Source organism: Flagellimonas okinawensis, from assembly GCF_029194005.1.
Taxonomy (GTDB): domain Bacteria; phylum Bacteroidota; class Bacteroidia; order Flavobacteriales; family Flavobacteriaceae; genus Flagellimonas; species Flagellimonas okinawensis.
Map to the genome: position 1 here is coordinate 57,026 of NZ_JARFVA010000006.1, position 115,343 is coordinate 172,368.

At 42.8% G+C, this 115,343-nt stretch carries 101 protein-coding genes, 2 tRNA genes, 1 other RNA gene and 1 pseudogene (2 of these 105 running past the window's edge); 35 read left to right on the plus strand and 70 right to left on the minus strand.

Annotated features, from left to right (window positions below; all coding sequences use genetic code 11):
- From PY091_RS15150 to PY091_RS15195, 10 genes are all read right to left on the minus strand, one after another.
- A protein-coding gene (locus PY091_RS15150) for a cytosine permease (protein ID WP_207036851.1) crosses the window boundary here: on the minus strand, positions 1-1,025 show its 5' portion. 202 nt of this gene lie to the left of the window's left edge; the window shows 1,025 of its 1,227 coding nt (coding positions 1-1,025); it begins with the start codon at positions 1,023-1,025; the stop codon falls past the left edge of the window.
- A gap of 12 nt (positions 1,026-1,037) precedes the next feature.
- Positions 1,038-2,000, minus strand: coding sequence for an ornithine cyclodeaminase family protein (locus tag PY091_RS15155; RefSeq protein WP_207036849.1), 963 nt, complete (start codon positions 1,998-2,000; stop codon positions 1,038-1,040).
- A gap of 11 nt (positions 2,001-2,011) precedes the next feature.
- On the minus strand, positions 2,012-3,637 hold the full coding sequence (gene pruA / locus PY091_RS15160) for an L-glutamate gamma-semialdehyde dehydrogenase (protein ID WP_207036847.1): 1,626 nt from the start codon (positions 3,635-3,637) through the stop codon (positions 2,012-2,014).
- Positions 3,638-3,666: 29 nt separating this feature from the next.
- The gene (locus PY091_RS15165) at positions 3,667-4,653 is read right to left on the minus strand and encodes a zinc-dependent alcohol dehydrogenase family protein (protein WP_207036846.1); all 987 of its coding nucleotides are present in this window, start codon (positions 4,651-4,653) and stop codon (positions 3,667-3,669) included.
- Positions 4,650-4,976 (minus strand): hypothetical protein, encoded by a 327-nt coding sequence (locus PY091_RS15170; RefSeq protein ID WP_207036844.1) that lies wholly within the window; start codon positions 4,974-4,976, stop codon positions 4,650-4,652. The genes PY091_RS15165 and PY091_RS15170 overlap by 4 nt, the downstream gene beginning before the upstream one ends.
- Before the next feature lie 373 nt (positions 4,977-5,349).
- The gene (locus tag PY091_RS15175; protein WP_207036842.1) at positions 5,350-6,147 is read right to left on the minus strand and encodes an aspartate/glutamate racemase family protein; all 798 of its coding nucleotides are present in this window, start codon (positions 6,145-6,147) and stop codon (positions 5,350-5,352) included.
- Positions 6,148-6,185: 38 nt separating this feature from the next.
- On the minus strand, positions 6,186-7,574 hold the full coding sequence (locus tag PY091_RS15180; RefSeq protein WP_207036840.1) for an aminopeptidase P family protein: 1,389 nt from the start codon (positions 7,572-7,574) through the stop codon (positions 6,186-6,188).
- Positions 7,575-7,576: 2 nt separating this feature from the next.
- Positions 7,577-9,241 carry a hydantoinase B/oxoprolinase family protein gene (locus PY091_RS15185; protein WP_207036838.1) on the minus strand — a complete coding sequence of 555 codons (1,665 nt, stop codon included), beginning with the start codon at positions 9,239-9,241 and terminating at the stop codon, positions 7,577-7,579.
- A gap of 2 nt (positions 9,242-9,243) precedes the next feature.
- Positions 9,244-11,307, minus strand: a complete 2,064-nt coding sequence (locus PY091_RS15190; RefSeq protein ID WP_207036835.1) for a hydantoinase/oxoprolinase family protein — start codon at positions 11,305-11,307, stop codon at positions 9,244-9,246.
- A gap of 117 nt (positions 11,308-11,424) precedes the next feature.
- The gene (locus PY091_RS15195) at positions 11,425-13,806 is read right to left on the minus strand and encodes a TonB-dependent receptor (RefSeq protein ID WP_207036833.1); all 2,382 of its coding nucleotides are present in this window, start codon (positions 13,804-13,806) and stop codon (positions 11,425-11,427) included.
- 115 nt (positions 13,807-13,921) lie between these two features.
- Here PY091_RS15195 and PY091_RS15200 point away from each other — a divergent pair, with 115 nt between their 5' ends.
- A complete protein-coding gene (locus PY091_RS15200) occupies positions 13,922-15,166 on the plus strand; it encodes a hypothetical protein (protein ID WP_207036831.1) in 1,245 nt (414 codons plus the stop codon).
- On the opposite strand, the gene PY091_RS15205 is transcribed toward PY091_RS15200, so the two are convergent.
- The 6 genes from PY091_RS15205 to PY091_RS15230 all read right to left on the minus strand — a co-directional run bounded on the left by PY091_RS15205 (position 15,155) and on the right by PY091_RS15230 (position 19,606).
- The gene (locus PY091_RS15205) at positions 15,155-16,546 is read right to left on the minus strand and encodes a type IV secretory system conjugative DNA transfer family protein (RefSeq protein WP_417947771.1); all 1,392 of its coding nucleotides are present in this window, start codon (positions 16,544-16,546) and stop codon (positions 15,155-15,157) included. The genes PY091_RS15200 and PY091_RS15205 overlap by 12 nt on opposite strands.
- Positions 16,547-16,587: 41 nt before the next feature.
- Positions 16,588-17,616 (minus strand): MobB family relaxase, encoded by a 1,029-nt coding sequence (gene mobB, locus PY091_RS15210; RefSeq protein ID WP_207036827.1) that lies wholly within the window; start codon positions 17,614-17,616, stop codon positions 16,588-16,590.
- Positions 17,585-18,148, minus strand: coding sequence for a BfmA/BtgA family mobilization protein (locus PY091_RS15215; RefSeq protein ID WP_207036825.1), 564 nt, complete (start codon positions 18,146-18,148; stop codon positions 17,585-17,587). The genes mobB (PY091_RS15210) and PY091_RS15215 overlap by 32 nt, the downstream gene beginning before the upstream one ends.
- A 388-nt stretch (positions 18,149-18,536) precedes the next feature.
- Positions 18,537-18,734 (minus strand): hypothetical protein, encoded by a 198-nt coding sequence (locus PY091_RS15220; RefSeq protein ID WP_207036822.1) that lies wholly within the window; start codon positions 18,732-18,734, stop codon positions 18,537-18,539.
- A 16-nt stretch (positions 18,735-18,750) separates the two neighbouring features.
- Positions 18,751-19,200, minus strand: a complete 450-nt coding sequence (locus PY091_RS15225) for a JAB domain-containing protein (RefSeq protein ID WP_207036821.1) — start codon at positions 19,198-19,200, stop codon at positions 18,751-18,753.
- A 70-nt stretch (positions 19,201-19,270) separates the two neighbouring features.
- Complete coding sequence (locus PY091_RS15230; protein WP_207036819.1) at positions 19,271-19,606, minus strand: single-stranded DNA-binding protein; 336 nt, start codon at positions 19,604-19,606, stop codon at positions 19,271-19,273.
- 813 nt (positions 19,607-20,419) lie between these two features.
- On the opposite strand from PY091_RS15230, the gene PY091_RS15235 reads away from it, so the two are divergent.
- Entirely contained in the window at positions 20,420-21,430 is a 1,011-nt protein-coding gene (locus PY091_RS15235) for a hypothetical protein (RefSeq protein WP_207036817.1), read from the plus strand.
- Positions 21,431-21,749: 319 nt separating this feature from the next.
- Here the strand turns inward: PY091_RS15235 and PY091_RS15240 are convergent, their stop codons facing one another.
- Together PY091_RS15240 and PY091_RS15245 are read right to left on the minus strand one after the other, a co-directional pair.
- Positions 21,750-22,157 carry a hypothetical protein gene (locus tag PY091_RS15240; protein ID WP_207036815.1) on the minus strand — a complete coding sequence of 136 codons (408 nt, stop codon included), beginning with the start codon at positions 22,155-22,157 and terminating at the stop codon, positions 21,750-21,752.
- Positions 22,158-22,369: 212 nt separating this feature from the next.
- The gene (locus tag PY091_RS15245) at positions 22,370-23,650 is read right to left on the minus strand and encodes a site-specific integrase (RefSeq protein WP_207036804.1); all 1,281 of its coding nucleotides are present in this window, start codon (positions 23,648-23,650) and stop codon (positions 22,370-22,372) included.
- A gap of 633 nt (positions 23,651-24,283) precedes the next feature.
- Here PY091_RS15245 and PY091_RS18720 point away from each other — a divergent pair.
- On the plus strand, positions 24,284-24,505 hold the full coding sequence (locus tag PY091_RS18720) for a recombinase family protein (RefSeq protein WP_207037025.1): 222 nt from the start codon (positions 24,284-24,286) through the stop codon (positions 24,503-24,505).
- Here PY091_RS18720 and PY091_RS15250 read toward each other — a convergent pair.
- From PY091_RS15250 to PY091_RS15300, 11 genes are all read right to left on the minus strand, one after another.
- Positions 24,398-25,072: a bifunctional 4-hydroxy-2-oxoglutarate aldolase/2-dehydro-3-deoxy-phosphogluconate aldolase gene (locus PY091_RS15250; RefSeq protein WP_275650471.1), complete on the minus strand. Its 675-nt coding sequence runs from the start codon at positions 25,070-25,072 to the stop codon at positions 24,398-24,400. The genes PY091_RS18720 and PY091_RS15250 overlap by 108 nt on opposite strands.
- Positions 25,073-25,146: 74 nt before the next feature.
- Entirely contained in the window at positions 25,147-26,193 is a 1,047-nt protein-coding gene (locus PY091_RS15255; protein ID WP_275650472.1) for a sugar kinase, read from the minus strand.
- Positions 26,194-26,326: 133 nt separating this feature from the next.
- Positions 26,327-27,217, minus strand: coding sequence for an alpha/beta hydrolase (locus tag PY091_RS15260; RefSeq protein ID WP_275650473.1), 891 nt, complete (start codon positions 27,215-27,217; stop codon positions 26,327-26,329).
- 39 nt (positions 27,218-27,256) lie between these two features.
- On the minus strand, positions 27,257-28,012 hold the full coding sequence (locus tag PY091_RS15265; protein ID WP_207037002.1) for an SDR family NAD(P)-dependent oxidoreductase: 756 nt from the start codon (positions 28,010-28,012) through the stop codon (positions 27,257-27,259).
- 16 nt (positions 28,013-28,028) lie between these two features.
- On the minus strand, positions 28,029-29,303 hold the full coding sequence (locus PY091_RS15270; protein ID WP_275650474.1) for an MFS transporter: 1,275 nt from the start codon (positions 29,301-29,303) through the stop codon (positions 28,029-28,031).
- Positions 29,304-29,470: 167 nt separating this feature from the next.
- The gene (locus PY091_RS15275; RefSeq protein WP_207037005.1) at positions 29,471-30,178 is read right to left on the minus strand and encodes a FadR/GntR family transcriptional regulator; all 708 of its coding nucleotides are present in this window, start codon (positions 30,176-30,178) and stop codon (positions 29,471-29,473) included.
- 251 nt (positions 30,179-30,429) lie between these two features.
- On the minus strand, positions 30,430-31,287 hold the full coding sequence (locus PY091_RS15280) for a PKD domain-containing protein (RefSeq protein ID WP_275650475.1): 858 nt from the start codon (positions 31,285-31,287) through the stop codon (positions 30,430-30,432).
- A 23-nt stretch (positions 31,288-31,310) separates the two neighbouring features.
- Positions 31,311-32,717 carry a RagB/SusD family nutrient uptake outer membrane protein gene (locus PY091_RS15285; protein ID WP_313790392.1) on the minus strand — a complete coding sequence of 469 codons (1,407 nt, stop codon included), beginning with the start codon at positions 32,715-32,717 and terminating at the stop codon, positions 31,311-31,313.
- A gap of 42 nt (positions 32,718-32,759) precedes the next feature.
- Positions 32,760-35,813: a SusC/RagA family TonB-linked outer membrane protein gene (locus PY091_RS15290; RefSeq protein WP_275650477.1), complete on the minus strand. Its 3,054-nt coding sequence runs from the start codon at positions 35,811-35,813 to the stop codon at positions 32,760-32,762.
- A 472-nt stretch (positions 35,814-36,285) separates the two neighbouring features.
- The gene (locus PY091_RS15295) at positions 36,286-36,633 is read right to left on the minus strand and encodes a cupin domain-containing protein (RefSeq protein ID WP_207037019.1); all 348 of its coding nucleotides are present in this window, start codon (positions 36,631-36,633) and stop codon (positions 36,286-36,288) included.
- 4 nt (positions 36,634-36,637) lie between these two features.
- Entirely contained in the window at positions 36,638-38,887 is a 2,250-nt protein-coding gene (locus PY091_RS15300) for a heparinase II/III domain-containing protein (protein ID WP_275650478.1), read from the minus strand.
- A 301-nt stretch (positions 38,888-39,188) separates the two neighbouring features.
- Here PY091_RS15300 and PY091_RS15305 point away from each other — a divergent pair, with 301 nt between their 5' ends.
- From PY091_RS15305 to PY091_RS15320, 4 genes are all read left to right on the plus strand, one after another.
- Positions 39,189-39,335, plus strand: a complete 147-nt coding sequence (locus PY091_RS15305; protein WP_275650479.1) for a hypothetical protein — start codon at positions 39,189-39,191, stop codon at positions 39,333-39,335.
- Positions 39,336-39,380: 45 nt separating this feature from the next.
- Positions 39,381-40,925 carry an IS21 family transposase gene (gene istA / locus PY091_RS15310; RefSeq protein WP_138258247.1) on the plus strand — a complete coding sequence of 515 codons (1,545 nt, stop codon included), beginning with the start codon at positions 39,381-39,383 and terminating at the stop codon, positions 40,923-40,925.
- A gap of 24 nt (positions 40,926-40,949) precedes the next feature.
- The gene (gene istB / locus PY091_RS15315; RefSeq protein WP_138258248.1) at positions 40,950-41,687 is read left to right on the plus strand and encodes an IS21-like element helper ATPase IstB; all 738 of its coding nucleotides are present in this window, start codon (positions 40,950-40,952) and stop codon (positions 41,685-41,687) included.
- A gap of 65 nt (positions 41,688-41,752) precedes the next feature.
- Complete coding sequence (locus tag PY091_RS15320; RefSeq protein WP_275650480.1) at positions 41,753-44,182, plus strand: type I restriction endonuclease subunit R; 2,430 nt, start codon at positions 41,753-41,755, stop codon at positions 44,180-44,182.
- Positions 44,183-44,486: 304 nt separating this feature from the next.
- Here PY091_RS15320 and PY091_RS15325 read toward each other — a convergent pair whose 3' ends face one another.
- Positions 44,487-45,323 carry a DUF932 domain-containing protein gene (locus tag PY091_RS15325; protein WP_275650481.1) on the minus strand — a complete coding sequence of 279 codons (837 nt, stop codon included), beginning with the start codon at positions 45,321-45,323 and terminating at the stop codon, positions 44,487-44,489.
- Between the two features lie 5 nt (positions 45,324-45,328).
- On the opposite strand from PY091_RS15325, the gene PY091_RS15330 reads away from it, so the two are divergent.
- Both PY091_RS15330 and PY091_RS15335 read left to right on the plus strand, forming a co-directional pair.
- Positions 45,329-45,484 (plus strand): hypothetical protein, encoded by a 156-nt coding sequence (locus tag PY091_RS15330; RefSeq protein ID WP_275650482.1) that lies wholly within the window; start codon positions 45,329-45,331, stop codon positions 45,482-45,484.
- Positions 45,485-45,592: 108 nt separating this feature from the next.
- On the plus strand, positions 45,593-46,159 hold the full coding sequence (locus PY091_RS15335) for an AAA family ATPase (RefSeq protein WP_275650483.1): 567 nt from the start codon (positions 45,593-45,595) through the stop codon (positions 46,157-46,159).
- A gap of 32 nt (positions 46,160-46,191) precedes the next feature.
- Here the strand turns inward: PY091_RS15335 and PY091_RS15340 are convergent, their stop codons facing one another.
- The 8 genes from PY091_RS15340 to PY091_RS15375 all read right to left on the minus strand — a co-directional run bounded on the left by PY091_RS15340 (position 46,192) and on the right by PY091_RS15375 (position 53,206).
- Positions 46,192-47,211, minus strand: coding sequence for an acyl-CoA dehydrogenase family protein (locus tag PY091_RS15340; RefSeq protein WP_275650484.1), 1,020 nt, complete (start codon positions 47,209-47,211; stop codon positions 46,192-46,194).
- Positions 47,204-47,797, minus strand: coding sequence for a nicotinamide riboside transporter PnuC (gene pnuC, locus PY091_RS15345; protein WP_275650485.1), 594 nt, complete (start codon positions 47,795-47,797; stop codon positions 47,204-47,206). Before pnuC ends, PY091_RS15340 begins: the two co-directional genes overlap by 8 nt.
- 229 nt (positions 47,798-48,026) lie before the next feature.
- Complete coding sequence (locus PY091_RS15350) at positions 48,027-49,613, minus strand: type IV secretory system conjugative DNA transfer family protein (protein ID WP_275650486.1); 1,587 nt, start codon at positions 49,611-49,613, stop codon at positions 48,027-48,029.
- 11 nt (positions 49,614-49,624) lie between these two features.
- Complete coding sequence (gene mobB / locus PY091_RS15355) at positions 49,625-50,644, minus strand: MobB family relaxase (protein WP_275650487.1); 1,020 nt, start codon at positions 50,642-50,644, stop codon at positions 49,625-49,627.
- Between the two features lies 1 nt (position 50,645).
- Complete coding sequence (locus tag PY091_RS15360) at positions 50,646-51,233, minus strand: PP2C family serine/threonine-protein phosphatase (RefSeq protein WP_275650488.1); 588 nt, start codon at positions 51,231-51,233, stop codon at positions 50,646-50,648.
- A gap of 470 nt (positions 51,234-51,703) precedes the next feature.
- Complete coding sequence (locus PY091_RS15365; RefSeq protein WP_275650489.1) at positions 51,704-51,883, minus strand: hypothetical protein; 180 nt, start codon at positions 51,881-51,883, stop codon at positions 51,704-51,706.
- A 458-nt stretch (positions 51,884-52,341) separates the two neighbouring features.
- A complete protein-coding gene (locus PY091_RS15370; protein WP_275650490.1) occupies positions 52,342-52,791 on the minus strand; it encodes a JAB domain-containing protein in 450 nt (149 codons plus the stop codon).
- Between the two features lie 67 nt (positions 52,792-52,858).
- Complete coding sequence (locus tag PY091_RS15375; protein ID WP_275650491.1) at positions 52,859-53,206, minus strand: single-stranded DNA-binding protein; 348 nt, start codon at positions 53,204-53,206, stop codon at positions 52,859-52,861.
- A 664-nt stretch (positions 53,207-53,870) separates the two neighbouring features.
- Between PY091_RS15375 and PY091_RS15380 the strand changes: the two genes are divergently transcribed.
- Positions 53,871-54,134 (plus strand): hypothetical protein, encoded by a 264-nt coding sequence (locus PY091_RS15380; protein WP_275650492.1) that lies wholly within the window; start codon positions 53,871-53,873, stop codon positions 54,132-54,134.
- A gap of 79 nt (positions 54,135-54,213) precedes the next feature.
- Here PY091_RS15380 and PY091_RS15385 read toward each other — a convergent pair whose 3' ends face one another.
- Both PY091_RS15385 and dinB read right to left on the minus strand, forming a co-directional pair.
- Positions 54,214-57,192 (minus strand): DNA polymerase III subunit alpha, encoded by a 2,979-nt coding sequence (locus PY091_RS15385; protein WP_275650493.1) that lies wholly within the window; start codon positions 57,190-57,192, stop codon positions 54,214-54,216.
- Positions 57,192-58,406, minus strand: coding sequence for a DNA polymerase IV (dinB, locus tag PY091_RS15390; protein ID WP_275650494.1), 1,215 nt, complete (start codon positions 58,404-58,406; stop codon positions 57,192-57,194). Before dinB ends, PY091_RS15385 begins: the two co-directional genes overlap by 1 nt.
- 119 nt (positions 58,407-58,525) lie before the next feature.
- Between dinB and PY091_RS15395 the strand changes: the two genes are divergently transcribed.
- Positions 58,526-59,284 (plus strand): SOS response-associated peptidase, encoded by a 759-nt coding sequence (locus tag PY091_RS15395; protein ID WP_275650495.1) that lies wholly within the window; start codon positions 58,526-58,528, stop codon positions 59,282-59,284.
- Positions 59,285-59,338: 54 nt separating this feature from the next.
- On the opposite strand, the gene PY091_RS15400 is transcribed toward PY091_RS15395, so the two are convergent.
- Entirely contained in the window at positions 59,339-59,563 is a 225-nt protein-coding gene (locus PY091_RS15400; RefSeq protein WP_275650496.1) for a hypothetical protein, read from the minus strand.
- Between the two features lie 107 nt (positions 59,564-59,670).
- Here PY091_RS15400 and PY091_RS15405 point away from each other — a divergent pair.
- Positions 59,671-60,851 (plus strand): IS3 family transposase gene (locus PY091_RS15405; protein WP_275650497.1). Its coding sequence is split into 2 segments (ribosomal slippage): positions 59,671-59,929 and positions 59,929-60,851, totalling 1,182 coding nucleotides; the frame shifts between segments, so codons are not numbered across the junction.
- Between the two features lie 118 nt (positions 60,852-60,969).
- Here the strand turns inward: PY091_RS15405 and PY091_RS15410 are convergent.
- Both PY091_RS15410 and PY091_RS15415 read right to left on the minus strand, forming a co-directional pair.
- Entirely contained in the window at positions 60,970-61,863 is an 894-nt protein-coding gene (locus PY091_RS15410; RefSeq protein WP_275650498.1) for a nucleotidyl transferase AbiEii/AbiGii toxin family protein, read from the minus strand.
- Positions 61,856-62,641, minus strand: a complete 786-nt coding sequence (locus tag PY091_RS15415) for a type IV toxin-antitoxin system AbiEi family antitoxin (RefSeq protein WP_275650499.1) — start codon at positions 62,639-62,641, stop codon at positions 61,856-61,858. The genes PY091_RS15410 and PY091_RS15415 overlap by 8 nt, the downstream gene beginning before the upstream one ends.
- 310 nt (positions 62,642-62,951) lie before the next feature.
- On the opposite strand from PY091_RS15415, the gene PY091_RS15420 reads away from it, so the two are divergent.
- On the plus strand, positions 62,952-63,137 hold the full coding sequence (locus tag PY091_RS15420; protein ID WP_275650500.1) for a hypothetical protein: 186 nt from the start codon (positions 62,952-62,954) through the stop codon (positions 63,135-63,137).
- A gap of 221 nt (positions 63,138-63,358) precedes the next feature.
- Here PY091_RS15420 and PY091_RS15425 read toward each other — a convergent pair whose 3' ends face one another.
- From PY091_RS15425 to PY091_RS15440, 4 genes are all read right to left on the minus strand, one after another.
- A complete protein-coding gene (locus PY091_RS15425; RefSeq protein WP_275650501.1) occupies positions 63,359-64,639 on the minus strand; it encodes a site-specific integrase in 1,281 nt (426 codons plus the stop codon).
- A 222-nt stretch (positions 64,640-64,861) separates the two neighbouring features.
- A tRNA-Pro gene (locus PY091_RS15430) sits at positions 64,862-64,936 on the minus strand.
- 17 nt (positions 64,937-64,953) lie between these two features.
- Positions 64,954-65,037: transfer RNA gene (locus tag PY091_RS15435), tRNA-Ser, on the minus strand.
- A gap of 113 nt (positions 65,038-65,150) precedes the next feature.
- The gene (locus PY091_RS15440; RefSeq protein ID WP_275650502.1) at positions 65,151-67,187 is read right to left on the minus strand and encodes an HD family phosphohydrolase; all 2,037 of its coding nucleotides are present in this window, start codon (positions 67,185-67,187) and stop codon (positions 65,151-65,153) included.
- Positions 67,188-67,300: 113 nt separating this feature from the next.
- Between PY091_RS15440 and PY091_RS15445 the strand changes: the two genes are divergently transcribed.
- Both PY091_RS15445 and PY091_RS15450 read left to right on the plus strand, forming a co-directional pair.
- Positions 67,301-68,476 (plus strand): acetyl-CoA C-acyltransferase, encoded by a 1,176-nt coding sequence (locus PY091_RS15445; protein ID WP_275650503.1) that lies wholly within the window; start codon positions 67,301-67,303, stop codon positions 68,474-68,476.
- Positions 68,477-68,496: 20 nt separating this feature from the next.
- Positions 68,497-69,249: a C40 family peptidase gene (locus tag PY091_RS15450; protein WP_275650504.1), complete on the plus strand. Its 753-nt coding sequence runs from the start codon at positions 68,497-68,499 to the stop codon at positions 69,247-69,249.
- A gap of 47 nt (positions 69,250-69,296) precedes the next feature.
- Here the strand turns inward: PY091_RS15450 and PY091_RS15455 are convergent, their stop codons facing one another.
- Positions 69,297-70,559, minus strand: a complete 1,263-nt coding sequence (locus tag PY091_RS15455; protein ID WP_275650505.1) for a tetratricopeptide repeat protein — start codon at positions 70,557-70,559, stop codon at positions 69,297-69,299.
- A gap of 48 nt (positions 70,560-70,607) precedes the next feature.
- Positions 70,608-73,136 carry a DNA gyrase subunit A gene (gene gyrA, locus PY091_RS15460; RefSeq protein ID WP_275650506.1) on the minus strand — a complete coding sequence of 843 codons (2,529 nt, stop codon included), beginning with the start codon at positions 73,134-73,136 and terminating at the stop codon, positions 70,608-70,610.
- 261 nt (positions 73,137-73,397) lie between these two features.
- Here gyrA and PY091_RS15465 point away from each other — a divergent pair, with 261 nt between their 5' ends.
- Entirely contained in the window at positions 73,398-75,956 is a 2,559-nt protein-coding gene (locus PY091_RS15465; RefSeq protein ID WP_275650507.1) for an ATP-dependent Clp protease ATP-binding subunit, read from the plus strand.
- A gap of 154 nt (positions 75,957-76,110) precedes the next feature.
- On the plus strand, positions 76,111-76,530 hold the full coding sequence (locus PY091_RS15470) for an STAS/SEC14 domain-containing protein (RefSeq protein ID WP_275650508.1): 420 nt from the start codon (positions 76,111-76,113) through the stop codon (positions 76,528-76,530).
- Here PY091_RS15470 and PY091_RS15475 read toward each other — a convergent pair.
- Complete coding sequence (locus tag PY091_RS15475; protein WP_275650509.1) at positions 76,527-78,062, minus strand: NAD(P)H-hydrate dehydratase; 1,536 nt, start codon at positions 78,060-78,062, stop codon at positions 76,527-76,529. The genes PY091_RS15470 and PY091_RS15475 overlap by 4 nt on opposite strands.
- 259 nt (positions 78,063-78,321) lie before the next feature.
- On the opposite strand from PY091_RS15475, the gene thrA reads away from it, so the two are divergent.
- The 3 genes from thrA to thrC are packed head-to-tail and all read left to right on the plus strand — an operon-like array spanning position 78,322 to position 82,993.
- Positions 78,322-80,766 (plus strand): bifunctional aspartate kinase/homoserine dehydrogenase I, encoded by a 2,445-nt coding sequence (gene thrA / locus PY091_RS15480; protein WP_275650510.1) that lies wholly within the window; start codon positions 78,322-78,324, stop codon positions 80,764-80,766.
- 3 nt (positions 80,767-80,769) lie between these two features.
- The gene (locus PY091_RS15485) at positions 80,770-81,693 is read left to right on the plus strand and encodes a homoserine kinase (protein WP_275650511.1); all 924 of its coding nucleotides are present in this window, start codon (positions 80,770-80,772) and stop codon (positions 81,691-81,693) included.
- Between the two features lie 4 nt (positions 81,694-81,697).
- On the plus strand, positions 81,698-82,993 hold the full coding sequence (gene thrC, locus PY091_RS15490) for a threonine synthase (protein WP_275650512.1): 1,296 nt from the start codon (positions 81,698-81,700) through the stop codon (positions 82,991-82,993).
- On the opposite strand, the gene PY091_RS15495 is transcribed toward thrC, so the two are convergent.
- Positions 82,990-84,606, minus strand: a complete 1,617-nt coding sequence (locus PY091_RS15495) for an aminopeptidase P family protein (protein ID WP_275650513.1) — start codon at positions 84,604-84,606, stop codon at positions 82,990-82,992. The genes thrC and PY091_RS15495 overlap by 4 nt on opposite strands.
- Positions 84,607-84,745: 139 nt before the next feature.
- Here PY091_RS15495 and gcvT point away from each other — a divergent pair, with 139 nt between their 5' ends.
- From gcvT to PY091_RS15515, 4 genes are all read left to right on the plus strand, one after another.
- On the plus strand, positions 84,746-85,834 hold the full coding sequence (gene gcvT, locus PY091_RS15500) for a glycine cleavage system aminomethyltransferase GcvT (RefSeq protein WP_275650514.1): 1,089 nt from the start codon (positions 84,746-84,748) through the stop codon (positions 85,832-85,834).
- A 7-nt stretch (positions 85,835-85,841) separates the two neighbouring features.
- A complete protein-coding gene (locus tag PY091_RS15505; protein WP_275650515.1) occupies positions 85,842-86,660 on the plus strand; it encodes a sugar nucleotide-binding protein in 819 nt (272 codons plus the stop codon).
- Positions 86,661-86,707: 47 nt separating this feature from the next.
- The gene (locus PY091_RS15510) at positions 86,708-86,995 is read left to right on the plus strand and encodes a 4a-hydroxytetrahydrobiopterin dehydratase (protein WP_275650516.1); all 288 of its coding nucleotides are present in this window, start codon (positions 86,708-86,710) and stop codon (positions 86,993-86,995) included.
- Positions 86,996-87,060: 65 nt separating this feature from the next.
- Complete coding sequence (locus PY091_RS15515; protein WP_275650517.1) at positions 87,061-87,771, plus strand: YebC/PmpR family DNA-binding transcriptional regulator; 711 nt, start codon at positions 87,061-87,063, stop codon at positions 87,769-87,771.
- 4 nt (positions 87,772-87,775) lie between these two features.
- On the opposite strand, the gene PY091_RS15520 is transcribed toward PY091_RS15515, so the two are convergent.
- From PY091_RS15520 to PY091_RS15545, 6 genes are read right to left on the minus strand one after another with little or no spacing between them, the layout of a single operon-like run.
- Complete coding sequence (locus PY091_RS15520; protein WP_275650518.1) at positions 87,776-88,315, minus strand: 1-acyl-sn-glycerol-3-phosphate acyltransferase; 540 nt, start codon at positions 88,313-88,315, stop codon at positions 87,776-87,778.
- Positions 88,316-88,345: 30 nt separating this feature from the next.
- Complete coding sequence (locus PY091_RS15525; RefSeq protein ID WP_275650519.1) at positions 88,346-89,473, minus strand: iron-containing alcohol dehydrogenase family protein; 1,128 nt, start codon at positions 89,471-89,473, stop codon at positions 88,346-88,348.
- Positions 89,473-90,177: an HAD family hydrolase gene (locus PY091_RS15530; protein WP_275650520.1), complete on the minus strand. Its 705-nt coding sequence runs from the start codon at positions 90,175-90,177 to the stop codon at positions 89,473-89,475. The genes PY091_RS15525 and PY091_RS15530 overlap by 1 nt, the downstream gene beginning before the upstream one ends.
- Complete coding sequence (gene kdsB, locus PY091_RS15535; protein ID WP_275650597.1) at positions 90,168-90,881, minus strand: 3-deoxy-manno-octulosonate cytidylyltransferase; 714 nt, start codon at positions 90,879-90,881, stop codon at positions 90,168-90,170. The genes PY091_RS15530 and kdsB overlap by 10 nt, the downstream gene beginning before the upstream one ends.
- Positions 90,882-90,922: 41 nt before the next feature.
- Complete coding sequence (locus tag PY091_RS15540) at positions 90,923-91,492, minus strand: DUF4126 domain-containing protein (protein ID WP_289623532.1); 570 nt, start codon at positions 91,490-91,492, stop codon at positions 90,923-90,925.
- A gap of 24 nt (positions 91,493-91,516) precedes the next feature.
- A complete protein-coding gene (locus PY091_RS15545; RefSeq protein ID WP_275650521.1) occupies positions 91,517-92,950 on the minus strand; it encodes an ATP-dependent DNA helicase in 1,434 nt (477 codons plus the stop codon).
- Positions 92,951-93,058: 108 nt separating this feature from the next.
- Between PY091_RS15545 and PY091_RS15550 the strand changes: the two genes are divergently transcribed.
- Genes PY091_RS15550 through PY091_RS15560 form a run of 3 tightly spaced genes read left to right on the plus strand, consistent with a single transcriptional unit; the run spans position 93,059 to position 95,152 of the window.
- Positions 93,059-93,796, plus strand: coding sequence for a hypothetical protein (locus PY091_RS15550; protein WP_275650522.1), 738 nt, complete (start codon positions 93,059-93,061; stop codon positions 93,794-93,796).
- A 2-nt stretch (positions 93,797-93,798) separates the two neighbouring features.
- Entirely contained in the window at positions 93,799-94,611 is an 813-nt protein-coding gene (locus PY091_RS15555) for a DUF3822 family protein (RefSeq protein WP_275650599.1), read from the plus strand.
- Between the two features lies 1 nt (position 94,612).
- Positions 94,613-95,152 carry an RsmD family RNA methyltransferase gene (locus tag PY091_RS15560; RefSeq protein ID WP_275650523.1) on the plus strand — a complete coding sequence of 180 codons (540 nt, stop codon included), beginning with the start codon at positions 94,613-94,615 and terminating at the stop codon, positions 95,150-95,152.
- Here PY091_RS15560 and rnpB read toward each other — a convergent pair.
- Positions 95,149-95,450: RNase P RNA component class A (rnpB, locus tag PY091_RS15565), an RNA gene on the minus strand. The genes PY091_RS15560 and rnpB overlap by 4 nt on opposite strands.
- A gap of 106 nt (positions 95,451-95,556) precedes the next feature.
- Here rnpB and PY091_RS15570 point away from each other — a divergent pair.
- Together PY091_RS15570 and PY091_RS15575 are read left to right on the plus strand one after the other, a co-directional pair.
- Positions 95,557-97,340: pseudogene (locus PY091_RS15570) on the plus strand (DNA polymerase III subunit gamma/tau).
- A gap of 53 nt (positions 97,341-97,393) precedes the next feature.
- The gene (locus tag PY091_RS15575) at positions 97,394-97,975 is read left to right on the plus strand and encodes a MiaE family protein (RefSeq protein WP_275650600.1); all 582 of its coding nucleotides are present in this window, start codon (positions 97,394-97,396) and stop codon (positions 97,973-97,975) included.
- A 10-nt stretch (positions 97,976-97,985) separates the two neighbouring features.
- On the opposite strand, the gene ppk1 is transcribed toward PY091_RS15575, so the two are convergent.
- The 9 genes from ppk1 to rpsA all read right to left on the minus strand — a co-directional run bounded on the left by ppk1 (position 97,986) and on the right by rpsA (position 106,410).
- Positions 97,986-100,061 (minus strand): polyphosphate kinase 1, encoded by a 2,076-nt coding sequence (ppk1, locus tag PY091_RS15580; protein ID WP_275650524.1) that lies wholly within the window; start codon positions 100,059-100,061, stop codon positions 97,986-97,988.
- Positions 100,062-100,550 (minus strand): SixA phosphatase family protein, encoded by a 489-nt coding sequence (locus PY091_RS15585; RefSeq protein WP_275650525.1) that lies wholly within the window; start codon positions 100,548-100,550, stop codon positions 100,062-100,064. It abuts the gene before it with no gap.
- A 10-nt stretch (positions 100,551-100,560) separates the two neighbouring features.
- A complete protein-coding gene (gene pdxH, locus PY091_RS15590) occupies positions 100,561-101,208 on the minus strand; it encodes a pyridoxamine 5'-phosphate oxidase (protein WP_275650526.1) in 648 nt (215 codons plus the stop codon).
- 64 nt (positions 101,209-101,272) lie between these two features.
- On the minus strand, positions 101,273-101,689 hold the full coding sequence (locus tag PY091_RS15595) for a hypothetical protein (RefSeq protein ID WP_275650527.1): 417 nt from the start codon (positions 101,687-101,689) through the stop codon (positions 101,273-101,275).
- A gap of 61 nt (positions 101,690-101,750) precedes the next feature.
- Positions 101,751-102,656, minus strand: a complete 906-nt coding sequence (locus PY091_RS15600; RefSeq protein WP_275650528.1) for a ribonuclease Z — start codon at positions 102,654-102,656, stop codon at positions 101,751-101,753.
- On the minus strand, positions 102,653-102,985 hold the full coding sequence (locus PY091_RS15605; protein WP_275650529.1) for a ribonuclease Z: 333 nt from the start codon (positions 102,983-102,985) through the stop codon (positions 102,653-102,655). The genes PY091_RS15600 and PY091_RS15605 overlap by 4 nt, the downstream gene beginning before the upstream one ends.
- Before the next feature lies 1 nt (position 102,986).
- A complete protein-coding gene (locus PY091_RS15610; RefSeq protein ID WP_275650530.1) occupies positions 102,987-103,913 on the minus strand; it encodes an aspartate carbamoyltransferase catalytic subunit in 927 nt (308 codons plus the stop codon).
- Positions 103,914-103,919: 6 nt separating this feature from the next.
- On the minus strand, positions 103,920-104,456 hold the full coding sequence (pyrR, locus tag PY091_RS15615; RefSeq protein ID WP_275650531.1) for a bifunctional pyr operon transcriptional regulator/uracil phosphoribosyltransferase PyrR: 537 nt from the start codon (positions 104,454-104,456) through the stop codon (positions 103,920-103,922).
- A 115-nt stretch (positions 104,457-104,571) separates the two neighbouring features.
- Positions 104,572-106,410 carry a 30S ribosomal protein S1 gene (gene rpsA / locus PY091_RS15620; RefSeq protein ID WP_275650532.1) on the minus strand — a complete coding sequence of 613 codons (1,839 nt, stop codon included), beginning with the start codon at positions 106,408-106,410 and terminating at the stop codon, positions 104,572-104,574.
- A gap of 260 nt (positions 106,411-106,670) precedes the next feature.
- Here rpsA and PY091_RS15625 point away from each other — a divergent pair, with 260 nt between their 5' ends.
- Together PY091_RS15625 and PY091_RS15630 are read left to right on the plus strand one after the other, a co-directional pair.
- Positions 106,671-107,051 (plus strand): LysM peptidoglycan-binding domain-containing protein, encoded by a 381-nt coding sequence (locus PY091_RS15625; RefSeq protein WP_275650533.1) that lies wholly within the window; start codon positions 106,671-106,673, stop codon positions 107,049-107,051.
- A 189-nt stretch (positions 107,052-107,240) separates the two neighbouring features.
- Complete coding sequence (locus PY091_RS15630; protein ID WP_275650534.1) at positions 107,241-108,344, plus strand: serine hydrolase domain-containing protein; 1,104 nt, start codon at positions 107,241-107,243, stop codon at positions 108,342-108,344.
- A 25-nt stretch (positions 108,345-108,369) separates the two neighbouring features.
- Here the strand turns inward: PY091_RS15630 and cmk are convergent, their stop codons facing one another.
- Both cmk and lon read right to left on the minus strand, forming a co-directional pair.
- Positions 108,370-109,071, minus strand: coding sequence for a (d)CMP kinase (cmk, locus tag PY091_RS15635; RefSeq protein WP_275650535.1), 702 nt, complete (start codon positions 109,069-109,071; stop codon positions 108,370-108,372).
- A 49-nt stretch (positions 109,072-109,120) separates the two neighbouring features.
- Positions 109,121-111,571, minus strand: a complete 2,451-nt coding sequence (lon, locus tag PY091_RS15640) for an endopeptidase La (protein ID WP_275650536.1) — start codon at positions 111,569-111,571, stop codon at positions 109,121-109,123.
- A 217-nt stretch (positions 111,572-111,788) separates the two neighbouring features.
- Here lon and PY091_RS15645 point away from each other — a divergent pair, with 217 nt between their 5' ends.
- Genes PY091_RS15645 through PY091_RS15660 form a run of 4 tightly spaced genes read left to right on the plus strand, consistent with a single transcriptional unit; the run spans position 111,789 to position 114,747 of the window.
- Complete coding sequence (locus tag PY091_RS15645; RefSeq protein WP_275650537.1) at positions 111,789-112,346, plus strand: RNA polymerase sigma factor; 558 nt, start codon at positions 111,789-111,791, stop codon at positions 112,344-112,346.
- 2 nt (positions 112,347-112,348) lie between these two features.
- The gene (locus PY091_RS15650; protein ID WP_275650538.1) at positions 112,349-112,909 is read left to right on the plus strand and encodes a hypothetical protein; all 561 of its coding nucleotides are present in this window, start codon (positions 112,349-112,351) and stop codon (positions 112,907-112,909) included.
- Positions 112,890-113,987 carry a DUF4097 family beta strand repeat-containing protein gene (locus tag PY091_RS15655; RefSeq protein WP_275650601.1) on the plus strand — a complete coding sequence of 366 codons (1,098 nt, stop codon included), beginning with the start codon at positions 112,890-112,892 and terminating at the stop codon, positions 113,985-113,987. The genes PY091_RS15650 and PY091_RS15655 overlap by 20 nt, the downstream gene beginning before the upstream one ends.
- A 34-nt stretch (positions 113,988-114,021) precedes the next feature.
- A complete protein-coding gene (locus PY091_RS15660; protein ID WP_275650539.1) occupies positions 114,022-114,747 on the plus strand; it encodes a head GIN domain-containing protein in 726 nt (241 codons plus the stop codon).
- Positions 114,748-114,810: 63 nt separating this feature from the next.
- Here the strand turns inward: PY091_RS15660 and PY091_RS15665 are convergent, their stop codons facing one another.
- On the minus strand, positions 114,811-115,343 hold the final stretch of the coding sequence (locus PY091_RS15665) for an MFS transporter (RefSeq protein ID WP_275650540.1). Its footprint extends 799 nt past the window's final position; only the last 533 of its 1,332 coding nucleotides appear in the window; the start codon falls outside the window, past its right edge; it ends in the stop codon at positions 114,811-114,813.

Here is a 115,343-nt window from a genome sequence, read left to right on the forward strand (position 1 = left end):
TCAGCAATAATAACTCCTGCTATTGGAGGTATCATAGCGGAAAGAACTACAGCAACCTGAACAAACTTGTCCAGAATGCCTATAACGCCCAACAAAGTTCCAATTAACCCAACTGCTAAAGTTGTGTGCGGCCTATACTTTTCGGATAAATGAAAAGTACTATTTAAGCCTAATCCTCCTGAGTAGGCACTCATAACATTTGAAGTCCATGTAACTAAAATAAGAATAGACATGGCCATTATAGGGTATCCTATCTGGGCAAAAATATCTACAATGTCATGAGTTCCCTTTATAATGGCCAATATAGCTCCAATGGTTAAAAAGGCCACTGCTGCCGGAAGCATGCCTACCACGGATCCTACAACAGCAGTTTTTGGGGTTTTTGCAAAACGATTGTAATCAGGGGAAATTACACCCCCTACAGCGATTAAGCCAACGACAATGCCCATGCCCTTTATCAAGGACATTTTTTGTTGTGGAACATATTGTAAAATCTGATCAAAGGAAACTCCTTCTAAGGTCACAATAAGACTGTAGATGATTAGTATTAAAATACATGGCACCGCTATATAGTTTAACCACTTAACGTATTTAAAACCGAAAACGGCAGTCAATACCATTATGATGCCCCATAATAAAGAGGATGCTTCCACAGAGAAATGAACATTGAATGCCTCTTCCATTACTTTTGAAAAAGAAACTCCAGCTATGTTGGTTTGTACCCCAAACCAGACCATTGAGGCAACACCAATAATAAGCCCAACTATAACTTTTGCCCCTGTTTCCCCGAAAGAACGTTGAGCCAATTCTACTGCGTTAAATCGAAATTGAACAGCTTTTATACTTAATAGCGATAAAAAAACGAGTACAAATGAATAGCCTAAAACGGCAACTATAATTGCCTCAAAAAGAGACATAGAACTAATTAAAGTACTGCCTATTAAAAGAGCTGGCAAACTTGCTATGCATCCGAACCAAATGCCCGCTATGCTATACCATGATTCGTTATTTTGTGTATTTTCCATAATTTGAATTCTCTATTTTTTATTTGTGTATTTATCATAAACTAATTTTGCTATCACCAAATCCTCAATTGCCATCCCTGTACACTTAAATAGTGTGTTTTCCTCATCTGAATTCCTTTTCGATAAATTGTCTATACATAGGAATCTTAAATCACCTTTGATATCAGATTTATTGATTTTGTTCTCTTTTAGAGCTTTCACCAGTTCTCCTGCATGTTTTAAGGTAACATCAAAATTATCTGTATAAATAGAACAGGCGGCAACAACATCTTCGCTCACTTCGTGCATGTCTTCAGCGTATGACCCTGCCAAATCAAAATGTTGACCGCTTGAGACATGCTCTTTAGTTAAAATTGGATCATGCGAGGATGTAATACAACTTATGATGTCCATTTCTCTTACAATCGGAACAAAATCTTCAACAGCCTCAACCTTTACCGAACAATCATCCAATGCCTCAACTACTTGCTTGGATTTTTTATAATTCCGACCCCATAGATAAATAGTGGTGATGTTTTGTTTCGAAGCATAGGCCTGGATATAAAAAGGCGAAAGCGTGCCATTTCCAATTATTAATATTTTTGAGGCCTGTTTTTTCGCCAAAAAACTTGATGCCAATACAGAAGTGGCAGCGGTCCGAATATTTGTAATCAATTTGGCATCCATGACTACCAATGGCAAGCCATTTTCCGCATTAAAAAGCATATACAGTCCATTGAGATAAGGTATTTTAGGGTTGTTCAATTTACTATTGTTGGGTGTAGCAGTAATGAGTTTTACCCCAAAATAGCTTTCGTTGTCCCATGAAGGCATGAACAATAAAGTATTATCTTCACTGCTGTTAGTGCTTTTGTAATTGTATGACTGTTTTGGAGGACATTGAATTGTATTTAATCCAAAAGCCATTTCCAAAGCTTCAACAAGCTCTGGATAATTAATATTCTCCTTAATAAATTCATTTGAAATCCAATTCATGTTCTTTATGACTATCCTAAAAAGGGATATCTGTAATTTTTAGGTGGAAAGAATGTTTCTTTTATTGTTCTATTGCTTACCCATCTTAATAAATTCCATATTGAACCAGCTTTGTCATTTGTTCCTGATGCACGGGCACCGCCAAAGGGTTGTTGACCTACAACCGCTCCAGTAGGTTTGTCATTTATATAGAAATTTCCAGCTGCATTCTCTAATTTCTTAGTAGCTGCATCGATGACATAGCGATCGCCACTGAAAATGGCACCAGTTAGGGCATATTCACCAGTTTGATCTACCAAATCTAAAACCGATTCCCAATCTTCGTCTTCAAACACATAAATGGTTATAATTGGACCAAATAATTCAGTACACATGGTTTCGTATAAAGGATTGGTGGTTACAATTACAGTTGGCTCAATAAAATAGCCCTTGGAATCGTCATATCCGCCGCCTATAATTATTTCAGCATCGACATCTTTCCTAGCTTGTTCTATATAACCAGAAAGCTTTGTGAATGCTCTTTTATCAATAACCGCATTAATGAAATTGGAAGGGTCCTCTGGACTCCCCATTTTGAAAGAATTGATATCTTCCAGTATATGCGTTCTAACATCGTTCCATAGACTTTTAGGGATATAGGCTCTTGAAGCCGCACTACATTTTTGACCTTGGTATTCAAAAGCACCTCTTGAAATTGCGGTGGCAACTTCTTGCGCATTTGCTGTTGGGTGTGCCCATATAAAGTCTTTTCCCCCAGTTTCTCCCACAATTCTGGGATACGTTTTATAGTTGTTTATATTATCACCAATAGTTTTCCAAAAACTATTAAATACGGGGGTGGAACCTGTAAAGTGAATTCCAGCAAGATTAGGGCTATTAAGCAAAACATCGGAAATCATACTGGAACTACCAGTTACCATATTTATGACTCCATCGGGCAATCCAGCCTCTTTAAATAGTTCCATAATTACATTGGCCGAGTATATTTGGCTAGATGCAGGTTTCCAGATAACAACGTTGCCCATTAATGCTGCTGAAGCTGGTAAGTTTCCCGCTATTGCGGTAAAATTGAAAGGTGTTATAGCGTACACAAAGCCTTCTAAAGGTCGATACTCCATTCTGTTCCAAACACCAGCAGATGACAATGGCTGATTACTGTATATATCGGACATAAATTGAACGTTGAAACGCAGAAAATCGATAAGTTCACAAGCTGAATCAATTTCGGCTTGGTATACATTTTTAGACTGGGCTATCATTGTCGCTGCATTTAGCCTATATCTATACGGACCAGCCAATAATTCGGCAGCTTTCAAAAAAATTGAAGCTCTTTGTTCCCATGAAATTTTGGCCCATTTCACACGTGCCTCTGCTGCTTTTTGTATAGCTAGTTCTATATGTTGCTTTTCGGCTTGATGATATTGGCCGATGCGATGTTTATTATCATGGGGAGGGTATATCCCTATTGTATTACCAGTTCTTATTTCCCCACCGCCTATATAAAAAGGAATGTCAACTTCTTGGTTGTACATTTCCTTGTAAGCTTCTAATACCAACTGTCTCTCTTCTGAATTGGGAGCATAGCTTTTAACTTTTTCGTTAATCGCTTGAGGAACATTAAAAGATCCTTTAGTCATGATTTTATTATTCTATCTAGATTATTCGTTTAAACTTTTATTACTATTTTACCTTTTTGTTTATTGGAGAGCATGTATTGATAGGCTTCAACCGTATCTTGAAAATCAAAAACTTTATCTACCAATGGTTTAAGCCGTCCTTCCTTAATTCTTTTAAGTACATAATCCGTCCCTTCTTTTAGTTCTTTTCTATCTATAACATGGTTGAACAAGGAATAAGCGTAGAGCGTAGCATTATTTCTTACCAAATCAAGCAATGGAAATGTTGGGAATTCACCGCTTAACAATCCATAAATAGCCGCAGAGCCTCCAAAGGAAAGTAGTGGCATATACTGTTTAATAAATTCGGTATTACCAATGGGATCAAAAGAAAATTTGATTCCTTGGTCCCTCACAATTTCTTTTAGTTTTTCATTTGTGTTTTCCTCATTGGTTACAATTACATGATCTGTTCCAAGTTCGTAAAGAAACTTTTTCTTTGCTTGCGTTCGCGTTGAGCCAATTACAATAGCTCCTGCATCTTTGGCCAATTTTAGTGCGCCTTGTCCGGCAGTACCAGAAGTTGCCGGAATAAAAACGCAATCTCCTTTTTTAACATTTCCCAATTTAAACAGGGCATAATAGGCCGTGAGATATTGCATCCAAAACGAAGTGGCTTCTTCTACTTCATAATTATCGGGAACTTTGGTTAAATACATTTCCGGAACTGTAGCATACTCACCTTGAACGCCATACTTTTGAGTATAAAAAGGAATAGAGGTTACTTTATCGCCTTTTTTGAATTTGGTGACATTGGGACCTACTTCAACAACCTCTCCCGTAGCTTCTGAACCAATGCGAGAAGGAAAAATAGGTTGAGTATAATGCATCCCATTAATAAATAAAATATCTGCTTGGTTTAATGAGAAGGCTTCTACCTTGAACAGAACTTCATCATTTTTTGGTTGTTGTATATCTACATTATCAAACTGTAAGACTTCAGGTCCTCCAATTTTATGGAATCTAATTGCTTTCATACTTTTTGGTTCAAAACATATATAAGCCTTGTATCTTCTAGGACATTACCAGCCTGCAGTTCAAGCGCATTAATGTATACTACAGTTCCTTTTTTGAGATATCCTGCCACTGAGCCATCTTCGTTTAGCATTTCTATACAACCTTCTGTTACAATAGAGACTTCGTTAAATGGATGACGTGAAAATCCTTTCTCAGGGATACGAGAACCCTTTTTTAAGTAGACAGTCCCAAAGGTGGTTAATACTCCAGCATTTTCATGAGTTAATAATTCATTGTTATAATAATCTTTTGGGTCTGGGTATATAATTTCTTTTAATATCATTTTATTAATATTGATGAGTTAATATAGATTTTACCTTTCGGGAAAAACTTCTTTTTTAAACATTATATAAATTAGCTTTGTATCTACTAAAATATACCCTGCATGCCCCTCTCTTTTATTTATCTTAAAAACATCACCAAACTTTAAAACAATCTTCTCTTTTAGTTTGTCTTCAAGAATGCATACTATTTTTACTTCTTAATACCTGGTATAGTCACTATCAAAAGGTATTCGAGCATTTTTTTTTAAAGGTGGCACCAAATTGGAGTTTCCAATCACCTTCATAATGTTTTAGTAATTCCATTAGATAATCTTCTTAGGAACCAGATGGGCAACTAAGTCTCGATAATACCAAAGGAATTATATTCTTCCTTTATTTGACAATTATTCTATTCCCAAAAACAAATTCTTCCTTAAAAAGTCCGAATTGCTCAATATCGGCACATGGAGGTGCTTCACAGCTCCATTTTCTAGAAGGTTTCCATCCAAAATTTCTTTTCAAATACGCGGCTTGTTCGGCTTGTTTTAATGACGCAAGAGAGGGGTCAATAACAGGAACTTGTAATTTTTCTTGAATTTTTTCGTAAAAGCCAAATTCTAATGTGCAACCAAGAATTATTGACTCGGCATGGTCTTCTTTTACCGCCATTTCAGCAGCCTTAAATAATTTACTAGCTGTTATATCATGATCTTTTTGAAATTCGCAAACATTCATTTCTACACTTCTAAAAGAAGCCAAGTGCTCTCCATAACCATATTCTTTAATTGTAGAGTGCATTTCATGCTCCCACTTCGTTTGACCTATGATTACGGAAAACTTATTTGATAATTTTAATGCAATCTCTATCGATGAATGAGAGGGGCCAACAACAACCATGTCCCCGGAAATTTCTCTTGCATCCAATAGAAAAGGGTCATAAAAGCAACCAATAATCAGGGCGTCAAAACCTTCTTTAGAAGCCTGACGGGTTGCCTTAATCAATTCAGTTGCTATCAGAGCATTATATGTTCTGTATTCTAAATTGTCCATTAACCCAACACGTGAGGACATTGAGGTAACATGCACTTCAGTATTGGAAAACTTATTTTCCTTAATCATTTCCGCAAAAATTGTGTCATATGCACTAAATCCGATTGGAGATAGGTACATGATCTTTAATGTGTCTTTCATAATTAATTCTATTTTGGCAATTGTTTTATTTAATCTGTTTAATTCATAATCTGTTCAATTTCACTTATCTCTTTAGGAATGTATTCGCCAATAAGATTGCTTCCGGAACGAGTTATAACATACTCATCTTCAATTCTTACTCCTCCAAAATCTAAGTACGATTCGATAGTGGGGAAATTCAAAAAGGGAGCACATTCCACATTATTCGATTTCCATTCATGGAATAATTCTGGAATAAAATAAATCCCGGGTTCTACAGTAATGGTGAACCCTTCTTTTAGTCTTTTTCCTAGTCTTAATGACTTTAAACCAAATTGTTCAGATTTTAAAACCTCAGTATCATAGCCCACATTATTTTCTCCTAAGCTTTCCATATCGTGGACATCCAAGCCTATCATATGTCCCAATCCGTGAGGAAAAAACAATGCATGAGCCCCAGTAGCTACTGCATCCTTAACATCCCCTTTCATTAAACCCAAATCTTTTAATCCCTCAGCTAATTTGTAACATGCAGCTAAATGAACATCCCTATAAAGCACATTGGGTTCCAGCATTTCTATTGCCCTTTTTTGGGCATCTAGTACAATTTGATAGATTTCTTTTTGTTTTGCACTAAACTTTCCTGAAACAGGAATAGTTCTTGTGATGTCACCTGCATATCCTGAACTTGATAATCCGCCGAAATCACCCAATAGCAGTTGACCTCTTCGAAGCTCATTTGTATAATTAATATTGTGTAAAATTTGACCTTGAATCGAAACTATAGGAGGGTAAGCTGTTCTGCCTCCAGCACTAATTGCCGAACTTTCCAAAGCTCCAACTAAGTCTGACTCCTTTAGACCCGGTTTGGCTTTTGAAATGACTTTTACATGCATTTCTTTTGTGATACCAATAGCTTGTTCTAACTCATCAATTTCTTCAGATGATTTAATTTCTCTCTGAGATACAACAGCATCAATTAGCTCTTTAGAACTGTTCACACTGACTTCCCGGATAGAAAGACCTACAAGGTTTGATAATAATAATGTTGTGGATATGCGATACGGCGGTAAAAAATGGATTTTAGTTATGTTCAAATAATCTTTGATATAATCAGATAGCTTATCAAAGCTTAACACTTTGTAAACACCTACATTATAGGCTTTGCTCCTCAAAGGTTCTTGAGGTCCTATCCAAATAGTATGTTCCAAAGAAACTTCATTTCCAAAAAGTATGGATTCCCCCGTTTCACAATTGAGAACCAAGACCAAATCCGGTAGGTTTATCCCCATATAATAAAGGAACGAGCTGTCCTGAACAAAAAAATAGGTATTAGCCTTAAAATTTCTAGCAGATTCACTATTTCCAGGTAAAACAATAATGCCGCTACCTATTTTTTTGATTAATTCGGATCTTCTATTTACATATGTTTCTTTATCAAAGAACATGGTTACGATACCTTATAAAATTCTTGAGCTTCTTTCTGTGTTATGTACCCATTCTTTATGTCCAATAAAACTTGTTCTCTTGGTCTGTCTTTTGGATTTCCATACCCGCCTCCGGTAGCCGTTACACATCGAACTATATCTCCTTTTTCCAGATAAATGTTGGTTCCTAGGCTATATCTTTCTTTTGTACCATCTTTTCTTATTATCATGAAATAGTTATAGGATCCATCATGTCCGCCTTTCATACCCCACGTTTTTGTTTTTTCCCCTAGAAATGCCGCGGTTACGTGTGCACCATCTGATACAATCTTATAATCTACATACTGGCCATTACCTCCTTGGTATTCTCCATAACCTCCCCCTTCATTATGAAATGCGTATTGATCTACTTGTATACCGTATCTCATTTCTCTAATCTCGATAGGAATGTTGTACGATTCACCGCTACCACAGGACAATTGTCCTCTGTTACCATCATGGTCACAGGAAGCCCCCCATCCTCCAGCAAGAGGCTCTGCCTGAATGTAAAATTGCTTGGTGTCGGGGTGTACACCTGAAATAAATGTGGCACACACAGAACGTAAATGGCCAGCAGGCAGTTTATTGGGAATCAAAGGAGCTAAAATTTTCCATACCAAATCTATGGAGGCAACCATTACTTCATAGTATACCGAAACGGCAGAGGGCGTCTGTGCACTAACGATTGTTCCAGGTTCACAGACTACCTTCATTGGTCTGAATGCTCCTCCATTAGCGTCCATGCGTGGTGTTGTAATAGCCTTAAACAAACTTCTACAGCCTGTGACCAAACCACTAAATGCTAAATTGGTTGCACCTTTTACTTGTGGATGCGACCCGTTGAAATCCGCAATAAATTCTGTGTCTGTTACTGTAATTTTTGCTTTAATTGGAAAAGGTCCCTCCCCAAAACCATTGTCTTCAATTATGCTTTCTCCTTCATAAACCCCGTTCGGAATATCCTTTAAAGCTTCAATACACATACGTTCCCCGTAATCTAAGAAATCGTTTTTGGCTTTTTTGTAGGTATCCAGACCGTATTTTTCAATGATTGATATTACCCTTTTGGCACCGACTTCGGCAGCAGCGATACCGGCAAACAAATCACCCAATGTACTATCAGGCAATCGCACATTAACTTTTATCATATCGATAACAGCAGCATTTAAAACCCCCTCAGATTTTATTTTTATGAATGGGAAGTGCAATCCTTCTTGATAGATTTCAGTAGCCACCGTTGAAACGGAACCTGGGAATGTGCCTCCCAATTCTGTCCAGTGAGCTTTATTAACCGTAAAGGCAACCAATTCACCCTTGTAAAATACAGGATAAACCACGGATACATCTGACAGGTGTGTTCCTCCTCCTGCGTAAGGTGTATTTGCTATAATTACATCACCTTCTTTTAAAGGATTTTTCTCATTATACTTTTCCAATGAAGCCCTAACTACAGAATCTAAAGCTGCCAAAAATGCAGTTACGCCGTTTCCTTGAGCCAATAATTCACCTTTGGAATCAGTAATACCCACGGCGTAGTCAAGTGATTCATATATAATTGGACTCATACTGGTACGTTCCAGTGTTTTGAACATTTCATCTCCAGCAGCTACCAAAGCATCCTGGATTATTTCTAATGTGAACTTTTCCATAATTAGACTTTTTGTAATGTTAAAATTAAATTTCCGTATGCATCAATATTAACCGTATGCATGGGGGTAACCACCGTTGTTGTTGCCTTTTCAGCTATTATTGCTGGCCCTTTTATTGTCATATTGGGCTCTAACAAGTCTCTGTGGTAAAATGGTGTGGTATGTATTCCCAAATCATCAAAGTCTACTTCTTTATTATCGAATATTGCATCTTCAACCTTTTTACCTGTAATATCCATTTGTGGAAAATCTGGCTTTTCAACTTCAACTTCCGCTACTAAATGAAAGTTTACTAATTCAACCATTGCATCTAGTTCAAAGGAATATTGTTTTTTGTGTTCTTTATGGAAAAAATCGATAATGGTTTCTAGCGGTGTATCATAATTAAAATCTGAAAGCAACACTTTTACATAATGCTCTTGACCTACGTAGCGTAAGTCGGTATAATAAGTGAATTTTATATCATCAAGATTATACCCATCCAACTTAAAATTATCAATCGCTTCTTTTTCCATTTCGTTAAATGTGGACTGGATAATATGCCTTTGTTCTTGAACAAGTGTTAATACATTGGTCCTGATATAATCCCTCCTTATATCGGACATCAACATTCCAAAGGCAGAAAAAACACCAGCATGTGGTGGAATTATGAGTTCAGATATTTGTAGTTCCCTAGCTAAATCCGCACCATGCATTGCGCCTCCACCACCAATTACCACCATGGTAAAATCTCTCGGGTCATGCCCCTTATTTATAGATATGAGCTTCAAAGCATTTACCATATTAGCATTAGCTACGCGAATTATTCCTTTTGCTATATCAGTTTTAGAACCTTTTAATGTTTCACATAATGTTTTAGAAGCTTCATTGATGCTATCATAATCTGGCTGCAATTCCCCTCCTAAAAAGTAATCAGGGTGAATTCTACCTGTAATAATATTGGCATCAGTTGTAGTTAAGTTTTTACCACCACGACCATATGCAGCAGGTCCAGGCATTGCTCCAGCACTTTTTGGCCCAACATGCATTTTGCCTCCTTCATCAATCCAAGCAATACTTCCACCTCCATTTCCAATTTCTACAATATCAATTACAGGGGTTTGAATAGGATAGCCAGCTTCAATTCTTGAATGCTCAATTTTATAATTGGTTGTAATTTTTACTTGACCGTTTTCTACCAGGGCACATTTTGCTGTTGTACCACCTATATCCAATACAATTAAATCCTTTTTATTAATTACCTTACCCAAAGCTATAGCACCAAAAACTCCACTGGCAGGACCGGACTCTACCATGGTTATAGGGTTGGCTTTTACATCGTTAATTGATGTAATCCCTCCGTTGGATTGCATGATGTAAGGAGAGTTCTTTAGTCCTTTGTTTTTTAGCTTATTTTCGAGGTTGTTAAGGTATTTTTTTGCTATCGGCAATACATACGCAGATAAAGCAGTTGAACTACTACGCTCATATTCCCTCCATTCACGAGTTACCTGGTAGGAAGCAATAATTTCAACTTCAGGAAACAGTTTCGATAATTCTTCCACCAACTTTATTTCGTGGTCAGGGTTTTTATAAGCATGCAATAAGCATACTGCTATTGCTTCAACATTTTCCTCCTTACAAGATTTAATGATTGAATTCAAATTACTGATATTCAAATTTGTTAAAACCTGACCTTTATAATCCATTCTTTCTTCTACTTCAAATCGCAGATATCTGGGTACAAACGGAGGTTGTTTAATAAAGTTAAAGTTGAATAAATCTGGCCGGTTGCATCTTGCAATTTCCAAAACATCCCTAAATCCTTTTGTTGTAATTAAAGCTGTTTTTGCTCCTTTTCTTTCTGTTAAGGCATTTATTACAACTGTAGTACCATGAGCAAAAAAATCGATTTTGTTTAAATCTATTTTACCCTTAGATATTGTATCTAATATCCCTTCTTCAAAGTTTGAAGGTGTAGTATCCGATTTGGCCACTTTGACTCCAATTGGCTTACCTGATTTTTCGTCAAATTCAAGACACACAAGGTCTGTAAAAGTTCCGCCTATATCTGTTGCGACTCTCATTATTATATTTTTTATTATTAAAAAAGGCCAACTAATGATTAGTGGCCTTACCATGTTAATTTACCTAGAAGGCTAACTAATTCAAAACACTTAATTATTGAAAACTAACAGTTTACATTAAAACCTATATGATATTTCCACACCATATGTTGCTGGTTGGCTAGGTGTTCTAACGTCTCCAATTGGTCCTCCCGTAGGATCACCGTCAAGGACGCTAAACGGCCACCATTCTTGATTATATTGAGTATCAAAAATATTTTTACCCCAAACTGCAAACGAAATATTATTGACACTATAAATCAATTTTGTATTCACTAAAGTGTATGGGTCTTGGAATACATTTTCTTGATCTACACCATATAAATCATCAGCAAACCAGTATTTTTTCCCCTTGTTTTCTACATTCACATTGGCAGATATATTTGAGTTTTCACCGGTATTAAAGTTCCCAAATAGACCAACATAAAAACTACTTTGCGGTGCGAAAGGAATTTTGTTTCCAATTGCTGATTCTTCGAAAGCTTTTGTAATTTCTGTATCTATAAACGAAGCGCCTCCTAGTATGTCAAAGTTTTTAGATAATCTTAGTTTGGTGTCAATTTCAAATCCTGACGCCTTGGATTCCTCAAAATTAATTGTTCCTAGAAATGTTCGAACTCCATCCGATCCAAATCGGTAGACTTGTTGATCTTCAAATACCGTATTGAAGTATGCCAGATTAATTATAAATCTATTGTTCCAAAAACTGTTTTTAAGCCCAACTTCAAAGCTATTTGTAAATTCCGGTCTAATTTCTTTTTCAATACCACTAGCCACAAGCTCTATGGGATTATAACCTCCACTTCTAAACCCCCTACTATAACTAGCATAAAGCATGTTCTCTTTGGCTATTTTGTATGAAGCGGATAACTTTGGTTGAAACGCATTATAGGTTCTTTTGCTTTCTTCTCCGGATACCCCTTCGATATTCTCTAAAGTTTCCCACTCGTTACGAATACCTACTGAAATATTAAACTTGTTACTTATGTCATATTCGAAGAATCCAAATAAACCAATTGAGTTCAACTTGTTGTCGTCGTTGGTGATAACAATTTGGGTGGTATTGGTATAATTTAAATCATTCGGGTCATTATTTTGATATGCATTGGTATCCCAATCAGAATTAATATTTTGATAAAATAGACCTAAATTCCATTTGAATTTTGAAATTGGATTGGATGAGACTAATCTAAGCTCTTCGTTTAGAGTTCTAGAAGCTCTGGTCATATCCTGCGTTGCAGCAGGAATTGGCCCATAATTATCAATAGGAGCAAAGGAGAGATAATCCCCATCATAGAATAAATCAACATCGGAATAAGAAGTATGTGATAACAATTTAAAACCCTTGAATGCTGTTTCGAAAGAAGCTGCTAAAATTGTTGACTTTAGTGTTCCTTCACCCAAAAAATCAGCGTCAGGGTTTCCCCCAAAACTATTAGGGTTAGAGTCTTCAAAATCAGGGTTATTGTTACTTCCAATAAAAGTAATAGCCCCGCTTTTACTATCATTATGCTGGCCAGTAAATGACAGTAAACTACTATTTCCTAGTCTAAATTTTAGTTGACCTCGTATTCCTAAATCCCTACGGAAATCTACTTTTTCGTCCAAGGTTGTGTTATTAATTAACCCATCAAAATTTGAATAATTTACACCTAAACGATAGTAAGACTTGTTATCCTTAATCGACCCAGATATGCTAGACCCTAATTTATAGGCGTTTCCATTTCCATATCCAGCATTTATTTTGCCTTGAAACCCATTTTTTGGTTGCTTTGTAGTTATGATTACAGCCCCACCTATTGCATTTTTACCATAAAACAAACCTTGAGCACCTTTGATTACCTCTATCTGGTCAATATCAAACAGAGTTTGGGTGTTTAAGTCTGCAGAGGCCATATATACTCCATCTATAACTGTTGCAATTGGAGAAGGACCATATCGAATTTGCGGAATTCCTCTAACACTTACCATAACTGTCCCTGGATCCTGTGACTCGCCATATGAAATACCAGGTATTTGAGTCAAAAAGCTTCCAACATCTTCAATACCCGTTACATTAATTTGTTGTGATGTCACTGCAGTTACACTTTCGGGCATAGTTTGTATGGATTCCAGTCTTTTACGAGCCCTACCTTTCACATCTGTAAAACCCTGTACAACCACTTCATCTAGCTGAGCTGCATCTTCCACCAAAACAACATCAATTTTACTTCTTCCATCTATGGGAATTTCTTGAGTTTTAAATCCAAGTGAGGAAAAAATGAGGATTGCTCCTTTGTTGACCGACAACGAGTAATTGCCATCAATGTCAGTGGTGGTTCCATTAGACGTGCCTTTTTCAATAACATTTACAAAAGGCTGAGGGCCATCAGCAGAACTGACAAAACCACTTACAACGATATCCTGTGAAAATGTCATTAGCGGCATAATCAGGACTAAAAGTATTAGTTTGCATTTCATATTTAATTGAGTTATTAGTTCGATTGAGTAAATCTAAATTATTTTAAATTCCATGATTGTATTTCCTAATCTTTTGATTTATTTTTGTAATTCCTAATTAGAAAACAGGAATTATATGGAAAAGTCTGAAAATATAACAAATAAAGGAACTCTAGTGCTTACCAAAGCTGTTTTCAATATACTTTTAGAGAAGATTATTGACCACTTTAGCAGCAAACATAACATCAATTTTCCTAGCTATAAGGAAAATCAATTATATGGTTTTGGAAATTACAATATAGAACTGCCCAATCTAAAAAAAGATCTTGAATCAGTACTTAAAGGATATATCAATGGTAAGTACCTATACAATAAAAACAGGGAAGCTTCAACTGGAAAACCGTTTATTAAAATTAGTAGAGAATACAAATACGTATTCTTTAATTATCTGGGATTCAAAGATATTCATGAATTTATAAACCAAGATTTTTTTACTCCCAGGCAAAAAAGCAAACAGTTAGAACTTTTACATCAAGAAAATAAGGTAGAAGACTATTATTATGTTTGCTATTACTACGGAGAGGATAAAAAGATGAGCAAAGGACAAGTAATTGTCTATAGGCAATGGAAAAACGTTGAAATGAAATACATTTATGAAGATGACTATGGGCAAACAGGGATTTATTCCTTCTTTGGTTCTATAACACATAGTGAAAATTTTGTCTTTTTCGATACGAAATTTTATGTAGGTAGCAAGAAAAACGAAGGCGCCAAGTTCATTTTTTTTATTGGCAAATCTGCTCCTCATGAACGAAATTTTTTAATCGGCACTTATTCAGGGTTCGATAAATATGACAATACTATTGCGGGTAAAATGATATTAAAAAAATCAGATTCCCGAGTAGATATGGAAAAAGAAATATCGAATAAAGAATTTGACCCGATTATTTCCCAAGAATTGAATAAAAAAAGAATTATAGTAGAAAGTGTTATTAGAAAAAGCCCTCTCTTATTTTCGTTAAAAAGCCCGTATGCCCAAGTACTATTTAATGTTTCTGGAAAGTACATATTAGAATTTCACCAAGATAAGAATGCCTATGCAATAAAAATCAACATTGAGAAGCACCATTTGAACATAAAAAGTTTAAACGATTCTTTTATAATAGAGGATGATCAGATTAACTTGATAAATAATGGCCAAATTATAAACATGGATTTTTCCATTAAAGGATTGTTCTATATTCAAAAAGCCTCTATATACATCAATACTTATGACTTATTAGAAGGAAATAATGATACAACTTCTGGAAAGTTCACTGCCGTTGACGTTAATAATGATATAATTTCTGGGATAGTGAGGTTTGAAAAATTAAAAAGCTGATAGGATTTCGCTATATATCTTTTCAAAATTTAATGGCACCTTACAACTATTGGATGTAATTTTTGGTTGAGGACGTCCTTTAAGCATTAATTGAAGTTTAAAGTAGACTTTTCTATCGATACCATCCCCAAAGGCAATGAATTCACCCTGTCTTAGCCGGAAGAATATATCTGCTCTACGCTTGGAAACCTCCTTTTCCCCTTTGGTAATTCTACTCTCTAGAGTGAGCCCTGAACTTTTACTGACGCTCATGGTCGGTTTCTTGACAATCTCAAAAAACCGTTCATAGTATTTGGCCGTGTCCGGGTCATTCACCTTGCCAAAAAATTGATAGGAAAGATTACTTAGTATGGCTTTGCTTGCCTTGTCCCCATACAATAAATCATTTTGAATCTTGTCCTGCATCACGTAAACGGTAGAGATGTCATAACTTCTAAGCGTTGCAGGAATGCGGTGCATATTGGGCAGTTTGATGGTCGGTGCTTCCTCCATCAATAGAAACGAGTGGTTACGGTTGCGGATGCTCGTCTGTTTGATAATGGTATGCAATATTAGCGCAATGACGGGCGAATAGACCGTATCGTATTTCGGATGGTTGACCAAGGAAATGACCACAGGATTTTTGGGATTGTTGATGTCCAAAGGCACTTCATCCTTGGACAACACATAGAACATTTTTTGTGAGCTTATCTTTTTAAAGGCATTGGACAATGAACTTTTTACCCCGGCGGTCTGCTTTTCGGATTCGATACCGTTTATAAAGGCACTGGCCATGTTCCAGGAGGTAAAATCAGATTTAAGAAAAGCCACCAGTTTTTTGGTGCTCATGGTCTGGTAGAGGGCAATGATATGGGGTAGCGTACATAGATCGGGATAGGCAGTCTTCATCTTCCATATTAGTCCCGCCAATAGGCCTTCCACGGCATCGGAAAAGAATTTGTTGCTCCCAGTGTTTTCCGAAAGGTTCTGTTCCAAGAGGTTTTCCATGAGCACTCTGGAAACCTCGTTGACGCTTTCCTCATTGGGCAGGTACTTTGGGGCAATGGGATTCACTCGGTAATGGATCTGGTCAAAGGCTATCGTATAAAATTTGGTTTCACTGTCCTTAAAAAGAGGATAGGCAATTTCGGTAAGTTCAAAATCCTTGTAGTCATGGATGACACCACTAAAATGGTATTTGGCAAAATGCTGCAAAAAATTATAGACTACACTTTCGGTCTTGCCGCTTCCCGCTGAACCGATTATGGATGCGCCACGTCGTATGTTATCGATTTTAAATCTGCCATTCCTTATTTTGAAACGTACCCGGTATTTTTTATCATTTTTGTTCGCGCTCTCGCCGAATACAAAAACATAAATTACTGTACTCAAAAACAGCACTGGAACGATAACAAACAAAACGATATGTGGATAATCCCAACTCATATTCCTATAGAACCTGATTCAATGGCCTTTCCAATTCCCTTCTTAATTCTATTGATAGCCTTATAGGTAAGCTGCACGGTATTCACAGGAATTTTAGGGATGGGAACACCAGTTTTGGACAGCAGTTTATAGGCAAATGCCCTTTCATTGGTGGGTAGCCCTGAAATCATAGAAAAATACTTTTTCGGGTCTTTCAAAAAAGTTTTTCTGGCGGCATAAGTCTCCACATAGTTGCGCTTGTATTTGAACAAGTCATCAAAGGTCTTTTCAGAATTTTTAAAAAAAGTGTCCCTATCGAACCCCCGTTTAACGGTCTTACCATGAAGCTCCACTTCGGAAGCTTTGTGCTTGCTCCCTGGGGATAGGCTGAATCGGTTACTGGCATCCTTGCGGCTGACGATGATATGGACATGGCTCTGGTGTCCCGGTTTGACCATTCCCCGAATGATTCGTTTGCCACCCAATTGGTGAGGGGCTTCTTTTTCCAGCCTCTGTATTTCTTTGTGCAATAGTTTGATGTTACCAGATTTTTCACCTGATGCAATTCCACGTATCTGTTGTTTAAGTTCCAATATCCTTGTGGCATAGGGTTGGTTCTCTCGGATTTCCTTATCGGTGCCCTTAAAGGTACGCTGCCGTTCAACCTTGGCATAATATTTAATATCGTTAACACTAACGGACCTGCCATCAATGTCACGGTGAAACGCTTTGGCATATTGCTTCATGGCTTCCCTTGTGTAGCGTTTGAGGGCTTCGGGGGAATCCTGTATAGCTCTCAGTTCCCTGGCACTTGGGTTGAGCGTAATGGAATAGAACTTGGGTTCGCTCTTTTTGAGCTTGGCCGTGTTCCCATCAATTTCGTTGATAACCTGTTCCGCGGATATTTCATCCCCGTACTGGTTAAAGAAATGTTCCTGTTCTTCCATAATTTTGCCCTCGTTCTCCTTTTCTAGATAGGAAACAAAGTCCGCAGAGCTTTGGGCGTAGTTACCGTCAATCTTCTGTGCTGTAATCGTGATGTACATGTTGCAGTTCGTTTTTAAGTTTATCAAATGATTCCCTGTCCATATCCAGTTTTAAATACCCGGGACCAAAAGCTGATTTTATATAAATGACCTTTTCCATTAGGGAATCCATCTTTTCCTGAACATTGGTCAATTGTTCCTGTAGATTTCCATAGCCGGTTTTATAGAACTCAAGCTCTTCGTTGGCATCCCATAATTTTGGGGTTCCAAAATCAAAGGTTTCTTCCTCTTTTTCCATTTCCGTCATCTCATGGAAAAGGGAGTCCATCATGGTCTTGGTAGGCAGGGTCTGATATTTCTCGATGTTCTTCAGGATGGCTATGACCGCATTGATACGTTTGTTGGTGCGGTTGTTATTGATGCCCAGGTCATCATTGGGCGAAAGGTCGTTCCGTTCAAAAAAATCCATCACGGCCACCAAGGTCAAGGTATGTGAATCCGACACCAAACGGGAAAATTCCCGAAAGCGCAAAGCCACGTCCTTTTTGATACTGATGGCCGAAAAACGGTATTTTTGATAGGTATCTCCCATTTTTACTGTAAAAAATCGCCTGTTTATGGGCGGTCTGGCCGTATTTACTGTAAAAGCCCTTGTTAATCAATTCCTTAAATATTTTCAAATTATTGATTTACAATATTTTACATCTAAATAAATAACCGTAACACCGCAGCGCGTGTTACCCTCTTGCTCTTCGATTTTCGTCCCGCAGGGACAAAAATTTTCAGACGCCCAACCCAAGTTGAGCACCTTATTTTTTATTGGTGAATGGTCATTTAAGGAAAGTCAAATCACCCGATAAACGGATTATTTAATGACCAAAAAATGTTAAAATATAACTTTGTAAATATACTATTTTCAGGTGATTGGACATAAAAAAAGCCCATCATAATAAATGGGCTTGTTTGGTTCAATTTGGTATTCATATTTTGAAAATATACTTATAATTGTATAGATTTAGTATCGCTTCTTCTTCCAATAGGGTCTGGTAGTTTACAATGTGCTTCTTGGCATAGTTCCTTAGTTGTTCCCCAAACCGCTTTTCAATGTCCTTTTTGGACATGGATAACAAACGTTCCTGGGTCTCGTCATCGAGGTTGTTATAATTGAGATGTATCATGGCTCTACAATTTTAGTTATACCAATCCATTGTCCGCAAAGCTGTAGTAACTTCCATTTGGTGTAATAATCAAATGGTCAAGTACCCGAATGTCGAAAAGCTGTGCTGCCCGTTTAATTTTATCGGTCAGCTGTTTGTCCGCTTCACTGGGTTCGGTCTTATAGCTCGGATGGTTGTGGGCAAGCAAAATCCCCACGGAAAGGGTCTTCAGCACAATGGCAAACAGGATGCGCATATCTACCAATGTACCCGTAATGCCCCCGGTAGATAAAGGATAAATCCCTTTGACCTTATTGGAGTTGTTCAACAATAGGATTTTAAAGGTTTCGTGCAGCCCTATGGTATTTTTGTCCCAAGTGTCAAAAAGCAATTTGGCAGCATGCTCTGAACTTTTGATAGGTTCGGATTTCAATGTCCCGATTTTCTCTCGGTAACTTATCTGTATTTCGTTAACTTTGTTCTTCATTGTTTTAACTTTTATAGTGAATGATGAAAAAGAGGGTGCTACTTTCCACGGGAACACCCTCTTTACTTTTTTACTTGTTGCCCATCAATAGGATTTCATCGGCTACCACTTCGGTAACATAGCGTTGGTTGCCATCGTCCATGGTATAGATTCGGGTCTTTAATTTGCCCACGATACCGATTTCCTTGCCTTTGTCCACAAACTTTTCGACAATGTCGGCTACCTTGCCCCAAGCGACAACGGTATGCCAATTGGTATCGTTCTGTTTCTCGCCCTTGCCGTCTTTGTAGTTCTCATTGGTCGCCAATGAGAAACGGGCAACTTTCTTTCCGCTTTCAAGGTTCGTAATGGTTGGTTCCTGCCCAACGTTCCCGATTAACTGTACATGATTTTTGATAGTACTCATAATAAATTGTTTTAAAAGCCTGCCTTGTTTCGGCAGACGGGGTTAATAAATCCCCTTTGGATTTCATTTCAATTGAATTTTAAGGGGTGTTTGTTTGATTTCTTGCGTGCATGGCACCAATGGATAAAGTGGGTTTTGTCAAGACTTTCGGGGAACAAATCAGGAGGGTCTGCAACGTAGTTTTTACCGAAGGGCTAAAAACAAGGCAGTGGAAACCTTATTTTTCAATGAAACCTGCTATGGTCTTGACAAGTTCCATAAGAGTATTAGCAATTCTTTTAAAGCCGTTCGTGATTTGAGCGTACCGGTAGTTAAGCGAAATGAGCGATCGGGTTTAATCTAGAATTGGTTATACTGTGCCCGTTTTTCGATGCCCCGAAAAACGATAAAGGCTTTATCCGTTATAAACCCCTTAAAATGTACAGGGCAGAGCTAGGTTTTAGGGATTATCGAGCAAAGGCCCAAGTAGGCTTTGCCGAAAATCCTGTGAAGAAAACCGAAGCTGTGACCTTCCGATTATAAAAGCGCACTTGCCCCAATCCGCGTAGTGGCAAGTAGAACGATTCGTTCCAGTGTACGGAACGGGAGAAGCATAACGGGAGCAACGGGGGATTGGGGCGTGTCCAAGACCTTGTTTTAGTGCAGCTCTTTTTCCGGAATGCAGTGCAACGAAATAAAGGGAAATGTACCAAACGGAATAAGGGACTTGAGGTCTTATAATGCCTACCCATTTAAGGCCAGAAATGATTATGAGGCTAAAATCGATAGTATAAATGAGAGATAATTTTATCTTTGAGAATTATCAATCTTTAGATGAAAAAAGTTGATTTTCAAGAATATAAAGCAAACTTAATATCGCTCGGGATACCGGAAGAAGAAATTTACGATTTCACCGGCGACGTAATTGAATCATTTTATCAGCGTTACTTTGACTGGTGTGTTGATAATATTATTGAGTACAGTCCAATATTTGGTGTCGAGCCTGCCTATTTTTATTTTTGGGATACTTATAGAATAAATGCAGTAGCTGGGAAAGGTAAGAGTGCATATAGGATTAGGTTTTCAAAACCTTATATGGAGGCCTTATATGGAAAGTTGGGTAGAAAGGGACAGTTTTTTGATAAAACCGATTGGGTCGCTTTTAAAAACCTTCAAAATATTACGCCAAATAGTCTTGAATTTTTGATGTTCCAAGCATCTACGATTTTTACATTCTATCATGAATTTGCACATTTGGTTCAGTACAAGGATAAAGTGTTTTCAATGAATGAACATTCGACTGACGATACATATTCCTATGAAAAGCATGTATTTGAGTATGATGCTGATTTGAATGGGTGTCAATTTGTTAGTGTTTATTTTCAGCAGTTTTTTCAGGAACAAATACCTGAGCCTTATCAGACCGATAATAATTATAAACGCCTAATGTATCTTGGTATTTCAAGCATCCTTATTACTCAGTTACTTTTTTTATACGGTAAAATATATCCGTTTCAGCCAGAAAATTTAGATACAGATTTCTATACAAGAGAAAAGTCTCATCCTCATACTTTGGTAAGGGCAAAATATATAATTGAGCATTATGTAAATGTTGCAAAAGCAAATGGTGTAAAAATTGACTTTGGAGATACAACGAGGAACGTTACGATTATTTGCAATGAATTTTTCAAAGACTCTGGGTTATTTAAAAACTTCATTGAAGGATTTCAAAACCATTTCGATGAAATAAATGCCTATGCCCTAGACCTCTATATAGGACAAAGAAATAATAGCAATTGCATTAAACATAAAATAAAGCTTTTCGGTTTTAACTCAGAGGGCTAAAGGTTTTAGCTAAAACAGGGTGATTGTAATTGGGCATTGTATGAAATTAGCTTAAAAGAAGATAATTCATTCGAATCAAGGGTTGAATTTCCATAAATATTGAAAATCAATTCTATGCATTTTTTATAATTGAAAAATGATAAAATATGCCTTTACAACCTATTGAAAATCAATACTGGTTTTCAACCCTTGATTCGCATAATTCAATAATTGCAAAGTTTTTAGAGGTATAACCGAGATTTCACACTAAAATTTATGAATAAAAAGAAAAGCCTGCTCTTTTTGGAGCAGGCTTTCACATTTGAAGGAATTTCAAGCATTAAAGTTCAAATTGTACAATCTGCTGTTCGATTTCCGATTTACGTTGTTCCAAGGTGGACTGTAAGTGGGTCGTGACCAACTTTATCAGATTGGAGTTGGTGGTCTTGAATTCCAGGTTACGTGAGTCCCTGATATAAAAGGAACTTGAACCGTCCTGGTTATAATTGAACTTGGTCAGTTCGTTGAGGGTTTCCGTTAACCGTTCACGTTGTGTGGCCAATCCCCTGAGCTTCTCGAACTTCTGGATGCGGTCGTCTAAGTTGATAACGGGCTTTTTAGCCGTTACTTTCTTTTCAGGTACTACTGTTTTTCCAATGGCCTCACTGGTCAACTTGTCCTGTACTTCCTTTTTAACGGTTGCATTTTGTCTTTTTGCGATTCCGTTCGACTTTGCTTTTGTTTCCATGATAATGAAATTTTTAGTTAAACAATATTTGAGGGCAACACAAACGGAAGACAAAATTTTGGAGCGGAAAGGAAACGGAATAAACGGCAGAGGGAAAAGAAGTGGCTTTATGCCGTCCCTTTTCCGAGAAATATTTTGCGACGTTTAGCTTTCGGGAATATTGTATGAATATATACCATTCTCTTTTTCATAGTAGTACAGAATATTCACACTTAAACTATTTTCAAATGGTCGAATTCTGTTGCCTTGTATTCCAATTTCTTTCTTGAACGCTTAAGTTTTTCCTTCAATTGGGCCATGTCCTTGCTGATTTTCTTTTCAATGACCCTGGCATATTTTTGGGTCGTTGATAATTTTGTGTGGCCTAACATTTTTGAGACCGTTTCTATGGGAACATCGTTCAAAAGGGCTATCGTAGTGGCAAAGGTATGTCGCGCTACATGGAAAGTTAGGTTTTTCTCTATCTTACAGAGCTTGGCTATTTTCTTTAGGTATTGATTGATTTTTTGGTCACTGAATACCCGTAAAAGCGAATGGCCGTTTTCTTCACATGGATAATCGGCATATTTCTCCAGAATTTCCTTGGCTTCATCCAATAAAGGCAACTTTACGGGGGTATTGGACTTTTGCCTTCTGACCATTATCCATTGTTCCCCATCTACACCTGTAACAATATCATTTTTACTTAGGTTCTTTACTTCTATATAGCATAGCCCTGTATAGCATGAAAAAATGAATATATCCCTTACCAAGCGCATACTTTCAAGTGATATCGATAGATTGGTCATTGTGTCGAGTTCGTCCCGCTCTAAAAAGGGGCAATCAAATTCCTCGTACTTCAATTGGTACAGGGCGAATGGGTCGGCTTTAAGCCAGCCGTGTTTCAACGCCAATGTTGTAAACTTCTGTAAACGCTCCAAATGCTTCATGATACCGTTGTTGTTCAATGGCTGGGATTTTCTCAAAGGTGGGCAACAGCGGAGGTAGTCCTCGAAATTGACTATAAAGGAATAATCCATTTGCGCTAAGTAAACATCGTCAACCTTGAATTCCTTTTTAATAAAGCGGTCAACATATTTCTCCGTAGCACGATAGTTTTTGGCGGTTCCAGGAGCCAATTTTTTAAGTTCGTTTTCCCTATGGTAGCGCATAAGGTCCTTACAGGTCAAAATTGCCCTGTCTTTTCCCAAATATCTCAATTTGACCGTCTGGGCCGTAATGGGCCTACCTTCGTCCTTAAGCTGTTTATAAGCTTTCTTGATGCTGGAGTTTATTTCGTCCAGGGCATCGTTGATGCTCTTCGCATTTGTTGCCCTTGTCCTTACGCGGTTTGCCTTATCGCACCAATTGTTTTCCAAAACGGATTCTTTGGCACTAATATCAACGGGCATACTATCTATCCAGATACGTGCATAGATGGGAGTAGTTCCGTCCCTTTTGATTGATGCTTTTTTCAACCAAAAATGGACATTGAATGTGTGTGTTGTTGTCATCACTTTCGTTTAGGTTAAACATTTCCTTGAACGAAAGCCAAATCGCCTCGAAAGTCAAATACGGGCTGTGAACTGTAAATTTAGGAATTTCTTTCCTAAAAAATAGGACACGAAATAGGACACTAACGGATATGCCTTCAAATGGCAATAAAAAAAACCAGTAAAAATGTATTTTACTGGTTTTCATTAATTTACGTATTAAATGATTTTATTTAATACCCTATTTGTCGGGGTGGCAGTTTTAACCAATCCTTTGAAACCCCTTATGTTTCCAGAGTTTTTTCTTGACCATCCAAAAAAGGACACCTCATAGGACACCCTCGTGTGATTTTTGGACTTTCAATAATAAATATAGTGATCTACGGGTTAATCGACTCAAATCTCATTTTAATTGAAAACAAAAGATAAAAAATCAACCATATACTTGGTTCAATATTAGAAGAAAAACATCGCTTTATTGAACTTTTAAAATTATGTTATGGTTTTTTGATAAGCACGAGTGTAAACCATTGAACAAAGTTTGAACCTTAAATTGAATGACCTCTGAAAGGGAAGAATTTCACATAAGAATATCTATCTGGATAAAGTTTCGAATACCAAAGAAGTACGGAAGAGCTAAGGCCTGCTTTTAAAATATGTGAGGAAGGAGATACTATTGTTGTCTATAAGCTAGACCGAATAGACAGAAGTCTTTCGCATTTGACCAAACTTATTGAGTATTTTGAAATGAAGGAAAACCCATTCAATTCACAAACCCCTTCTGATAGTTCCTATAGTCTCCAAAGTGGTTTTTACCTTGTTTTCCAATGCAGCATAATCCCCGTTGACCAAGATATCTTTGGAAATCAATTTTGAACCCATGCCCACACAGCTTACCCCTGCCTCGAACCAAGCCCGTAGGTTTGTCTCTTCCGTACTGACCCCTCCTGTGGGCATAACACTTGTCCATGGCTGGGGTCCTTTGATTGCTTTCACAAAACCTGGACCGTAGGTGGACCCGGGAAAAAGCTTGATGAGTTCACAGCCCAATTCTTCCGCCTTGTTGATTTCGGTCAACGTACCGCAGCCCGGAGACCAAAGTACTTTCCTTCGATTACAGACTATGGCGATGTCTTCCCTTAAAGAGGGCGTTACCACAAAGTTCGCCCCCATTTGCAGATACATCGATGCTGCAGCTGCATCCGTAATGGACCCAACGCCCATAATCATACCTGGAAGTTGTTCCAATGCATATTTGTTGAGCTCCGAGAAAACTTCAAAGGCAAAATCGCCACGCGCGGTAAATTCCATCAACCGGGCCCCACCATCATAGCATGCCATGAGCACCTTCTTACCCACTGCTATATCGGAATGATAAAACAAAGGAACCATTCCCGTTTCTTGCATCATCAGTACTACTTCCAATCTTGTATACCTTGCCATAACCTTTTGTTTTTAACCATGGGGCCGAATCATCCGGCCCCATGTGATTAAAAAAACTAAACCAACCCGACCATCTATCGGGACACTCTTCCAGAAGCATCACCCCCCATTAACTTTTCAACTTCCGCAACGGTGGCCAAGTTGGCATCCCCTTTTATGGTATGCTTCAAACAGGAGGCCGCCACGGCAAAGTCCAAGCCTTTTTGGTCCTCCCCTGACCAGTTCATTAAGCCATAGATAAGCCCTCCCATAAAGGAGTCTCCCCCACCGACACGGTCTACGATGTGCGTGATCTGGTATTCTCGGGAGGTGTACATGGTACTTCCATCGTACAGTACACCCGCCCATGTGTTGTGCGAGGCTGACAAGGAGCCACGTAGGGTCGTGATGACCTTTTTGGCATTTGGAAATCTTTTCATCATCTGTTGGCACACTGATAGAAAAGCATCGGCCTTTACATGTTCTCCCTGCGTGGTAATATCCAGTCCCTCTGGTTTGATACCGAAGTGTTTTTCCGCGTCCTCTTCGTTGCCCAAAACAATATCACAATAGGAAGTAAGTTCTGACATAATCTCCTCTCGTTTGGCATCATCGCAGTATTTCCAAAGCTTGGCACGGTAGTTCAGGTCCGTGGATACAGTAACACCGTGTTCTTTTGCGCTTTTTACCGCTTCGATACAGGCATCTGCCGCTCCTTGGGAGATGGCCGGCGTGATCCCCGTCCAGTGGAACCATTCCACATCCTTGAAGACACTGTCCCAATCCACCATTCCGGGACCTATTTCTGCCATGGCGGAGTGTGCCCGATCGTAGACCACCTTGCTACCCCTACTAACCGCACCGGTCTCCAAAAAATAGATACCCAAGCGATCCCCACCATAAATGATATTGTCGGTACCGACACCACGTTTTCGCATCTCCATCAGGGCACATTCCCCAATATCGTTCTTCGGCAAGCGTGTCACAAAGTCGACGGGCATCCCGTAATTGGCAAGAGATAACGCCACATTCGACTCCCCTCCCCCATAGACCACATCAAAACTGTTGGCCTGTGAGAACCTCAGAAAGCCCGGAGGCGCCAACCTCAACATGATTTCACCAAAGGTCACTACTTTTTTCATTTCTGATTTTTATTTTTAAAGTTTCGTAATAATTATTTTTCAAAAACATTCCTTGTACCTACTACAGCGTAGTGGGACTCATAAAGCCATTAAAACTTGTCATGAAATTAAATCACGAAGGTTTAGTTTAATGTTACAATCCCTGCTCATCTAAAAACTTATGGATTTCCACCATTATCCTTTCTTTATCCTTTTCTTTGAATTTTCCATGTCCTCCTTCAGGTATTGTTATAAACTTTGAATTTACCCCATGAGCTTGTAACTTTTCAAATAGTTTTTGGGACTGGATGTATGGAACAATTGGATCTGCATCCCCATGAACGATAAAAATCGGAGGGCTTTTTGCGTCCACCAAAGTAATGGGAGACAACGATTCTGCAAAAGCAACATTTTCCGATTCAGAACCAAGCCATTTTTTTACGGAAGAGGCAAACATAACCGGCCTTAAATCCGATACACCATACTTGTCTATAATAGCCCTGATTTTGACTGCCTCCCTTTCTCCACAATGGTCATCAAACAAAGAATTATTTTCAGATAAGCCTCCCATTAAGGCCAAATGTCCTCCTGCTGATGCTCCCATAAGAACAATTTTATCAGTATCGATATTCAGTTCTTCCGCATTGCTTATCAAATAGGACATTGCACAGCGAATATCCTCCACAGCTGCTGGTGCCTTGGCTTCGGACTCCAAACGATATTCCACATTTGCCACAGCCATTCCCTTTTTAAAGAAAGAACCAAACCCACGTTGGGATTCCTTTTTGCCATGGTTCCATCCTCCACCGTGTATATTGATGATCACAGGAGTTGGTTCGTCGTTGTTCGTTGGATAGTAAAAATCCAGTTTTCCATTCCACGAAGCAGTTTCGGCATATATGATATCTAATTTTGCTTGATAATTCCGGGGCAGTTCCACTTTCTTAAACTCTTGCCCCTTGCAAGCAAAGGTTACCGTCAGTACTCCCATTAAAATAAGTCGGATACAGTTACAATTTTTAACACTAATGTTTAAAGTCATCATAGAATTGAATATTTACCAGATAGTAGTAGGTTTTTAAAATTAGCTAAAAGCCAACCCTCCATTGATGTCCACATTGTTTCCAGTTATGAATGATGCTTCGGAGGAAGCCAAATAAGCTACCAAATCCGCTACCTCAGACGCATTCCCTTCTCTTTTCAGAGGTGTAGATCCTGCAACTTTTGCACGAACTTCATCCTTAGTAAAATCATCATGAAACTTCGTGGCAATCATTCCGGGGCACAGTGCATTTACCCGTATGCCCTGGGGACCAAATTCTTTGGCCATGGCCCTGGTAAATGTCATAACAGCACCTTTGGATGCGGCATATAAGGATGCTCCAGGACCTCCCCCATCCCGTCCAGCTTGAGAAGCAAAATTGACTATACTACCTCCTTCTACCATCATGGTTTTAAAGGTTTGTGTTACGAAAACGCAAGATTTAAAATTGACATCCATCAAAAGATCATAGAATTTCTCATCGATTTGATCAATGGTTTTCCGTGCAAACAATCCACCTGCTACATTTACCAAAATGTCCACTTTGTCCCCAAAGGCTTCTTTTGTTTTTGATGCCAGATTTTCCAAATCCGACAAACTTGTTGCATCGGCATATACGGCAATGGCATCCCCACCGTTGTTTTTTATCATTTTTACAGTGTCGTTGGCATCGCCCCTGTTTTCAAAATAGTTTACCACCACTTTGGCTCCATTCTTTGCCAGCTTCAACGATACTGCACGGCCGATATCTCTGGCACCTCCAGTAACAACAGCTACTTTTCCTTTTAAATCACTCATTATTGAAATTTTATTTTTATTGATTCTTTATTTCTACAGGTCCTATTTCTTTACATAGCTTAAAGACAGCAAACACTCCTAATGGAACAAATGCAGCTATGATTACAAAAGCTGGTGTATACGATGTTTTTGTTATGATAGGTATCAAAAAATTCATGATGATAACCGATAAAATCCCAACTGTACCACCAAGCCCAGCCAGTGTTCCAACAGATTTTCCACTAAATAGATCACTGGGCATGGTTTGGATATTGGATATGGCAAATTGAAACCCAAACAATACCACCGCAACAATAATCACAAATTTGGTAGGGCCATCTGCGAAGAGAATGGTAGAGACCAATCCCAAGAACATCAAAAGGCCTCCCATCCAAATGGTTCTTTTTCTAGCTTTGTCAACCGATTGTCCCATGGCCACCCACCTTTCGGTAAGGACACCACCAGAAATACTGCCCACAGCAGCACCAACAAAGGGAACCCATGCAAACATTCCTATTTCCTTTACATTAAAACCATAAGTGTTCTGTAAGTAAATGGGCATCCAGCCCACAAAAAGCCACCAAATGGGCTCAAGAAAAAAGCGCGATGCCAGTATTGCCCAAGATTCCTTGTATGAAAGGATTTGCAATATTCCCAAACCTTTTCCCTCTTGGTCCTTATGTCTGCCCAAATGTCGTCCAGAGATAATGTATTTCTTTTCCTTTTGAGTAATCCATGGATGGTCCTTGGGTCTCTTTTTATTGAAAACAATCCATGGAATAATCCATAAAATACCTGCCGAACCTATGATTATAAATGTAGTACGCCATCCAAACCCCAAATACAAAAACGCTATTAATGGAGGCGCCACTACGGAACCCAATGAGGCTCCTGCATTGAAGATACCTTGACCTATGGCCCTGTCCTTTACAGGAAACCACTCAGCATTGCTTTTTACGGCTCCCGGCCAATTACCTGCCTCTGAAACACCCAATAGTATCCTAAAAAAACTGATGGACATCACTCCCCTACCAAAGGTATGCATCAAGGATGCCAACGACCACACAAAAATGGATATGACATAGCCCAGTTTCGTACCCACCTTATCATACATCTTTCCCGAAACCGACTGTCCAAGGGCATAGGCCACCATGAATACATTGAGAATTATGGCATAATCGGATTCACTCATTCCCAACTCTTCGGAAATGCCCGGCCACATGATCGCGAGCGCAGACCTATCTATGTAGTTGATTATTGTGGCCAAGGCGATTAAACCAATGATCCACCATCTAAGACCTTTAACTTTCATTGTCTTGTTTTAAAGCTAAAGGGATTTCAGAAGATTTTCTTGCCCATTCATGGCAATATTGTGCCATCTTGCCAAGATATTTGCATCTTGTGCAATTGGTAAAATCCCTCTCGCTTGATTCTTATTTTTAACAGAACTGTGACAACCCGTGCAGATTGCCCCGATCCTTAAATACTTTTATTGTAACAGAACTGATATAAGTCCTTAAAATGCTCTTTCATTTTTTCTTTGGCCAATTGTGGGTTTTGCTCTTTGATGGCCTCATAAATGGCCCTGTGTTCTTGGATTCCCAAAAATGCCCTGTTCTTATCACAGACATGATACTTTTCGAAATTGTTGATGATTCCGGGAGTTATTACCAGCATCAGCGTGTTTATGGTACTGTTACCACTGGCCCTGGCAATGGCTAGATGAAAAAGTAAATCCTCTTCTACTGCACTTTTCCCATCAACCACCTTGGATTCGTATGCATTTAAGGCTTCTTTTATTTCCTCCAAATTTTCATCTGTTCGCCTAAGAGCAGCAAGCCTACAGGTTTTTAACTCCAGTAAAATCCGAGTTTCCACCAATGATTTGAAATCGGGCTCCTGAAGTCTCAATATATCCTCCATCATCCCGTTCATGGCCACTTGGCCAATATCTGCGACAAAAGTGCCGCTTTGTGGCTTTGACTTTAACAAACCATAAAACTCCAGTGTTTGGATCGCTTCCCGAACATTGCTTCTACTCACACCGAACTTATCAGACAACATACGTTCGGAAGGCAACTTATCACCTGGTTCCAAATTTTTGTAATTAATCAAATCCCGAATCTTTGATATGATCTCATTTTGAATTTTTTGATTCTCGTTCTTTGCTATAACATCTAATTTCATTGGGCTCTTAAAGTTTAAAAAACTGGTTAACCAGATTGGTATGTCAAATTTAATAAATTATATTATTTCTTTTCCAAATAGTCTGGTCCGTTTTTCGGGTTTTGCCATTGCCCTTTTATTGATGGACAATGACCCCTCTTTAAATTAACCAACTCAGAATACTTTCAAAGTTCTGAAACTGTAATTATTTATCCTCCAATTACCTTTGGTTCCATTCATACCATCAACAATCATTTTCTGCTCTTTGTGACTTATTCCACATGTTCTATCATTATATCGTCCACCCTGCCTTCTGCAATATTGTTACTATCCAACCATATTGCCACTGTATCCGATGCTCCGGGATTAAAGAGTAGCGTGAGTTTGGTATAATCAAACGTACTGGTTTGATCGTCTCCCAAAACGGATGCAATGATGGCATCCTCTGCTTCGGAAGCATCTTCAATGGTGTTACCAAGCACGGCCAAGCGTATGTGCCCGCCTGCAGGAGCTGACGCCAGTGTATAATAGAGCGTTATCCTATAATCGGCATTTGGGGTCACCGTAAGCTCTTGATAAGCTACACTTTCAGCTCCCATATAAATCCTTGCGGCTTGATCGCCTGTTCGCACTACACTTGTACTTAGTCCAATGTTGTTGGCACCGGCTATTGCCCATGCATCATTTCCATCTCCTGCTCCCCCTTCCAAGGTCCCTGCCTCGAATCCAGCTTCCAGAATCTCAGGAATGAAAATAACAGGTCCTTCCGGTTCCTTTACGCTTATGCTCTTGGTTTGTACACTTTCCACGCCCAATTTGTCAGAAGCGGTAAGGCTTACCTCAAAATCCCCTTCTTGCGAGAATGTATGTTCCGGTTCGTTTTCAGTGGAAGTGTTCCCATCTCCAAAATCCCAGATAAAATCTGTGGCACTGGATGATAGATTCGAAAAGGAATACGTTAAGTAATCATTGTTGCTCTCACTAAAATCAAAATTAGCCTCGGGAAGTGTAAGGTCTTCTATAGAACCTTCCAAGGGCAATATGTTTTCCTCACAAGAGTAGACCATGGCCACCAAAAACAATGGCATTAGATTTGCCCAATGGTTCACGAATATTTTTTTATATAACATCTTTCTTCTTTTTTTAAATTTCATCAATACCCTGGATTCTGTTCCAAAAGTCCTTTGCTTAGGTTAATCTCACTACTTGGAATTGGAAGCAGGAGAGTGGTAGAGGTAAAATTGTAGCCATTCTCGGTTGCATAGGCCGATAGTACATTTTGTGCCTCTCCCAGACGCAGCAAGTCAAAAAAGCGCTGGTTCTCAAAAGCCAGTTCTACCCTTCTTTCATTTAATAGGTCTTCTTTGGTTATGGTCGCTACCGTTGTTGTGATGCCTGCCCTATTCCTAACTTCCTGAAAAGAGGCAATGGCATTAGAGCTTGTTGTGGCCTCGGCACCGGCCAAAATGGCTTCCACGTGCATTAGCAGTACATCCGCGTAGCGCAATACGATCCAATCATTTCCTGCCAATCTAGGATCACTGGCAATTGGGGCTATCCCCAAGTTTTCGTCCCCGTTTGGAATATATTTGGCGACCTGATATTCAGAAGGTTGGATAACGTCTTGACGAATTGAATATAGCGTCCTATCCCCTCCATATTGATCAAATGCATCACGCATTTCTTTCGTAACATAATTTACTCCAGCAGTATACCCAACAGCATTTAACCATTCCGAAGAAAACCCTTGACTATCTTTGATAAGATCTGGTTCATAGCCTACTGCGAAAATCACTTCATCATTGCCTTCATTATAAAAAACATCTTTGAAATTGCTTTCCAGTGAAAATCCTCTTGCCGGTTTCATTATTGATTCACACAAGGTCTGTGCTTGGCTGTATTCACCAATGGTAAGGTAAACTTTTGCCAACAATGCTTCAGCAGCGGCTTTGGAAGCTCTATTCTTATAGCCATCTCCAAGATTGGCCACTGCAGACAAAAGATCTTCCTCAATGAAATCATATATGATCGAGGATTCGATTCTTGTATAGGAAATCTCGGTATCCAATGGAGCGATCACTTTATCCACCAAGGGTACATCCCCATAAAGTCGAACCAAATTAAAATAGGCATACGCCCGTACAAACTTAGCCTCACCTTCGAACCTTGCCCTGTTGGCATCCGATGCCACCCCTAAATTGTCGAGAAGAACATTGGCCCTGTAGATTATATTGTACATGCTCCTGTAATAATCTGCTACTATACCATTGGTTGCCCTAATGTTATAGTTAACGAACTGTGCTTGATCGGCGTCGGAATCGACAGCTCCTTTGCCCCTGGTATTATCGGTGCGCATTTCCGTTACATAGAACTCATATTGAATGGAATGGTTAGAAGAAGTGCTCCTATCGTTCGTTCCCTGAATTCCATCGTACATGTTCAAAATTCCCGACTCCAATTCTTCATCTGTCTTAAAATATCCTTCCTCACTGACCGCAGAAGTGGGTTGCGGCTCCAAAAAATCCTTACTACAAGAAATTGCAGTAAAAATGAAAACCATTGGTATTATTATTTTTAAAAACTTCATGATTGTGCTGTTTATTTAAAATTCCAAGTTAAGCCCTAGGGATATGGTGCTAAATATGGGCGACCCTCCCAATTGATAACCATAGGTCGTTGCACTGGTCCTTCTTATTGATTCTGGATTGAACCCCGTGTAGTCATCTTCCGTCAAATACATGAGGTTCTGTCCAGATGCGTAAATTCTTGCCCTTGTAAAGACCTTGGTCCTCTTCAAAAAATCCCTTGGAAAATTGTACCCGATGTTTACATTCCGCAAAGCGACATACGAGGCATCTTGGATGATGCTATTGGTAAATATTTTTTCCCTGATAAAACCTTGATTTGGAGTTGTAGCAGGGTCATATTGCTGAGTACTGTTAAAATGATTGAACAAATATTGATCTGCCATATTCCTGACCTGGGCTCCGTGACTACCTTGAAACATAAAGGAGAAATCAAAATTCCCAATTTTGACATCGTTGGTGACGCTCCATAACAAATCCGGATATGGGTTGCCCAATATGGTCCTGTCATCATTATCTATCAACCCATCACCGTTCAAATCTTTGACGTATACTCCACTTGCCTGAGCGCCAACGGGGTGATATGGATATAGGATGTGTTCTGGAGAAATCTCTTCATCGACCACCCAGCCATAAAACGATGATATGGGTTCTCCTTCCAGATTGATCCATTCTGCAGCTCTTTTTGAATCCACCGACAAAATTTGACCATCTGAATCCGCAAAATCCACCAAGGTATTCTTGTTCTTAGATCCAATAATGGTTGTGGACCAGCTAAAATCCGAGCTTATTATATTTCTTGTAGTGAGTTCAAGTTCATACCCCTCGTTTCTAACTTCCCCCAGATTGACAAGGGCATTGCTAAAACCAGTTGTCGTTGAGACTGGATTGTATAGAATCAGCTTATCACTCTCTTTATTATAATACTCGAACGAACCCGCAATTCTATTTCCGAAGAAACCAAAATCCACCCCAGGATTAATCTCCTTGGTTCGTTCCCATTGCAAATCCGGATTGGCAATGTTGACAGGGTTAAAGGCGGACACCAAACTTCCGCCAACCACAGCAGTGGAAGGCTCCAATAGAGCCAAATAAGGATAATTATCGATAAGACTACTCCCGGTATTGAAGGATTCATTGCCGGTAATACCATAACTGAACCTAAATTTTAGGTTACTTATGACATCGCTGTTTCTCAAAAAGTTTTCCCTAGCCACATTCCATCCTACGGACGCTGCTGGAAAGAACCCATATTTATTGTTTGGTCCCAAGGCTGAATTACCATCACGCCTTAAGCTCAGGGACAGCAAATACTTATCCTTATATGCATAGTTCAATCGGCCAAAAAGGGAAAACAATCTTTTTTCATATTCTTCCGATTGTGCCAACGAAATCGTGGTTGCTGCCGTAATGGTTTGAAGCAGATCTGAATCATATCCAGTTCCCCGTACAGATTCATATTCGGTGTCCCATGTCTCTGAAGAAACCCCAGCAACAGCGGTTACTTCATGATTATTGAACATTTTGTTGAAGGTAAGATAGTTCTGTGTCGTCAAATGAAGGACATTTTGCGAGCTGATGTCCAATTGAGCGGCCGCAGCTCCATTTCTACTGGCCTGAACACCCTGCCATCTTCTATTTTTTGCATTTTGAAAGTCTCCGGAAAAGACCGTTTTAAAACTCAGGTCCTTGGTGATATTGAACTGTCCATATACAGTTCCATATACCTTGAACCTATCCTCGGTTCTATCCCTTTCCAGGATTTTTGCTGCGGGATTTGTATTTGAGGTACTACTGATACTTACTGAACTTCCATTACCATAAAGATCATAATCATCAAAATGGCGCTGCACCGCATAATCCCCTATTTGCACATCAGGGTAAACATCCCTGTTCACGTACTGGATTGTATTGGCATCATGATATATGGGCAGCCATGGAGCCTGTCTTAAAATATCGTGTGTAGAACCATCAAACCTATCCTTATATGTGAATGTCGGTGTAATGTTGGCACCAAAGGAAAATAGGTCACTGACTTTTGTATCAATTTTCAGGGTAAGGTTATATTTTTTAAAATCATCCTTCAGCAATACCCCCTCATCATGGGTATAATTGCCTGAAATACTAAATTTGGTGTTCTTGCTCCCACCTCTGGCCCCTATGGAATGGCTCGTGATTATCCCTCCTGTAAAAATGATGTCCTGCCAATCCTCATCTATGCCAATTTGTTGTTTGTACTTTGTTCTATCCGATAGGGAACCGGTCGCCACAAGCTCGGCTTGGGCCGATTCATTTACAGAAAAGTAATAGGCATCACTTTGCCTGGCCCTTTTGTACCCTGTATAGGTATTGTAGGTAAAGCGTGTTTTTCCTTCTTTTCCCATTTTTGTGGTAATCATAATAACCCCTCTACTTCCCCTGGAACCGTAAATAGCGGTTGAAGCGGCATCTTTCAATACCTCAAAGGACTCAATGCTGTTCATGTCCAAAGCCCCGAGGTAATCATTGCCCACCACTTGACCGTCCACTACGATCAATGGAGACAGGGCTCCGGATATCGATGCGGTACCCCTTACCCGAATAGTGGGGGCTGAACCGGCTTCTCCTTCGGTTGCCTGTATGTTCACCCCGGATACCTGGCCGACCAAAGCATCGTCCACCCGGGACACTGCGATTTGATCAAGATCTTCGTTGACCACTTTTGAAATGGCTCCTGTAAGGTGGCTTTTCTTTTGGGTTCCATACCCTATGATAACCACTTCATCCAATTCACTTGCGCTTTCTTCAAGAACAATGGAGTAAGTTGTGTTATCGGAGATGGTAATGTTCTTCGTCTGGTATCCCACATAGGAAAATTGTAGTACCTCGCCCTTAACGGCATTTATGGTGAACTTTCCATCAAAATTGGTATATACACCTCTGTTGGTCCCCACAACGATGACGTTGGCCCCTGGAATGGGAACATTGGAACCATCAGACACCGTACCTGATACTACAGGCTGTTCCTGTGCATAGGAAAACAGTTGCAAAGAAAATAGAGCGAACAATGTCAATTTAATTCGTAATTTCATTAGTTTGTTTAAGTTAGGTTTCTGTAGTTTGCTTATTATACCCCTTGAGCAAAATATGCTTCGGGCCCTGCGTATTCAATACCCAATCAGAACAGGATACGTTCCATTGTTTTCTATTTTTAATATCTTTACAACAGACGTGCTGTCTGACCGGCAGACATGTTTACATATTACTTCCCTCTTACTTGAAGTAATTTCATAAAAAAGGATAGGCGTGCACCTATCCTTTTTCTTTATGTTTCATTTTGTACCATAATTCTGTTTTAGATTTATTTATTTTGGTCAACCAATCTGGTAAACCAATTTAGTCAACCAAATATAATTTATTAAGTCCTTATAAAAAAGAAGGTTATGTTAAAATTTTATAGTTATCTCGAAATTAAATCAATTTGAAAGAGCAAATCATAAAAATTGAATGCGCCTTTTGTGTTATTTGTCAAAATAACAACCTATTTTTTCATGAAAAACTTGTTTATTCTATGAAATCTTCCCTTATGGGGCTAAACACATCCAACAACTCACCATCTTCGAGACAAATGGCTCCGTGTAATACATTGGGAGGAATATAAAATCCATCTCCTTTTTTTAAAATAGTTGTTTTGTCTCCTATCGTTACCTCAAACTTGCCCTTCTGTACATACGTGACCTGGGAGTGAACGTGCTTATGCATAGGTCCTACACCTCCTTTATCAAAAGCAACATGTACTAGCATTATGTTATCATCATAGCCCATTATTTTTCTATAGACCCCCACTCCGGCTTTTTCCCAATTGATCTTATCCCCAAATAAAAATTCTTTGCTTTTCCCTAATGATTTCATCTGTCTATTTTTTATTTTGATATGTATAGGGACCGACCCATTCATACAGTTTGCCGTTTATGGTCAGCCTGTGTTTTTTTGATTTGTCATTTTCGGTATTGGCAAGAATAAAAATTTTGTCCAACCAATTCTTTCCTTTGATTTGTACCCCTATGTAATCCTTATTGTTGTATATGACCTCAATATGCTCAATATTACTTTTGGCATTCTTTGCCATTTCGGTTACCGGACTATAGCTACCATGAGGTTCCATTATGGAAACAAAGAGCGCGTCTTTTGTTTTTTCCTTTCGATGTATTATCACTGGGTCTCTTCTTAAATTGTATTGAGGGTCATTAGCCCCCAACCTTCCCAATAAGAATTGTTCGTTTTGGGATACTATGGTGGTAAGAGTATAAAAATGGTTTTGATGCATCCAACTGAATGTGGCATTACTTTTTTTGCGGAATTGCCCCTTACCCTCCAGAAAAATATGCTGGTATCCGTTTGCTGTGCCCAATGGCTCCAAGGTCGCTGTAGCTTGATAGTCAAAACCGAATTGAATGGGCTGACCGAGATAATGTAAGGGTAAATCATATTTAGCGGGTTTTTGGGAATTCACCCTCAAAATGTCGAACACAAATGGTTTCCCATAGGTTTCTTCTTCAATCATCGCCATGGTTCTGTGCATCTGTGTATCGGTATATGCATTTGACTCCACTGCACTGATTATTTGAACTTTAGAATTGGAAGCATCAAAAAAGTAAAGATTGGAATGATACTTACTTCCAATCTCATAGGTTCCCTGAAAGTGGGAGGTTTCATCCTTGACCAAAGTGTTATGGGCTATGGTTTGCTTGGCCCAAGTGTTATTTTCTTTAAGATAGTTACCTCCACCCTTTTGTTCTATGTTTACATAACGGACCATTCCATAGTCCTGCACTACTTCCTTCCCCTGTTCATAAAGGGAGTAGGAAAGTTTATCATAATGACCATGACTGAGTCCTTGGGCCGTGTATTTAAATACAAGTGTCAACGATTCGTCTTTGCTCCTCAATACACTCAACCCTCCTTGTTTACCATTGGCCCCATCAGAAAATTGCATAGATTTTCTCTTGAATGGTCTACTTGTATTTTGATTCACCCCTTTGGCCACTTCCATGCCCGCATCACTTAAAATTACTTTTCCTTGTTGTTCCGCTATATGCAACAAGGAAGTATCTTTTCCTCCATAATAATAAGACAAATCAACCGCTGTCACCAAGGAACTGGTTTGATAGGACATTCCTTTCTGGGCATCGTTCAATGCAAAAAAATCTCCATTTTTGTCGGTAAGTTGCAATAAGGTATTTACGGATTTGAGCAATACACTGTCCTTAAATTCAAATATCCCCAACTCTGGTCTTGCATTGTGGAGCGATTGGGCAAATATTAAGAAAGGATACATGGCATACCTTTGATAATAAGGGCCTTCTGTATAATATCCATCTGGACTAAAGGGTTCGTCCAAATTGGCCAAAAAACCTGATTTTCCATTTTCCGTTTTGATAAATCCGCCATCGTTATCCTTGGCATTGGGCTCGATATTATCATCGGGCAAACCATATAATGCCTTTTGTACCAATTCATCATCATCCATTACCAGACCTATCATCCCTACCGCTGCATTTCCCCAAGTACTGTGATTATGTATCCTGTTAAAGAACTTCGGGTTCCCTGTTGATAGAAAATCAGCAAATGGTCGAAATAAATTAATCTCTAAATCTTGTCTTTGCTTTTTGGAAAGCCATTCATAAATACAGTCATATGCTTGACTGGTATAGACCAACCAATTGGCATCATTGAGACATTGCCAAAAAAGTTTACCTCGGGCATAGGACCTTTCTTTGGGGTGCAAGGGTAACGTAGGGTACATATCAGCATATTGCATGAGCATGTCCCTAACATAAATAGCATACTTTTCATCATCCAAAACCTGATATAATAGTCCGGCCTTTTGCATGGTCAGGTAGTTGAGTTTATGCCTTTCGTGGGTATATCCCCCGGAATAATCCTTTGGGATGGGCACATCGATTCCAGATGAGATTTCCGCGTCTACCTGGACCTTTACTTGTTCTAAGGAAACATCAAAAAGTGGAAGTTCTCCTAGCTCCCTCTGTATATTCACTACACCTTCTTTGGTTATGGTCAAGGATGGATGCTCTTGTGAACTGGCATGGCCTGGGATAAGAACCAATAAGTAAAGAACATGTAAAGCTTGAACTATACGGTTCATACACATACAGATTTTACATTATCATTATAGTATTTTGAAAAAGCGTTTTTACAATTTTGCTTTATTGGTATTGAACTGTGATTGTTTTGTTGTTTAGGTACATCAAACAGGAATAATGTGATCAAATATAGAAATATCATCGATTAATTGGTTTACCAATTTGGTTTACCAAAAATATACATATTTATCACACTGGCAAATTTTACGCTCAAAAAATTATAATATCTAAAAATGTAAAGTGAAAAAATAAATTCATCGTATTTAATAGCTGTAATATTTCGTGTTAAAACCAAAAAAGGCAATGAAAAACAGTTATTTGCCCTTCATTGCCCTATATGTGGAAACGCCGGACATAGTATACCACCCACGCCGGGTTAAAGTGACCATAGCTGGCCGGACGAAAGTGACCCACCCTCGCCGGGCCAAAGTGGACCACCTTTTGGATTAGATCTATCTGTAAGAAGTCTAAGTGCTTTTTTTGTTAAAAAGCACCATGGCGAACAAGCAGATAGACATGCGAAAAACAAAACTGATTTACAAACTGTACACCTCCGGCACTAGCAAACGGAGGATAAGCCAACAATTGGGCATATCCCGTGTCACGGTCAGGAAGTACATCGAATTCTTCAAGCGGTACCGTTTTACGGCCTACGAAGTGGAGAAGATGACCCTGGAGGAACTCCACGGCCTTTTTAAGGACGGGCAAAAGCGCAAGAGCCAACGGTTGCTGACCTTAAGGCAGTACTTTCCCTATTTTGACAAGGAAATAAGAAAGACCGGGGTTACCCGACAGTTGCTCTGGGAGGAATATTATGCCAAGCATCCCGATGGCTTCAAGCTCTCACAGTTCAAGTACTGGTACGCCGAATGGCGCAAGGAGACCTCGCCGGTAATGCACATGGAGCACAAGGCCGGCGACAAGCTCTTTATAGACTTCACGGGGAAGAAACTCCACATTGTTGACAGGGACACCGGTGAACTGAAGGAACTGGAGGTGTTCGTTTGCATACTGGGCAGCAGCCAATATACTTATGTAGAGGCCTGTGCGAGCCAAAAACTGGAGGACTTCATCCGCTGCACCGAAAACGCACTATGGTTCTACGGCGGCGTACCAAAGGCCCTGGTACCCGACAACCTGAAGTCGGCGGTCACCAAGAGCAGCCGTTACGAGCCCAAGGTCAACGAGGTCTTCGCCGACTTTGCCGAACACTATGAAACGGCGGTACTGCCCACACGTACCTATAGGCCAAGGGACAAGGCCATAGTGGAGAACGCCGTGAAGATAATCTACACCAGGGTGTTCGCCCCTTTACGGAACCAGGTCTTCCATAGCATGGCCGATATCAACATGGCGATAAGGGAACTGTTGGAAAAACACAACGCAATGCCGTTCAGGGGAAGGGAATATTCCAGGCGTTCACTTTTCATGGAAATCGAGAAGGGCGAACTGATGCCGTTACCGGCGAAACGCTATGAGGTAAAACGATATGCCCAGGCCACCGTACACAAGAACAGCCATATCTATTTTGGGAAGGACAAGCATTATTACAGCGTGCCCTACAGGCATATAGGCAAACAGGTCAAGCTGGTCTATACCGACAACATCGTCGAGATCTACCATAAGCACGAAAGGTTCGCCGTACATACAAGGGACAGGAAAAAATACGGCTATACCACCTTGGCCGACCATATGCCCTCGCACCACAGGTTCGTAAGCGAATGGAGCAGTGAAAGGTTCATCGATTGGGCGGGCAATATCGGTGGACACTGTAAAGGGTACATCATTGCCATCCTGGAGAAGAAGCAACACCCGGAACAATCCTATAAGTCCTGTCTGGGCGTGCTCCACCTTGCCAAAAAGTACGGAAGGGGACGTCTTGAGAATGCGTGCAAACGTGCCTCGGAATATGGTGCGTACAATTACAATATGGTCGAGCGCATCCTGAAAAAGGGATGGGACCAGATCGATGAACGTATGGACGGGGATATGGAAATGCCCGAGCACAACAACATAAGGGGAGGAAAATACTACGAATAGGAACAATACTTAAAAACAGAACATATGAACGAAAAAACAATGCAATTGATGAAAGAAATGAGGCTCTATGGAATGCACAGGGCCTTCACCACAACAATGGAAACCGGCGGTCCGTCCACCGGTTACACCAACGATGAACTGATCGCCTATCTCGTCCAGAGCGAATGGGACGACCGGCACAACCGTAGGATAGAGCGATTGACCAAGTCCGCAAGGTTCAGGTATACGGCCGTCATGGAAGCTATCGACTACCGACCGTCACGCCAACTGGACAAGAACCTGGTCCGGCGACTAGGCTCTTGCGACTTCATCCCAAAAAGGGAGAACATACTTATTACCGGTAGTACCGGTGTGGGGAAAAGTTATCTGGCCTCGGCCATCGGCCACCAGGCATGCTCCATGGGGCGAAAGGTCATGTACTTCAACACGGCCAAGCTCTTTACCCTGCTCAAGACATCAAAGGCCGATGGTTCCTATCTCAAACAGATAAACAAACTTGAAAAACAGGACTTGCTCATCTTGGACGACTTCGGCCTTAAACCGTTGGACAACATCAACAGGCACGCGCTCATGGAGATCATCGAGGACCGACATGGACAAAAATCGACCATAATAGCCTCTCAGCTACCTGTATCAAAATGGCATGACATAATAGGCGAAAAAACACTGGCCGATGCCATACTTGACCGTTTGGTGCACACGGCACACAGAATCGACATAAAAGGAGAATCAATGAGAAGAAAATTGAAAAATAAAAACTAAGTTTAACCCACGGATAGATCAAATCTGGGCAGTTCGTTTACCCTGGTCAGTTTCATCCGGCGAAGGTGGGTCACTTTACCCGGCTTATCCACTTTAACCAAGTCAACCGTTATGAGCGGCATTCGTTTGGCTCAGGAAGTGGGTTGTTCCAATACGTGCAGCTCTTTGTCATCAGCAATGGGGTAAATACAAAGTATTTTGCCAACAACCCTGTAAAAGCACGTTCCTTTAAACAAACCTTCTTTTGGGCGGATAGGGAGAACAAAATCATTACGCAATTAAGTGAGTTTGCCACAGCATTTTTGGAGCCGTGCCATCTCTCCAAAATGATCACCAAATACATCGTGCTGAATACGGCCAATATTTTAATGGTATTGCGCCCGTATCAGTACTACGCTACTGAAGCCATAGTGGAGCGTGTGAAAAACAGCAAGAAATTTGGTTATATATGGCATACCACGGGATCAGGTAAAACATTGACATCCTTTAAAGCTGCACAGATACTGACCAATTTAGAAGATGTGCACAAGGTGGTTTTTGTGGTAGACCGTAAGGATTTGGATTATCAGACCATTAAAGAGTTCAATAGCTTTAGTGAGGGCAGTATCGATGCAACCACTAATACAAGTACCTTGGTAAAACAGCTCTCCGATGATACCAAACTCATTGTCACCACCATTCAAAAGTTGAATACAGCGATCTCCAAGCCCAAACACATGGCCAAAGTGGATAAGCTGAAGAACGAGCGCATCGTATTTATTTTCGATGAATGCCATCGAAGCCAGTTTGGCGATACCCATAACGCCATAAAAAGCTATTTCGGCAATGCCCAAATGTTCGGTTTTACAGGCACTCCCATTTTTGCCGACAATTCAGTAAAAAACAAGCTAGGTAGACGAACCACCAAGGATTTGTTTGAAGAGTGCTTGCATAAATACGTCATCACGGATGCCATACGGGACAGAAACGTACTGAAGTTTTCCATTGAGTACATGAACACCGTAAAACCGAAAGACGATGTTATTGATATAAAAGTGGAGGACATCAATACCGCGGAGGTACTAGAGGCTCCTGAGCGATTGGAGAACAATGTTGATTTTATAATCAACAATCACAACCGTAAAACCCATAATCGACGTTACACGGCCATTTTTTGCGTTCAGAATGTAAAGACGCTGATAAAGTATTATGAATTGTTTCAAACCAAAAAAGAAGCAGGCGAACACGATTTAAAAGTAGCTACGATATTCTCCTACCAAGCCAACCAATTGGATGAGGATGCACAAGGCTTTATCCCCGATGAGGATTATGATGATTTTGCAGCCGAGCCCGCATCACAGTACGACACAAAACATACCAGGGATAAACTGGAAGAGTTTATTGCTGACTATAATGGGATGTTCAAAACCAATTATTCCACCAATGAATTCTATTCCTATTACAAGGATATTGGCAAGCGGGTAAAAAATAGACAGGTGGATATATTGTTGGTGGTCAATATGTTTTTGACAGGTTTTGACAGTAAACTGCTCAATACCATATACGTTGATAAAAACTTAAAGTATCATGGTTTGATTCAGGCCTATTCCCGTACCAACCGAATATTGGATGAAGTCAAGTCCCAGGGCAATGTCCTGGCCTTTCGAAACTTAAAAGAAGTTACTGACCAGGCCATAACCTTATTTTCCAACAAAGAGGCCATTGAGGAAATCATTGTGCAGCCCTACGAGGATTACATTGAAAAGTTTGATGAAGCCGTAGCCCGTGTAAAGGCCATTGCACCCACCTTTGACAGTGTGAACGATTTGGTTTCTGAAACTGAAGAATTGGAATTTGTAAAGGCCTTTAGGGAATTGATGCGCGTAAAAAACGTACTTGGTACGTTCACCGAATTTAGTTTTGAGGATTTGAGCATGGACGAACAAACCTTTGAGAACTATAAAAGCAAGTACTTGGATTTATATGACACCATTAGATCGGAAAACCAGAAGGAGAAAGTATCCATTTTAAACGACATCGATTTTGAACTGGAACTGATCCGAAGGGATGAAATCAACGTCACTTATATATTGACCTTATTGGCCAAACTGCACGACTCAGAACCTAAAGAGCAAGAAGAGCAGCGAAAAGCTATTTCAGATATATTGGCCTCAGAATCTCAATTGAGGAGTAAAAAAGAATTGATTGAGAAGTTTATAGAAGAGAACTTACCATTGATAGCGGACTCAGAACTGGTTGCCAATGAATTTGAATCCTTTTGGACGGTAGAGAAGAAAAAGGCCATACTCCAATTGGCGAAAGAAGAAAACTTGGATTACCAGAAGTTGGTTGATTTGGTAAGCAATTACCTGTTCACGGAAAAAGAACCCTTACGAGACGAGATCATTGCCGTAATGAATGAAAGGCCCAGCCTAAGGGATAGAGCCACCTCATCAGAACGAATTTTAGGCAAGGTAAAAGACTTTGTGGAAACATTTATTGATGGTATGGGATAGACAATACAGAGCGAGAAAGTCCTTCTATCTTAGCTTATAACAATGACACCTCTAACCCTTTTTCGTAATTTTACTACCTAGTTGCCACACCACGGTCAAGGATGGGCCAGCACCTTGCGGGTGATGGGAGCACAAACGGCTGATAAAGACAGCGCGGTGTGGCAATGAACCCGCTTATTCAACCATAAACGACATAGCCCATAAAAAAATGTCATCCCCCCCTACCTCCTCAACAGCACAACTTGAGCCAACATCCCTTAAAAACTCCGGTTTGTCATAGGCACCGGAGGGGCCTTAGCTGGCATTAGGCCATTTCACAAATGGTCTGGAATAGCTCCTTGTCCAATTTTTCCTGACGTGAAAAGCTTTTTTTGAGACTTCCATGCAGTACCGCATTAAAGGCATTGTAACCCAACCACAGGTTCGGCGTGACACCTAGCTGAACGGCCTCATGATCAAGGATGTCAATGACCTCACGGGCTCTTTTAGAGGGGTCATCATTGGTATCACTGCATTCGTAACGGAAGAGTTTGGTCTGGTAGAGCACCTCTTTCACAAAGGCCTTGGTATCCAATAGTTCCACGGTCATCATTTGGTGAAAATTATCGGAAATAGTATAGAACTCATTGTCCATGAACTTTTGAAAAAGTCCTTCCAATTCGGGCATGATCAGGTTCACACTGTTCTTATGATGCTTGATGGAAAATCCGATCTCCATCTGTGCCACGTGCAGGCCATTGGAGCACACCTTGCGGTAGAACCCAAAATGGCCCGAAGTCCGTTCGCTCCCATCGTAGGAGTTGGTAAAGCGGAGCATGGGCAGGATGGCATCCGCACGCTGCCCTACGGAGAATTGGGTGTTATCAGTCAGGATGAAGTCCATGCTGAAGCTCCGGTCCAAACGATTGATGGTCTGACGTTGGTACGCCAGACCGGTTTTGATGACCCGTGCCTCGGCCTTCCCAAAAAACAATTCATTTGGGATATGCCCATAGCGTTTGGAAACCACGTTCACGATCTTGCCATTACTCACAATGGCCCGTTCCATACCTTTCCTGGTGGGCATTCCAGTCAATTCTTCCAAAGGTCTGACTTGTGTTGGTACAAAGACCTCGTCCTGTTGCAATCTGTTCAAATACATAATTTATGGATTTAAGGTTAAACAATATGTGCCGGACGCACCAAGCGGAAGACAGGCTGTGGAGTGGCAAGGAAACGGAATATAAAGGGACGACAGGAACGGCTTTATGCCGTCCCTTGTCCGAAGACAGGCTGCGACGTTTACTTTGCGACACCTATTGATGGAATCCTTATTCCTGAATATCCAATTGCGATTACTCGATTCCCCAAAAGTTTGTATTATTGCCGACTTTTAAAAGTCCGGACAAAACCAAACCATTTTCTTTAACATTGAAACATACGAATGTCCATAATCCGTTTTTTGTCATTACAGGTGGCCCCTGTATGGGCAAGACCACTCTCATAAAGGAACTCTGGCACAGGGATATGGCAGTAATTCCCGAAATCTCCCACGAACTCATCAAAGAACAGCAGGCAATTGGTGGTGACGCTTTCCCCTGGAAAAACAAAAAGCAGTACATGGACATCATGTTCCGACGTTCTGTAGAAAGTTTCAATAAAGCTCTCAATGATTTCAAGGGCACCGGCCCCGTATTCTTTGACCGCGGCATTATGGACGCCCTTTGTTATGCATCCCTTGAGGGAATTCCCATTGACCAAGAAATGAAAACAATTGCTGAGACCACTAGATACAACAACAATGTATTTATTTTACCACCTTGGCAGGATATCTACCAAACCGATGCCCGGCGGAAACAAGACTGGAACGAGGCGGTCTTTACCTATAACAAAATGATACAGACCTATCGAACGTACCAATACGACCTTGTGGAAGTCCCCAAGGTTTCCGTCCAGGAACGTGCCGATTTCATTTTGGGTTATCTAAAGGACCATTGAAATTTTACGTTCGCACTTAGATAAAAAAACGATTACGATTGATTTCTTCTACCCAATGGGCTGAAAATATGATGCTGGGTTGCTGTAAAATAATCTCGAAAGGCCTGATTCAATGAATGATCCAAGGTACTGGCCCGAATGCCCAATATAGGGAACACCTGTATGATCTCATTGGTCAAAGACCGAACGGAGTGCAATGCTTTTTGATGTATTTTTTTGATATATGGCTCTGGAATGTATTGTGCTTCCATGACCATGGAATGTATACACTTCGCATCCCCCATGCATTCGTTAGTACCATCCCACATCATTTTTTGTAGGTCAATCAAAATATCCTTATCGGCGACGATAAGTTTGGCTTCTTCCAAAAAACGCTCTGCCATACCGATATAATTGATCCATAGGGTCAAATCAGCAAACACACCAAACGGAACCTTAAATATAGGCTGGGGCTGATAAAACTGATTATAAACAAAACTATACTTCCCGTCCACCCATTGGGAATTGACTTCAAAAGAATTGGTAGCCGTAGCCCGTAGTCCCATGGTATTCCAATCCTGAATCATCTCTACCTGTTCCCTTCTCAACAGAAATGATCGTACCATGGGGGTTCCATCATCCATCAGTACATCAGCACCATCTTGACGAATCTTGGCATTCAATGTAAAATGGGTCAGGTAAGGAGCTCCCGTGGCATACTTCCACGTACCGTTTATGACGTAACCATCACCTACTGTATCCGCGGTCCCAAACACCCCTCCACTTCCACCAAAAACAGGCCTCTCATATTCGTTGAACAGTTCATTCGCCACGTCTTCCCCTAGGTTTCCGACAAAGAAATTGGCGCCGCTGCACAGGGTCACCGTCCAACCTAAGCTACCATCCAATTTGGCCAAGGATCGCAAGGTTTCCAAGCCCTCGATCAAGGATGCTTCCAAACCCCCATGGGATTTGGGCACCCATAGGTTCCAAAGATTTTCTTTGGCGATCCATTGCAACACCTCCTTGGGCAGCACCTCTTTTCCAAAACAAAGTTCACTGATCTCATGCATATGCTTCCCCCCTTTCCTTATCGATAATTTTTTTCCATTTGATATAACCCGAAATGGCCACGGCAAACAAGAATGCGGTCAATCCCGCATAGATGTAAAGTTCCTTATAAATCAATAGAGGCACCGAAATAAGATTACTGATATTCAAATAAATCCAGTTCTCGATCTTTCGCTTGGCCATCAACCACATTCCGGCCCAGGCAAAGGCCACAACAAAGGCATCCCAATAAGGGACATCGGAATCCGTATGTTGCCCTAACCAATAGGCCATTAGCGTAAAACATCCCACAACAATGCCCACGGTAATCCCATGTTCTTTTCTATTGGCATAGGCAATGGGTGCCTCTTGTTTTTGTTTTCCCATCTTCCAATAGAACCAACCATATATGCTCATAACAAGATAATAGAGGTTCAATAGGATATCAGCATACAATTGGGATTGGTACAGCACATAGATACTGATCAAAATGGCCACGATACCAAAGAGGTAATTATGGACATTGTTCTGGCGGGCCAAAAGTACCTGGACAACACCAAAGGCTGTTCCGAGCCACTGTAATACGACAATTTGAGAAAATAATTCCATGGATTGGGTCTCCTTTGTTTTTACATGATACACGAGGGTTACCCAAAAGTAAGATATGCCTATATCGGCTTTGCCTTATTCCCTACGCCAGCATTACCTGGATCAGGTGCGAAGTAGTCTACTTCCGGGTATGATCTCAGCCCACTTGGGGCACCCCATTTGATGCTCAAAGGTAGGGAATTGTTTCTTCTTCAATTCCATTGATCGTGATAAATTTAAAAGAATCAGCTCACTGGAAAATCGAGCTCACCTCCTGATGTACCTTCAAATAATGCTGTTCCAATTCCTCATCCGTAACCTCCAAAGGCTCCGGTAACCCCTTGGGTATATTAGGCTTTGGAAAACGTACCTTTCGATCCTTTCCATCCGCAAAGACAACAAACTCTCCCTGTTTCAACCGAAAGAACACTTCGGCTCTACGTTTGGACACTTCCTTCTCCCCTTCCGTGATCCGCCGTTCCAAATTCAAACCTGAACTCTTGCTCACGCTCCGGGTCGGAATCTTTACCAATTCAAAAAAGCGCTCATAATATCTAGCAGTATCGGGGTCGTTCACCTTTCCAAAAAACTGATAGGACAAATTCGAAAGTATGGCCTTGCTCGCCTTTTCCCCGTACATCATATCGTTCTGGATCTTGTCCTGCAGCACATATACGCTAACAATATCATAGCTCCGTAAAGTGGCCGGTATCCGGTGCATATTCAATAGCCGTAAGGTAGAAGCCTCTTCCAACAACATAAAGGAAGGCTTTCGCTTGCGTTGGCTCATTTGTTTGGAGATGGTATGGATGATGGTGGCAATCACCGGTGACAATGAACTGTCCTTTTGAGGGTTGTTCACCAAGCAAATAATGGATGGGTGTCTCTTCGTATTGATAGCCAAGGGTATCTCATCTTTGGACAGGACCATAAATATTTTCCGGGTACTGATTTTTTTAATGGCGTTGGCCAGAGTGCTGAGCACCCCTGCCGTCTGCCGATCCGACCCCATCCCACTGATAAAGGCATCGGCCATCGCCCGGGAGGTCACATTAGCCCGCAGGAACTTGATCAGGCTTTTGGTGGCCAATTGTTGGTACAGGGCCATCAAATGGGGCAATGTACAATATTGGGGATAATCGGTTTTCAATCGCCAAATCAGTCCACTGACCAAGCCTTCTGCGGCATCCTTAAAAAAACGGGAGGTACTGTTCTCATCCGAGTCTCGGTGTTCCATCAGGTTCTCCAAAAGTACCCGAGATACTTCGTGCACGCTCTCCTCATCGGGGAGATATTTGGGGGCAATGGGATTGACCCGATGGTATATGGGGCCAAAGGACACGATGCGAAAAGGTACCTTTTTATCCTTCCAGAGTGGATAGGCCATTTCCGTAATCTCAAAATCCTTGTAATCGTGGATGATCCCAGAGAACCGTTCCTTTCTAAAATGCTGCAATAATCCAAAGATGACACTTTCGGTCTTTCCGCTACCTGCCGAGGCCATCACGGAAACTCCCCTTCGGATATTCCCGAGGACCAATGACCTGCCCCGAACCTTCAATTTTACCTCAAAGACTTTGGATTTTTTGGGCTTGTCCATATGATAATCCATCAGGCCAAAAATCACGGTATGCACAAAGAACATGGGAAGCCAAAGGATCAAAGACTCTTTTAAGACATCATTCAAAGGTCGAACCCAAGCTATGGTCAATACCAGTACTACAAGAATAAAAAGGTAATAAACAAAGCCATACTTTAGATACCGATTAGCCACAGCCGAGAGCCCTCCCCCGATTGCAAAACATACTACCATTCCAATCCAACCTAAATTTTCCATAGCATTACTATTTAAATTCCAATAGATCCAGATTCCATGGCCTTTCCGATTCCTTTCTTAAGCTTCATCATGGCCTTATAGGCCAACTTTGCCTTATTGGTCGGTATGCTTGGCACCTTGACCCCTGCCTTGAACAACAATTGTTTGGCAGCTTGCTTTTCATTGGTGGGTAATCCCAAAAGCGCCGCAAAGAAGCGTTTGGGGTCTTTATCCAATAGGTTCCGGGCATGGTAGGTCTCCACAAAATTCCTGCGATAGCCAAACTGCCTATCAAAACGCTTTTCTGCAGCCCTATAAAAGGTGTCCCTATCAAAACCCTGTTTGACTTTCTCTCCATTGAGCATGGTTTCGGAAGTGCGGAACTTGGAGCCCGGGGAGAGGCTATGGGAATTGGTCACATCCTTTCGGCTGACAATGATATGGATATGGCTTTGATGACCTTCCTTAGTCATTCCCGGAACGATACGTTTGCCGTTCTGTTGATGTGGAGCCTCTCGCTCCAAAGTCTGGATCCTTTCCTGGAGTTTACCCATATCCCCTTGCTCTCTCCCTTCCTTTATGGCCCTGACCTGATGTTGCAACTCCAATATCTTGCTGGCATAAGCTTGATTCTCCTTAACTGCTTTATCCTTCTCGGAATAGGTGCGCTCCCGTTCCAGTTTCGCAAAATACAGCACATCCTTGACCGAAACTTCCTGGTTCCGATAAAAGGAAGCCGCGTAGGCCTTCATGAGTTCCCGGGTGTACTCTTTCAGTTTTTCGGGACTGTCCCCGATATGCTTCAACTCGGCTTGGGAGGGGCTGACCATGATGGAATAAAATTTGGGATCGCGTTTGGATAGCTTGGCCGTATTGGCATCAATCTCGGCGATGACCCTATCGGGCATTATATTGTTCTCCGTATGGTTAAAAAAAAGTTCTTGTTCTTCTATGGATTTCCCTTCGTTCTCCTTTTCCAGATATTTGACAAAATCCCGGGAGCTAGCCCGAAAATTACTGCCCAATTGTTGACGTGTGATGGCTATGTACATGTTATAGGTTTTTGATTTTTTGTTGGTAGCGCTCAATGACCTCCGGATCGAGGTCCAATTTGAGGTATTCCTTCCCCAATCGGTTTTTGACCAGATACACATGATCAAGGACATACCCAAAGTCCCGTTTCAATTCCTCCAACTCTTCCTTAAGGTGTTCGTGCATAATCTTGGGTACGCTGATTTCCGTATCCAAGAGCTCGGGTTTGGAAGGTGTTTTCTTTTCGGTAAGCTGCTGTTCAAAAAAATCAAAGTCTCCCTCCCATCCGTCTTCTTCCTCGGGCTCCAGTTCCTGCTGAAAAAGTGCTTGGATCATACTGACCGTGGGCAGGGTCTGTTCCTTTTCGATACTGCGCATAATAGCGACCATGGCATTGAACCTTCTTTTAATCAAATATTTGAGGCTTGCGATAGTCTCGTTCATCCTTTCATCCGGGGATATGCCATTATGGTCAAAGAACTCCACCATGGCCAACAAGGTCATGGAATGCGACTTGCCTTGTCGTTTGGAGAAACTTCTAAATTTCATGGCAACCGAGATTTTGATCCTCAGTCCCGCAAACGTCTCTTTTTCGTATCCTCTATCCATTTTTTCAACAAAAATTCCTTGGTTTTACTGGGCCAGGACCATTTTTTCAACAAAAACCGAATACCCTTATTTTTATAGAATTCCCAAAACCCCATAAACAGGGGCTTACGGAGCCCACATGATCGGTAGCGTTGCGCCAGCACGCTATCCTCTTGCTCCTCCTTTTTGTGCGCAGGCCCAAAAAAGCATCGCACAAGCCATTTGGAAAAGACCGTCGACCCTTATCATATTTCACCCTATGGAGCACGGACTTTGGGAAAGTCAAATCAGGATGGGGTGCCGTGCAAATTGTGCTGCGGTGCAGCATCTTAAATATACCCACATTCCCCCAGGTACAAAAATGCGTTCCGTGGGCAAATGGCATCATTTACCCACGGAATATATGAAACGGGTATTTTTGGTTTTCCGAAACGTCAGGCGTTCCACGGGAACGCCAAAAAAAAGACCCTTTTTCAAGGGCCTTGTTCCAGTCAGTCCTCCGATGGGACAGTGTTGGTTTGTTCCCTGTAATATTCATACCGAAATATCCAGAGGTTGATTACAAGGGAGTACGTTTTGTCCACTGTGGCATCCGCTGCCTTTTTGACGACACTTTGTTTTGGGTGTTTTTTCGCTGGGATCTCCAACGACTTTTTTACAATTGCTTTCATAGGATATGATTTAAATTATCAATTATTTGAGGGCATCCCCGCACTTCCAAAAAATTTCAGCTCAAAAGGAAACGGAATAAGGAGTGAGGCACGAACGGTTTATGCCGTAGTCTTTTGATGGGAATATTTTTGAAGGGCGAACTTGCGGTCAAATAAGGGATAGGTTTCCCTAGGGCAGGGACGGAGTTGATAGATCGGCGAAACCCCTATTGCCCTTTGGAGGTTCGATCCCTCCTAAGGGCGAACATGGGCAAAAAAAGATCCTTGTAAAAGCAAGGGTCTTTGGTGGTTTCCATGGGGTTCATACTACTTAATATCAGAAATGATCCGGGCATGTTTGTTTTACAAATCATAGAGCTCAGGGTGGAACCCATCGGGGTAGTCCCTTGGATCATAGGGCAACTCTCCTTCCATTTCTGATTCAAATGTTGTCATTTCCGTACTCATTGTTCCAAGTTTCAAAGGATTCCGTTATCGGCAAAACTGTAATACCGTCCATCGGGTGCAAGGATGATATGATCCAACACCTTGACATCAAAAAGCTGTGCCGCCTTTTGAATCTTTTGGGTCAATTGTTTGTCCTGATAACTCGCCTTTAGTTGTCCAGAAGGATGGTTGTGTGCAAGAATAATACCGACGGAAAGGGTCTTGAGGACAATGGCAAAGAGGATGCGCAGGTCTACCAAGGTACCCGTTATACCTCCATGGGACAGGGGGTAAATCCCTTTGACCTTATTGGAGCGATTGAGCAAAAGGACTTTGAAGGTTTCGTGCAGTCCAATGGTATCGGCATCCCAATTTTTAAAGAGCAAGGCTCCCACCTCCTTGGAATTCGTGATGGATAGGGATTGCAGGGTGCTGAGTTTTTCCCGGTAACTGATCTGTATTTCGTTGACTTTATGTTCCATAGTGGTCGGATTAAAGTTGAAAAAGGAATGGAATGCCCGAGCAAGGTACCCGAGCATCCCGATCCATTTACTCCTCGTTGGTGTTTCCGCCCAACAGCAAGATCTCGCTCAGCACCACTTCGGTCACATAGCGTTTGTTCCCCTCCTTGTCCTCATAGGAACGGGAGGTCAATTTCCCCTCGATGGCAATCTCCTTGCCCTTGCTCACAAAACCCTCGATGATGTCGGCCAGCTTACCCCATCCGATCAGGGTATGCCATTCAGTATTGGTGATACGCTCCCCTTGTTTGTCCTTGTAATGCTCGTTGGTGGCCAAGGTCAGGCGTGCCACACGTTTGCCACTGTCTAGATCAGTGATTACGGGATCTTGTCCCACATTTCCGATAAGTTGTACTTTGTTTCTCAATGTACTCATGATAAAAAGCTTTAAGTGCCTACCTCCCTAAACTGGATAAATCGGCAGACGGGTTAATAAAATCCCCCCATTTTCTTTGGTCTTTGTTTCCCAAATTTTAAGGGGCGTTTGTTTGCTTCTTACGTGCGCAGCACAATAAAAGAAGGGGGTTCTGTCAAGGCTTTTGGGATGAAATCGGGAGGCTCCGTGACGTAGCAAAACCTTCGGCCTTGGTTAAGGCCGGATTGGTTTTCAAGGAAATGGATGCCCTATTTATGAGCAAAACCTGCCTTGGCCTTGACAGGTTCAATGAGGGCCCTTAGGAATTCCATCTGACCCATTGACAATTGAGCGTACGGGAAGTTAAGCGAGTGCAGTCGATGGTGTCCTGATGGGAAGTCCTTGGGCACTGCCCTGTTTTTCGATGCACCGAAAAACAACAAAGGGCTTCTTTTATTATGGACCCCTTAAAATTTGATGGGCGGACGAACGGATTGTAGCTTTCCACAGCAAAGCCCCAAGAAGGGTTTGCAAAGGAAGGGTACACCAAAAATCCGTTTGGACGACTTCCTTATTGGCCAAAAAAACTTGTACTACCTTAAGACTTGTTTATTTAATCTGTTTGAAACAGATCTCCCTGATTGATTTCATTTGAAATGGGAATGGTCAACATACCTAGCAATCCATGAATCCATTATCTTTGGTAACCATGAGCGTGGAATACATCAAAATCTTTACCGATGAATTGGTCACCTTGGAAACAAGTGATGTTTTTTTGCATACGGGGATCATCCAATCCTCAAAGAACAATTTTGACCATTTTGAAAACTATTCCACAGAAATCCAAGAACTACACGAAATCGTAATCACCTTGAAAGAAAAAGGAAAGGACCGATGGGATTTTCCAATTAGAATCAAGGACATCAAGTCCATAGAAAGAGTGGTTTAACCCCCATAAATTTAGGAGCCGTTTTTCGATGTACTTGCTAATAGGATTTTCTTTACTCAGTTTTCTTACCTTGAATGCCCTATCTTTTTAAGACAGCTCGTTCAATTTGCCTCGGATCGGGTTTCAAGGGTTGTTTGATAGTCCTGACCACATCCAGACTGTAGTGCCCGAATTCCTCTATTACCGTTCCATGGCACAGATAGATGCCCTTACCGTGAACAGGGGTGGATGCCATCGCCTGGGGAAAGTGCACACAATCATAAAAGTGTCCGTCCAGATCCAGCATGGTAGTAAAGCGCATCGTATCCCCTTTGGACGTGGTGTTCAAACGAGTATGCACTAGGGAGCCATAGATCCAGATTTTTTGTTTGACATGGGACTCAAAATCAGCAGCCGTCACCTGACTTTTCACTTTACCGTCCATGAGTTTATAGTACCCACAGAGTGGAAATCCCAAGAGTTCCATCTGATCATAGGCATCCTCAATAGGATGCGATGGCAAATGCGGCAATGTAAAATGTCTGTGGTTGGGTTTAAAGAGCAGTTTCTGAACGGTATCCTTCCGATGGCCCTTGGTCTTGAACACGGCCTGCCAGAGCACTTCCTTTTTGGGTATTCCAAAGCACCTAAAAGCATCAATACGTACTAGAATCGTCAACTGTTCGATAGCAATGGGAACCCTATCGATAAAATCATCAAAATCCCTGAATTTGCCATGGAGTTGCCTTTCGTTCAAAATACGTTGGATGACCAGACGTTCCAAACTCCGAAGCTGTCCCAGTCCCAAATAGATGTGCTTGCCATAGATGACATTGACATGGTCACTGCGGTTGATGCAGGGCGGATGGATGACCCCACCCCACATCTTGGTCTCGTGTACATAGAGTTCCGTATCGTAGAACCCGCCCCCATTGTTGAGCACGGCCACCATGAACTCCAAAGGGAAGTAGCATTTCAGGTATAGGCTCTGATAGCTTTCGACAGCATAGGAAGCGGAATGCCCCTTGGCAAAGGCATAGCCCGCAAAACTCTCGATCTGTTCCCAGACCATTTGGACCAGGGCTGCATCATGGCCCCTTTGCTTGCAGTTTTCAAAAAACTTTAATTTGACCGCTTGGAATTCCTCTCGGGAACGGAATTTTCCGCTCATGCCCCGCCTTAGGACATCGGCCTCCCCTAGGTCAAGTCCCGCAAAGAGATGCGCCACCTTGAGCACATCCTCTTGGTAGACCATAATCCCATGGGTCTCCGGCATTATCTCCAACAGGGCGGGATTAGCGGCTTTCCTTCGTTCCGGTTCCCGTTCCCTTCGGATATATTCATCTTTCATTCCAGAAGAAGATACCCCTGGACGGATTACGGAACTGGCCGCCACCAGTCCCAGGTAGTCATGGGTCCGTAGCTTTTTCATCAATCCCCGCATGGCAGGGGATTCCACATAATAAGCCCCGATCGCCCGTCCTTGGCTCAAGAGTTGGTTGATGTTGATATCATTTTTCATTGCCTCCACGCTTTTGATGTCCCAAAGCATAGCATCAGGTTGATTGCCCTTGATGACTTCTACAGCCTCTTTGATCTTGGCCAATCCCCGTTGCCCAAGGATATCGAACTTGAACAGCCCCACATCCTCGGCAATGATCATATCGAATTGTACCGTCGGAAACCCTTTGGGCGGCAAAGTCGTGGCCGAATAGTAATGCTCGGAACGGTCCAGGATCAGAATTCCCGAGGAATGCACACTGATGTAATTGGGCATCCCATGGATATAGGTCGCATATTTCAATACCAATCGGCCCAGTTCGTCCAAGGCTCCCTGCTCATACCGACCCGCACTGAGCTTATCGATTTCCTCCGTGGGCAGGCCGAACACCTTGCCCAGTTCCCGAACAGCGGCCCGGTACTTAAAGGTGTTGTAAGTGCCCAAGAGGGCCACATGCTCGAAACGCTCAAAAATATAGGCCGTGACATCGTCCCGGTCCCAAGTGGAAAAGTCAATGTCAAAATCCGGGGGCGAGGCCCGAAAGGGATTGATGAACCGTTCGAAATATAGATCCAGTTCGACGGGATCCACATCGGTGATCCCGATCAGGTAGGCCACTAGACTGTTGGCCCCACTTCCCCTGCCCACATAGGGGTAGCCCTTGGACCTGGCATAGGAAACAATATCATGGTTGATCAAAAAATAGGACACAAAATCCAGTTCTTGAATGGTACGTAGTTCCCGTAACATACGTTCCTTGACCTTATCCGTAGGCCGGGCATAGCGTCGGGGCAGACCCTCCAAAGCGAGTTCCCGCAATCGCTCCACATCGGCTTGTTTGGATTCCAAAAAACGGGATTGGTTTTGGGAAACCCTATCACTTCCAAACCCAAAGCCAATGGAACAGGAGTCCATCAATCGTTGTGTGTTCTCCCAGATATGCGGGACATCAGCCAAGTCCTTTTTCAGCTCCTCTATAGATCGTAGCGTATCTGTAGGCTTGGCTTCCTCGGACTGGGGCAATTTGCTCAGTAGGGTATTCAATCCTATGGCCCGAAGTAAGCGATGCGTATTGAAATCTTTTTTATTCCGAAAGCTCACAGGCTGTAGTAGTACCAATCTGTCCTTGTATTCCCGATATAGCGAGAATCGTAATTTCCGGAGCTCTTCCACAGATACCCCTATGTATTCATAAGCCCTGAAATCCATCCGTTCCTCTTCCTGGATCTTCTCGAAGGGGTAGATGACATGGACATGTTCAAAAACCGGGGCCACGGCAGGAATGGATATCCCTTTGTGCAGATGTTCGGAAAGAAAGGTGTTTAGCTCCCGAAACCCCTCATTGTTTTGGGCCAGACCCACGAACTCCTGCACATTCCCATTCCGAAAATCAACCCCCAGAATGGGGCGTATGCCCTGCTCATGGGCCAAGCGCACAAAGTTCATCCCTGCCGAACTGTTATTGATATCCGTCAGGGCCAGGACCTTCACACCATGGGAACTGGCGAGGTCCAAAAGTTCCGTTTCGGAGAGCACCCCATAGTTCAGGGAATAATATGTATGACAGTTCAAGTACATTATTGCTGTCTATGGGCCAATAAGATGGGCGGTTGTCCATCAAAGGGGTTCCCGCCCCTACCAACGGTTCGGGCACCCAGGGCGGAAGCCCGCATCAGACTGGACTCCCCAAAACGGTTCCGCATTCGGTCCATGGCCTGATAGAGATTGAGCAGTTTTTCATCATCGGCGAACAGGTCGATCTGATAGTGCCCCCCTACGATATGGCTATAATTGACCCCAACAAGTCTGATCAACATCCTCCGATCGTACAAAGAGGCAAAAAGATCTTGTACCAAGGGCACCAGCACATGGTCCGCGGAAGTATAGGGAATCCGTTTCTGCTTCGTATACGTCTTAAAGTCGCTGTATCGGATCTTTACACTGACACAACCTGTCATTTTATTGGCTCGACGCAATTGATAAGCGAGGTTCTCCGCCATGGCGAACAAAGTGGTCTCCAATTTGACCATATCGGTGGTATCCTTTCCATAAGTCCGTTCGGTGGATATGGACTTTCGTTCGTGGAAAGGGACCAAGGGGGAATTGTCCAATCCCTGGGCCCGCATCCAGATGGTCCGTCCGTGCTTTCCAAAGCCACTTTCGAGCATTTCCAAGGGCAGTTCCTGTACGGTCTTTATCGTGGACACCCCCATATTGGACAGGAGCCCATAGGTCTTCTCCCCCACCGAGGGCAGTTTACGGATATGCAGTGGCGCTAGGAACTCCTTTTCCAATCCAAGGTCGATCTTCATTTGGTTGTTGGGCTTGGCTTCCCCTGTGGCCACTTTGGAGACCACCTTGTTCTGGGACAGCCCAAAGGAAATGGGCAATCCTGTCTCCTTCAGGATGCGTTGTCGCATTTCCGAGGCATACTTATAGCAGCCAAAAAAGCGGTCCATCCCTGAGAGGTCCGCATAGAACTCATCCACACTGGCCTTTTCAAAGACCGGGACACTTTCCTTGATGATCTCCGTTACATGGTCCGAGAACTTCATATAGGTCCCCGCATTGCCCTTGATGACCGTGGCCTCGGGACACAGCCGCCGCGCCACTTTCATGGACATCCCGGAATGCACCCCAAAACGACGGGTCTCATAGCTGCAGGCCGCCACGACCCCTCTATCCCCCAACCCTCCGACCAGTAGGGGCCGCTTCATCAGACGGCTGTCCAGCAGCCGCTCACAGGAGACGAAGAAGGTGTCCAAATCGAGATGGAGAATGGTGGGTTTCATAAGATGTATTGGATTTATTCCTATTATTTGGAAAATATCCAAATGTAAGCAAAGCGATAAACTGTTTCAAAATTTTAACAATTATGATTATCTTATTGCTATAAAAAAGCAACCTCAAGATGTGCTACTCGACCAGACAGACCCGCGAGCGGAAGGAACTGGAGAAATTGCTCTCCGTCAAGGCCATGTACGGCGACCTCGACACCGACCTGGAACTCATTTATTTCCATGCCAACGGTTGGAGCCACCCGATCATGTGGACCTTGGGCCAAGAGGAACCCGACAATCTCCTTCCAGCCATGTGGGGCATCATGCCTTCAAGGGAAAAACAGGAGGACTACAAGGAGTATTTCAAAAACCCAAGGACCTTTGGTGGCCTCAATGCCAAATCCGAAAAACTATTCGATCATTTTATCTATCGATACACCTGGGAGAGCCAACGGTGCATCATTCCCGTCGACGGTTTCTTCGAACCACACAATACCAAGGTAAAAGTCAAGGGCAAGGATTACAAGGTACCCTTCTACTTCCACAGAAAGAATGGGGATCCCATTTATCTAGGGGGCATCTATACCAACACATCCGACGGAAGAAGGACATTTGCCGTTTTGACCAAGGAAGCTACCCCCATGTTCGAACAAGTGCACAATGACAAAAAGCGAAGACCCGTCATCATTGATGATGAAAACCTGGATTCCTGGCTGCACCTGGGCAACAATGCATCCGACGTTCAAGATATCATCGATGACGACCTTTGGGAAGGAAATCTTGAAGCTTACCCCATTACCAAGGACCTATACAGTAGAAAAGTGGATTCCAATTATCCGGGCATCATCGATAAAGTGGATTACGAGGAGGTGTCCATTTCCTATGGTTGACCATAAAAAAGAGGAGTCTGTTTCCAGCTCCCCTCAGTTTGTTCAAATTAATCTCTAATGACCTTTATAATGACCCACTGCTGAATACCATTTTTCATCCCATATTTCCAAATAGTGGGTTTGGGATGATTCCACAGAAAGGGCCACCGTCTTGTCCCCCAGTCCCAGTATGCTCTTCATGTTCGTAAGCTGCCGTTGCTGCGTTTTCTTGACCAATGCGAGCAATCTCGACTGAAGGCCCTCCAACTCCCTGTCCAGGCTCTTCAACGAACGGATCAAGGAGGAATGGACAGCCCTTAAGGGTATGCCCAGGACCTTTGGGCTTACTACATTTGACTGGACATTGGGAAAAGAGCATGTTGACTGTTTGAATTAACTTTGAAAACATGTCAAAACCAAAAAGAGAGTACACAACAGAGTTCAAGCAAAAGGCTGTCGAATTGAGCTATGCAAGGGGCAATGTCGCAGAGGTATGTAGGGAACTGGGCTTGAACCCCTCGGTATCGGGACGCTGGCGCAGGGAGGCCAAAAAATACGGGGAGAACAGTTTTCCAGGAAAGGGGAACCCTAAGCTTACCGATGAACAAAGGGAGATAGCCGAGCTCAAGAAAAAACTGAGAGACGTGGAGATTGAGCGCGATATCCTAAAAAAGGCAATAACCACCTTCTCCTAGGGCGACAGGAAAAGTATCGATTCATAAAACGCCACAGGTCCAGATTTCCTGTCGGGAAGATGTGCAAAATGTTCAAGGTAAGCAAAAGTGGGTATTACAATTGGTTGGACCGGGTGCCTTCCAAAAGGTGGTCAGAGAACGAGGTCCTTAGGGTCGCCATACATGATATTTTCAAGGATAGCTTCGGGAGTTACAGGGCACCAAGGATCCGGGAGGAGCTCTTGATAAGGGGATATCGGGCCTCAAGGCCCAGGGTGGCCAGGATAATGAGAGCCAACAGGCTTTTCGCCAAAAGAAAGAGAAAGTTCAGGGTCACCACCGACAGCAAACACGATTATCCAATAGCACCCAATATACTGGACCGTGACTTTACGGTACACAGGAAAAACCAGGTATGGGTATCCGACATGACCTATATAAGGACCGGTGAGGGATGGATGTACATAACAGTGATCATGGAACTGTTCCATCGAAAGGTCGTTGGATGGTCGATGGGCAAGACCTTGGGGACTGCCGACACCATAATTCCCGCTTGGAAGATGGCGATAAGGTCGAACAATATCACGGACAGACTTATTTTCCATTCCGATAGGGGCTCACAATATGCCAGTTACGAGTTTACCGATATCCTTAAAGAGCATAATGGTCCAGTGGTACAATCAATGAGCCGAAAAGGGAATTGTTGGGACAATGGAGTAGCGGAATCCTTCTTCAAGAGCTTGAAGGTCGAATGGGTATACCATCAAAATTATAGCTTTAGATCAGAAGCGGAACTATCGATATTCCAGTGGATAGAGACCTGGTATAATAGAAGAAGGATACACTCGACATTGGGCTATAAAACAATAGAGGAATTTGAAAACGAAATGTATAACCAAAAATCAGCGGCATGACTCTTAACTGATTGTCCATTTTTTTGTTGCAAGTCCATAATCTCACCTCACTCTTGAAATGTACTCCTTTCTGTACGCTATAAGAATGCCCAACCAGTTGTATTATATTGTATTTCAATCAATACAATACTTTCTTCAATGAAGCAACAGAACTTTCATGCTTTTCAGGATTGCCATTTTTAAGTTTTATAAGGTTCTGTAGTTTCCATTGCACTGCGGGAAACCGTTCAAAATCATAAATGCTCCAATCGGGTGTCCCTTTGCCAAAACTCAATAAAAACTCCTTGTTTTTATCTGTTAGATTTTGATGAATTACATCTACCAACTCTTCCCGGGCTTTTTCAAAATCCCCATAGGTAAAGGGTTCTGGGCTCATGCCTTCAAATTGGTTGGCCATGGTTTCCCTTTGGTCGATAAAATTGGGCTGCAACATTTCGTGAAGGGGACGGTTGCTGCTCAAAAGGAACAACATGAAGCCCTTTTTGATTTCTTCGGTAAATCCTTCATTTTCCAACAGATATTTTACATCGAACAAATCCCTGGGGTGTTGGCGGTCCAATGCGGCACAGATTTTTCCACCGTACAACTGTCCTAAAGGAACTACCGATACGGCACAGAAAACATCAAACTCCTCTTGGGCCTTTTCGCATAGTGGCAACGTTACCGTTTCATCCACCACGCCCCTGTTGATTTGGTTCACTTCCAATTTTATCTGTGCTTTTACAGTAGTGATTTGAAGTTTTAAAGTTTCCCTTTTAAGGGTAATTGCAGCTTTTGGCAGAATTTTTTCGAGTTTTGTTTTTATGTGTGCAAGACCTTCTACAATGTTCTTAAAAGATGTTTTTCTGTCCTCTATGGGAATGTAGGTCAAGTCAATATCCACGGACAATCTGACCATATCCCTTACAAATAGGTTGATGGCTGTCCCCCCGTGCAGTGCAAAAGCCGGTTCCTTTGCCACTTCTGGCAATACCTGTAACAATAGCGAAACCTGTTGTTTGTAATCACTCATAATTTTCCAATGTTTTTGGGACGGTGATTCGGTATTTGGATATATAGACACCATCTTTCACCAAGGAACGCTTCCCTTTCCCGAGGTCGATTTTTTTCAGGTCGATGTATTTAAACCAATCGTGCCCTGCCTTTTCTGCCATATACAGAAAAAGTCGCTTTACTTTTATGGAGGTACATATTTCCAAAAGTTCCTGTACCTGTTTTGGCCGGAGGTTGTTCAACCCCTCCATGATTTCATAGCACTCGACCAGCTCTTGCTTCTTGGGCGTTAGGTACAGACATTCCATCAAGGCCCTTGTAGAGTTGGACACTAACAAACTGAATGTTCCTTGCTCCAAAGCTTGCAGTCCTATTTGGGGAGGAAGAAAAGAGGAACCGAAGTAGTTCACTTTTACCCCCCAGTTGTATTTCAAGAACCAAGTGGGCAATCTCTCTTCACTTCCCCCGAACAGCGTTATGTGCTTTGTGGACAACTCCAGATAATGGGCCTTTCCCAATAAGGACAAGGCGGTTTTTCCTCCAGGATGGATATTCAAATCGGCTTGTCCTTGCAATGCGAACAATGCACCCTGATAAGTAGGCTTATCGCCTACCCGCATCCAAGCACCCGTTCCTATGGAATATATCCAATTGCTATTCCTATATCGGTTTAGCAATTGCGTCGAGAACCCGTTTTCCGTCAGCCACGAACTTAAATACACAACTCCCGGAGGCTGTGAATTAAGAAGATGGTTTATTTTTTGCTCTTTTTCCAAACCAATAGTTTCTGTTTTCAACTTTTTTTAAACTATAAAAAACGCTTTGGTTTATTTTACTGCAAATATACAAACTAAAAGTTTGTGTATTCAGAAGTTCTTAAACTTTATTATATCCAAAAGGATGGTACATCCATAAAGAATATGGTACTGGATAGTATTCATACAATATTCCCGAAAAATAAACGTCGCAAAATATTTCTCGGAAAAGGGACGGCATAAAGCAACTTCTTTTCCCTCTACTATTTATATTCCGTTTCCTTTCCGCTCCAAAATTTTGTCTTCCGTTTGTGTTGCCCTCAAATATTGTTTAATCTAAAATTTCATTATCATGGAAACAAAAACAAAGTCAAACGGAGTAGCAAAAAAACAGACTGCGACCGTTAAAAAGGAAGTACAAAAGAAGTTGACCGATGAGGCCATCGGAAAAACCGTTGCCAAAGAAAAAAAGGGAGTCATTGAAAAACCTGCCGTCAACTTGGACGAACGTATCCATGTACGTCTTCAAACGAATTAGGACTGGCCCGGTCCAAAGTTAAGTCATAGTTTCAACTTTTGAATTTGGTGCTCTTTCCTTCTTTTGAGCATCGTTCTTTTCTTTATCAATTTACGGTTTTCCAATATCTTTTTTATCCTGTCCAAAATATACGGTCGCTGGGGACATTTCCATTAGGACAGTGGAAACTCATATAAGCAACGCATTGAGAGTTTTTAAACTATACTTTAGAACAATTTGAGTTACTTGACAATTTTCAGCACTGGATTCCCATCATTTTCGGATACTCTATCAGGACCTGCTTCCATTGCCTTTTTTAATTGCATCATATCCTTGCTAATTTTCTTCTCAACGACCCTTGCATATTTCTGCGTCGTAGAGAGTTTCGTATGACCAAGGAGTTTTGAGACTGTCTCTATCGGCACATCGTTCATCAATGTTATAGTGGTAGCAAACGTATGTCGCGCTACATGGAAGGTAACATTCTTGTCCACTCCGGCCAATTTGACTATGATTTTCAAGTACTTGTTAACTTTTTGGTTTGAAAGAACTGGCAATAGGCTATGATCGTTCATGTAATCGGGAACACTTCGATACTTATCCAAAATGCATTTGGCATGGAACAAGAGAGGTACCTTGACGGGGGTATTGGTCTTTTTCCGTCTTACATTGACCCATTCACCTCCGTCCACGCCCTTGACAATATCACCTTGTTTGAGCATTTTGACCTCGATATAGCTCAGGCCTGTGTAACATGAAAAAATAAATATGTCCCGAACCTTGTCCAAACCAGGGTCCTTAAGTACCATATTCCGTATTTTCAGGATTTCCTCCTCCTCCAAAAAATCACTGTCATAAGAATCAAACTTCATTTTATAAAGTGAAAATGGATTTCTGGTCATGCACCCAAACTTATGTGCCAAAGTGACCATCTTTTTGAAACGTTCCATATGCTTCATGATACCATTGTTGCTCAATGGAAGATTCTTCACTAATGTATCGCAATTCCTCAGATAGGTCTCGAACTCGATCAGGAAGGCATAATCTATTAGTGATAGTTTCACATCCGAAGTGCGAAAACGTTCTTTGACAAAACGGGCTAGATAGGTTTCTGTGGCCGAATAGTTCTTGACAGTCCCTTTCGCCAATTTGGGGGCTTCATGTTTGCGATGGAATTCAATGATATCCTTTAGGGTCTGTACAGGCTTATCATTGCCCAAGAATCGTTCTTTTATGGCACGAGCGGATATAGGGGCCCCTTCGGCCATCAACTGTCTATGGCAGTCCAAAAGCTTTGCCTGGATATCATCAAGGTACATGTTGATGCCTTTCGCCTCTTTGAACCGATGATGAACCCTTCCCGAAGAAGTGCACCAATGGCTTTCTATGACCGTGCGGTGTACACTTAGATCAGATCGTTGTTTTCCAAATCTGATCCTGATATAGATGGGAATTTGGCCGTCGTTTTTCTTGGCGGTCTTTTTCAGCCAGAAACCGATACTGAATTGATTGGAGTTTTTCATGTGTTTTCGCTTTAAGTGGAACATTCCGTTTGCGAAAGTCAAATCACACAAAAGATCAAATCAGGGCATTTAAGTTAAGAAATCCTCCTGAAAAATAATAGGACACCCTATAGGACACCCTCATATATTGCATTTATATGCATATAAAAAAAGCCAAAGAAAATTAATTCTCTGGCTTTCAATAAATTATGGTTTTTAATTTTAACAAAAAAACCATATTTGTCGGGGTGGCAGGATTCGAACCTGCGACCTCCTGCTCCCAAAGCAGGCGCGATAACCGGGCTACGCTACACCCCGAGGTGTGTTGGAAAAAGCGGAGAGACCGGGACTCGAACCCGGGCAGCACTTACGCGCTGACAGATTAGCAATCTGCTCCGTTACCACTCCGGCACCTCTCCTATTCAATTATTATGAACGTGCACTCTGAAAATGCGGATGCAAATGTACCTTTTCAGAAGTAAGATCGCAACTATTTTTTCATTTTTTTATCGCATCTTTTTCGATAGCCTTGCTATTCAGGATATTCCACCCTTAAATGATAGATATTTGTCAGTTTTTGCTTGAGCACTTTTTTCACCAATTCAATTTCCTTGAGTGTAATATTGGCATTTAAAAACTGATCGGCCTGCATCTGACCTTTGACAATCTTCTCCACAAATTCATCAATAATGGTGAACGTCGGGTTCTTAAGGCTTTTCGAGGCTGCCTCTACGGAATCGGACATCATCAATATAGCCGTTTCTTTGGAAAATGGAATCGGTCCCGGGTACTTAAAGTCATCAACATCCACCTCCTGCTCCAATTCCTGTTGCTTTTTAAAGAAATAATACACCGTCGTTGTCCCGTGATGTGTTCTTATAAAATCGATAACCCTATCGGGAATGTTGTTCTTCCTGGCTATTTCTATTCCGTTGAGCACATGATCGATAATGATTTTGGCACTCTCCTTGGGAGGTAGATCGTCATGCGGGTTTACATTGGTGATCTGGTTTTCCGTAAAATAAGTAGGCTGCTCCATTTTGCCGATATCATGATACAGCGCACCTACCCTAACCAACATGGCGTTCGCCCCTATTTCGTTGGCCGCGGCCTCCGCCAAATTGGCTACTTGCAGGGAGTGATGGAACGTCCCGGGAGCCTTGTCCGAAAGTTCCTTGAGCAATTTTGAATTGGTATCGGAAAGTTCCAACAGGGAAACATCGGATATGAGTCCGAACAATTTCTCGAACATATAGATCAATGGCTGCGCAAAAAGAGTCAAAAGCCCGTTGAGTACGAACACACCGAACAATACCCATTCAATATTTTCCAAATTACCCTCATGTATGGCATGAAAAGCAAAATAACCGATAATGTATATCAAGGTAATCTGTCCTACCGAGATAAATAGGTTGGCCCGTTTGTACAATTCGGATGCCGTAAGTATGGTCACAATACCCGCAATGATCTGAAGGAAGATATACTCAAAACTATTGGGTACCACAAAGCCCAGGATCAGCACGGTGAGCACATGCACAAATAGGCCCAACCGGGCGTCGAAAAAGTTTTTGAGCACCAAGGGCAGAATGCACAGGGGCACCATATAAATATAGCTTTCGTAATGCTTCACCATAAGGGTAGTGGCCAGCACCATTAAAAGGATATTGAAAAATATAAAGGTAACCTTGTTGTTGTTCTCGAATATTTCGTTCCGATACCTTTTCAGGAAAAGGAACAGCATGATCAATACCAGGGCCACCAAAATGGTATACCCCAGTAAGATGAAATAATAATTGCTTCCCATCCAGAGTTCGGACTCATATTCATCCTTGAGGGAGTTCAATATCTTAAAATCCTCTGGCTCCACGATCTCGCCTTTGGCGATGATCAATTTTCCCTGATCCACCTCTCCCCTGGTATACGATATCTTGGAAAGCTCATCACTTAGGGCGCTCTCGGTCAGGGCCTCATCGTAGACTAGGTTCGATTTTAGGCTATTTCGTATCATGGCTGACAGGAAGGACAGGCCTTCTGAACCTGCTTGGGCAAACCGCTCGGACACGTTCCTTTTGGCCCCTTCCAGTGCAATAATATCTGTTCTTGAAATTGGCTGGGCCTCATTATTCCTTACCACCACGATGGACTCTGCCTCTGGGACCGTTTGAAATATCCCATGGGCATATACCTCATCAATGACCTCTTCGGCCAAGGTTCTTAGGGACTGTCGTTGTCCGGAAGAAAAGTCCCCCGATTGGAAATAGGTGTTCAGTTCCTCTGCGACCTCCACCTGCACATTGGAGACGATAGAAGCATCAAAAGAATAGTAATGGGTCTTGTTGTCGCGGATGGAGGATTGCTCCTGCTCTATTTCCTCCGTAGTCTTTTTAATGGAAAAATCGATCGGTGCATACAGGTTTTCGTATTGCCAGGGCTTGCCTTTCTGAAAGTCATATTTGAACTTGCCCCCTTTGGGGAAAAAGAATACGATAAGGGCCACCGAGACCACATAAAGGAAATACTTGTAGACCAGTGACTGATGTTTGTAAACGTTATCCAAAGTTTTTCCCATTACCAAATTCTGTTAGCATCAAAAATAGAAAATATATATAACAAAGGTGTTGATTACGACCGCTATCGGTTTGCATTTAATTTTAGTATTTTCGCAGGAGTAAAAATGCACATATGAGAAAAGTAGTAATCGTTTCCGCTGCCAGAACCCCAATTGGGAGTTTTATGGGAGCGCTATCCAGTGTTCCTGCACCAAGATTGGGCGCAGTGGCCATTAAAGGTGCCTTGGACAAAATTGGTCTAAAGCCAGAACTTGTTGAAGAAGTATTGATGGGGAATGTGGTACAGGCAGGAACCGGTCAGGCTCCCGCCAGACAGGCCGCCATCTACGCCGGCATCCCAAATACGGTGCCGTGTACCACGGTGAACAAGGTATGCTCCTCAGGAATGAAAACGATTATGCAGGGGGCCCAGTCCATTGCCCTGGGCGATAACGCTATCGTTGTGGCCGGTGGTATGGAAAACATGAGCATGATTCCCCACTACGTGCACATGAGAACAGGGACCAAGTTCGGTCCCGCCACCTTGGTAGATGGAATGCAGAGGGACGGACTGGTGGATGCCTACGACCAAAACGCAATGGGCGTATGTGCCGATGCCTGTGCCACGAAATACGAATTTAGCAGGGAAGACCAAGATGCCTTTGCCATACAGTCCTACCAACGCTCAGCGGAGGCATGGAAGAACGGTAAGTTCAACAATGAGGTAGTGCCCGTGGAAGTACCGCAAAGAAGGGGTGAACCCATTGTGGTAAGCGAAGATGAGGAATTCAAAAATGTAAAGCTGGAGAAAGTGCCTGCACTCCGCCCCGCCTTTTCCAAGGACGGGACAGTGACGGCGGCCAATGCCTCCACGATCAATGATGGTGCAGCGGCAGTTGTCTTGATGAGCGAGGAAAAAGCACAGGAGCTTGGATTGAAGCCCTTGGCAACTATAAAGGGCTATGCGGATGCCGCACATGAACCTGAATGGTTTACGACCGCACCTGCAAAAGCTTTGCCGAAAGCACTGGACAGAGCAGGGGTCTCCATAGATGATATCGACTTTTTTGAGTTCAACGAGGCCTTTTCCGTTGTCGGGCTTGCCAATATGAAGATATTGGGGCTCAACGATTCCAAAGTGAACGTCAACGGAGGAGCCGTATCCCTGGGACACCCACTGGGTTGTTCCGGTGCAAGGATCACCATTACCCTGTTGAACATACTGGAACAGAACAATGCCAAGTTGGGAGCAGCGGCCATCTGCAATGGTGGTGGAGGTGCTTCTTCAATTGTTTTGGAAAGAAATTAGTGATTCAATCCGTACCGTAAATGCAATATGGAATTTGTCCCCTAAGCATTGTTCCTATCCGAACAATTCCTGACGATTGCTCTGAAATGACCTCTCAATTATTGTACGGGGAACATTTCAAGGTGTTGGAAAGCAGGAAGAAATGGAGCAGGATCCGGACAGCTTACGACAATTTTGAGGGTTGGATATCCAACCAACAATTTACCATAATCCCCGAGCAGGTATACAATGATCTGGAGTCGTTGGAAGAGCGCCAAATCTGTTCGGATATCATATCGCATATCTGTACTTCGGACGGGATGCTCTTACCTATATTGATGGGATCCATGATAAACCCAGGTGCCATACCGGGACATCAATTCGAAGGAAAGGTCGACTCGGGCAAAAAGACCAAGGAAAACTTGGTGAACACGGCCCTTCTTTATTTAAAGGCTCCCTTTTTATCGGGCGGAAAAACCCCGTTCGGTATAGACGGTTCGGGCTTTGCACAGATGGTCTATAAAATTAATGGCCATTCCCTCTCAAGGACGGAAGAAGCCCAATCCAAACAAGGGGAAGCACTGAGTTTTATCGAAGAGAGCGAACCTGGCGACCTGGCATTTTTTGACAACAATGAGGGCGTGATAGACCACGTGGGAATCATCCTGAAGGACAATTACATCATCCATGTCAACGGCCATGTAAGGATCGATCGCATCGATCATACGGGCATCTTCAATTCCGATGAAAAATTATATACCCATCAATTGAGGGTCATCAAAAAAGTGATATAAAAAAGCCCCGAATTATCGGGGCTCTTTTTTTAAGGGAATCCTTGATATTATTCTCCCAAAAGCTTTTTGATTCTCATGAAGTTTTCATTGTCTCCCAATGCTCCATAAATGTTTTTCAATTGGGTAAGGATGCTTTCATTGTCCGGGTTGCTCTGAAGGGCATCCTCCAAAACATTTGCACCTTCTCTGAACAAGCTGTCCTTTTTATCCTTCAACTCGTCATATTTGGCGATATCCGCTTTGGAAGTACCCAAGGCGTTCATTTCATCGATCAAGCCGTTACCTTCGTTTACATATGTTGTGGAAAGGTTCAATAATGCATTGATATAACCCGGGTCAATGGCCAATGCTTTTTTATAGGCATCCCTTGCATCTTCCAAGTTACCTTGCTCCATGTTGATCACACCGATGTTGTACAAAAGATCGGCATTGTCAGGGGCCATGGCAGAAGCCTGTCCCATCAAATCCTTGAACTTGTCCTTATCGCCAATGGCATAATATAGGTTGGCCTCTCCGAGTACCAAGTTTACATCATCAGGATTTTCCGCCCTTGCATCCGCATAAGCCTCGATCGCTCTCTCATTGTCTCCCATTTGTTGGTAGATCAAAGCAATGTTCTTAACGATTTCTGGTTTTTTGGACGGGCTCACCTCCTCTTTGGGATCTTTGTGGGTACCTGCTTTCACATAAAGGTCACGAGTGGCCTTGTCCATGCTTTCAGTTTCACCGGACTCTACGTTTACAGCAGTATAGGTTACGGACTCACCACTATAATCCACATCTTTTAGCTCTTTGTAGTATTTTAGCGCTTCTTCGTAATCCTGTGCGTTTACTGCGCTACTTGCCGCATAATAAAGATACACGGTGTCCTTTGGGCTAAGTGTGTAGCTCATGTACAACTTTTCGGCAGCTTCGCTGAACCTTTTGTTGTTGTTGTCCTCTACGGCAGAGTTTACTAAATCGGCGGTCATCTGCCCCATTTTTTCCTGTGCCACGGAAGTATATTTGGACTTACCGCTGGCTTCTTCCACTTCGATTACCTTGTTATAGGCATCCAAAGCCGATTGGAAAGCGGACACATCGCCCTTTTTGGCCAATTCGTAATTTGCATTTCCCAGAAGTGCATAATACTCGGCCTGCTCTTTGTCCTTGGCTGAATCGATCAAGGAAGCTGCGCTTGTCAATGCTGCTTTCGCTGCTGCGGCATCACCATCCTTTAAAGCCTTTTCCGCCGTCTTCATCTCATCCTTTTGAGCAAAACCCAATGTGGACACTCCAATGGCTAGTAGTATTAATATTCTTGTTCTCATGTTAAAAATTGAAATTTATTTAGTGTTTATCGATTATTACTTGATTATTTATTCTTTATCGTCCGTATTGGTATCAATAGCCGTGCCATCTTCTCCATTGACCTCGATATCCCTGATATCCTCACCGTCCATCGGGTCATCTTCCTTCATGACCTTGGCGACCGCCGCAATGGAATCGTTGTCCTTTAGATTGATCAAGCGTACACCTTGCGTCGCCCTTCCCATAACCCTAAGATTTTCAACACCCATTCTGATAGCGATACCTGATTTATTGATGATCATCAGATCATCGGTATCCGTAACATTCTTGATCGCGACAAGGCCTCCTGTCTTATCGGTGATGGAAATGGTCTTTACACCTTTACCACCCCTATTGGTGACCCTGTAGTCCTCTATATTGGATCGCTTACCATAACCCCTTTCGGACACCACAAGGATGTCGTCCTCAAAATTATGTACGGACACCATTCCTACGACCTCATCGTTGTCGTCCGCCAAAGTGATGCCACGAACACCTGATGCATTTCTGCCCATTGGTCTTGTTTTGGATTCCTCGAAACGGATGGCCTTTCCTGATTTGAGGCCCAGGAATATTTGGCTGGTACCTGTGGTCAATTTAGCTTCCAATAGTTCGTCACCATCACGAACGGTGATGGCATTGATACCATTTTGACGCGGTCTGGAATACTGTTCCAAAGGTGTCTTTTTGACGGTACCCTTCTTGGTTGCCATGATCACAAAATGACTGTTCACGTACTCTTCGTCCTTGAGGTCCTGGGTACAGATAAAGGCCTTCACCTTGTCATCTTGTTCGATATTGATAAGGTTTTGGATCGCCCTTCCCTTTGATGTCCTGCTTCCTTCCGGAATTTCAAACACCCTCATCCAGAAACATTTTCCATTCTGAGTGAAGAACAACATGTATTGGTGGTTGGTACCAACGAAAAGGTGCTCCAAAAAGTCCTCATTTCGAGTTGAGGATGCCTTCTGGCCCACTCCTCCCCTGTTTTGTGTCTTATATTCGGACAGTGGCGTTCTTTTGATGTATCCAGCGTGCGAAATTGTAATGACCACCTGCTCGTCCGGTATCATATCCTCTATACTCAGATCACCTCCCGCATAATTGATCTCCGATCTTCTATCATCACCATACTTTTCCTTGACCTCGAGCAGCTCATCTTTGATGATCTGCATTCTTCGCTCCTTCTTTTCTAGAATATCCTTCAGGTCCTCGATGGTCTTCAATAACTCTGCGTGCTCTTCGCGCAATTTGTCCTGTTCCAGTCCCGTAAGTTGGCGCAAACGCATTTCAACAATGGCCTTGGCCTGTACTTCGGTCAGTTTGAAACGTTCGATCAAATTGTTACGTGCCTCCTCAACATTGGAAGACCCCCTTATGATGGCGATGACCTCGTCAATATTGTCCGAGGCTATGATCAGCCCTTCAAGGATATGAGCACGGTCTTCGGCCTTTTTCAGCTCGAACTTGGTCCTACGGACCACGACCTCGTGCCTATGCTCCACAAAATGGTGGATGATGTCCTTAAGGTTCAAGAGCTCGGGCCTACCGTTGACCAAAGCAATATTATTGACACTGAAAGAGGATTGCAAAGCCGTGTACTTGTACAACATATTGAGTACAATGTTCGGTATGGCATCACGCTTTAGGATATATACGATCCGCATACCGTTCCGGTCGGATTCGTCCCTGATGGTGGAAATGCCCTCTATCTTTTTCTCGTTGACCAGTTCGGCGGTCTTTTTGATCATATCCGCCTTGTTAACCTGGTACGGGATTTCGGTGACCACGATGCTTTCCTTGCCCTGTACCTCCTCAATGGTGGCCTTGGCACGCATCACTACGCGGCCCCTTCCCGTATGGAACGCTTCTTTTACACCATCGTAACCGTAGATGATTCCCCCGGTCGGGAAATCCGGTGCTTTGATATGTGTAATGAGCTCATCGATCTCGATATCATGGTTGTCTATATAGGCTACGGTGCCATCCACGACCTCGGAAAGGTTGTGTGGCGGCATATTGGTGGCCATACCTACTGCGATTCCCGATGCACCGTTCACCAAAAGGTTAGGGATCCGGGTAGGCAAGACCGTGGGCTCCTCGATGGTATCATCGAAATTGAGCTGATGATCAACGGTATCCTTATCGATATCGGCCAACATCTCCTCTGCGATCTTGCGCATCTTGGCCTCGGTATAACGCATGGCCGCCGGACTGTCCCCATCGATCGAACCGAAGTTACCCTGGCCATCGACCAACATATACCTCAAGCTCCATTCCTGGGCCATTCGAACCATGGTATCGTATACGGAAGAATCACCATGGGGATGATACTTACCCAATACCTCCCCGACGATACGGGCGGATTTTTTATGCGAACTATTGGACCTTACACCTAGATCGTGCATTCCGTAGAGCACTCTTCGGTGAACAGGCTTTAAACCATCACGAACATCTGGCAGGGCACGTGACACAATGACCGACATTGAATAATCAATGTAGGCAGATTTCATCTCATCCTCTATGTTGATAGGAATTAACTTTTCTCCTTCCGCCATGCTTTTTTACTATTGATTTTTTGTGGTTAAATTATCATGGCAATATACAGAAAATAGCAGCCTTTATAACGCTTTGCGAATACTTTATTAAAAAAATTATCAACATTGCGGGTATTATCAAGATTGTGATAATAAAGCTTTGTTAAATAGCGGAAAAACCTGAATTATTCCGACATTTACAACTACTTTGTCGAATAAGGGTATGGTATTTGACCACCGTAACAATACTTTTATTAATTTTAATTGCTGAAAAAGAAACGTATGGACGACAATTTTTCCCCCCGCGTAAAGGACGTTATAGCATACAGCAAGGAAGAAGCCCTGAGACTGGGCCATGACTTTATTGGCACAGAACACCTTATGCTAGGTCTTTTGAGAGACGGGAATGGCAAGGCCATAAATATATTGGATGCACTAGATGTGGATTTGGACCACCTGCGTAGAAAGGTGGAAATCCTGAGTCCGGCCAATCCGAATACTGGAACGATACAAAAGGACAAGAAGAACCTTCACCTGACCCGCCAAGCGGAACGGGCCTTGAAGACCACCTTCTTGGAAGCTAAGCTTTTCCAAAGTTCTTCCATCAACACGGCGCACCTATTGCTCTGCATCCTCAGGAACGAAAATGATCCAACAACCAAGTTGTTGCACAAACTGAAAGTGGACTATGACAATGTCAAGGAACAGTTCAAGTCCATGATCACCAGTGACGACGACTACATAGACACGCCCCAAGCGGAATCTTTCCCCGGGGACACTGATGATATGGGAGATAGCAAAGAAAGCTCCTTCGGCTCCGGAGGCGCTTCCCAAAAAGGAAACAAAAAGTCCAAAACCCCGGTATTGGACAACTTCGGAAGGGATCTGACCCGTTTGGCCGAAGAGAACAAATTGGACCCCGTTGTGGGCAGGGAAAAGGAGATCGAACGTGTTTCCCAAATACTGAGCAGAAGGAAAAAGAACAATCCACTGCTTATTGGGGAACCCGGTGTCGGTAAGAGCGCCATTGCGGAGGGCCTGGCCTTGCGCATCATCAACAAAAAGGTATCAAGGATACTTTACAACAAACGCGTGGTAACACTTGACCTGGCCTCTTTGGTGGCGGGAACCAAATACCGCGGACAGTTCGAAGAACGTATGAAAGCCGTGATGAACGAACTGGAGAAGAACGACGACATCATTCTGTTCATTGATGAGATACACACCATTGTAGGTGCTGGTGGTGCAACGGGAAGCCTGGACGCTTCCAATATGTTCAAACCGGCATTGGCAAGAGGGGAAATTCAATGTATCGGAGCGACCACATTGGACGAATACAGACAGTACATCGAAAAAGATGGCGCCCTGGAACGTCGTTTCCAAAAGGTAATGGTAGAACCCACTTCCGTGGAGGAGACCATCGAAATATTGATGAACATCAAAGGCAAGTACGAGGAACATCACAATGTCAATTATACGGATGATGCCATTATGGCCTGTGTAAAATTGACCAACCGTTACATGACGGACCGCTTTCTACCGGACAAGGCGATTGATGCACTGGACGAGGCAGGTTCCAGGGTGCACATCGTCAACATGGATGTGCCCAAGCAGATCCTCGAACTGGAAAGCCAGCTGGAGGATGTACGCGAACTGAAGAACAGCGTTGTAAAAAAACAGAAATACGAAGAGGCCGCCAAGCTTAGGGACGACGAAAAACGCCTAGAAAAAGAGTTGGCCACGGCACAAGAACGCTGGGAAGAAGAAAGCAAACTTCATAGAGAAACCGTATCCGAGGACAATGTTGCCGACGTGGTTTCCATGATGAGCGGAATCCCGGTAAACAGAATTGCCCAGACGGAAAGCAACAAATTGGCTGAATTGCCGAACCTGATCAAAGGTTTCGTTATTGGTCAAGATGAAGCCGTCTCCAAGGTGGCAAGGGCCATCCAACGTAACCGTGCAGGACTAAAGGATCCGAACAAACCCATAGGTTCGTTCATTTTCTTGGGACAAACCGGAGTGGGTAAGACCCAATTGGCAAAAATACTCGCCAAGGAACTATTTGATTCCGAAGATGCCCTGATCCGTATCGATATGAGCGAATACATGGAAAAGTTCGCCATTTCAAGATTGGTAGGTGCACCTCCGGGATACGTAGGTTATGAAGAAGGCGGGCAACTCACCGAAAAGGTGCGCCGCAAGCCCTATTCCGTAGTATTATTGGACGAGGTGGAAAAGGCCCACCCAGATGTGTTCAATATGTTGCTACAGGTTTTGGACGATGGATTCCTTACCGATAGTTTGGGCCGTAAGATCGACTTCAGGAATACCATCATCATCATGACCTCCAATATAGGGGCAAGACAATTGAAGGATTTCGGACAAGGTGTCGGTTTTGGTACCGCTGCTAAAAAAGCACAGGCAGATGACCACCAGAAGAGCGTTATCGAAAACGCCCTCAAAAAGGCCTTCGCCCCTGAATTCCTGAACAGGATCGACGATGTTGTGGTCTTCAATTCATTGGAACGCGAGGACATCCACAAGATCATCGATATCGAATTGAACAAATTGTACAAAAGGATCAAGGAGATTGGCTACGATTTGAACCTTTCCGACAAGGCCAAGGATTATATCGCCGATAAAGGATTTGACAAACAATATGGAGCAAGACCTTTGAAAAGGGCCATCCAGAAGTATATCGAGGATGCACTGGCCGAAGAGATTGTCAACACCAAGCTAGAAGAGGGCGACAGCATTTTCATGGATCTCAACGAGGAGAAAGAAGAACTCACCATAAAGATCAAGAAGGCGGAAAAATCGCCAGAAGCTGAAAAATAAATTCGAACACTTTCAAAAAGCTGACCATTAGGTCAGCTTTTTTTATGTCCTTATTTACCATACATACGATATTTTAACCTTTAATCTATTATTTTTTCGCTGAGTGGCATTCCCAAATAATTTCGTACACGAGACACTATAATTACACTTGGGAATGAAAATCACTTCTAAAAAGAAGACCGTGGTGGTACGCGAGTACCAACTGGATATCGGGACCGTACAGGTTTTTGACAATTATATGGTCGCTTCTTTTGACGAAGGCGCCACCATCACACTAGAGAGAACCTACCAGATTATCGGGATTTCAGAAATTCATTTTAGGGACAAGGACTTTGGCTACATAAGCCTCAGACAGAATTCTTATGCAGTGGACCCAACAGTGTACAATTACCTTAGGGGCATGGAAAACCTAAAGGCATTCGCCATAGTTTCCAAAAAGGAAATAGACATGCACAACTTCAACATCGAAAAGATGTTCTACAAAAAACCGATGGAGTTCTTTATCGAGTTTGACAACGCACTGACCTGGATTCAAAAAAGGCTCAAATCCAAAAAGGGCAGGAACAGCGCTTAACCATTCTCATTTTGTTCCATTTCTGGTTGTCGGAACAGTTCCGCATATGCCTTTCCAATATGGTCTATAATAGTGGAAGCCCTCAATGCTTCATATCCGGTCGTGGACACACCAAGGTCACCAGCCAACCCATGTAGGTACACCCCAAAAATTGCGGCATCGACAGATGAATACCCTTGAGCCATCAGTCCGGTGATCATCCCCATCAAAACATCTCCGCTACCCGCTGTGGCCATGCCAGGATTCCCAGTAGTGTTCACATATCCCTTCCCGTTATAAATGGTAATGGTATGAGCTCCTTTAATCACTATTACTACATTATATTTGGCAGCGAAAGTTTTGGCCTTTTCGAGTTTTTCAAAATCTGACGACCATTTTCCGATCAATCGCTCCAATTCTTTTGGATGCGGGGTAAGCACGGACATTTCCGGCACATCCTTGAGCATATCCGGCTTGTGAGATAAAATATTGAGTCCATCGGCATCGATGACCATAGGTGTTCCCATCCTTTTCAGAAATGCACCAAAGGCCGAAACGGTATCGTCATCCTGGCCGATCCCGATTCCTATACCAACAACGGTCGGCTCAAAAGGAACCTCTATCCCTGAAATGTTCCTATCCCTGGATCCTGTCAGTACCATGACCTCCGGTACCGCCGTCTGCATGGCATCATACCCACATTTGGGCAAGAAAGCAGTCACCAGGCCACTCCCAACGGTCAAACATGAATTGCACGCCAATTGTACGGCCCCTATCTTGCCATAACTGCCCCCGACGATCAGTGAATGACCATAGGTTCCCTTATGGGAAAATTTTAATCTGGGACGGTACAAGGGAAGTACCTCCGGGCGACCTATCAATTCAAAATGCGTCTGTGTTCGATTCAGGTAGTCCCGGTCCAATCCAATATCCAACATTTCCCATTGATTCACATATACTCCGGTCTGGGGCAAGAAGAATACTAGCTTAGGTAACTGAAAGGTCAACACATAACTTGCTCTGACCACAAAGGAAGGTTCCCAAGGAACCCTGTCGAGCGGTAAACCAGAGGGAACGTCCACAGAAAGTGTAAAGGCTTGCGAAGCATTGATATGGTTGATCAAATTCCCCACCCATTCATCGGGAGAACGGTTCAGACCTATTCCAAAGATGGCATCCACCACGATATCGTTCGGTGATATGTCCGGCAGATCGCTTTCCTCATTTATAAAATTGGGCCACACCTTTCCATCCTTCAAACGTTCCAGGTTCAACAAAAAATCATCCGACCTTTTATCACTGTAATTTACCACATGCACCTTGATCGAATAACCGTGCTCGTTCAATTTTCTGGCCAATACCAATCCATCACCCCCGTTGTTACCGATTCCACAGAAAAGTTGAACGGTGACCTGAGTGCCCCTTAAACGGGAATGCATCCAATCAAAAAGCTGTGTCGCGGCCCTTTCCATGAGCTCATCGCTCGTTATCCCCTCCTTCTTGATTGTTGATTTATCAGCTTGATAGATTTGATCGGCAGAAAATATTTTCATTCAGCAAAAAAAATTGATTATTCCTAAGGATTTCGCAAAAAACAACCCCATCGATTTGATGAAGTATACAAAAGTACTACATTTATCACCTCATTACAGAGCAATGGAGCCAAAACAAACGGATATTAACCTTAATTTGATGAATCCCTTTTCATCAACTTTCACCATTACCATTACCACCCCTTTGGGGTAAGTCTGCTATATATAATTCCGTCCGTTTTTTTATTCTATTTTCAATTTTTCACAACAATTCTTTATCATGAAAGTCTTAAAATTTGGAGGCACTTCTGTTGCCAATCCAGAAAACATACATAAGGTCAGATCCATCTTGGAACAATCGGAAAATGACCGCTTAGCGGTAGTGGTCTCAGCCTTTGGAGGGATTACGGACCTATTGATCGGTGCATCGCAGTTGGCCTCCGACCAAGATGCAACCTACAAGGAGAGCCTGAAGGCCATCGAGGACAGACATATTTCGGCCATCAGGGAGTTGATCCCCGTTACGGCGCAGAGCCCAGCACTGAGCAAGGTAAAAAGCGAACTCAACACCTTGGAGACCCTCTTGGAAGGAGCCTATTTAATTGGTGAGCTAACACCTAAACTTTCCGATAAGATCGTAAGCTACGGTGAACTGTTATCGTCCTTCATAATCAGTGAGTTTTTAATATCCCAAGGTTTGGACGCCATATTTAAGGATAGCAGGGAACTTATCAAGACGGACAATAACTTTGGCAAGGCCAATGTGGATTTCAATACCACCAATACCAACTGCAACGTTTTTTTCTCGGCGAACAATCACAGGATTTCGCTTTTGCCCGGATTTGTGGCCGCCAGTAAAAATGGTGATATCACGACCTTGGGAAGAGGTGGTTCCGATTACACCGCTGCAATAATTGCCGCCGCGGTGGATGCGGATATGTTGGAGATTTGGACCGACGTCAGCGGAATGTACACGGCCAATCCCAAATTGGTAAAGCAGGCCAAATGCGTGGCAGAGATAAGCTATCAAGAGGCCATGGAGCTTTCACATTTTGGGGCCAAGGTTCTGTACCCCCCTACCATACAGCCCGTACTGGGCAAAGCTATCCCCATTGCCATAAAAAATACCTTCCAGCCCGATAACCCGGGGACTTTGATCTCCAAAAATACCAACGGGAACGGCAAAACCGTGAGGGGCATCAGCCATGTGGGGAATATAAGCCTGCTTTCCCTAGAAGGTCCGGGCATGATCGGGATCCCAGGGATATCCAAGCGGTTTTTCGAGACACTCTCCATAAAGAACATCAGTATCGTAATGATCACCCAGGCATCTTCCGAACATTCCATATGTGTGGGAATTTCCGATGAGGATGTAGATCTAGCGGCAGAAGCAGTGAACGAAACCTTCGAATACGAGATATCCACTAAAAAGATAAAGCCGGTCCTTGTTGAAAAAGACCTGACCATTATCGCATTGGTAGGAGACAATATGAAGAGCCATCAAGGTTTGAGCGGTAAGATGTTCAGTACCTTGGGCAAGAACAATGTAAATATAAGGGCCATTGCCCAAGGGGCGTCGGAGCGTAATATTTCGGCGGTCATCAAAAAAGAGGATGTGAAAAAGGCGCTCAACTCACTACACGAGACCTTTTTCGAAGAAAATATCAAGCAGCTCAACCTATTCGTCATGGGAGTCGGTAATGTCGGTTCAAAGTTCCTGGGCCAGATACGTCAACAAAAAAAATATTTAAAGGAGGAGCTAAAACTGAATGTACGCGTGATCGGTATCAGCAATTCCAGAAAAATGGCCTTTGACGAGAACGGAATTTCACTGAAGGATTGGGAAAATATCCTCGAGCAAGGTGAGACTGCGGACAAGGGGGCATTTTTTGACCGCATCAATTCGTTGAATTACCGCAACAGTATTTTTGTGGACAATACGGCCAGCGCCGAAGTTTCCAAAAGCTATTCCAGTTATCTCAAAAACAGTATTTCGGTAGTGACCTGTAACAAAATCGCATCTTCCTCGGATTATGGCTATTACCAGGAACTCAAACAACTGGCCAAGCAATACAATGCACCATATCTGTTCGAGACCAATGTCGGAGCCGGTCTTCCCATCATCGACACCCTGAAGCACTTGATCGCTTCAGGCGACAAGGTCAGAAAGATACAGGCGGTATTGTCCGGCAGCCTCAACTTTGTGTTCAACACCTTTGACAACTCCACTACCTTCCATGACGTGGTGAAACAAGCACAGGCGGAAGGATATACGGAACCCGACCCGACCATAGATCTGAGCGGGGTGGACGTGATGCGCAAAATTTTGATCCTGGCAAGGGAGAGCGGCTACCAATTGGATATTGAGGATATCGAGAACGAGGCTTTCCTACCCGAGGAGAGCCTGGAAACGGACTCCAACGAGGCATTTTTTGAAAGCCTGAAGAAGTATGAGACCGATTTTCAGAAACGTTACAAGGATGCTGCCGATGCCGGCTGCAAACTAAAATATGTTGCCCAGTTTGAAGATGGCAAGGCCAAGGTCGGACTGCAACAAATCCCAAAAGGACATGATTTTTATAACTTGGAGGGAAGCGATAATATTGTTTTGTTCTTTACGGACAGGTACGTGAACCAACCTTTGATCATCAAAGGGGCCGGGGCCGGTGCAGATGTCACCGCATCAGGTATCTTTGCGGATATCGTTCGAATCGGAAATTTTTAGATCATGGAGGAAATCAAAGTATTTTGCCCTGCGACCATTGCCAATGTCTCCTGCGGATTTGACGTGCTCGGTCTGGCCCTGGATTCCGTGGGCGATCAAATGACCATTCGAAAAACTGCTGAAAAAGGGATTCGCATCACCAAAATTATCGGACAGGACCTTCCATTGGAAACCGTTAAAAATGTGGCGGGCGTAGCCGGTTTGGCCCTACTGGCCAAAAGTGATTATGAAGGCGGTTTTGAAATTGAAATAGACAAACGGATAAAGCCGGGAAGTGGTATAGGCAGCAGTGCTGCCAGCTCTTCCGGTGCCGTTTGGGCCATGAACGAACTATTGGGCAGGCCCTTTTCCAACTTGGAACTGGTGGAATTTGCCATGCAGGGAGAAAAACTTGCCAGTGATGTTGCCCATGCGGACAACGTGGCCCCTGCCATTTACGGTGGGTTTACCTTGGTCCGCAGTTACGACCCGCTCGATATCGTTCCCATACCGACACCTTCGGAATTGTTCGCTACGGTGATTCATCCCCAGATCGAGATAAAGACATCGGACTCGAGAAAGATTCTGAAGACCACGATCTCCATGGAACAGGGAATCCGTCAATGGGGCAATCTTGGAGGGCTTGTGGCGGGACTGTTCCAAAACGATTACGACTTGATCGGGCGATCGCTGCACGATCATATCGTGGAGCCCATTCGTTCGATATTGATCCCTGCCTTTGATGATATCAAGACCAACGCTATAAAAACAGGTGCTTTGGGCAGTGGGATATCCGGATCCGGACCTTCCATTTTTGCCTTGAGCAAAGGACAAAAAATTGCAGAGGCAGTGGCGGATTCCATGAAGGCCACCTATCGGGACATCGGTGTGGATTTTGATATCCATGTCTCCAAAATCAATAGTCAAGGTGTTAAAATAATCTCCTAATTCCATGAAATTCCACAGTTTAAACGATAAAAACATTCAGGCTTCGTTCAAGGAGGCGGTCATTGCCGGCATTGCGCCAGATAAGGGACTCTACTTTCCAGAGCTCATCACGCCCCTGCCCTCTGATTTCTTTCAACATATCGAAGCGCTTTCCAACCATGAAATAGCCTTTAGGGCCATTCATCAATTTGTTAGTGATGATATTCCCGATGAGGCACTACGGGACATCATCGCCAATACCCTTGATTTTGATTTTCCCGTGGTGGACATCGAGGAAGGTGTGGCGACCCTGGAACTTTTTCACGGCCCCACCATGGCTTTCAAAGATGTTGGTGCACGGTTCATGGCAAATTGTCTGGGCTACTTTTCACAGGGCAAAAAACAGGATGTCACCGTTTTGGTGGCCACTTCCGGGGATACCGGAGGTGCCGTTGCCAACGGCTTTTTGGGAGTGGATGGTGTAAACGTGGTCATCCTATATCCGAGTGGAAAGGTCAGTGAGATACAGGAAAAGCAATTGACCACCCTGGGCCAAAATATCGAGGCCATGGAGGTGGACGGTGTTTTTGACGACTGCCAACAGATGGTAAAGACGGCTTTTTTGGACAAAGAAATCACGGGACACAAAAAATTGACCTCGGCCAACAGCATTAACGTGGCGAGATGGTTGCCCCAAATGTTCTACTTTTTGTTCGCCTATAAACAAGCTAAATCCAAAGGAAAAGAAATCGTCTTTTCAGTTCCATCAGGAAATTTTGGCAATATCTGTGCCGGGATGGTGGCCCAAAAATTGGGAATGCCGGTCCAACATTTTGTAGCCTCGACCAATGTCAATGACGTGGTACCAAAGTATTTGAATAAGGGAATTTACGAACCCATGTCGTCCAAGGCCACAATTTCCAATGCCATGGACGTGGGTGATCCTAGCAATTTTATCCGTATCAGACATTTGTACAAGGATGATCTGGAATCGCTCAGACGGAACCTTTTCTCGTATTCTCTCACGGATGAAGCGACCAAAAGAGCCATGAAAGAAGTCTACGACCAAACAGCTTATGTAATGGACCCCCATGGTGCCGTGGGCTACCTTGGATTAAAGGAATATCAAAAAACACATCCGGACACCTATGGTATTTTTCTTGAAACGGCACACCCCGTTAAGTTCTTGGATGTGGTGGAAGAAACCTTGGGCCTGAGCCCTGAAATCCCACCACAGATCATGAAGGTGATGGACAAGGATAAAAAATCACACACCATCTCCACGTACCAGGAATTGAAGCGGTTCCTCCTTGAGGTTTAATCCAACTTGGGCAGTTTAAAACTGTCCAAGGGACTCGGTTGTTTCATCACTTCCTCTATGGCCTCGGTAGTCCTTGGCGCCATTCCGGAAAGATTGATGGGCCCATTTTCAGTGATAAGGATATCGTCCTCGATCCTAACGGCGATTCCCCACCATTTTTCATCGCAATCACTATTCTCGGGAATATAGATTCCAGGCTCCACGGTAATTACCTGATTTGGCCTGAAAGCTTGATAAGTACCCGCATCATGTACGTCCAACCCCAAATAATGTGAGGTACCGTGCGGAAAATAAATCCTCGCATCCTTGGCATCCTTGATGATGCCCAGATCCAATAAACCTTTGGTCACCACATCCAAGGCCGCCTTGTGGGGCTCTCTGAAAGAAGCACCGACAACACTGGCAGCTATTCCCGCTTCCTGTGCATTGTAGACGATATCATATATGGCCTTCTGTTCCGGTGAAAACTTCCCGTTGGCAGGAATGGTCCGGGTCACATCGGCCGTATACCCATGATATTCAGCCCCTAGGTCCATGAGTACCAGGTCATCACCGACCTTGGTCTTATTGTTCTCTATATAATGAAGTATACAACCGTTATGACCGCCGCCCACGATGGATGGATAGCCCTCATATTCGGCACCATATCTTTTGTATACATATTCATGTACCCCCTGTATCTCCGTTTCGGACATATTGGGATGCATGGCCTTCATCACCTCTATCTGCCCGACCGCAGAGATTTCTATCGCACGTTTCAGCAACTTCATTTCCTCTGGAGTCTTGTCCTGGCGCAACTCGGCCATGACCTTTGGTAGAATACTGGAGTCCAAATTTGTCGATCGTTGGATCACCATCACTTTATTCTTTACCTCATCGCGTATCCCTTCGTTGTTGGCCCCTATAAAATCATTCAAGATATCATCCTCCTGCAATTCAGGGTAGCGTTCCATGTAACGTTCAATGGTCTCGGCCACCTCCTTGCTGTTTTCTGGAGTCACCGCGGCTATCCTTTTGTACAGTTCGTTGCGAACAGGATTATAGTCCGCCGGGTAATTGGCCTTCACCTTGAAGGTCTTGATCAGGTCGAAAAGGTCTGCCGAACCGGATTTATCGCGATAATCGTTATGGAAATCCACAAAGGACACATGGTCAAAAGCTTTGAAATCCAACGGGAAGTTTTCAAAATCGCTCCCGTTGAACACCATATCGAATCCCAATTTTTCCTTCGCTCCTTCCACACCCAGTCGTTTACCTGTCCACTGTTCGGCTCTTGCGTTCCTTTCCTGAACATAAAAAAGTTCATCAAAGGTATTTCCATCTGCATCGGTCTGTGCTTCAGAAAATAGAACAAGAACCGCATTGGGTTCCTTATAACCCGTTAAATAATAAAAGTTGGGGTCTTGGTGGTACACATAGTCCACATCGTTGGCACGGTTGCGCTCAGCATTGGCGAACAGCACCACAGCCGTGTTGGGAGGTAATTTTGCCCTGACGGCCTCCCTTCTTTCCTTATGGAAATCGGCAGGCAAATAATCGGTGGGCAGGTCTTGGGAATTTCCCGCTATGGCAAGAAACATGGTGCATAAAAGGCAAGAGATATATTTTGGCATTTTCTAATTTTTTATCAAAATACAAATTTTGCACATACCATAAATTCAGAACCTTATCATTTTAGCAAAATCATGAATGGCAAAAAGAAGGGTATCCTTAATTAATTCTATAAATTTGCCAATGCTAAAAATAAAGTCAATGAAAAATACTGCACTTACAAAAACGCACGAAGCACTGGGGGCCAAAATGGTACCTTTTGCGGGCTACAACATGCCCGTTTCCTATGAGGGTGTCAATATTGAACACGAAACAGTTCGCAAAGGGGTCGGTGTGTTTGATGTTTCCCACATGGGCGAGTTTTTGATTGAGGGGCCAAAGGCTTTGGAACTGATTCAGAAAGTCACTTCGAACGACGCTTCAAAATTGACCGTTGGTAAGGCGCAGTACAGTTATATGCCCAATGAAACGGGAGGTATCGTGGATGACCTTATTGTATATAGGATAAAGGAAGAAACCTATCTTTTGGTAGTGAATGCATCCAACATTGAAAAGGATTGGAACCATATAACCAAGTATAACGAAGCAGTGGGTGCAGTGATGAGGGATATATCGGATGACTACTCCCTTTTGGCCATTCAGGGCCCAAAAGCAGTTGATGCCATGCAATCCCTGACCTCGGTGGATCTTTCCTCCATTAAATTCTACAACTTTGTGGTCGGTGACTTTGCAGGCATCGAGCATGTCATTATATCAGCGACCGGATACACTGGTTCAGGAGGCTTTGAGATCTACTGCAAAAATTCAGAGGTACAGCAAGTTTGGGACAAGGTCCTTGAGGCCGGGGCCGACTATGGTATCAAGCCCATTGGATTGGCGGCACGGGATACCCTTCGCCTTGAAATGGGCTATTGCCTTTATGGCAACGATATTGATGACACCACTTCCCCTTTCGAGGCCGGTTTGGGATGGGTCACGAAGTTTACCAAAGAATTTGTGAACAGTGAAAATTTCGCCAAGGAAAAGGCAGCAGGTCCCAAAAGAAAGCTGATCGCTTTCCAAATGGAAGAACGGGGCATCCCAAGAACAGGGTACCCGATATTGGATGCCGATGGGAACGAGATCGGAAAAGTGACTTCGGGCACCATGTCACCATCACTTTCCAAAGGTATCGGATTGGGATATGTGACCACGGAGTTTTCCAAATTGGATACCCCGATCTATATTAAAGTTCGAAAAAACAACATAATGGCAAATGTGGTGAAATTGCCATTTTACAAAAACATCTAGTTAGCATTTGGATAAAAAAAGGATACTGATATTGGGAGCGAGTGGCTTTGTAGGCAATGCCATATACAAAGAACTCTGCTCCTATTTTGATACCTACGGCACTTATTTCACCAATCGCTCCTTTGCATCCAACAAACAGTTTTTACGCTATGACCTGGAGGAAGATGATATCTTTCAGGTACTTCAAAAAGTGAGGCCGGATGTGATCATATCCTCTCTTCGCGGAAATTTTCCGGCACAGATACAGGCACATCAACATTTAATGGAGTACTTGGTCAAGACCGATGCCAAGTTGTACTTTATTTCTTCCGCCAATGTTTTCGATGCCTACAGTAAGTTCCCGTCCTACGAAAATGATAAGACCCTATCATTAAGTGTCTATGGTCGGTTAAAAATCAAGATCGAGAATATGATGATGCGGTTGCCCAAGGAAAAGACCGCAATTCTGCGCATACCCATGGTCTTTGGAAATTCCTCTCCCAGGATCAAGGAAATCAAAGAAAGTATCGAAAACAAAGAACCTATCGAGGTGTTTCCCAACCTGATCATCAACGTTACCAATGACGATAGGCTCACCCAACAGATACACTACCTGATCAACAGGAACAAAACGGGCATCTTTCACTTGGGCAGTAGCGACCTCATACAGCACGAGGAATTCATCAAAGAGGTCATCGGGCACTTGGGGAATTACCATCCCATATACAAAAGGGTCTACACCACCAATGAGGATCGGTATCTGGCCGCTCTGCCAAAGGACAATGTCCTGCCAAAAAATCTTCGTATCAGCTGCCAAGAAATCATAGACCACCATTTACCCGTTTAGTTTTCGGATTGGACATTTGATTGGTTACCTTTAAGCAAACCCGATACATGAAAAAATTAAGTACCGATCAAATTGACAGGGCCCTAAAGGAATTTCCGGGCTGGAAACTAGTAAACGATATGTTGGAGAAGTCGTTCACCTTTAACGACTTTAAGGAGGCCTTTTCCGTGATGACCCATATAGCCTTTGAATGTGAAAAACAGGACCATCATCCCAATTGGGAAAACGTCTACAACAGCTTGAGCATTAAGTTGAGCACCCATGATGCCGACGGCATTACACAAAAGGACATTGATCTTGCCAAGTCCATTGAAAAAATTGTTGCGCAGTCTTAAAATATTCAACTTGACAAAGGGGCATTTTTTGCTAAATTTGCCCTCATCCAGAATTTTAAATTATTATGGGAAGAGCGTTCGAATTTAGAAAAGCACGAAAAATGAAGCGATGGGCCGCAATGTCCAAAGCATTCACAAGAATTGGCAAGGACATTGTAATGGCCGTTAAGGAAGGTGGGCCTGATCCAGATGCCAATGCCAAGCTACGTGCGGTAATTCAGAACGCAAAGTCAGTGAACATGCCCAAGGACAACATTGAGCGTGCCATTAAAAGGGCCTCCGACAAAAACCAAGGAGATTACAAGGAAGTATTATTCGAAGGTTATGCTCCCCATGGAATTGCCATCTTGATCGAGACCGCTACGGACAACAACACCAGAACTGTGGCCAATATCCGTAGTTACTTCAATAAATGCAACGGTAGTCTGGGCACTTCCGGTTCGGTGGAATTCATGTTCGACCATACCTGTAGTTTCACCATCAATGGTGAGGGATTGGACCCTGAGGAATTAGAGCTCGAAATGATCGACTTTGGAGCGGAAGAAGTTTTTGTCGACGAGGACGGAATCCACATTTACGCACCTTTTGAGAATTTCGGGGCCATCCAAAAAGAATTGGAGTCCAGGGAAATAGAAATCATTTCTTCTGGCTTTGATAGAATTCCGCAGGTGACCAAGGAACTGAATGAAGAAGAAGTTGCCGATGTTGAAAAACTTCTAGAGAAAATAGAGGAGGATGACGATGTCCAGAACGTCTTCCATAGTATGAAGGAATAATTTGTTAAAAACTGTATTCCGCTACTTTGCCTTTGACCCCTGTATAAAAGTCTTTAATTTTTAGAAAATCCTTTTCTTGGTCGTCCGAGGCCATAAAAGGCTCTCCTATTTTGATTTCCTTTTTTCCAAAATCAAAGGCGACCATTACAATGGGTACATTGGCCTTTTTGGCGATATGGTAAAATCCTGTTCGCAGTGCGTCCACTTTTTTGCGCGTTCCCTCAGGGGCCAAGGCAAATCGAAATACTTTTCTATCAGAAAACAACTGTACGATACTGTCCACGGTATTGGAGTTTTTGGATCGATCTACCGGAGCACCTCCAGTCCACCTAAAAAACCATCCGAACGGTGGTTTGAACAAGCTTTTTTTTCCGATATAGTTGATTTCCTGATTGATTACCTTTCTTATCAAAAGTCCTAAAAAGAAATCTAACCAATGTGTATGAGGTACCACAATGATCACACACTTGTCCACCTCGGGAAAGGTCCCGTTAAGTTTCCATCCCAATATCTTAAAGTATATGATTTTTGCCAACCACTGCATGTAGTATGTATTTTAAGACTTAGGAACCACTTATATTTTTTGATATAGTTCCTGCAATCGTTCCGGGGTCATGATTGTCTTCCAGTCCTTTCCCAGGGCATTTTCCCATAGCGGTTCCAGACCCAGCGAAATATTTACCATAACGTCAAAATCATTTTGGGTCAGGTCTGCACATATTCCTTTGGGTAGTGCTATTCCGTGTTTTTCCATCATCTGGTCGAACAACTTGACCCCTTCTGGATAAAACTCCTCTAAATGCTGGAACACCAAACAATTCCCTACACCATGTTTTACACCCAATAGATAGGAAAGGCCATAGCTCATGGCATGTGCGACGCCCACTTGCGAATAGGCAATGCTCATACCCCCGTGCCACGAGGCCATCATAAGCTTGTCCCTTGATTCTGCATCAGGAATATCCTCCAAGAACACCTCTTTACAAAGTTCCATGGCTTTTTCACCGTAGCTCTGGCTAAAGGCATTCAAATAGGTTCCGGTCAAAGATTCAACACAATGAATAAAACAGTCCATTCCTGTATAGAACCATTGTTCCGTTGGTACCGATTTGGTAAAATCGGGATCTAAAAGTACTTGATCAAAAGTGGTGAAATCTGAATTTATGCCCAATTTTCTTTCCGGCCCCAATAAAACGGTGGTCCGTGATACTTCCGCTCCTGTTCCACTGATGGTCGGGACGCCGACATGGTACAGGGCAGGCTTGTTTACCAAGTCCCAGCCTTGGTAATCCTTCGCCAAGCCTTTATTGTTAAGAAGTATTGATACGGCCTTTGCCAGATCCAACAAGGTACCTCCCCCTATCCCGATGATTCCGGAGGGAAGTTCGTTGTACTTTTCCCTTATGCGGGAAACCAGTGCATCTACTTGGGCGGTTTTGGGTTCTTCATCTGCTGAGATAAAGATTACCGTATCGTTGAACATCAAGGGAACCTTCGCTACGAAATCCTCGTTTTCGAAATAATCGTCCACTAAAAATATAAATGGTGCTTCGGAGCTTTTGCGCATCGGCAATAGGATATCCCCCAATTGCGAGAAACATCCTGATCCAAATATGACCCGGGGCACCATGGGAAAGTTCCTGAATGCAGTTTTATCTGTTGATATGGCTTCTTGTTTTTTCAAATCTTTTGCTGTCTTCATTAATTGTCCAAATACTTCAAAATATCTTCGAGGTTGTTCAATTTCAAATGGTTGTTAACCACTTCTTCCTCTGGAACCATCTCATGGGCCCAAGTGGTGTGAAAGGGTACATGTACAGCCATGGCCCCAATATTCAAGATAGGCAATACATCGGACTTTAATGAATTTCCTATCATTAAAAATTCATCTACCGGTATATCCAAGTGTTCCAAAAGATTACGATAATTACTTTCTTTTTTGTCGCTCAACACTTCCACATGGTGGAAATACTTCGACAGACCCGATTTTTCCAATTTTCGTTCTTGATCTAAAAGATCTCCTTTGGTTAGCACGATCAACCTGTATTTACCCATCAATTTGGAGAGTACCTCCTCTACTCCGTCGAGCAGTTCCACAGGGTGGGATATCATCCGCTTGCCCAATTCCAATATTTCCTTAATGGTCTTTTGGGAAACTTGGTCGTTGGACAGGTCCAAGGCGGATTCTATCATGGAAAGCATAAAACCTTTGATGCCGTACCCGTATATGTCCAAATTGGCCATTTCCATTTTAAACAGCTCTTGGTCGATCTTGTTCTTTGTTTCGTAATCGTCCAATAATTCAGCAAACTTTTCTTCCGTGTCCCTAAAATAGGTCTCGTTCACCCATAGGGTATCGTCTGCATCAAACCCAATTACCTTTATGTTGGAGAAATCTATTTCCATACTCTACGTGCGCGTTCCAGGTCCTCCGGTGTATCTATCTCTATACCGGTGACATGGGTTTCCACCATTTTTATTTTTTTTCCATATTCCAAAAACCTGATGGCTTCTATTTTTTCCTTGGCCTCTAAAGGCAACATGGGCAATTTTTGAAAGTCCAGGAGCGCCCTTTTCCTAAATGCATAAATACCTTTGTGCTTGTAATAGGTGGCTTCGACCTCTTTGTCCCTTGGGTAAGGAATGGGAGATCTGGAAAAATACAGGGCAAAATCCTGATTGTCCACTATCACTTTGACCGTATTTGGATTGGATATTTCCTCCCAGTCGGTAATCGGAGTCATCAATGAGGCCAGGTCTATTTCCTGATCAGCATCGTTTTTGAATACTTTGATGATCTTGGTCAAACTTTCGGCATCTATGAAGGGTTCGTCCCCCTGTACATTGATCACAATATCCACGTCCATATCGGCCACGGCCTCTGCAATACGGTCACTTCCACTTTCATGCTTGTTCTTGCTCATGATCACCTGCCCGCCAACTTCCTGGATAGCATTGGAAATCACATCACTATCGGTCACCACAAAGACCTTATTGAAAAGCCCTGTATCCACTGCTGCTTCATAGGTCCTAACAATTACAGGTTTACCACCGAGGTCCTGCATCAGTTTGGCAGGGAACCGCGAGGCTTGATATCGGGCGGGAATCATTGAAATTATATTCACTTTGTCTCTATTGAAAAGAATTGATGTTATCTTTTTGGTCTGATTTTTCTATAAATCCTGAATATGATCAATAGGATAATGATCACAAGAATTGCGGCTATGGGCGGTACCAATATGGATGCCGTACTGACCGCTACCGCAGCTCCTGTTTCCACCGTGGACACCAGTGGATTGGCCAAGCCACCCGTGGTTCCCGTGGAAGCAAGCCGTCCCGTGGCATTGGCCCCCTTTATGGCCGTTGCCGTACCTCCCCCCGCGATAATGGCGAGGGACCAGGTCACCACCGGGTCCAAATTGGATGCAGTGGACACTACCACCGCTGTTCCAGCAATGCCCGCCAAGGGAATCGCAAGACTGTCCAGGGCGTTGTCCACCCATGGGATGAAATAGGCGAATATTTCCACGATCGTGGCTACCCCCAAGGTGATCAGAGCGGTCAAACTTCCGATCCATTCCCAATTCTCGTTTAGGTCCCAAACCCCAAGATAGGCGGCAAAACTGAGCGCAAAAAGGGGAAGAAAAACCCGGAACCCAACTGAGGCCGCCAGGCCTATGCCGAGAAAGAGACTTATTATGGTATCTGGTTCAATATTCATGTTCATGTCTAATTTAGCCTTTTCCTAGTCAACAAAAAAATCATCCTTGAATCCTATCAAATAGAGTTGACGCTCGGCGCGGGTAACCGCAGTATATAGCCATCTGAGATAGTCCTTGTCCACTCCATTGGGCAGATAGGGCTGCTCTACAAAAACCGTGTCCCACTGTCCTCCTTGCGATTTGTGACAGGTTACCGCATAAGAGAACTTTACCTGAAGGGCATTGAAAAACTTATTGTTCTTTACGCCTAAAAACTTTCGGTATTTCGATTTTTCATGCGCATAATCCTTCATGACCTCTTGGTAAAGACGGTTTCCATCGTCATAGGACAAGGAAGGTGTCTCCGCCATAATAGTATCGAGCAAAAGTACTGTTTCAAAGGGTTTTTGTCCAGGGTAATCCACCATCTTCACCTTTACCTCGGCAAATTTGAAACCATAGAGTTCCTTGATAGCGAAGAGTTCCAGAACCTCAATGATATCCCCATTCGCGATAAATCCCGCTTCTGAATTGGGCTTTAACCAAAAATAATTGTTCTTGACCACCATCATGTAATCGCCAACGGCAATCTCATTGTCCAAAAACAGGATGCGTTCTCTTATGTTCTTATTATAAAGGTTTGCCCTTTTGTTGGAACGGACAATCAAAGCGGTCTGTTCCTTGCCATTTTGGGCATAGGAGGAATCAATGGCCTCTTGGATCTCATTTCCGTCGATCAACCGAACAATATCCCTATAGTTACCCAGTTCAAATTGAAAGTCCTCGAAAAAACCGGACTGCAATTGTTCCCTGAGATTGGTGGCGTTATAAAGAATACCGGAATCATCCGATTGCCGCATCACCTCGTCCAGCTCAAGGCACTCCACTTCCTTATCATAATTTAGCGAAAGGCGGTCTTCATCCAAAGCAGGACTGAGCTCCAGTTTCACGGGCGGCAACTGTGCCGTATCCCCTATCAATATGAGCTTACAATTATGACCGGAATGTACATAGTGCATAAGATCGTCCAATAAGGAGCCGTTCTCGAACAATTTGGAATCCGCAGGGGTATCCGGAATCATCGACGCTTCGTCCACTATAAATACGGTATTGCGGTGCTTATTGGGTGCCAACACAAATTGAATGCCCCCTCCAGTTTGTTTTTTGGGAAAGTATATCTTCTTGTGAATGGTAAAGGCCTTATTGCCGGAATATACCGACATGACCTTGGCTGCCCTTCCTGTAGGCGCCATAAGCACGGAGCCCATCCTTATTTTCCACAAGCTACTCACCAAAGTGGCCACCAAAGTGGTTTTCCCCGTTCCTGCAAAACCTTTTAACAGGAATACCTCGTCCTTTTTCGGTGCTAAAACAAAGTCAGCCAGCTTCTTAAGGGCCAGGCCCTGTTTCAAGGTAGGTTGATGGGGAAATTTTTCGGTTAAAATCTTTAAAAATCCAGGTGCGTTAAAATCCTTCATGAGCGCTAAATATAGTGGTCTTTTTTAAAGCAAAAAGTTTCCCAATAAAAAAAATATTGTAGATTTGTCTGTAACCACTAAATTAACTTTTGAAAGACAGTATCAGATATGTTAAACTTAATTCTTATTGTTGTATTAATATGCCTTGTGACCATAGGGCTAGTATTCTTGATCGATAGATTTTTACCTCAAAAAGTAAAGCCAGTTCTTGTAATTCTATTCGGAATTTTGAGCATTTACCTTGGTTTTAAAATATACGATTCGATCAACGCCCCCATCGAGTTCAACAAGGTAAGAAATGAAAGATTCACCCAAGTTATCAACAAACTAAAAGATATCAGGGACTCACAAGAAGCTTACAAAACCGTAAACGGAAAATACGCAGGTGATTTTGAAAGCTTGATCAAGTTCATCGATACCGGAAACTATACGATCACCACCCAGCGTGATTCATCCTTCATGAGATATGATAGAGCTTATCAAATCGATATGCAACAGGATACGATCATCATCGATACTTTGGGTACCGTACAAGTTAAAGATTCCCTGTTCGGAGCTGATGATCGCTACAAGACCATGATGAATGTACCTTATGCCCAAAACAACGAGAAGTTCGAAATGAAAGCGGACATTATTGACAAGAGTGGCTACAAAGCCCCTGTTTTCGAGGCAAAAGTAAAAAAGGAAGTTGTACTTTACGATCAACCGGAAGACCTTCTTGAAAAAGAAAAATCCTACCAAAGTGTTGAGGAAGTAAATGGCGATGAAATCAAGGTTGGTTCGTTGACCGATGTTAGTACCAACGGAAACTGGCCACCTATCTACGATAGGAAAAAGAACAACTAGCTATAGAACAGAAAGCATCAAATAGCACGTATAGAAAATTGTCCATTCAAGCCGGCTTGAATGGACTTTCTTTTTGTGTATCGGACACCATTACCAATAAGATACTTGCTTTTGAAAAGTTCAACTTCAAGACCCAGCTCACCCCCTACTTAATGCTTAAGGAACTCAAAGAGAAATTGAGTACACAGGGTGAGATCGGCGACAACTTTTCCGAGGTCCTTGTTATTCATAAGAACAATATGTTCGGGCTAGTCCCAAAACCGCTATTTCAAAAAGAAGAGCTGCCCAATTATTTGAAGTTCAACGCCAAGATCATGGCCAACGACCTGATTGCCTACGATGAACTGCCCAATCTGGATATAGTCAATGTGTACATCCCCTATACCAATATCAACAATTATATTTTTGAGCTTTTCGGAGAATTTGAATTCAAGCACAGTGGCACGGTATTGATCAACACCCTACTAAAGCAGCAAAGCTCGACTACAGACCCTATCTGTTATCTCCAGGTTTCCCAAAGGGAAATGGAAATGATGGTGGTGTCCGATAAAAAATTACGCTTCTACAACCAGTTCGAATACGGGAGCAAAGAAGATTTCCTGTATTACCTGTTGTTTAGTCTTGAACAATTGCAAATACCCCCGGAAACCGTTCAACTTAAACTTTTCGGGGCCATAGAGGAAGGGGATCCCATATATGAGCTCTGCTATCGGTATATCAAAGATATATCCGTCTTCGTGCCCGGCAATTCTTCCTTTCCATTGGAGGAACTGGAAAATGAAACCATTGACTTTTCCATATTAAGCTCACTTTAAAATGCGGATCATCTCTGGCAAATACAAGGGCAAAAGATTGACAGCCCCAAAAAAGTTGCCCGTCCGCCCCACAACGGATATGGCCAAAGAAGCCCTGTTCAATATTCTGAACAACCGATTTTATTTTGATGGGATCAAGGTATTGGACCTCTTCGCGGGAACAGGTAACATCAGCTATGAGTTCGCATCTAGGGGTACATTGGACATTACAGCGGTGGATGGATTTCAGGGTTGCGTTCGTTACATCTCAAAAACTGCCGATGAACTGGATTTCCCCATTGGCACGATAAAATCAGATGTTTTCAAGTATTTGGATCGAGCATCCGAAAAATTTGACCTTATTTTCGCCGACCCCCCATATGATTTTGCCACCGAACGATTTTTACAAATTGCCAACTTGGTCTTTGATAACGGACTATTGCTGGAAGACGGTGTACTGATCATAGAACATTCCGAGCAAACCGATCTTTCCGAACATCCAAAGTTTTCAGAACAACGAAAATATGGCGGAAGTGTGTTCAGTTTTTTTGAAGCTGAATAAAAAGCAGGCCATAAGCCGGATTCTGTATACCCTTATCATTTATCTAGACCAATGGTTGCCCAAGAGTTCCAACCGCCTACCCTCCAACTCGGGCGTGCAGCCCTCGAACATTGGTTTACGTGACGTTTCACCGCATAGAGTTTACCTGATTTCACTACAGCCGAACTGTACTTGCTTTCTGTTGCACTGGTCCTCGCCTTTCGGCGGACGGGCGTTACCCGCTATGCCGCACTATGGTGTCCGGACTTTCCTCTTCAAGTAGGTTGCCCATACTTGCAGCGATAAGGTGGCCTGCTCGTGCAAAGGTAAACCAATTGTTAATAAAAAACCGCCGAAGTCTCAACTTGCGGATAAGTTTGCGACCTGCTATTTTTATATTTGTAGTAATTCTATTTTTCCCAGTATTGGAACCGTTTATAGTATCAGCTAGAAAATATAGACCCCAGACCTTCAAGGATGTTGTGGGACAATCGTCCATAACCAACACCTTGTTGAACGCCATTGAGAACAACCATTTGGCGCAGGCCTTGTTGTTCTGTGGCCCAAGAGGTGTAGGAAAAACAACCTGTGCCCGTATTTTGGCAAAGAAAATCAACCAAGATGGTACGGAAAGGGAAGATGAGGATTTTGCCTTCAATATTTTTGAACTGGATGCGGCATCGAACAACTCTGTGGACGACATTCGGAGTTTGATAGACCAAGTACGTATCCCTCCGCAAACAGGCAAATACAAGGTATATATCATCGACGAGGTCCATATGTTGTCCCAGTCGGCATTCAATGCCTTCCTCAAGACACTGGAAGAACCTCCTAAACATGCGATATTTATCCTGGCCACCACGGAAAAGCATAAAATCATCCCTACCATCCTGTCCCGATGTCAGATCTTTGACTTTAAACGGATCACGGTAAAGGATGCCACAGAGTACTTAAAATACATAGCCGAACAACAGGGGATCGTTGCGGAAGAAAGTGCATTGCACATCATCGCACAAAAGGCAGATGGCGCCATGCGGGATGCCCTGTCCATTTTTGACCGTGTTGTCAGTTTTTCCGGGAAGGAATTGACCCGTAAGGCGGTAACGGAAAACCTGAATGTCCTAGATTACGATATTTACTTCTCCGCAACCGATCTGATCCTGGAGAACAACATTCCCGATCTTCTGATCCTATTCAATAAAACCTTGTCCCTAGGTTTTGACGGACATCATTTCATCACAGGATTGGCTTCTCATTTTAGGGACCTGATGGTTTGTCAACATCCTGACACATTGAACCTATTGGAAGTAGGCGAGGATGTAGCAAGACAATATCAAGAACAGGCAAAAAAAGCATCGAAACAATTTCTGCTAGAGGCCATCGATATGGCCAATGACTGTGACCTAAAGTACAAGTCCAGTAAAAATCAGCGACTGCTGGTAGAACTCACCCTCATGAAATTGGCCTCCATCACTTACGATGGAGAAAAAAAAAATCTGATTTCATAATACCTGCTTCCTTTTTCCAGGAAAAGACCATTGCTGCCAACAGTTCACATCCATCGGAAAACAAGGACACGCAGTTCGCTCGGTCCCCAAAAGGCACAGAACAGGAAGTCATATCGACCACCCCGATCACCAAGAATGGCAGTGAGGTTTCGGCTCCTGTAGAACCTGCGATTGAACACGGGCCAATCAAAGAGCCTCAAGCTACATATCAGCCTAAAAAAATACAGATAAAAGGATCGGAAAAGCGTGTATCGGGTCTTTCGTTATCCAGCATCAAGGTTAAAAAAGAGCACGAAAACACCAAATCCCCCAGCATTCCGGAAAAGGATCTTCCCAAAGATCCCTTCGAGGAAAAGGAAATGCAACAGCACTGGGACGATTTTGTCCATCAACTGGAAAAACAGGGAAGAAAAATATTGGCCAGCAACCTGCAAACAGATGTGCCCAAACTAAAAAATGAGGATACCATTTGGATAGAATTGCCCAATGGCACGATGAAGAAGGAGATAGAAAGGGAACAAAGCCTGATGCTGGACTACTTGAAGCAAAAACTCAACAATTTTGCCATTACACTCCATATCACCGTTAATGAGGAAGTGGCCAAAAAGTTTGCCTTCACCCCACAGGAAAAATATGAAAAACTAAAGGAAAAAAACCCGAATATAGAATTGCTGCGCAAAGAGTTTGACCTGGATTTTTAATCGAACTGTCCGTTACATTTATCTTTGTGCCATAAAATTTCAAAGCTATGTCCATGTTAGGCCTAAAATTGCCCACCGACCCACGCTGGGTGAATATTGTAGAAAAGAATATTGAGGAAATATTGACCGATCATGCCTATTGTGAGCAAAAAGCGGCAAGTACGGCCATATCGCTTATTATCGGCTTTCCCGAAAAATCGGAATTGGTCAAGGAAATGACGGCATTGGCAAGGGAAGAGATGGGCCATTTCAATATGGTACATGATAAAATCTTAAAACGGGGATGGACATTGGGCCGTGAGCGCAAGGATGAATATGTGATCGAGCTCATGAAGTTCTTTCCTAAAGGTGGTAGTCGCGAGACCCATCTGGTACACAAACTTTTATATGCCGCCTTGATCGAGGCCAGAAGTTGTGAACGTTTTAGATTGCTTTCGGAGGAAATAGCCGACAAGGAACTGTCCGATTTCTATAGAAACCTTATGGTCAGCGAGGCCAACCACTACACCATGTTCCTCAAATTTGCTCGAAAGTATGGCCAAAAAGAGGAAGTCGACCAAAAATGGAACGACCTCTTGGATTATGAGGCCCAGCTAATGAAGGACCTTGGTAAAAAGGAGACGATGCACGGTTAAAACCGCACATTTATTCTTCAAGCTTCTCTTTGTAATAATCGTACATCGCAAATTGTGACCTTAGTTCGGGAACACCCTTGGGACGTTTTCTATAGGCATTGTCCTGCTTGGCTGAAAAAACGCGTGCCTTTGAATTATCCCTCCAAGAGATATCAAAGGTATCGAGCAGTTCCTGCCTTATATCCGGGTCATAAATGGGACAACCTACCTCGACCCTGAAGTCAAGGTTCCGCGTCATCCAATCCGCTGAGGAAATGTAGATTTTGGCATCACCATTATTTCCAAAAATGAACAATCTGGGATGCTCCAGAAATTTATCCACCACACTGATGGCCTCAATGTTCTCGCTCATGCCCTCAACACCTGGAATCAAACAGCAGATCCCACGAACGATCATCTGTATTTTAACCCCTGCCCTACTTGCCTCATAAAGCTTATCCACCATTTTATAAGAGGTCAGGCTGTTCATCTTGATCTTGATGTACGCCTTTTTCCCAGCCTTTGCAAAGGCAATCTCCTGATCGATCAACTTCATGAAAGTTGATTTGGTATAATGCGGAGAAACAATCAAATGTTTGTACTTATTGATTTTATAATTGGTCTCGAAGAAACCGAAGACCTTGTTCATGTCCTTTAAGATGCCCTGATGGGCGGTGAACAAAGTATAATCCGTATAGATCTTGGCAGTGGACTCGTTAAAGTTTCCGGTACTGATAAACCCGTATCTCTTTATTCCCTCACCCTCTTCACGTTCGACAAGGCAAATCTTGCTGTGCACTTTAAGCCCGGGCACTCCGAATATCAGGTTGACACCTTCATCTTGAAGATGGTTTGCATACTCTATATTGTTCTGTTCGTCGAATCTGGCCTGGAGCTCGATCTGAACGGTGACCTGTTTCCCATTTTTCACCGCATTGACCAATGCAGATGCTATCTGGCTGTCACTGGCCAAACGATAAATGGTGATCTTGATGCTTCGGACCTGCGGGTCCAATGCCGCTTCACGCAAAAACTTGGTCACATAGCTAAAGGTATGATAAGGTGCATAGATCATATAGTCCTTGTGGGCGATGATATCCAATAAGCTCCCTTTCATACTTAGGCCCTTTACGGGCAGTGGCTCTATTTTTTCGTACATCAGGTCGTGGCGCCCCAAACTTGGAAAGCCCATATAGTCCCTTCTATTATGGTAGCGTCCACCTGGAATCACGCTATCGGTATCCATAATGTCCATTTTCTCCTTTAAGAATTGAAGGGTATCCTTATCAATGCTCTTATCGTAAACAAAACGGACCGGGTCACTAATTTTTCTGTGCTCCACACTGGAGGAAATCTTTTCTATAAAACTCTTGCTCAGGTCGTTGTCGATATCGAGTTCCGCATCCCTCGTGATCTTGATCATATGGGCAGAAATGGATTCGAAGTCGAACATGGTGAACACACTGTCCAGGCAAAAACGAATCAGATCATCGAGCATGATCACATAATCCTTGTCACCTTCCTTGGGCAGGACCACGAAACGATCGATCCCTTTGGGTATCTCGATCAGTGCATATCTATTGTGCTTGCCCTTCGTTGTGCCATTTTTCATCACCACTTTAACAGCCAAGTAAGCAGCCGTATCCTTCAACAACGGGAACTCGGTAAGATCGTTAAGGATGATGGTCATCAGTTCCTGGTTCACTTTTTTGAAAAAGTAGTCCCGGATGAACTCGGCCTGTCTTTCATTGACCTCAGTTTCCCTGATGATAAATATATTTTCCTGTCGCAGTTCCTTATCGATCTGTTTAAAGATCTCAAGACTACGTGCCTGCTGCGCGATAACTATCTTGGTGATTTCTTCCAAAAGGTCCTTTGCCCTTTCTCCCCCCAAGACACTTTTCCCTGTTTTTCCCGCATCTACAATACGCTTGACCGTGGCATACCTTACTTTGAAGAATTCGTCCAGATTATTGCTGAAAATCCCCAGGAAGCGCAATCGGTCGATAAGGGGAACCCTGTGATCCTTGCTTTCCTGCAATACCCTGGCATTGAATTGCAGCCAGCTGATTTCCCTATTGATATATTCGTTCGTTGTTTTAACCATTTATTTTTTCAAGTGTTTTGGAAAGACCATTTGTTTGGTTGTTCCCCCTGTTATTTTTGACCAATCGTCCACACCAAATGTAATATGGACAAGTCCGGCCGTGGGAACGTTCTCAATATACTGATCTCCCCAAGTATTTGCAAGTGAAGTAAAGGCATAGTTGTGCCCGAAAATGGCAACTGTACCCCAATCATTGTCCAGATTACGAACGAATTGTTCCACACTATTGCCCGCAAAGTCGTACAGGGCCTTGGCAACACTGTAATTGGAAAGGTCGTATTCCAGGCTACGCACAAAAATCATACTGGTGTGCAAAGCGCGATTTGCAGGGCTGGAGTAGATAAAATCTATTTGAGGGGCATGCAGGCCAAAGGTCTTGGCAACCATATGGGCATCATTTATTCCCCTTTCCTTTAATGGTCTGTCCAAATCGGAGACATCGTAGTCCCATGAGGATTTTCCATGTCGCATTAATATGAGCTGCTTCATCTTCTTGGTTTTATGGTGCCAATCTTTCTACTTTCCAATCAAAATCTTCCTGCAGGGTATATCGTATCCTATCATGCAACCTATTGGGTCTTCCCTGCCAAAACTCCATAGAGACGGGCTTGACCAAATAGCCACCCCAGTAATTCGGCCTGGGTACTTCTTTGCCCTCGAACCTTTGTTCGAGTTCCCTTAGTTTGCCCTCAAGATAATCCCTTGATGGCACGACCTCGCTCTGGTCCGAGACAATGGCTCCCAACTGGCTACCGTGCGGCCTTGATTCAAAATATCCGTCCGATAGGTTTTCCGCTATTTTTTCGGCAGTTCCCTTGATGATGACCTGTCGCTCCATATTCGGCCAAAAGAAAGATAGGCAGACCGCTGGATTTGCTGCAATGGCCTTTCCCTTTTCACTTTGGTAATTGGTATAGAATATAAACCCCTCAAAGGTGAACTTCTTCATCAGTACCACCCGACTTTTTGGAAAACCATCCATCCCTATGGTCGAAACGGTCATGGCATTGGGTTCATCCACTCCATCGGAAGCTTCGGTTTCATGGAACCACTTTTGAAATTGTTCCATCGGGTTCTCTTTGATCGACGCTTCGGTCAACTCACTTTTCTCGTATGATTTTCTATAATTGCCAAGGTCCTTTTGCATGACGTGAAGTTCGGCAAAAATAGGGTGTCAACAAAGATGGACAAACAAAAAGTATGCAGAAATTTCAATCGACCTTATGGTAGTTCAATTTGGTAATGACAGGGGCATCCGCTGGATAGGTGATGTATTCCAAATAAAGTACATCGTCGAATATTGAAAATTTAGCATTGAATCCTCCCTGGTACTCCAAGCTCTGCAGGAACAAACTATCACCCTCAACATCAAATAGACCATTGGTCCGTGAAAATGAGGTCATCACGGTCTTGGGCTCACCATTGAACCCGAACCATTCCGTGGTATAACGGTAGGTAAGGTCGCCGTGAAAAGAATAAGTGGTCACAATGGAGCCATCCTGTTGGTCATCGGTTCGGACCCAACTACCCATCAAGTCATTTTCGGAGGCACCGGCAATGGTATCATCCCCAGAACACGATGTCAACACTGCCGACAGCAATAAAAGCAGATAAAACCCTTTTGTCATGGAACAGCTTTTATTTTAAAGATGTGAAATGGGGCATTAGGTTGCTTGCCCCCCCTGTAAATCAGAATTCAAAGACCTTTCCATCATCGGCCAGTTCGACTATCGGAAAAACCTCCTCAGCTTCCTTTTTGAAAAGTTCAATGGACTTATATCGGGTAGAGTAATGGCCCAATATCAAAAGCTTTGCATTGGCTTTTTTGGCAATCTGTGCAGCTTGCCTGGAAGTAGAGTGCTTGGTTCGCTCGCAGAGGTGCTCCTCTGAATCCAAAAAAGTAGATTCATGATAAAGAATTGTGACATCATTGATTATAGGGACAATACTTTCGTTGTAAACAGTGTCACTGCAAAAAGCATAACTTTTGGGCTCTGGTGGGTCCAGGGTAAGCTGCTGGTTGGGAATAACATTTCCCGAACTACCAAGACCGTCCGCACCTTTTTTGATTTTGTGGAACTGGCTCTTGTCCACTCCCATTTCTCTTGCGGCTTCAGCATCCAGGGTCCTTGGGGCTTTCTTTTCCTTAAAAAGATATCCGTTGGTGTAGACCCTGTGGACCAAGGGAACGGTATGGACCGTGACCTTGCCATCTTCAAAGACAAGTTCTGATTCCTTGGATTCCAGTTCATGGAAAATTAACGGATAATTGGTCCAAGAATCACCCAGCTTTAAAAATAAGGTAATGGCCTGTTTGATTCCTTTTGGGCCATAAATATGAAGTTCTTTATCCCTTCCGAGCAATCTAAAAGTGGAAATAAGCCCGGGCAATCCAAAAAAATGATCCCCGTGCAAATGGGATATGAATATATGGTTGATTCTGGAGAACTTTACCTTGAACTTACGAAGCTGCACCTGGGTGCCTTCTCCGCAATCGATCAAAAATAGGTGATTGCCTATCTCGAGTACCTGTGATGTGGGATTGGTAAATGTTCGCGGTGTAGCGGCATAACAACCGAGTACGGTAAGTTTCATATGCCCAGGTCGCGTTCTATTTCTTCCATTTCGATCAAGTCTTTTGCCTCTTGCAGGGTAGGCACCACACTGATCTCTTCGGGAACTTCATCATAGCTCAGCTTATCGGTCACAATAACAAAGGACTGTCCACCGGCCTTATGGGTATTGGATATATCAAGAAATTCCAAAATATCGCCCAACCCAAGTTTATCGAATGAAAAAAGATTGAGTACAATATTATCGTGCTTTAATTTAGGATAGGCCCTGTTCAGGTTTTCCAAAAAAGCGGATAAGGTGGTCTTTTCTTGGAAAACAATTGTTGTTGTCCCGTCTTTATCGAAAATCATCTTATTTTATTTTTGATGCCAATAGGTACAGTACGGCCATACGTACGGCCACACCGTTCTCTACCTGATGCAATATTATGGATTGATCGGAATCCGCAACATCAGTGGTAATCTCAACCCCCCGATTGATCGGGCCCGGGTGCATGATAACAATCTGCTTGTCCAGACTGTTCAAGAGTTCTTTGTTCACACCAAACTGCTGGGTGTATTCACGTGTTGAAGGAAAGTAGCTGATATCCATCCTTTCATTCTGTACACGGAGCATATTGGCCACATCGCACCATTCCAATGCCTTTCGCAAATTGGTCTCCACTCCAACTCCCAAGGATTCAATATGCCTGGGTATCAACGTCTTTGGACCACAAACCTTTACATTGGCACCTTGTAATTTCAGTGCAAAAATATTGGACAGGGCCACACGGGAATGGAGGATATCACCCACGATGACCACGTTCTTCCCTCCCACATCGCCTAATTTTTCGCGAATCGAAAAGGAGTCCAATAAAGCTTGTGTAGGGTGTTCGTGTGCACCGTCCCCCGCATTTACAATAGAGGCCTTTACATGTTGGGACAAGAATATACCTGCTCCAGGATTAGGGTGGCGCATCACCACCATATCCACTTTCATGGACAGGATATTGTTTACCGTATCAATGAGGGTCTCGCCCTTTTTTACCGAAGATTGCCCAGCGGAAAAATTCACCACATCGGCAGAAAGCCGCTTTTCGGCCAGCTCAAAAGAAAGTTTTGTGCGTGTACTGTTCTCGAAAAAAATATTGGCTATGGTAATATCCCTTAAGGTAGGCACTTTTTTGATAGATCGGTTGATCACTTCCTTAAAGTGATCTGCCGTTTCAAAAATGAGCGATATATCCTTTTTGTTCAGATACTTGATTCCCAACAAATGATTTACACTTAACTCGCTCATCCGTTATTATTTGCTTATTAAATAAACTTTGTCCTCACCATCGTTCTCTTCCCACATTACCTTCACTTTCTCTTCATTTATGGCATCCACTTGCCTACCGCGGTAGGTTGGTTGAATCGGAAGGTGCCTACTAAAACGCCTATCGATCAAGGTCAATAGCTCTATGTTGCTAGGTCTTCCAAAAGATTGAATGGCCGTTAATGCCGCCCTGATACTCCTGCCTGTGTACAGTACATCATCAATGAACACCACTTTTTTATCCTCTACCAAAAAATTCATTTGTGTAGAATTGGCCTTCAGGATTTCCCCTCTTCCAAAATCGTCCCTAAAAAATGTGATGTCAAGAAAACCAAGATCAATGTGCTTGATCTTATATTCCTTTTTTAGAATTTTCACCAACCTTTCCGCCAAAAAAACACCTCTGGGCTGAATACCGATCAAAGCGGTATTGGTAAAATCCAGATGGTTTTCCATTAGCTGACAGGCCAACCGGTGCAGTATGATGTTGATTTCCTTTGAAGTAAGCAGAACTTTTTGACTCATAGGCTTTGTGCGACCAACTCGGTTGAATACAAAAGTAAGCAATTCTTTAAAATGTTCGGGACATAAAAAAGCCCCGACTGTTTCCAGCGGGGCTTTGTATCATTGAAAAGTCTGATTACTTTTTCTTGGAATCAGCTTCCATTTTGTCTTTCAATGCTTGCAATGCGGAGTTGGCATCCCCAAGGGTCGGAGCAGCTTCATCGGATGATGCGGCTCTTTTCTTGGCAGCAGCTTTCACATTTCTGTCCTCTTGCTCTCTAAAGATTGCAGTGTGGCTTGCCACAACTCTCTTGAAATCTTTGTTGAACTCGATGATCTTGAATTCGGCCTCTTCTCCTTTAACGAGTTTTTTACCGTCTTCTTTTTCCATGTGGCGTTGTGGAACAAACCCAACGATGTCCTCGTTGAAGTTGATAGTAGCTCCTTTATCAACAACTTCTGCAATTGCGGCTTTGTGAATTGTTCCTTCAGCAAACTCCTCGGAGTATTTGTCCCAAGGGTTCTCTGTGGTCTGTTTATGACCTAGGCTCAATTTACGCCCTTCAACATCCAGCTCCAATACTTCCACTTCCAAGGTATCACCAACGGCAACAAACTCGGATGGGTGCTTGATTTTCTTGGTCCAAGATAGATCGGAGATATAGATCAAACCGTCGATTCCTTCTTCCAACTCTACGAATACACCAAAGTTGGTAAAGTTTCTAACGATTCCTTTATGTCTTGATCCAACTGGATATTTAGAAGTGATATCGGTCCATGGGTCAGGAGTCAATTGCTTGATACCCAACGACATTTTACGATCCTCTCTATCCAAGGTCAATACAACGGCTTCAACCTCATCACCAACATTTACGAAATCTTGGGCAGATCTAAGGTGAGTGCTCCAAGACATTTCTGAAACGTGAATCAGACCTTCAACGCCATCGGCAACTTCGATAAATGCACCGTAATCAGCGATCACAACTACCTTACCTTTTACTTTGTCACCAACTTTGATCTCATCACCAAGGGCATCCCATGGGTGTTTCTCCAATTGCTTAAGACCCAACTGAATTCTTGACTTGTTATCATCGAAATCAAGGATAACAACGTTCAATTTCTGATCTAGGTCCACAACCTCGTTCGGGTGGTTGATTCGGCTCCAGGAAAGGTCGGTAATGTGTACCAATCCATCCACACCTCCAAGGTCGATAAATACCCCGTAAGATGTAATGTTCTTGACCACACCTTCCAATACTTGACCTTTTTCCAATTGGCCAATGATCTCTTTTTTCTGCTCTTCGATATCCGCTTCGATCAAAGCTTTGTGAGATACCACTACGTTCTTGAACTCGTGGTTGATCTTAACTACTTTGAACTCCATGGTCTTACCTACGTACTGATCGTAATCACGGATAGGTTTCACATCGATTTGAGAACCTGGCAAGAATGCCTCGATTCCGAATACGTCAACGATCATACCACCTTTGGTACGACATTTTACGAATCCAGTTACGATTTCCTCTTTGTCATGGGCATTGTTTACACGCTCCCACGCCTTAATGGTTCTAGCTTTTCTGTGGGACAATACCAATTGACCGGTCTTGTCTTCACGGATATCTATAAGTACCTCTACTTTATCACCAACTTTTAGATCGGGATTGTAACGGAACTCATTCAAGGAAATTACACCTTCGGACTTGGCATTGATGTCAATGATGGCCTCACGGTCGGTCATGTGAACAACTTCTCCTTCCACTACTTCCTCATCGGCAGTGTCCACAAAGTTTTCCTCTACAAGTGTTTCGAATTCCTTAAGCTTGTTGTCGTCAACGCGCTCGATTCCTTCTTCGTACTTATCCCAATCAAAATTTTCAAGAAATTCCTGAGGGTCTTGCTCGGGCTGTTTTGCTTCTTTTACTACTGGTGCTGCGGCAGTTTCTTCTACCTCAACGTTTTGTTTTTCTTCAGCCATGCTTTGCTGATTAAAATTTGTATTCCACGTTTTACAAGAGTTGAACAATTACCGCGGAAGTGGTTTTAAATTGATTTTCTAAATTCCCTTTTTTCTCTTGCCTCCTTGCTAAAAGGGGTGCAAAAATACAATTAAATTATTGATATACAAAGTATAAAATCAAGGTTTGCACAAAAAAAGTATTACAATTATTTAATGGCAAATTATGGACAGATTGCCTATCTTGAAACTTCTAATTGTTAACTGTAAAAAATACCATTATGAGTGTAAAGGCAAAGTATCAACCTGTACTAGATCTAGGTGAGGAATTGGAAGTCAAAAACGGTGATGTAAATGTTGAGGGCGACATTTTGAAGATAAAGGGAATGACCAAGACCCAATACGAAAAGAACCTGTTGTGGGACAAGATCAAGGAGATCGGAGGGGAAAAACCCACCGATATTAAAGCAAACATAACTGTGGAGGACGAGTCCGTTTACCACAGGCATACGGTCAAGAGTGGAGAGTCGTTGAGCAAGATCGCGAAGCATTATTATGGCGACCCCATGAAGTACACCAAGATTTTTGATGCGAATACCAATATCCTGAAGGATCCGAACGTGATCCATCCCGATCAGGTATTGGTAATTCCTAATTTATAACATCGGTCAGTCCGTTCCCAGCCGGGAGCGAGTTGGCAAAATAACAAAAGGCGTCCCATGGGCGCCTTTTTGATTATGAAAGATTATCATAATTAATGTAAGGCGTCCAAATTATAACCGACATTCCTAGGGGTTAGTAGGCACAAGAAACCAAAACAAGAAAGTATGCACATATCAAAACGAACAACCTTGAAAAATTCAATCCTATTTATTTTACCTATTGCTTTATTGTTGTACAGTTGTGGCAATTCACAAACAAAAACCCCTGTGAACAACCAAGACCTTGCTGAAACAAATATTGCAAAATCACAATCAGAACTGATCTTTGAGCATACAAAGGTATTCCCTGACAATACCCAACTCGCCTTTGCTTTTATTGAAAATGGCAAAGTCAAGTTCTACGGTGTAGAAAAAAGGAACGACACCATATTTACCGTTCAAAATCAACAAAATGCTTTTGAAATTGGTTCCATAACCAAAGTATTCACTAGTACACTTCTTGCGGATTTTGTTCTGGAAAACAAGGTAGAACTTGAAGATCCTATAAACCCATTCTATGATGTTGAGTTCAAAAATGGCCAAGAGATTACTTTTAAAACCTTGGCAAACCATACTTCTGGCCTGCCTCGCATGCCCTCGAACCTTGACTTTGACATTAGTAACCTAGACCCATTTTCCAGTTACGATGTAGACCAACTTGAATATTACTTGAGCAATGAAATGGATTTGTCCTTTGATGAGGATGGCACATATGAGTATTCAAATGTAGGAGCTGGACTTTTGGGCCATACCTTATCAAAGATTGGAAAACAGCCATTGAACCAATTGTTCCAAGAAAGAATATTCTTAAAATATAATATGCCCAACAGCACGATCGGCAGCGAAAATGTATCCGTATTTTTGGTCCAAGGACAAAGTCCCGAGGGGAAACCGGTACAGAATTGGAATTTGGCCTCGCTGTCGGGTGCAGGGGATTTAATTTCTACAGTGGAAGATCTATCCGAATTTGCTTTGGCACAATTTGAAAATGACAACAAAACTTTGGCCTTGACCAGAACCGTGACGCATACTATGAGCGAAACTTCCAGTATTGGTTTGGGATGGCACATGCGAAAAGGGCCATCTGGCGAAAATTGGATTTGGCACAATGGTGGAACAGGGGGTTATACGTCCTGTATGGTCATGGATACGGATAATAAAAATGGGGTGATTATTCTTTCCAACGTTTCCGCGCTTGGTGACCCAATGATACACATTGACGAACTTTGCTTTGAACTTATGGGCGCACTTTAGACCAATCAATCCAAGGCCGTTCTGATTATCCTTTGCTCTTCGCGATTACCCGTTGGGAAAAGTCATAAATACGTTCAAACTGCTCTTCCAGCCCCATATCACTGTTATCAAATTCAATGGCGTCTTTGGCCCTGGTCAGCGGTGAAATTGTCCGTGTTGAATCGATACGATCGCGCTCTTCCACATTTTTCAATACTTGGGCATAGGTCACTTCCTCACCCTTTTCCAAGAGCTCTTTATATCTGCGTGCAGCTCGGGTCTCGGGAGAAGCGGTCATGAACAGTTTCAACTCCGCATCGGGAAAAACCACGGTGCCAATGTCACGACCATCCATAACAATGCCCTTGTCCTTACCCATTTCTTGTTGTATTTTGACCAGCTTTTCCCTGACTTCCTTAATGGCGGCTACCTTGCTTACAAAACCTGAAACACGCATCGATCGAATTTCCCGTTCAACATTTTCATCGTTCAAAAACATATCGGAACGACCGGTTTCTTCATTGGGAACAAAGCTTAGATGCACATCGGATAGTTTCCCTATCAAGGTCGGTTCATCCACTTCCCCTTTATCGTTGATTGCCCCTTGTTGCAAGGCAAACAACGTTACCGCTCGGTACATGGCACCGGTATCCACATAAATATAGTTCAAGGTCGATGCCAACCTTTTGGCTATGGTACTCTTTCCAGTGGAGGAGTATCCATCAATTGCTATCGTTATTTTTCCCATACACCAAAAATAGGCAGAAAAGACATTATCGAATTATGACATGTGTCAGCTACAGCGTTTTCGCATTTTTAACTTTCTGCTTGGTTATGGCCAGGTCAATGACCTCGCTCATATCCGTTACATAATGGAAGGTAAGTCCTTTCAAGTATTCCTCTTTTATTTCCTCAATGTCCTTTTTGTTGTCGGCACATAGAATAATCTCTTTGATACGGGCCCTTTTGGCTGCAAGTATTTTTTCCTTGATCCCACCAACGGGCAGTACCTTGCCCCTTAGGGTAATCTCTCCTGTCATGGCCAAACTTTTCTTCACCTTGCGCTGGGTAAATAGAGAAACCAATGAAGTCAACATGGTGATACCTGCACTCGGACCATCTTTGGGCGTTGCACCTTCCGGAACGTGAATATGTACATTGTACTTGTCGAACACATTGGAATCGATACCGTATTCATCGGCATTGGACTTAATGTATTCCATGGCAATAGTTGCCGATTCTTTCATGACCTTACCCAGGTTACCGGTGATGTTCATGGTACCTTTTCCTTTGGACAGAATGGATTCAATGAACAGTATATCACCCCCTACACTGGTCCAGGCCAACCCTGTCACCACTCCGGCAACATCGTTGTTTTCGTATTTGTCCCGCTCCAATCGGGCTGGTCCTAAAATTTCCTCAATATTTTCGTTGGTCAAGGTAACGTTGTACTCTTCCTCCATGGCGATGGATTTGGCAGCGTACCTTACCACTTTGGCTATCTGTTTTTCCAAGCTTCTTACGCCGGATTCCCGGGTATAGCCCTCAACAATTTTTTCTAGTTGGCGTTTACCTATCTTGAGGTCCTTTTTGGAAAGTCCATGCTCCTCCAACTGCTTGGGCAACAAGTGTCGTTTGGCAATCTCTACTTTTTCCTCTATGGTATATCCAGTCACATTGATAATCTCCATTCGGTCTCGCAGCGCAGGCTGAATGGTGGATAGATTGTTGGCAGTGGCAATGAACATGACTTTGGACAGATCATAGCCCATTTCCAGGAAATTGTCATGGAACTCGCTGTTCTGCTCTGGGTCCAGTACCTCCAACATAGCAGAGGATGGATCACCTTGATGACTGCTGGCCAGTTTATCTATCTCGTCCAAAATGAATACCGGGTTAGATGTACCTGCCTTCTTCAAGCTTTGAATGATCCTACCTGGCATCGCGCCGATATAGGTTTTACGGTGTCCCCGGATTTCCGCCTCATCACGCAATCCTCCTAAGGACATGCGTACGTACTCCCTGCCGAGGGCCTCGGCCACGGATTTCCCCAAAGAGGTCTTACCTACTCCCGGAGGTCCATACAAACAAAGGATCGGTGATTTCATATCGTTCCTCAATTTCAGGACCGCCAAATATTCTATAATCCGACGCTTTACGTCTTCCAGCCCATAATGGTCCCTGTCCAGTATCTGTTGTGCGCGCTTAAGATCAAACTTATCCTTGGAAAACTCGTTCCAGGGCAAATCCAACATCAGGTCCAGATAATTCCTTTGTATGGAGTATTCGGCCACTTGTGGGTTCATCCGTTGCATCTTGGAAAGTTCCTTTTCAAAATGCTCTTGAACTTTTTTACTCCATTTTTTCTTTTTCGCCTTTTCGCTCATTTCGTCCACCTCTTCTTCATATGAGAGTCCTCCAAGTTCCTCTTGGATGGTCTTCATCTGTTGGTGAAGGAAATATTCGCGTTGTTGCTGGTCCATATCACTACGCACCTTGCTCTGTATGTCATTGCGAAGTTCCAGCTTTTGAAGTTCCATGTTCATGTACTTCAAGGTGGCCAATGCCCTCTCCTGTAAATTGGGCATCTCCAAAAGTTGTTGCTTCTCACTAACGGTAAGATTGAGGTTGGAGGAAACAAAATTGATCAGAAACGAATTGCTCTGGATATTTTTGATGGCAAAAGTGGCCTCGCTCGGAATGTTCGGATTGTCCTTGATAATCTTAAAAGCAAGCTCCTTGATGGAATCTATGATAGCCTCGAACTCCGTGCTCTTTTCGTCTGGACGTTGTTCCGATGCCTCACTCACCTTTGCGGTCATATATGGCTTCTCGGTCAGGATGGCATCTATCTTGAACCTCTTTTTTCCTTGTATGATAACAGTGGTATTACCATCGGGCATCTGTAATACCCTTAAGATACGGGCCACTGTACCCATGGTATTGATATCCTCCGGACCGGGGTTTTCCACACTCTCGTCCTTTTGGGCTACCACACCAATGGTCTTGGTGCCATTATTGGCATCCTTGATCAAATTGATGGACTTGTCCCTCCCGGCAGTGATGGGAATAACCACACCAGGGAACAATACCGTATTTCTCAAGGGAAGTACCGGCAAAGTCTCCGGTAAGCTCTCCTTGTTCATCTGTTCTTCGTCCTCAGGGGTCAATAACGGTATCAATTCCGCATCTTCATCCAATCCCTGTAGGTCTATATTGTCAAATTTGGTAATTTTCATCTCTCCCATATCATCTTTTCGGTCATTTTGTCAGAGTTGACATCCGACCAACATTTTTATTCTACTCACATACCTTCACAAATCCCTATAAATCAATATTTATAACGGCTCAAAGGCTAATTCTCACCCATTAATTGGCAATTCCTGTGCCATTAAAAATCAAATTTTAAGAAAAAAGTGTAACAAATGGTAAATTGGGTAATCTATAAGACAAATCAATCATTTTTTGAGCCAACAAAATGAACATATTGATACACTGCTCGAATTGTGCAAGCAGGGGAAACAGAGCGCACAGCTAGAGATTTACAACCGCTATTACAAAGCGATGTACAACACCGCCCTTAGGATTGTAAAACATACAGCTGAAGCCGAAGATGTGATGCAGGAATCGTTCCTGAGCGCATTCACCAAACTGCATACCTTTAAAGGGGACGTCACCTTCGGGGCATGGTTGAAGCGGATTGTGATCAATAACAGTATCTATCATTACAATAAGCAGCAAAAAAAACGTGCTGTTGACCTGGATGATGTAATGTACAAGGTCGAAGACAATGATGCAGTTGCTTCGGATGGAAATGGTTATACGGAACTGAAGGCTCAAAAAGTGATGGAAGCCATGAAAAATTTGAAAGACAATTACAGAGTTTCTTTGACCTTACATTTGATCGAAGGATACGATTACGAAGAAATAGGAGAAATAATGAACATTAGCTATGCTAATTGTAGAACCATGATTTCGAGGGCCAAACAAAGCCTGAGAAAAAAGTTGACCGTAAATGTTTAGTTATGAAGAAGGATAATTTAGATCATCTGTTCGAGCGACTCCAAGGGGAGTTCGATGTGGAGGAACCACAGGGCGGACATCAGCAGCGATTTTTGGAAAAATTGAACAGGGAGAAAGGCACGATTACCATGGGCAAGGCCAAAGTTTCCTGGTGGCGACCTTTGTCCATTGCCGCATCCATTGCCTTGGTAGTTCTTTTGGGCTATAAGGCCTTCGGACCAGGAGCGAGTATCAAACAGCAGGTCGTAAAAATAGCCCCCGAGGTATCACAGACAGAATTCTATTTTGCCAACCTTATCGAGGAACAAGTAGAGATCTTAAAAGATGAGAAGACCCCGGAAACGGCCCAATTGGTAGATGACACCTTGGTACAGTTGCAACGGTTGGACAAGGACTACCAATCCCTTGAGAGGGACTTGGTGAAAGGCGGGGACAGTAAGATTATCCTGAGTGCCATGATCACCAACTTCCAAACACGGATCGACCTATTGAAAGAAGTTTTGAGCCAAATTGAAAATATCAAGAATTTAAAAACACAGAATGATGAAAGCTTTACGATTTAAATCCATTTTTTTCGCCTTGGCTTTGTTCCCCCTTGTCACCTTCGCACATGTGGACAATGACAAATTAAACGGCAGGTATACCAAGGAGAAAACCATTAAACGGGAGTTCAACGTGAATTCCGATGCACTTTTGAAAGTGAACAACAGCTATGGCAACCTGAACATTACTTCATGGAACGAAAACAGGATACTTATTGAGGTACACGTAAAAACCAATGGCAACGATGAGGACCGGGTCAAGGAACGTCTGGACGAGATCGATGTGGATTTCGATAACAGTGCCGGTATGGTTTCCGCAGAGACCCGTTTTGGAGACCGCAGCAATAGCTGGGGCTGGAGCTGGGGAAGACGTAAAAAAGTCAGTGTACAAGTAAATTACACCATTAAACTTCCCGTAAAGAACAGCGTTAACCTGAGCAACGATTACGGCAACATTATATTGGACCGTATCGACGGCCATGCAAAAATCAGCTGTGATTATGGAAAACTTGAAATCGGGGAACTACGTGGTCGCAACAACGAGCTAAGATTCGATTATACGTCGCGCTCTACATTTGATTATGTGAACAGTGCGGATATTATAGCCGATTACTCGGGCTTCACCATAGAAAAAGCGGGCAACCTTAACATTAAGGCGGACTATACCAATGGGGTTGTCCAGGAGATGGAAAACCTCGAATATTCAAGTGACTATGGTTCCATTGACGTTAGGAATGTAAAGAATGTGGATGGAAACGGAGATTATATAGGCGTAAAATTGGGCGATGTCCACGGAAATGTTTCGATTACCAGTGATTACGGTTCCATAAAAATAGACCGCTTGGCTCCCGATGCTGGAAATGTGGAGATCAGAACGGATTATACCGGGATAAAAATAGGATATGACCCTGACTACCACTTTGATTTTGAAATTTCCACCGAATATGCCGGTGTGAGCGGCAAGGAAGATTTTGAGATCAACATCAGTAAGGAAAGATCCACCGAGAAATATTACAGTGGTTATTATGGTAAAGCAAACTCCGGAAACAGGGTAAGCATCACCAGTGATTACGGGGGCATATCATTTTATAAGAATTAACATCAAATCAAAATCAATTTATAAACACAAGATCATGAAAAAATTTATCACACTTACGCTTGCCATGGGAATGATCACAATGTCATGCGCACAATGGGGAAGAAAAGTAAAAGGCAACGGTGATGTTGTTACCATTGAACGCTCGGTTGGCGACTATGACGAAGTTGCCATGGCTGGATGGTTCGATGTAGAATTGGTTGCTGGCACCGAGGGAGAAATCACCCTAAAAGGAGAGTCCAATTTACTGGAACACATTAAAACCGAGGTGAAGAACGGCAAACTGGTCATCAAGGTGGAAAAAGGCATGAACCTAAGGCCCTCTAACTGGAACCAGGGCATTTATGTGACGGTACCTATAGAATCCATCACTGGGGCGAGCCTTTCAGGTTCGGGCGATCTTGTAGGGAAAACCACTATCCGAGCAGACCGCTTCAGTACGGCCATGTCCGGCTCGGGCGATGTGACACTTGAAATCGAAGCCGATGAATTGGATGCTTCCCTTTCCGGTTCGGGCGATATCAACCTATCGGGCAGGGCGACCGACTTTTCGGTTTCGGTTTCCGGTTCTGGTGACGTTAAAGCCTATGACCTTGAAGCTGATTTTGTACAGGCAACTGTTTCAGGTTCTGCCGATATCAGGGTAACGGCAAATCAGTCCTTGGACGCCAGGGTATCAGGTTCCGGCGATATCCATTATCGCGGCAACCCCAAAAAGATCAATTCCAAATCTTCAGGTTCTGGGGATATTACCAAAGGATAATACCGAGTTTATCATCAATCAAAGACTGAAAAGGCCCTGGGAATCTCAGGGCCTTTTTATATATCAACTAGATGTCTTCACTTTATTTACCCGTAATAAAAGGCATATACCGATCAAGAAAAACAGCCCAAGAAAGATAGTACTGTTGCGCATGCTTCCCGTAAGTTGGGAAATAATTCCATACATAAAGGTCCCTATGATGATGCCTATCTTTTCGGCGACATCATAAAAACTGAAAAATGATGTGGTATCGGTAGTCTCCGGTAAAAATTTGGAATAGGTCGATCGTGACAGTGCCTGTATCCCCCCCATTACAACCCCTACAAATCCCGCTGCAATATAAAAATCCATGGGAGTCTGTAAAAAATAGGCATATACACACAACAAGGCCCAAATGACATTGATCACCACAAGGGTCCTTATATTACCAAAAGCTTTGGAGGCCCACGCGGTAACGGTTGCGCCTAAAATGGCCACGATCTGAATGAGGAGTATACTAATGATCAATCCCATGGTCCGTTCATCGTCGGAGCCCCAAACGATCTCTTCCTCGCCAAAATAGGTCGCGATTAGCATAATGGTCTGTACAGCCATGC

Excerpts from the sequence above, each read along its gene's own strand:
- PY091_RS15420 (WP_275650500.1), top strand. The coding sequence starts at position 62,952 with ATGGAAACAAAAACAAAGTCAAACGGAGTAGCAAAAAAACAGACTGCG.
- PY091_RS15340 (WP_275650484.1), bottom strand. The coding sequence starts at position 47,211 with ATGCATGAGATCAGTGAACTTTGTTTTGGAAAAGAGGTGCTGCCCAAG.
- gyrA (WP_275650506.1), bottom strand. The coding sequence starts at position 73,136 with ATGGCGGAAGGAGAAAAGTTAATTCCTATCAACATAGAGGATGAGATG.
- PY091_RS15175 (WP_207036842.1), bottom strand. The coding sequence starts at position 6,147 with ATGAAAGACACATTAAAGATCATGTACCTATCTCCAATCGGATTTAGT.
- PY091_RS15235 (WP_207036817.1), top strand. The coding sequence starts at position 20,420 with ATGAAAAAAGTTGATTTTCAAGAATATAAAGCAAACTTAATATCGCTC.
- istB (WP_138258248.1), top strand. The coding sequence starts at position 40,950 with ATGAACGAAAAAACAATGCAATTGATGAAAGAAATGAGGCTCTATGGA.
- PY091_RS15270 (WP_275650474.1), bottom strand. The coding sequence starts at position 29,303 with ATGAAAGTTAAAGGTCTTAGATGGTGGATCATTGGTTTAATCGCCTTG.
- PY091_RS15215 (WP_207036825.1), bottom strand. The coding sequence starts at position 18,148 with ATGGGAGATACCTATCAAAAATACCGTTTTTCGGCCATCAGTATCAAA.
- PY091_RS15530 (WP_275650520.1), bottom strand. The coding sequence starts at position 90,177 with ATGGAAATAGATTTCTCCAACATAAAGGTAATTGGGTTTGATGCAGAC.
- kdsB (WP_275650597.1), bottom strand. The coding sequence starts at position 90,881 with ATGATTCCCGCCCGATATCAAGCCTCGCGGTTCCCTGCCAAACTGATG.
- PY091_RS15655 (WP_275650601.1), top strand. The coding sequence starts at position 112,890 with ATGAAAGCTTTACGATTTAAATCCATTTTTTTCGCCTTGGCTTTGTTC.
- PY091_RS15300 (WP_275650478.1), bottom strand. The coding sequence starts at position 38,887 with ATGAACCGTATAGTTCAAGCTTTACATGTTCTTTACTTATTGGTTCTT.
- PY091_RS15325 (WP_275650481.1), bottom strand. The coding sequence starts at position 45,323 with ATGTATTTGAACAGATTGCAACAGGACGAGGTCTTTGTACCAACACAA.
- PY091_RS15155 (WP_207036849.1), bottom strand. The coding sequence starts at position 2,000 with ATGAATTGGATTTCAAATGAATTTATTAAGGAGAATATTAATTATCCA.
- PY091_RS15285 (WP_313790392.1), bottom strand. The coding sequence starts at position 32,717 with ATGGTTTTCATTTTTACTGCAATTTCTTGTAGTAAGGATTTTTTGGAG.
- PY091_RS15170 (WP_207036844.1), bottom strand. The coding sequence starts at position 4,976 with ATGATATTAAAAGAAATTATATACCCAGACCCAAAAGATTATTATAAC.
- PY091_RS15425 (WP_275650501.1), bottom strand. The coding sequence starts at position 64,639 with ATGAAAAACTCCAATCAATTCAGTATCGGTTTCTGGCTGAAAAAGACC.
- PY091_RS15265 (WP_207037002.1), bottom strand. The coding sequence starts at position 28,012 with ATGAGTGATTTAAAAGGAAAAGTAGCTGTTGTTACTGGAGGTGCCAGA.
- mobB (WP_275650487.1), bottom strand. The coding sequence starts at position 50,644 with ATGTACATAGCCATCACACGTCAACAATTGGGCAGTAATTTTCGGGCT.
- PY091_RS15220 (WP_207036822.1), bottom strand. The coding sequence starts at position 18,734 with ATGATACATCTCAATTATAACAACCTCGATGACGAGACCCAGGAACGT.
- PY091_RS15465 (WP_275650507.1), top strand. The coding sequence starts at position 73,398 with ATGGACGACAATTTTTCCCCCCGCGTAAAGGACGTTATAGCATACAGC.
- pyrR (WP_275650531.1), bottom strand. The coding sequence starts at position 104,456 with ATGAGTCAAAAAGTTCTGCTTACTTCAAAGGAAATCAACATCATACTG.
- PY091_RS15585 (WP_275650525.1), bottom strand. The coding sequence starts at position 100,550 with ATGAAGCAGCTCATATTAATGCGACATGGAAAATCCTCATGGGACTAC.
- gcvT (WP_275650514.1), top strand. The coding sequence starts at position 84,746 with ATGAAAAATACTGCACTTACAAAAACGCACGAAGCACTGGGGGCCAAA.
- PY091_RS15275 (WP_207037005.1), bottom strand. The coding sequence starts at position 30,178 with ATGAAATTAGATGTTATAGCAAAGAACGAGAATCAAAAAATTCAAAAT.
- PY091_RS15475 (WP_275650509.1), bottom strand. The coding sequence starts at position 78,062 with ATGAAAATATTTTCTGCCGATCAAATCTATCAAGCTGATAAATCAACA.
- ppk1 (WP_275650524.1), bottom strand. The coding sequence starts at position 100,061 with ATGGTTAAAACAACGAACGAATATATCAATAGGGAAATCAGCTGGCTG.
- PY091_RS15350 (WP_275650486.1), bottom strand. The coding sequence starts at position 49,613 with ATGGAAAATTTAGGTTGGATTGGAATGGTAGTATGTTTTGCAATCGGG.
- thrA (WP_275650510.1), top strand. The coding sequence starts at position 78,322 with ATGAAAGTCTTAAAATTTGGAGGCACTTCTGTTGCCAATCCAGAAAAC.
- PY091_RS15195 (WP_207036833.1), bottom strand. The coding sequence starts at position 13,806 with ATGAAATGCAAACTAATACTTTTAGTCCTGATTATGCCGCTAATGACA.
- PY091_RS15510 (WP_275650516.1), top strand. The coding sequence starts at position 86,708 with ATGAAAAAATTAAGTACCGATCAAATTGACAGGGCCCTAAAGGAATTT.
- PY091_RS15450 (WP_275650504.1), top strand. The coding sequence starts at position 68,497 with ATGCAATATGGAATTTGTCCCCTAAGCATTGTTCCTATCCGAACAATT.
- PY091_RS15440 (WP_275650502.1), bottom strand. The coding sequence starts at position 67,187 with ATGGGAAAAACTTTGGATAACGTTTACAAACATCAGTCACTGGTCTAC.
- istA (WP_138258247.1), top strand. The coding sequence starts at position 39,381 with ATGGCGAACAAGCAGATAGACATGCGAAAAACAAAACTGATTTACAAA.
- PY091_RS15380 (WP_275650492.1), top strand. The coding sequence starts at position 53,871 with ATGAATCCATTATCTTTGGTAACCATGAGCGTGGAATACATCAAAATC.
- PY091_RS15605 (WP_275650529.1), bottom strand. The coding sequence starts at position 102,985 with ATGATTTTCGATAAAGACGGGACAACAACAATTGTTTTCCAAGAAAAG.
- thrC (WP_275650512.1), top strand. The coding sequence starts at position 81,698 with ATGAAATTCCACAGTTTAAACGATAAAAACATTCAGGCTTCGTTCAAG.
- mobB (WP_207036827.1), bottom strand. The coding sequence starts at position 17,616 with ATGTACATCACGATTACAGCACAGAAGATTGACGGTAACTACGCCCAA.
- PY091_RS15545 (WP_275650521.1), bottom strand. The coding sequence starts at position 92,950 with ATGAAGGATTTTAACGCACCTGGATTTTTAAAGATTTTAACCGAAAAA.
- pdxH (WP_275650526.1), bottom strand. The coding sequence starts at position 101,208 with ATGCAAAAGGACCTTGGCAATTATAGAAAATCATACGAGAAAAGTGAG.
- PY091_RS15485 (WP_275650511.1), top strand. The coding sequence starts at position 80,770 with ATGGAGGAAATCAAAGTATTTTGCCCTGCGACCATTGCCAATGTCTCC.
- lon (WP_275650536.1), bottom strand. The coding sequence starts at position 111,571 with ATGGGAGAGATGAAAATTACCAAATTTGACAATATAGACCTACAGGGA.
- PY091_RS15560 (WP_275650523.1), top strand. The coding sequence starts at position 94,613 with ATGCGGATCATCTCTGGCAAATACAAGGGCAAAAGATTGACAGCCCCA.
- PY091_RS15250 (WP_275650471.1), bottom strand. The coding sequence starts at position 25,072 with ATGGCAAGGTATACAAGATTGGAAGTAGTACTGATGATGCAAGAAACG.
- PY091_RS15470 (WP_275650508.1), top strand. The coding sequence starts at position 76,111 with ATGAAAATCACTTCTAAAAAGAAGACCGTGGTGGTACGCGAGTACCAA.
- PY091_RS15305 (WP_275650479.1), top strand. The coding sequence starts at position 39,189 with ATGAAAAACAGTTATTTGCCCTTCATTGCCCTATATGTGGAAACGCCG.
- PY091_RS15540 (WP_289623532.1), bottom strand. The coding sequence starts at position 91,492 with ATGAATATTGAACCAGATACCATAATAAGTCTCTTTCTCGGCATAGGC.
- dinB (WP_275650494.1), bottom strand. The coding sequence starts at position 58,406 with ATGAAACCCACCATTCTCCATCTCGATTTGGACACCTTCTTCGTCTCC.
- PY091_RS15445 (WP_275650503.1), top strand. The coding sequence starts at position 67,301 with ATGAGAAAAGTAGTAATCGTTTCCGCTGCCAGAACCCCAATTGGGAGT.
- PY091_RS15245 (WP_207036804.1), bottom strand. The coding sequence starts at position 23,650 with ATGACAACAACACACACATTCAATGTCCATTTTTGGTTGAAAAAAGCA.
- cmk (WP_275650535.1), bottom strand. The coding sequence starts at position 109,071 with ATGGGAAAAATAACGATAGCAATTGATGGATACTCCTCCACTGGAAAG.
- PY091_RS15370 (WP_275650490.1), bottom strand. The coding sequence starts at position 52,791 with ATGGAACATAAAGTCAACGAAATACAGATCAGTTACCGGGAAAAACTC.
- PY091_RS15595 (WP_275650527.1), bottom strand. The coding sequence starts at position 101,689 with ATGACAAAAGGGTTTTATCTGCTTTTATTGCTGTCGGCAGTGTTGACA.
- PY091_RS15365 (WP_275650489.1), bottom strand. The coding sequence starts at position 51,883 with ATGAAAGCAATTGTAAAAAAGTCGTTGGAGATCCCAGCGAAAAAACAC.
- PY091_RS15200 (WP_207036831.1), top strand. The coding sequence starts at position 13,922 with ATGGAAAAGTCTGAAAATATAACAAATAAAGGAACTCTAGTGCTTACC.
- PY091_RS15240 (WP_207036815.1), bottom strand. The coding sequence starts at position 22,157 with ATGGAAACAAAAGCAAAGTCGAACGGAATCGCAAAAAGACAAAATGCA.
- PY091_RS15290 (WP_275650477.1), bottom strand. The coding sequence starts at position 35,813 with ATGAAATTACGAATTAAATTGACATTGTTCGCTCTATTTTCTTTGCAA.
- pruA (WP_207036847.1), bottom strand. The coding sequence starts at position 3,637 with ATGACTAAAGGATCTTTTAATGTTCCTCAAGCGATTAACGAAAAAGTT.
- PY091_RS15180 (WP_207036840.1), bottom strand. The coding sequence starts at position 7,574 with ATGTTCTTTGATAAAGAAACATATGTAAATAGAAGATCCGAATTAATC.
- PY091_RS15650 (WP_275650538.1), top strand. The coding sequence starts at position 112,349 with ATGAAGAAGGATAATTTAGATCATCTGTTCGAGCGACTCCAAGGGGAG.
- PY091_RS15185 (WP_207036838.1), bottom strand. The coding sequence starts at position 9,241 with ATGGAAAAGTTCACATTAGAAATAATCCAGGATGCTTTGGTAGCTGCT.
- PY091_RS15410 (WP_275650498.1), bottom strand. The coding sequence starts at position 61,863 with ATGAGTGATTACAAACAACAGGTTTCGCTATTGTTACAGGTATTGCCA.
- PY091_RS15610 (WP_275650530.1), bottom strand. The coding sequence starts at position 103,913 with ATGAGCGAGTTAAGTGTAAATCATTTGTTGGGAATCAAGTATCTGAAC.
- rpsA (WP_275650532.1), bottom strand. The coding sequence starts at position 106,410 with ATGGCTGAAGAAAAACAAAACGTTGAGGTAGAAGAAACTGCCGCAGCA.
- PY091_RS15495 (WP_275650513.1), bottom strand. The coding sequence starts at position 84,606 with ATGCCAAAATATATCTCTTGCCTTTTATGCACCATGTTTCTTGCCATA.
- PY091_RS15330 (WP_275650482.1), top strand. The coding sequence starts at position 45,329 with ATGGATTTAAGGTTAAACAATATGTGCCGGACGCACCAAGCGGAAGAC.
- PY091_RS15515 (WP_275650517.1), top strand. The coding sequence starts at position 87,061 with ATGGGAAGAGCGTTCGAATTTAGAAAAGCACGAAAAATGAAGCGATGG.
- PY091_RS15520 (WP_275650518.1), bottom strand. The coding sequence starts at position 88,315 with ATGCAGTGGTTGGCAAAAATCATATACTTTAAGATATTGGGATGGAAA.
- PY091_RS15660 (WP_275650539.1), top strand. The coding sequence starts at position 114,022 with ATGAAAAAATTTATCACACTTACGCTTGCCATGGGAATGATCACAATG.
- PY091_RS15165 (WP_207036846.1), bottom strand. The coding sequence starts at position 4,653 with ATGAAAGCAATTAGATTCCATAAAATTGGAGGACCTGAAGTCTTACAG.
- PY091_RS15230 (WP_207036819.1), bottom strand. The coding sequence starts at position 19,606 with ATGAGTACTATCAAAAATCATGTACAGTTAATCGGGAACGTTGGGCAG.
- PY091_RS15385 (WP_275650493.1), bottom strand. The coding sequence starts at position 57,192 with ATGTACTTGAACTGTCATACATATTATTCCCTGAACTATGGGGTGCTC.
- PY091_RS15575 (WP_275650600.1), top strand. The coding sequence starts at position 97,394 with ATGTTAGGCCTAAAATTGCCCACCGACCCACGCTGGGTGAATATTGTA.
- PY091_RS15260 (WP_275650473.1), bottom strand. The coding sequence starts at position 27,217 with ATGATGACTTTAAACATTAGTGTTAAAAATTGTAACTGTATCCGACTT.
- PY091_RS15255 (WP_275650472.1), bottom strand. The coding sequence starts at position 26,193 with ATGAAAAAAGTAGTGACCTTTGGTGAAATCATGTTGAGGTTGGCGCCT.
- PY091_RS15225 (WP_207036821.1), bottom strand. The coding sequence starts at position 19,200 with ATGAAGAACAAAGTTAACGAAATACAGATAAGTTACCGAGAGAAAATC.
- PY091_RS15190 (WP_207036835.1), bottom strand. The coding sequence starts at position 11,307 with ATGAGAGTCGCAACAGATATAGGCGGAACTTTTACAGACCTTGTGTGT.
- PY091_RS15295 (WP_207037019.1), bottom strand. The coding sequence starts at position 36,633 with ATGAAATCATTAGGGAAAAGCAAAGAATTTTTATTTGGGGATAAGATC.
- PY091_RS15395 (WP_275650495.1), top strand. The coding sequence starts at position 58,526 with ATGTGCTACTCGACCAGACAGACCCGCGAGCGGAAGGAACTGGAGAAA.
- PY091_RS15455 (WP_275650505.1), bottom strand. The coding sequence starts at position 70,559 with ATGAGAACAAGAATATTAATACTACTAGCCATTGGAGTGTCCACATTG.
- PY091_RS15525 (WP_275650519.1), bottom strand. The coding sequence starts at position 89,473 with ATGAAGACAGCAAAAGATTTGAAAAAACAAGAAGCCATATCAACAGAT.
- PY091_RS15375 (WP_275650491.1), bottom strand. The coding sequence starts at position 53,206 with ATGAGTACATTGAGAAACAAAGTACAACTTATCGGAAATGTGGGACAA.
- PY091_RS15625 (WP_275650533.1), top strand. The coding sequence starts at position 106,671 with ATGAGTGTAAAGGCAAAGTATCAACCTGTACTAGATCTAGGTGAGGAA.
- PY091_RS15360 (WP_275650488.1), bottom strand. The coding sequence starts at position 51,233 with ATGGATAGAGGATACGAAAAAGAGACGTTTGCGGGACTGAGGATCAAA.
- PY091_RS15280 (WP_275650475.1), bottom strand. The coding sequence starts at position 31,287 with ATGTTATATAAAAAAATATTCGTGAACCATTGGGCAAATCTAATGCCA.
- PY091_RS15600 (WP_275650528.1), bottom strand. The coding sequence starts at position 102,656 with ATGAAACTTACCGTACTCGGTTGTTATGCCGCTACACCGCGAACATTT.
- pnuC (WP_275650485.1), bottom strand. The coding sequence starts at position 47,797 with ATGGAATTATTTTCTCAAATTGTCGTATTACAGTGGCTCGGAACAGCC.
- PY091_RS15550 (WP_275650522.1), top strand. The coding sequence starts at position 93,059 with ATGTTAAACTTAATTCTTATTGTTGTATTAATATGCCTTGTGACCATA.